89 protein-coding genes, 3 tRNA genes and 2 pseudogenes (1 of these 94 cut by a window edge) are annotated in these 107,023 nt (G+C 69.8%); 60 read left to right on the top strand and 34 right to left on the bottom strand.

The features are described from left to right. Nucleotides 1–21: 21 nt before the first annotated feature. The 5 genes from C7456_RS05670 to C7456_RS05650 form a co-directional block, all read right to left on the bottom strand. Nucleotides 22–1,371, bottom strand: a complete 1,350-nt coding sequence (locus tag C7456_RS05670; protein WP_170120180.1) for an oligosaccharide flippase family protein — start codon at nt 1,369–1,371, stop codon at nt 22–24. Continuing rightward, complete coding sequence (locus C7456_RS05665) at nt 1,364–3,343, bottom strand: hypothetical protein (protein WP_109722774.1); 1,980 nt, start codon at nt 3,341–3,343, stop codon at nt 1,364–1,366. Before C7456_RS05665 ends, C7456_RS05670 begins: the two co-directional genes overlap by 8 nt. Beyond that, on the bottom strand, nt 3,340–5,457 hold the full coding sequence (locus tag C7456_RS05660) for a tetratricopeptide repeat protein (protein WP_245889780.1): 2,118 nt from the start codon (nt 5,455–5,457) through the stop codon (nt 3,340–3,342). Before C7456_RS05660 ends, C7456_RS05665 begins: the two co-directional genes overlap by 4 nt. 40 nt (nt 5,458–5,497) lie before the next feature. Then, on the bottom strand, nt 5,498–5,932 hold the full coding sequence (locus C7456_RS05655; protein WP_109722807.1) for a pilin: 435 nt from the start codon (nt 5,930–5,932) through the stop codon (nt 5,498–5,500). A gap of 328 nt (nt 5,933–6,260) precedes the next feature. Then, nucleotides 6,261–6,698 (bottom strand): pilin, encoded by a 438-nt coding sequence (locus C7456_RS05650; protein WP_109722772.1) that lies wholly within the window; start codon nt 6,696–6,698, stop codon nt 6,261–6,263. Between the two features lie 3 nt (nt 6,699–6,701). On the opposite strand from C7456_RS05650, the pseudogene C7456_RS17720 reads away from it, so the two are divergent. From C7456_RS17720 to C7456_RS05635, 4 genes and pseudogenes are all read left to right on the top strand, one after another. Further along, a pseudogene (locus C7456_RS17720) lies at nt 6,702–7,124 on the top strand (hypothetical protein); the annotation flags it as partial. An 11-nt stretch (nt 7,125–7,135) separates the two neighbouring features. Further along, nucleotides 7,136–7,381 (top strand): annotated as a pseudogene (locus tag C7456_RS17715) (polysaccharide deacetylase family protein); the annotation flags it as partial. A gap of 3 nt (nt 7,382–7,384) precedes the next feature. Further along, nucleotides 7,385–7,591: a polysaccharide deacetylase family protein gene (locus C7456_RS17160; protein WP_170120178.1), complete on the top strand. Its 207-nt coding sequence runs from the start codon at nt 7,385–7,387 to the stop codon at nt 7,589–7,591. Nucleotides 7,592–7,793: 202 nt separating this feature from the next. Then, the gene (locus C7456_RS05635; protein WP_245889784.1) at nt 7,794–9,788 is read left to right on the top strand and encodes a S9 family peptidase; all 1,995 of its coding nucleotides are present in this window, start codon (nt 7,794–7,796) and stop codon (nt 9,786–9,788) included. Nucleotides 9,789–9,858: 70 nt separating this feature from the next. On the opposite strand, the gene C7456_RS05630 is transcribed toward C7456_RS05635, so the two are convergent. From C7456_RS05630 to C7456_RS05610, 6 genes are all read right to left on the bottom strand, one after another. Beyond that, nucleotides 9,859–10,827: a magnesium and cobalt transport protein CorA gene (locus C7456_RS05630; protein ID WP_109722768.1), complete on the bottom strand. Its 969-nt coding sequence runs from the start codon at nt 10,825–10,827 to the stop codon at nt 9,859–9,861. A gap of 94 nt (nt 10,828–10,921) precedes the next feature. Then, nucleotides 10,922–12,775, bottom strand: coding sequence for a tetratricopeptide repeat protein (locus C7456_RS16805; protein WP_139942974.1), 1,854 nt, complete (start codon nt 12,773–12,775; stop codon nt 10,922–10,924). A 64-nt stretch (nt 12,776–12,839) separates the two neighbouring features. Beyond that, complete coding sequence (locus C7456_RS05625) at nt 12,840–14,117, bottom strand: lipoprotein N-acyltransferase Lnb domain-containing protein (RefSeq protein ID WP_109722767.1); 1,278 nt, start codon at nt 14,115–14,117, stop codon at nt 12,840–12,842. Nucleotides 14,118–14,163: 46 nt separating this feature from the next. Then, complete coding sequence (locus C7456_RS05620) at nt 14,164–15,015, bottom strand: CorC family transporter (protein ID WP_109722766.1); 852 nt, start codon at nt 15,013–15,015, stop codon at nt 14,164–14,166. Between the two features lie 276 nt (nt 15,016–15,291). Further along, nucleotides 15,292–15,822: an rRNA maturation RNase YbeY gene (ybeY, locus tag C7456_RS05615; protein WP_109722765.1), complete on the bottom strand. Its 531-nt coding sequence runs from the start codon at nt 15,820–15,822 to the stop codon at nt 15,292–15,294. A gap of 5 nt (nt 15,823–15,827) precedes the next feature. Next, complete coding sequence (locus C7456_RS05610; RefSeq protein WP_109722764.1) at nt 15,828–16,835, bottom strand: PhoH family protein; 1,008 nt, start codon at nt 16,833–16,835, stop codon at nt 15,828–15,830. Between the two features lie 137 nt (nt 16,836–16,972). Here C7456_RS05610 and C7456_RS05605 point away from each other — a divergent pair, with 137 nt between their 5' ends. From C7456_RS05605 to C7456_RS05590, 4 genes are read left to right on the top strand one after another with little or no spacing between them, the layout of a single operon-like run. Then, nucleotides 16,973–17,647, top strand: a complete 675-nt coding sequence (locus C7456_RS05605; protein WP_109722763.1) for a TetR/AcrR family transcriptional regulator — start codon at nt 16,973–16,975, stop codon at nt 17,645–17,647. Continuing rightward, nucleotides 17,644–18,621: an HlyD family secretion protein gene (locus C7456_RS05600; protein ID WP_211306256.1), complete on the top strand. Its 978-nt coding sequence runs from the start codon at nt 17,644–17,646 to the stop codon at nt 18,619–18,621. Before C7456_RS05605 ends, C7456_RS05600 begins: the two co-directional genes overlap by 4 nt. Before the next feature lie 23 nt (nt 18,622–18,644). Then, the gene (locus C7456_RS05595; protein ID WP_109722805.1) at nt 18,645–19,586 is read left to right on the top strand and encodes an ABC transporter ATP-binding protein; all 942 of its coding nucleotides are present in this window, start codon (nt 18,645–18,647) and stop codon (nt 19,584–19,586) included. After that, entirely contained in the window at nt 19,583–20,692 is a 1,110-nt protein-coding gene (locus C7456_RS05590) for an ABC transporter permease (RefSeq protein WP_109722762.1), read from the top strand. Before C7456_RS05595 ends, C7456_RS05590 begins: the two co-directional genes overlap by 4 nt. Nucleotides 20,693–20,702: 10 nt before the next feature. Here C7456_RS05590 and miaB read toward each other — a convergent pair whose 3' ends face one another. Continuing rightward, nucleotides 20,703–22,049, bottom strand: a complete 1,347-nt coding sequence (gene miaB / locus C7456_RS05585; RefSeq protein WP_109722761.1) for a tRNA (N6-isopentenyl adenosine(37)-C2)-methylthiotransferase MiaB — start codon at nt 22,047–22,049, stop codon at nt 20,703–20,705. A 262-nt stretch (nt 22,050–22,311) separates the two neighbouring features. Here miaB and C7456_RS05580 point away from each other — a divergent pair, with 262 nt between their 5' ends. Continuing rightward, entirely contained in the window at nt 22,312–23,385 is a 1,074-nt protein-coding gene (locus tag C7456_RS05580; RefSeq protein ID WP_109722760.1) for a lytic transglycosylase domain-containing protein, read from the top strand. A gap of 291 nt (nt 23,386–23,676) precedes the next feature. Here the strand turns inward: C7456_RS05580 and C7456_RS05575 are convergent, their stop codons facing one another. Further along, nucleotides 23,677–24,867: a S1C family serine protease gene (locus C7456_RS05575; protein WP_109722759.1), complete on the bottom strand. Its 1,191-nt coding sequence runs from the start codon at nt 24,865–24,867 to the stop codon at nt 23,677–23,679. Between the two features lie 185 nt (nt 24,868–25,052). Between C7456_RS05575 and petA the strand changes: the two genes are divergently transcribed. The 5 genes from petA (at nt 25,053) to C7456_RS05550 (ending at nt 28,823) form a co-directional block, all read left to right on the top strand. Then, nucleotides 25,053–25,658, top strand: a complete 606-nt coding sequence (petA, locus tag C7456_RS05570; RefSeq protein ID WP_109722758.1) for a ubiquinol-cytochrome c reductase iron-sulfur subunit — start codon at nt 25,053–25,055, stop codon at nt 25,656–25,658. Continuing rightward, the gene (locus tag C7456_RS05565) at nt 25,658–26,959 is read left to right on the top strand and encodes a cytochrome b (RefSeq protein ID WP_109722757.1); all 1,302 of its coding nucleotides are present in this window, start codon (nt 25,658–25,660) and stop codon (nt 26,957–26,959) included. The genes petA and C7456_RS05565 overlap by 1 nt, the downstream gene beginning before the upstream one ends. Continuing rightward, nucleotides 26,952–27,680, top strand: coding sequence for a cytochrome c1 (locus C7456_RS05560; RefSeq protein ID WP_109722756.1), 729 nt, complete (start codon nt 26,952–26,954; stop codon nt 27,678–27,680). The genes C7456_RS05565 and C7456_RS05560 overlap by 8 nt, the downstream gene beginning before the upstream one ends. Before the next feature lie 73 nt (nt 27,681–27,753). Further along, entirely contained in the window at nt 27,754–28,380 is a 627-nt protein-coding gene (locus tag C7456_RS05555) for a glutathione S-transferase N-terminal domain-containing protein (RefSeq protein WP_109722755.1), read from the top strand. Next, nucleotides 28,377–28,823, top strand: coding sequence for a ClpXP protease specificity-enhancing factor (locus C7456_RS05550; RefSeq protein ID WP_170120177.1), 447 nt, complete (start codon nt 28,377–28,379; stop codon nt 28,821–28,823). The genes C7456_RS05555 and C7456_RS05550 overlap by 4 nt, the downstream gene beginning before the upstream one ends. 130 nt (nt 28,824–28,953) lie before the next feature. On the opposite strand, the gene C7456_RS05545 is transcribed toward C7456_RS05550, so the two are convergent. From C7456_RS05545 to C7456_RS05530, 4 genes are all read right to left on the bottom strand, one after another. Next, the gene (locus C7456_RS05545) at nt 28,954–29,352 is read right to left on the bottom strand and encodes a DUF3301 domain-containing protein (RefSeq protein WP_109722754.1); all 399 of its coding nucleotides are present in this window, start codon (nt 29,350–29,352) and stop codon (nt 28,954–28,956) included. Between the two features lie 37 nt (nt 29,353–29,389). Then, nucleotides 29,390–30,241, bottom strand: a complete 852-nt coding sequence (gene nadC / locus C7456_RS05540) for a carboxylating nicotinate-nucleotide diphosphorylase (RefSeq protein ID WP_109722753.1) — start codon at nt 30,239–30,241, stop codon at nt 29,390–29,392. Beyond that, nucleotides 30,238–32,505 carry a DUF1631 domain-containing protein gene (locus C7456_RS05535; RefSeq protein WP_109722752.1) on the bottom strand — a complete coding sequence of 756 codons (2,268 nt, stop codon included), beginning with the start codon at nt 32,503–32,505 and terminating at the stop codon, nt 30,238–30,240. The genes nadC and C7456_RS05535 overlap by 4 nt, the downstream gene beginning before the upstream one ends. A gap of 159 nt (nt 32,506–32,664) precedes the next feature. Further along, nucleotides 32,665–32,937: a Trm112 family protein gene (locus C7456_RS05530; RefSeq protein ID WP_109722751.1), complete on the bottom strand. Its 273-nt coding sequence runs from the start codon at nt 32,935–32,937 to the stop codon at nt 32,665–32,667. A 66-nt stretch (nt 32,938–33,003) separates the two neighbouring features. Here C7456_RS05530 and purE point away from each other — a divergent pair, with 66 nt between their 5' ends. Together purE and C7456_RS05520 are read left to right on the top strand one after the other, a co-directional pair. Beyond that, nucleotides 33,004–33,504 (top strand): 5-(carboxyamino)imidazole ribonucleotide mutase, encoded by a 501-nt coding sequence (purE, locus tag C7456_RS05525; protein ID WP_109722750.1) that lies wholly within the window; start codon nt 33,004–33,006, stop codon nt 33,502–33,504. Further along, nucleotides 33,501–34,658 (top strand): 5-(carboxyamino)imidazole ribonucleotide synthase, encoded by a 1,158-nt coding sequence (locus tag C7456_RS05520; RefSeq protein ID WP_109722749.1) that lies wholly within the window; start codon nt 33,501–33,503, stop codon nt 34,656–34,658. The genes purE and C7456_RS05520 overlap by 4 nt, the downstream gene beginning before the upstream one ends. Nucleotides 34,659–34,841: 183 nt before the next feature. Here C7456_RS05520 and sodB read toward each other — a convergent pair whose 3' ends face one another. Continuing rightward, nucleotides 34,842–35,420, bottom strand: coding sequence for a superoxide dismutase [Fe] (gene sodB / locus C7456_RS05515; protein WP_109722748.1), 579 nt, complete (start codon nt 35,418–35,420; stop codon nt 34,842–34,844). A gap of 112 nt (nt 35,421–35,532) precedes the next feature. On the opposite strand from sodB, the gene grxD reads away from it, so the two are divergent. From grxD to C7456_RS05480, 7 genes are all read left to right on the top strand, one after another. Beyond that, complete coding sequence (gene grxD, locus C7456_RS05510) at nt 35,533–35,859, top strand: Grx4 family monothiol glutaredoxin (protein WP_109722747.1); 327 nt, start codon at nt 35,533–35,535, stop codon at nt 35,857–35,859. After that, nucleotides 35,856–36,623, top strand: coding sequence for an SDR family NAD(P)-dependent oxidoreductase (locus C7456_RS05505; protein ID WP_109722746.1), 768 nt, complete (start codon nt 35,856–35,858; stop codon nt 36,621–36,623). Before grxD ends, C7456_RS05505 begins: the two co-directional genes overlap by 4 nt. A 50-nt stretch (nt 36,624–36,673) precedes the next feature. Continuing rightward, the gene (locus C7456_RS05500; protein ID WP_109722803.1) at nt 36,674–37,270 is read left to right on the top strand and encodes a YhgN family NAAT transporter; all 597 of its coding nucleotides are present in this window, start codon (nt 36,674–36,676) and stop codon (nt 37,268–37,270) included. A gap of 80 nt (nt 37,271–37,350) precedes the next feature. Beyond that, on the top strand, nt 37,351–39,072 hold the full coding sequence (gene olsF / locus C7456_RS05495; RefSeq protein ID WP_109722745.1) for a bifunctional ornithine lipid synthase OlsF: 1,722 nt from the start codon (nt 37,351–37,353) through the stop codon (nt 39,070–39,072). A gap of 293 nt (nt 39,073–39,365) precedes the next feature. Beyond that, on the top strand, nt 39,366–42,677 hold the full coding sequence (locus C7456_RS05490; RefSeq protein WP_109722744.1) for a TonB-dependent receptor: 3,312 nt from the start codon (nt 39,366–39,368) through the stop codon (nt 42,675–42,677). Between the two features lie 155 nt (nt 42,678–42,832). Then, nucleotides 42,833–44,236, top strand: coding sequence for a nucleotide 5'-monophosphate nucleosidase PpnN (gene ppnN, locus C7456_RS05485; RefSeq protein WP_109722743.1), 1,404 nt, complete (start codon nt 42,833–42,835; stop codon nt 44,234–44,236). Between the two features lie 68 nt (nt 44,237–44,304). Next, a tRNA-Asn gene (locus tag C7456_RS05480) sits at nt 44,305–44,381 on the top strand. A 42-nt stretch (nt 44,382–44,423) separates the two neighbouring features. On the opposite strand, the gene C7456_RS05475 is transcribed toward C7456_RS05480, so the two are convergent. Beyond that, nucleotides 44,424–44,951, bottom strand: a complete 528-nt coding sequence (locus C7456_RS05475) for a GspH/FimT family pseudopilin (protein WP_109722742.1) — start codon at nt 44,949–44,951, stop codon at nt 44,424–44,426. Nucleotides 44,952–45,100: 149 nt separating this feature from the next. On the opposite strand from C7456_RS05475, the gene uvrB reads away from it, so the two are divergent. From uvrB to C7456_RS05455, 4 genes are all read left to right on the top strand, one after another. Then, nucleotides 45,101–47,128, top strand: a complete 2,028-nt coding sequence (gene uvrB, locus C7456_RS05470) for an excinuclease ABC subunit UvrB (RefSeq protein WP_109722741.1) — start codon at nt 45,101–45,103, stop codon at nt 47,126–47,128. 73 nt (nt 47,129–47,201) lie between these two features. Then, nucleotides 47,202–47,276: transfer RNA gene (locus C7456_RS05465), tRNA-Val, on the top strand. A 166-nt stretch (nt 47,277–47,442) separates the two neighbouring features. Further along, nucleotides 47,443–48,270 (top strand): hypothetical protein, encoded by an 828-nt coding sequence (locus C7456_RS05460; RefSeq protein ID WP_109722740.1) that lies wholly within the window; start codon nt 47,443–47,445, stop codon nt 48,268–48,270. Nucleotides 48,271–48,344: 74 nt separating this feature from the next. Next, a complete protein-coding gene (locus C7456_RS05455; RefSeq protein ID WP_109722802.1) occupies nt 48,345–48,794 on the top strand; it encodes a CopD family protein in 450 nt (149 codons plus the stop codon). 243 nt (nt 48,795–49,037) lie between these two features. On the opposite strand, the gene C7456_RS05450 is transcribed toward C7456_RS05455, so the two are convergent. Next, nucleotides 49,038–50,060, bottom strand: a complete 1,023-nt coding sequence (locus tag C7456_RS05450; protein WP_109722739.1) for an NAD-dependent epimerase — start codon at nt 50,058–50,060, stop codon at nt 49,038–49,040. Nucleotides 50,061–50,366: 306 nt separating this feature from the next. On the opposite strand from C7456_RS05450, the gene thrS reads away from it, so the two are divergent. The 10 genes from thrS to C7456_RS05400 all read left to right on the top strand — a co-directional run bounded on the left by thrS (nt 50,367) and on the right by C7456_RS05400 (nt 61,860). Beyond that, complete coding sequence (thrS, locus tag C7456_RS05445) at nt 50,367–52,268, top strand: threonine--tRNA ligase (protein ID WP_109722738.1); 1,902 nt, start codon at nt 50,367–50,369, stop codon at nt 52,266–52,268. Nucleotides 52,269–52,310: 42 nt separating this feature from the next. Beyond that, on the top strand, nt 52,311–52,835 hold the full coding sequence (gene infC / locus C7456_RS05440) for a translation initiation factor IF-3 (protein WP_342767293.1): 525 nt from the start codon (nt 52,311–52,313) through the stop codon (nt 52,833–52,835). Nucleotides 52,836–53,330: 495 nt separating this feature from the next. Next, on the top strand, nt 53,331–53,528 hold the full coding sequence (rpmI, locus tag C7456_RS05435; RefSeq protein WP_036114929.1) for a 50S ribosomal protein L35: 198 nt from the start codon (nt 53,331–53,333) through the stop codon (nt 53,526–53,528). An 18-nt stretch (nt 53,529–53,546) separates the two neighbouring features. Beyond that, a complete protein-coding gene (gene rplT / locus C7456_RS05430; RefSeq protein WP_109722736.1) occupies nt 53,547–53,906 on the top strand; it encodes a 50S ribosomal protein L20 in 360 nt (119 codons plus the stop codon). 279 nt (nt 53,907–54,185) lie between these two features. Beyond that, nucleotides 54,186–55,181: a phenylalanine--tRNA ligase subunit alpha gene (pheS, locus tag C7456_RS05425; protein ID WP_109722735.1), complete on the top strand. Its 996-nt coding sequence runs from the start codon at nt 54,186–54,188 to the stop codon at nt 55,179–55,181. 115 nt (nt 55,182–55,296) lie between these two features. Continuing rightward, the gene (pheT, locus tag C7456_RS05420; protein ID WP_109722734.1) at nt 55,297–57,675 is read left to right on the top strand and encodes a phenylalanine--tRNA ligase subunit beta; all 2,379 of its coding nucleotides are present in this window, start codon (nt 55,297–55,299) and stop codon (nt 57,673–57,675) included. Between the two features lies 1 nt (nt 57,676). Further along, nucleotides 57,677–57,976, top strand: coding sequence for an integration host factor subunit alpha (gene ihfA, locus C7456_RS05415; protein ID WP_109722733.1), 300 nt, complete (start codon nt 57,677–57,679; stop codon nt 57,974–57,976). Next, entirely contained in the window at nt 57,957–58,313 is a 357-nt protein-coding gene (locus tag C7456_RS05410; RefSeq protein ID WP_109722732.1) for a MerR family transcriptional regulator, read from the top strand. The genes ihfA and C7456_RS05410 overlap by 20 nt, the downstream gene beginning before the upstream one ends. Nucleotides 58,314–58,362: 49 nt before the next feature. Further along, nucleotides 58,363–58,439: transfer RNA gene (locus C7456_RS05405), tRNA-Pro, on the top strand. A 397-nt stretch (nt 58,440–58,836) separates the two neighbouring features. Beyond that, entirely contained in the window at nt 58,837–61,860 is a 3,024-nt protein-coding gene (locus C7456_RS05400; RefSeq protein ID WP_109722731.1) for a TonB-dependent receptor, read from the top strand. Between the two features lie 235 nt (nt 61,861–62,095). Here C7456_RS05400 and serA read toward each other — a convergent pair whose 3' ends face one another. Then, the gene (gene serA / locus C7456_RS05395; RefSeq protein ID WP_109722730.1) at nt 62,096–63,328 is read right to left on the bottom strand and encodes a phosphoglycerate dehydrogenase; all 1,233 of its coding nucleotides are present in this window, start codon (nt 63,326–63,328) and stop codon (nt 62,096–62,098) included. 116 nt (nt 63,329–63,444) lie between these two features. On the opposite strand from serA, the gene C7456_RS05390 reads away from it, so the two are divergent. The 3 genes from C7456_RS05390 (at nt 63,445) to pip (ending at nt 66,367) form a co-directional block, all read left to right on the top strand. Continuing rightward, nucleotides 63,445–64,827, top strand: coding sequence for an FAD-binding oxidoreductase (locus C7456_RS05390; protein ID WP_109722729.1), 1,383 nt, complete (start codon nt 63,445–63,447; stop codon nt 64,825–64,827). Between the two features lie 28 nt (nt 64,828–64,855). Further along, entirely contained in the window at nt 64,856–65,038 is a 183-nt protein-coding gene (locus C7456_RS05385; RefSeq protein ID WP_109722728.1) for a hypothetical protein, read from the top strand. Nucleotides 65,039–65,410: 372 nt separating this feature from the next. Continuing rightward, nucleotides 65,411–66,367: a prolyl aminopeptidase gene (gene pip / locus C7456_RS05380; RefSeq protein ID WP_109722727.1), complete on the top strand. Its 957-nt coding sequence runs from the start codon at nt 65,411–65,413 to the stop codon at nt 66,365–66,367. Nucleotides 66,368–66,505: 138 nt separating this feature from the next. Here the strand turns inward: pip and C7456_RS05375 are convergent, their stop codons facing one another. The 4 genes from C7456_RS05375 to C7456_RS05360 form a co-directional block, all read right to left on the bottom strand. Beyond that, nucleotides 66,506–69,253, bottom strand: a complete 2,748-nt coding sequence (locus C7456_RS05375; RefSeq protein ID WP_109722726.1) for a lamin tail domain-containing protein — start codon at nt 69,251–69,253, stop codon at nt 66,506–66,508. A gap of 141 nt (nt 69,254–69,394) precedes the next feature. After that, nucleotides 69,395–70,036 carry a uracil phosphoribosyltransferase gene (gene upp, locus C7456_RS05370; RefSeq protein ID WP_109722725.1) on the bottom strand — a complete coding sequence of 214 codons (642 nt, stop codon included), beginning with the start codon at nt 70,034–70,036 and terminating at the stop codon, nt 69,395–69,397. A 137-nt stretch (nt 70,037–70,173) separates the two neighbouring features. Then, a complete protein-coding gene (locus C7456_RS05365) occupies nt 70,174–70,518 on the bottom strand; it encodes a PsiF family protein (RefSeq protein WP_109722724.1) in 345 nt (114 codons plus the stop codon). A 426-nt stretch (nt 70,519–70,944) separates the two neighbouring features. After that, on the bottom strand, nt 70,945–72,441 hold the full coding sequence (locus C7456_RS05360) for an aminotransferase class III-fold pyridoxal phosphate-dependent enzyme (protein WP_109722723.1): 1,497 nt from the start codon (nt 72,439–72,441) through the stop codon (nt 70,945–70,947). Nucleotides 72,442–72,720: 279 nt separating this feature from the next. On the opposite strand from C7456_RS05360, the gene C7456_RS05355 reads away from it, so the two are divergent. The 12 genes from C7456_RS05355 to motB all read left to right on the top strand — a co-directional run bounded on the left by C7456_RS05355 (nt 72,721) and on the right by motB (nt 85,553). Continuing rightward, nucleotides 72,721–73,632 (top strand): ABC transporter ATP-binding protein, encoded by a 912-nt coding sequence (locus tag C7456_RS05355; protein ID WP_109722722.1) that lies wholly within the window; start codon nt 72,721–72,723, stop codon nt 73,630–73,632. Then, entirely contained in the window at nt 73,632–74,426 is a 795-nt protein-coding gene (locus C7456_RS05350; RefSeq protein ID WP_211306254.1) for an ABC transporter permease, read from the top strand. The genes C7456_RS05355 and C7456_RS05350 overlap by 1 nt, the downstream gene beginning before the upstream one ends. Nucleotides 74,427–74,441: 15 nt before the next feature. Further along, the gene (locus C7456_RS05345) at nt 74,442–75,662 is read left to right on the top strand and encodes a sensor histidine kinase (RefSeq protein ID WP_109722721.1); all 1,221 of its coding nucleotides are present in this window, start codon (nt 74,442–74,444) and stop codon (nt 75,660–75,662) included. Next, complete coding sequence (locus C7456_RS05340) at nt 75,659–76,825, top strand: sensor histidine kinase (RefSeq protein WP_109722720.1); 1,167 nt, start codon at nt 75,659–75,661, stop codon at nt 76,823–76,825. Before C7456_RS05345 ends, C7456_RS05340 begins: the two co-directional genes overlap by 4 nt. Beyond that, nucleotides 76,822–77,424, top strand: a complete 603-nt coding sequence (locus C7456_RS05335; RefSeq protein WP_109722719.1) for a response regulator transcription factor — start codon at nt 76,822–76,824, stop codon at nt 77,422–77,424. Before C7456_RS05340 ends, C7456_RS05335 begins: the two co-directional genes overlap by 4 nt. A gap of 64 nt (nt 77,425–77,488) precedes the next feature. Next, the gene (queA, locus tag C7456_RS05330) at nt 77,489–78,520 is read left to right on the top strand and encodes a tRNA preQ1(34) S-adenosylmethionine ribosyltransferase-isomerase QueA (protein WP_109722718.1); all 1,032 of its coding nucleotides are present in this window, start codon (nt 77,489–77,491) and stop codon (nt 78,518–78,520) included. A gap of 50 nt (nt 78,521–78,570) precedes the next feature. Beyond that, nucleotides 78,571–79,695, top strand: a complete 1,125-nt coding sequence (gene tgt, locus C7456_RS05325; RefSeq protein WP_109722717.1) for a tRNA guanosine(34) transglycosylase Tgt — start codon at nt 78,571–78,573, stop codon at nt 79,693–79,695. Nucleotides 79,696–80,008: 313 nt separating this feature from the next. Beyond that, on the top strand, nt 80,009–80,347 hold the full coding sequence (gene yajC / locus C7456_RS05320) for a preprotein translocase subunit YajC (RefSeq protein ID WP_109722716.1): 339 nt from the start codon (nt 80,009–80,011) through the stop codon (nt 80,345–80,347). 150 nt (nt 80,348–80,497) lie between these two features. After that, nucleotides 80,498–82,381 carry a protein translocase subunit SecD gene (gene secD, locus C7456_RS05315; RefSeq protein WP_109722715.1) on the top strand — a complete coding sequence of 628 codons (1,884 nt, stop codon included), beginning with the start codon at nt 80,498–80,500 and terminating at the stop codon, nt 82,379–82,381. A gap of 21 nt (nt 82,382–82,402) precedes the next feature. After that, nucleotides 82,403–83,359, top strand: coding sequence for a protein translocase subunit SecF (gene secF / locus C7456_RS05310; RefSeq protein ID WP_109722714.1), 957 nt, complete (start codon nt 82,403–82,405; stop codon nt 83,357–83,359). 317 nt (nt 83,360–83,676) lie between these two features. Then, nucleotides 83,677–84,549, top strand: a complete 873-nt coding sequence (gene motA / locus C7456_RS05305) for a flagellar motor stator protein MotA (protein WP_109722713.1) — start codon at nt 83,677–83,679, stop codon at nt 84,547–84,549. Further along, nucleotides 84,546–85,553, top strand: a complete 1,008-nt coding sequence (gene motB / locus C7456_RS05300) for a flagellar motor protein MotB (RefSeq protein WP_109722712.1) — start codon at nt 84,546–84,548, stop codon at nt 85,551–85,553. The genes motA and motB overlap by 4 nt, the downstream gene beginning before the upstream one ends. A 90-nt stretch (nt 85,554–85,643) precedes the next feature. On the opposite strand, the gene C7456_RS05295 is transcribed toward motB, so the two are convergent. Beyond that, a complete protein-coding gene (locus C7456_RS05295; protein WP_109722711.1) occupies nt 85,644–86,417 on the bottom strand; it encodes an SDR family oxidoreductase in 774 nt (257 codons plus the stop codon). Between the two features lie 158 nt (nt 86,418–86,575). Between C7456_RS05295 and C7456_RS05290 the strand changes: the two genes are divergently transcribed. After that, the gene (locus C7456_RS05290) at nt 86,576–87,481 is read left to right on the top strand and encodes a LysR family transcriptional regulator (protein WP_109722710.1); all 906 of its coding nucleotides are present in this window, start codon (nt 86,576–86,578) and stop codon (nt 87,479–87,481) included. A 69-nt stretch (nt 87,482–87,550) separates the two neighbouring features. Here the strand turns inward: C7456_RS05290 and murU are convergent, their stop codons facing one another. The 6 genes from murU to C7456_RS05260 all read right to left on the bottom strand — a co-directional run bounded on the left by murU (nt 87,551) and on the right by C7456_RS05260 (nt 97,938). Then, nucleotides 87,551–88,234, bottom strand: a complete 684-nt coding sequence (gene murU, locus C7456_RS05285) for an N-acetylmuramate alpha-1-phosphate uridylyltransferase MurU (protein WP_109722709.1) — start codon at nt 88,232–88,234, stop codon at nt 87,551–87,553. Continuing rightward, complete coding sequence (locus tag C7456_RS05280; protein WP_109722708.1) at nt 88,231–89,241, bottom strand: aminoglycoside phosphotransferase family protein; 1,011 nt, start codon at nt 89,239–89,241, stop codon at nt 88,231–88,233. The genes murU and C7456_RS05280 overlap by 4 nt, the downstream gene beginning before the upstream one ends. Nucleotides 89,242–89,461: 220 nt before the next feature. Continuing rightward, nucleotides 89,462–90,346, bottom strand: coding sequence for a GH12 family glycosyl hydrolase domain-containing protein (locus C7456_RS05275; RefSeq protein WP_170120176.1), 885 nt, complete (start codon nt 90,344–90,346; stop codon nt 89,462–89,464). Between the two features lie 174 nt (nt 90,347–90,520). Further along, nucleotides 90,521–91,840, bottom strand: a complete 1,320-nt coding sequence (locus C7456_RS05270; protein WP_245889779.1) for a hypothetical protein — start codon at nt 91,838–91,840, stop codon at nt 90,521–90,523. Between the two features lie 118 nt (nt 91,841–91,958). Further along, the gene (locus tag C7456_RS05265) at nt 91,959–95,180 is read right to left on the bottom strand and encodes a TonB-dependent receptor (protein ID WP_245889778.1); all 3,222 of its coding nucleotides are present in this window, start codon (nt 95,178–95,180) and stop codon (nt 91,959–91,961) included. Nucleotides 95,181–95,385: 205 nt separating this feature from the next. Further along, the gene (locus C7456_RS05260; protein WP_245889777.1) at nt 95,386–97,938 is read right to left on the bottom strand and encodes a glycoside hydrolase family 3 protein; all 2,553 of its coding nucleotides are present in this window, start codon (nt 97,936–97,938) and stop codon (nt 95,386–95,388) included. Nucleotides 97,939–98,268: 330 nt separating this feature from the next. On the opposite strand from C7456_RS05260, the gene C7456_RS05255 reads away from it, so the two are divergent. The 6 genes from C7456_RS05255 (at nt 98,269) to C7456_RS05230 (ending at nt 104,822) form a co-directional block, all read left to right on the top strand. Then, nucleotides 98,269–99,282, top strand: coding sequence for a LacI family DNA-binding transcriptional regulator (locus C7456_RS05255; RefSeq protein WP_109722706.1), 1,014 nt, complete (start codon nt 98,269–98,271; stop codon nt 99,280–99,282). Nucleotides 99,283–99,344: 62 nt separating this feature from the next. After that, complete coding sequence (locus C7456_RS05250) at nt 99,345–100,634, top strand: MFS transporter (RefSeq protein ID WP_109722705.1); 1,290 nt, start codon at nt 99,345–99,347, stop codon at nt 100,632–100,634. A 250-nt stretch (nt 100,635–100,884) separates the two neighbouring features. Further along, nucleotides 100,885–102,492, top strand: coding sequence for a flavin monoamine oxidase family protein (locus C7456_RS05245; protein ID WP_170120175.1), 1,608 nt, complete (start codon nt 100,885–100,887; stop codon nt 102,490–102,492). After that, nucleotides 102,489–102,935 (top strand): c-type cytochrome, encoded by a 447-nt coding sequence (locus tag C7456_RS05240; protein ID WP_109722704.1) that lies wholly within the window; start codon nt 102,489–102,491, stop codon nt 102,933–102,935. Before C7456_RS05245 ends, C7456_RS05240 begins: the two co-directional genes overlap by 4 nt. Nucleotides 102,936–102,979: 44 nt before the next feature. Beyond that, complete coding sequence (locus C7456_RS05235; RefSeq protein ID WP_109722703.1) at nt 102,980–103,477, top strand: RidA family protein; 498 nt, start codon at nt 102,980–102,982, stop codon at nt 103,475–103,477. A 67-nt stretch (nt 103,478–103,544) separates the two neighbouring features. Then, nucleotides 103,545–104,822 carry a nucleotide sugar dehydrogenase gene (locus C7456_RS05230; RefSeq protein WP_109722797.1) on the top strand — a complete coding sequence of 426 codons (1,278 nt, stop codon included), beginning with the start codon at nt 103,545–103,547 and terminating at the stop codon, nt 104,820–104,822. A 55-nt stretch (nt 104,823–104,877) separates the two neighbouring features. On the opposite strand, the gene C7456_RS05225 is transcribed toward C7456_RS05230, so the two are convergent. Beyond that, nucleotides 104,878–105,657 (bottom strand): SDR family NAD(P)-dependent oxidoreductase, encoded by a 780-nt coding sequence (locus C7456_RS05225; protein WP_109722702.1) that lies wholly within the window; start codon nt 105,655–105,657, stop codon nt 104,878–104,880. A gap of 177 nt (nt 105,658–105,834) precedes the next feature. Between C7456_RS05225 and C7456_RS05220 the strand changes: the two genes are divergently transcribed. Continuing rightward, nucleotides 105,835–106,731, top strand: coding sequence for an AraC family transcriptional regulator (locus C7456_RS05220; RefSeq protein WP_109722701.1), 897 nt, complete (start codon nt 105,835–105,837; stop codon nt 106,729–106,731). A gap of 46 nt (nt 106,732–106,777) precedes the next feature. Here the strand turns inward: C7456_RS05220 and C7456_RS05215 are convergent, their stop codons facing one another. After that, a protein-coding gene (locus tag C7456_RS05215) for an ammonium transporter (protein WP_425454618.1) crosses the window boundary here: on the bottom strand, nt 106,778–107,023 show its 3' portion. The gene runs 1,062 nt beyond the window's last position; only the last 246 of its 1,308 coding nucleotides appear in the window; its start codon lies off the right edge, out of view; its stop codon occupies nt 106,778–106,780.

The raw sequence follows: 107,023 nt of genomic DNA, 5'->3' as shown, positions 1-107,023 counted from the left end.
CCTCGGCGGCAAACAGGCTGATCATCGGGCGATTCTCGGGCGGCTTCGGCTGCGCGCTACACTACCGGCATGGGCGGGGTTTTTCGAGGCGCCCATACGGGAGGCGTGCAGGGCACGACATAGGAAGATGCTCATGATTGCAGTCATCAGCAGCTCCGAGGCGTAGGTGGCAATGGTGGCGCCGCGCCAGCCGTATGCAGGGATCACCAGAAAATTGGCGACGATGTTGAATACAGCACCGGTAGTCAGTGTGACGACGGCGGCGCGATGCCTGTCGGCTCCGATCAGCACATGCTGAAAGAAAAGCCGCGGCATCGCTACCAGGGGAACAAGGGCAAGCCACCGCACGGACTGCGCGGCAGCCTGATAAGAGCGGCCGAGCAGCCAAGCTAGCAGATCGCTGCATACGTAAAGGGCCGCGGCGCAAGCGAGGACGTAGGCAAGCGGCCATATTGCGATGCGTGCCGTATAAGCGACGGATTGCGCGGTAACTTCGCCATGGCGAAAGAAGCGCGGCAGCACGGCGGTGAGTAGCGACATCACCGGAACCATCGCCAGGTCGATGATGCGGTAGGCCGCGGCGTACGAGCCCGCCGATGACAGCGAGGTCATCCGTGCGAGCATGGTCTTGTCGATGTCCGCGTAGACGCGAAGTGCGGCACCGCCTACCGCGAAGGGCGCGCCCTGGAAAAGTGCAGCTCCCAGCGCAGGCCTTCTCGGGCGCACCATTGGTCCCAGATCGTGGCGGACCATGCCGAGGACATAGATGGCTGTCAGCAACGAGGCCAGCGCATACAGAATCGACCAGGCAATGAGATGCTGATGCGGCGCGAGTAGGCGAACCAGAGGGATCAGCGCTAGGGCGCCGACGAATCTGGGCACGACGGGCGCGATGATCAGCCGAGAGGATCGGGCGATGCGGTCGTGGCCCTGATAGGCGCTCGCCGCCAGTTGGGCGACCGGGGCGAACACGATTTCGGCGATGCCGATGAGTAGCACGACGCTGCCGGCAACGCCAGGCGGCAACACGAGCCGGGCGAGGACGAAATAGACCGCTAGCAACGGTGGCGCGGTACACGCGACGCAAGCAATAGACCGCCACCATGCGTGCCCGAAGCTCGCCTTGTCGCGTGCCACCTGCCGGATTAGGGTAGTGGCTGTCCCTAGGCCGGTGAAGCAGCCCAGCGTGCCGGCGGCCGCCATCGTGGCCGCATAGGCGCCATAGTCGTCCACGCCAAGCGCTCGAGCGACGACGACGAACATCAGGCCCTGGCCCACCGTGCGCATTCCGAGTCCCACAGTCAATGCAGCGGTGCCTGTGGCCAGCTGGTTGCCTTTAAGTCGCCGAAGCGTTGTCAGCACGCTATTCATTGGGCGCATCCGCTGGCAGGTACATCAGCCGGTCTGTAAGCCGCTGGATAGAGCCGTCAAGGCTGCCGCCAATGTTCAGCGCCTTGAGTGCGTCGATTTGTTGTTTGGCTTCCGCCGGCTTGCCGCTCGCGAGCAACATGCTGGCATACGTAATCCGATAAGCCGGCTCGTGCGGTGCCCCCGAAACGCATTGCGCGATCATTCGCAGCGCCAGTGGCTGGTCAGACAGAACGTTCCAAGCGTAGTCGGCGTAGGTAGCCAACAGCCTCGGGCTCGGTGCGCGATGGTCGAGCGCCGACACGAAGGCCTCGATCATCTTTTGGGGTGGCAGGTCGCACAGGCCATTGCGCTGGCAGTCGGTGAGCGCGGCCAGTGAGCTCTCGTCCTGCACGCCCGGCTTCCGTGCCTGTAGTTTGCCGATCAGACTGTCCCACCATGCCTCCCTGAGTGGTAGATGCATCCGCGCGTTCATGAAGATCAGCGCCTGTTCGGGAAGGATGGACGACTTTGGCAGGGCGGCGGCACGTTCGAGTGGGGCATAGGCCATCCTGGTAAAAGGTGATGCCGGGTCGTAACGGGAGTAGATGATGTAGGTTCGGCCCAGTTCGTACTGGGCGCGTGGTGAATCGGGAGCACGCCCGGCGAGTTCCTCGGCAAGGCGTAGCGGATTGCTCCAAGCGGTGGCCGTTATGGCGGTCAGGCCGATCCAGATTGCGAACAGACCGCCAAGCAAGGCGCGGCGCGTCAGCCATAGCGGGGGTGCCTTGTGCGTGGAGATGGGCAGCGCGACCAGTGGGGGGATGACGGCCAGCAGCAGGCCCAGGCTGGCGAAGTAGTTGCGGTGTTCGTAAATCAGCTCCAGCGGCAGGATGGTGCCGGTGAGCAAGTGGCAGCCGAGGTAGAGAAGCAGGCCCAGCGAGAGCAGCGGTTGGCGACGACGCAGCTGCAGCGCGACGCCAACCAGTGCGAACAGGCATAGGATGCCGGCCAGGGTGGTCCAAGGCGAGAGCAGTCCGGTCGAGATATGGAAATCATCGTGGTAGAAGCTGAGTGCTTCGGGAGTTGGCAAGATGATCCAGCGAATATAGTCCGTGACTATACGTGCTTCGCTGAGCAGGCGAGTTCGCATGGTGAAGTCGCGCGTAGCCCAGCTTTCAGGCTTCAATAAACTGGGTAGGAGCCACGCTAGGCCCGTCGCCAATGGCAGAACCAGCATGACGAGAAAGACGCCAATTATCCGAATGTCCCGTCCACTGCCGGCTCGGCGAAAACGGAAGACGGTCCATTCCGTCGAGGCCGCGTACAGAGGCAACATCACGGCAGTTTCTTTTGCCAAGAGGCCTAGCGCCGTGCATGCGACGAGGCTGAATGCGCACAGGGTCAATCCATGCTTGTCGTCGCTGCCTTGGTTGCGAAGCATGAGCTTTCGGCCCGCGATGTAGCCGATCAGGCCAACCAGTACAAAAAGATTGGCCAAGCTCTCCATGCGTTGTACCACATACAGCACGGCGGTCAGGTTGATGGGAAGGAGTAGCCATCCCATCGTCACCAAGGAGGCCGTCCAATCGATGCGTGCCTCGCGATCGGGATTGAGGGCATCGCCTGATAGTGATGTCGTGGACTGTAATAGTTGGCGCGTCAAGCAAAAGATCAGCAGGCCATTCAGCAAGTGAATGACCAGGTTGGTGAGTTTCATCCCATAGGGATCCAATCCCCCTATGAGGTAATTGACGGCGAAGCTGAGCGAGGCAAGCGGACGCTTGAATTCGCTAGATGGCGAAGAAAGCAATGCCCGCGTCAGCGAAGGCAAGCTTATTTCATCTGGCTGGACTGCTTTGTTGTCGACGATATTGGGATAGTCGTCGAAGAGATAGCCTCCATGAAGGCCTGGCCAGTAGATGGCGGTCGTCGCGATAAGTGCGGCGAGCAGAAACCATGAACCGGAAATATGGGAAAGGCGAATTGGTTTCATGGATGGGGTGATGCCCGCCGTTGTAGATCTTGGGTCAGCGTGGTCCGCAGCCGCATCAATTCGCGGTCCCAGTAGTGTTGACGGTCAAGCACCCATGCATTGAGCCGAGGCATGCCTGAGTCGGGTTTGACTTCCTTCTGCCGTACGGCAGCATAGTGATCAAGATGCGATAACGCTTCCGCAGCATGGCCATGCGAGCCGAGCAATGCGGCCTGCTGGAACGCGGTAGAAGCATTTATTCGCTGGTCCAGGGCCTGATTGAACAAGGCGAGTGTCCTTACAGGGAGATCTCGGGCCAGTTCGACCTGTCCAAGAAGCGAATAGAGATCCTGCCGACGTCCCGGTATGGACATGAGGGAAGCATTGCCAATCGCAGCTTGAAGCAGACGTTCGATACCATCCAAGTTCATTTCCGGACAAGTCGGATGATTCGACTGTTCGATCATGCGCCCGAACCAGCTCGCCAGAAGCCCACCGATATCGCGGGATTCTTCTAGGGCACGTTTTGCGTAGCCAAACGTGGCTTCGTCAATATGGCCCAGCTGGCATTTGGCTGCCAAGAGATTCAATGCGATCTGTGCTTCATCGGGATTCCTGGCAAGTGCCACCTGGAGCCGTATAATCGCGTCTTGGGGGCGGCCTGTGCTCATCTCGGCTTGTGCTGCATAGGCCTGGGCGCGAGGCGAATCTGGATTGAGTCTTGCCCATAGCAGGGCCTGATCGCGCGAATTCCCCCAGAGTGATGCCTGTGCATGGGTCATCAAAAAAAGTCCGCCCACAATCAACAGTGCGAGGACAGCTTTGCTCATGCCTCTATAATGTGCAGCAATTTCAGGCAAATGTGGGAGCCGAAATGTTGTGATAGGCCTTGGCTGTGGATTCGGCCTTAATTGTCTTAAGCGGGCACCACACAGCCATAGTGCGAGAGGCCAGAACATGGGCATTGTGGGAAGATAGTTTCGGTGTTCGAAATAGAGCTCCAATGGGATAGTGGTGGACTCTATCGATTGGCCAACAAAATAGAAGAGTATGGCTAGTGCCAGTGCAGGATACATTCGGCGTAAAAGCCAGCCAGCGATGATCAATCCTGTTATGGCAACCGCGGCCGGCAGTGTCGTAAGCGGTTGGAGCAGGGAAGTTGATGCCTTAATTTGGTCGTTGAAGACGCCTGGCGTGAATGGTCTTGGCAGCCACAGCAGATCAAGATAGCGCAGCAGTATCCGAGGCTCCGTCAGCAGTCTTTGCCCAATCGTCCATGGCCGCGTCGAGGTAATGCCCTCCGCCATGCCTAGCCATCCGGCGTAGACTAGGTAAGTAGCAACGGCTGCGCCGACCGGCAGTATCGGTAAGGCAGCGACCAAGCGATAGTGTCTACGGCTTGTTTGTTCCAGCTCGGGGAGGGGGGCTGTCGTGGACGAGGCTGCCCCAAGAGACGTGCATTCCAGCGTCAGAGCAAGGACAGGGAGAAGGATCCCGTTCGCCTTGCTTAATGTGGCCAGTACGGTACACCCTCCCAAGCCTGCCAGAATCCAAACGGAGCCACCAAGCGACCCGCCATGCAGCATGAGCTCGCGTCCCCGCAACCAAAGTAAGAGACCCAGCAGGGTGAAGGTGGCCGGCAGCATTGCCTCGCGTTGCACGATGTAAAGTGTCGTCGATACGAACAACGGATGCAGCAGCCACAAGGTCGAGCCGAGGACCGCTGCCAAGTCCGCACGCCACGCAGTCGATTGGGCATATCCCGCTAGTCGGCCAAGACGTGCCAACAGGAGCGCAAGCAATCCCCCGTTGAGCAGGTGGAGCAGAAGATTTGTGCGCTTGAAAGGGAAGGGAGGGGCCGGCCAATCCCGCGCATCCAGCAGGAAGCTCAGCATGGCCAGCGGGCGTCCCGTTGGGTCAGCATGTCCGGAAGTGATGTAACGCCAGAAGATATCCCAATGCCTAACAGGCCCGTTGGCGCCAAGCGCAGGCAGGTTGGCATAGTCGTCGAACAGAAAGCCGCCATGCAGGCCGGGGAGATATGCCAGGCCTGTCAAGGCGAGAGCCGCCAGCTCCAGAAGCATCGCGATGAAAGTGCGCCGCGGCATTGCCACCCCAAAAAAGAAGGGCCGCACTAGGCGGCCCTTCCTTGTCGATCAAGCCGAGACTGCAAGATTACTTGCGGCAGGCGGTCGGCAGGTACTTTGCCGGAACCGTGGTCTGGCTGGTCTTGCAGTTCCACTGGATACTGCCGCCACCGGTGATGGCCGAGAAGGCCAGCACGTCGCCGGAGATCGCCTTGTTAGATTCGTTGCCGAACGTGGCCTTGATGATGCCGTTGGTGCCATCGACCTGGGTAACGTACTTGCCAGTGATCGAAGTGGCCTGGGCCAGACCGGCGGAGCCATTATTCGACGGGAACTGGCCACGATTGTTGTAGAACTCGGAGATGGCGGTCTTCACGCCATCGGAGAGCACCGAGCCCTCGGACACCTGTGAGCGGATCACGTAGTCCTGGTAGGCCGGGATGGCGATGGCCGCCAGGATGGCGATGATCGCCACGACGATCATCAACTCGATCAGGGTAAAGCCCTTCTGGATGGTCTTCATGATGGTTCCTTTCATTGCTTTGGTTAGCTAACCGTAGTGATGCCCCCTGAGCTCCGGTCCCGAATCCCCCTAGGCGGGATCGGCCCACACGTGCGGTCTGGAACGACCAGGAAGCTCGCGGCAGACGAAGCAGTATGTGTGCCACGACTGCCGCTTGATTATTGCCGCATAGCCGCGACCTCGGCGATTGTGCACGTGATCACGTAACCCCACAAGCGCGGCGGGAGCATGGCCCCGGACCTTGGATTTCTAGGAGGAAGTCACACTGCGAGAACTGACCATAATGGTCACTTGATGACGTGTTGCGTCATGGCGTGTGCCAACGCTGTCAGCGCCGGCACACGGTCGGCAAGTATTTGCCGTCGATAGTGCTTGGCTTGCAGGACCAGTTGATGCTGCCAGCCTGGGTGATCGGCGAAAGCACCAGGTTGTGTCCACGGATGACCTGGTTCGCTTCGGCGCCGTTGAATGCGACAATGATCTGCCCGCCGGTGACATCCACGCTGGAGACATATTTGCCCGTAATGGACGTGCTCTGGGCCAAGCCGGCCGATTGGTTGTTGCGAGGAAAGCGTCCGGTATTCGAGGCGAAGTCCCAGACGGCGCCCTTCGCTCCGGAAGACAGGCTCACCCCTTCAGAAACCTGGGCCCGGATGAGATAGTCCTGGTAGGCCGGGATGGCGATGGCCGCCAGGATGGCGATGATCGCCACGACGATCATCAGCTCGATTAAGGTGAAGCCATAATTTGCGCGCATCTTTGGCATACGATGTTTCCCCCTGGAGTCGCTGCAGCGCAGGCATGTTCCGTACCAACCCATGGGGCTGAGTTCTTTGCGGATCGGATTTTGCCGACTGGGTCACTATGGGGTGTGTCGGCGAGCCAATTTTTCGGTAAGGGGGGCGTCTCTGTGCGGCGGATAGGGCTGTGGCTTTCGGGCGTAGCGATCCTTGTCCTTGCCTTGCTATCGATCGCTACTGTTCTGTTTGTCTTGGCGCGTCGGCACCCTCCTCCCGCTTTCACCCTGACCGAAGATGGTCATGGCATAGCAGCGCATGACTACCCCTTATGGCAAGCCGCGGTGGACTGGCTGTCGGGACGGAAGTATGTCGTCCTGACCTTTGACGACGGTCCCTTTGGCCAGGGGGTTGACGAGCAGATTCTCGAGGTGCTTGAGCGCCATCAGGCGCGCGCGGTGTTTTCCTGGTCTGCGCGAACATCACGGCGGACAAACGGTGGATACTTGGCGAGATCACGAGAGGCGGCCATGTTATTGGCAACCACAGCTTCGACCATCTGCAACTGGACAAGCTCGACAAGGAAAGCCTCGACCGGCAGGTGGCTGGATGCAGTCGCTATCTGGAACGGATGACGGGAGAGACGCCAAGGTTCTTCAGGCCACCGTTTGGCCGCTCGTCCGATTCTGTCAGGCAGGCGTTGCGGGCTGCCGGCATGCAGCAGATGCTGTGGAATGCGAACAGCCAGGACAGTTGGCTGAAGCGGCCGGATCAGATCCTTTTCTGGTCAAAAGAAGAGGTCGAAGGGAACGCCATTCTTTTGATGCATGACAAGCCGCATACGGCTGCAGTGCTGGATCGCATTCTTACGGAGCTTGAGCGTCGTGGAGCTGTCTTCGTGCTGCCGTCAGTGTCACCTTGAAGCCTTTTCATAAGTTATTGAGTGTATTGAGTGACCGAATCGCCATGCTAAGTGGCCGGGCGACCTGAATGCCTTGCTTGTTGATGAGGAAGAATTTCAAATGAAACAGCTTTCTGGATGCTTTGCGGGTGCCTTGCTGGGGGTGATCGCGGTTACGGCGGTGGCCGCGCCTGTCAACCCCTTCACCGTCCGCGACCTGGTCATGCTCGACCGCGTCGGCGACCCGCAGCTCTCGCCCGACGGCCGCTATGCCGCCTTCAGCGTGCGCAGCACGGACTACGAGGCCAACAAGGGCGTCAACGCGGTCTACGTGCTCGACCTGGCCAGGGGCGGGCAGCCGGTGAAGCTGGTGGAGAAGGGCGGTTCGGCGCGCTGGTCGGCCGACGGCCGCAGCCTCTATTACGTGGCGCCGGCCGGCGGCGCGGCGCAGCTGTGGCGGCTGGACCTGGCGTCCGGCAAGAGCGGACTGGATCTCGGCGCGCACGCGGCGCCGGTGCAGGTGACGCACGCGCCGCTGGACCTGGGCGGCTACAAGCTCTCGCCCGACGGCAGGCGCGTGCTGCTTTCCTACGAGGTGTTCACCGACTGCGCGGACCTGGCCTGCACCAAGGAGCGGCTGGACGGCCGCGAGAAGACCAAGGCCACCGGCACGGTGTACGACAAGCTGTTCGTGCGCCACTGGGACACCTGGGCGGACGGCCGCCGCAACCAGCTCTACGTGGCCGAGTTCGGCGCCGACGGCCAGTTGCCCGTCGAACCGACCCTGCTCAGCAAGGGCATCGACGGTGACATCCCGAGCAAGCCGTTCGGTGACGAGAGCGAGTTCTCCTTCTCGCAGGACGGGCAGACGGTCTATTTCGACGTGCGCATCGCCGGCACCAGCGAGCCGTGGTCGACCAATTTCGACATCTACGAGGTGCCCGCCGACGGCTCGGCGGCGCCGCGGAACCTGACCGCCGACAACCTGGCCTGGGACGCCAATCCGGTGCCCTCGCCGGACGGCAGGACGCTTTATTACCTGGCCATGCGGGAACCGGGCTTCGAGGCGGACCGTTTCGCCATCATGGCGCTGGACCTGGCCAGCGGCGCGAAGCGCGAAGTCGATCCGCAGTGGGACCGTTCGGCCGGCAGCCTTTCGGTTTCGGCCGACGGCAAGACGCTCTACGCCACCGCCGACGACCAGGGCCAGCATCCGCTGTTCGCCATCGATGCGGCCAGCGGCAAGGTTTCCCGCGTGGTCGGCGACGGCACGGTCGGCGGCTATGCGCTGGCCGGCGGCAAGCTGCTGCTGGCGCGCGACGACCTCAAGCGGCCGGCCGATCTCTATCTGGCCGACGCGGCCGGCCGCGGCCTCAAGCAGGTCACCCGCTTCAATGCCGAGCGGTTGAAGAACGCGAGGATGGGCGACTTCGAGTTCTTCACCTTCAAGGGCTGGAACGGCGAGCCGGTGCAGGGCTACGTGGTGAAGCCGGTGGGCTTCAGGCGCGGGCACAAGTACCCGGTGGCCTTCATCATCCACGGCGGCCCGCAGGGCGCGATGGACAACGGCTGGAGCTACCGCTGGAACCCGCAGACCTACGCCGGCCAGGGTTTCGCGGTGGTCACGGTGAACTTCCACGGCTCCACCGGCTACGGCCAGGCCTTCACCGATTCCATCTCGGGCGACTGGGGCGGCAAGCCGCTGCAGGACCTCAAGCTGGGCTGGCAGGCGGCGCTGGACAAGTACGCCTTCCTCGACGGCGACCGCGCCTGCGCGCTGGGCGCGAGCTACGGCGGCTACATGGTCTACTGGATCGCCGGCGTGTGGAGCCAGCCGTGGAAGTGCCTGGTCGACCACGACGGCGTGTTCGACGCGCGCATGATGTACTACGCCACCGAGGAGCTGTGGTTCGAGGAGAAGGAGAACGGCGGCCCGCAGTTCGAGCATCCGGAGAACTACGAGCGCTTCAATCCGGTGAACTACGTGAGGAACTGGCGCGTGCCGATGCTGATCGTGCATTCCGGCCACGACTTCCGCATCCCTGACACACAGGGCCTGGGCGCGTTCACCGCGCTGCAGCGCCGCGGCATTCCCAGCCGGCTGCTGCATTTCCCGGACGAGAACCACTGGGTGCTCAAGCCGCAGAACAGCGTGCAGTGGCACGAGACGGTGAATGCGTGGCTGAAGCAGTGGACGTCCGCAGAGGCACCGCACTGACGCGCCGGACCCGAAAGCCGAACGGCGGCCCGCGGGCCGCCGTTCTTTTTTTTGGGGCCTGCCGCAGGCGTCAGAGCCAGCGCGAGCGCTTCAGCCAGACGTAGATGCCGGCGACCACGCCGACCACCAGGGCGATCATCGCCGGGTAGGCCCACGGCTTGTCCAGCTCCGGCATGTGGTGGAAGTTCATGCCGTACCAGCTGGTGATCAGCGTGGGTGCGGCCAGCATGGCGGCGTAGCCGGCCAGGCGCTTCATCACCTCGTTCTGGCCGAAGGTGACCAGCGCCAGGTTCACGTTGATCGCGGCGGCCAGCATCTCGCGCATTGCGCCGATCGACTCGTTGACGCGGAACACGTGGTCGTACACGTCGCGGAAGTAGGCGCGCAGCTCGTCGGGGATCAGCTGCGGGTGCAGCCGCACCAGCTGGCTGATGATGTCCTGCAGCGGCGCCACCGCCAGGCGCAGCGTCATCAGGTCGCGCTGCATGTCGTACAGGCGCTTGACCGTGCTGCGCTTGAAGGTCTCGGCGAAGACGTCCGTCTCCAGCTGGTGCAGCTCCTCGCGGAAGTCGCGCACGATCGGCAGCAGGTTGTCCACGATGAAGTCCAGCACGCCGTACAGGCCGTAGCTCGGGCCGTTGCTCATCAGCTCGGGCGCGTGCTCGCAGGCGCGCCGCGCCGGCGCATAGGACAGCGAGGCGCCGTGGCGCACGGTCACCAGGTAGCGCTGGCCGAGGAAGATGTGCGTCTCGCCGAAGGCCAGCTCGCCGCCGACCAGCTGCGCGGTCTGCACCACCAGGAACAGCGAGTTGCCGTAGGTCTCGATCTTGGTGCGCTGGTGCGCCTTGTGGGCGTCCTCGATCGCCAGGTCGTGCAGGTCGAACTCCTCCTGCAGCTTCAGCAGCAGCGGCTCGTCCGGTTCGTGCAGTCCGACCCAGACGAAGGTGTCCGGCTCCTTCAGCACTTCGCTGATGGCATCCAGCGTGATGTCGCCGATGCGCGTGCCGTCGTGGCGGTAGGCGACGCAGTTGACCACCATGGGAGTGGATGAATCAAAGGTGGCTGCAGGATGTGGAATGGACATGGGGGCATCTTGCGCGTCAAATCGAGCCACAGCAATGCCTGCGCAGGAGTTAGCTTGATGGGCCGCTCAAAGCATTTGGCCGGCCTTGCTGCAGCGGGAGGCGCTTGGCGTCTGAGTCGATGAATTTGTCGAAATCTTCCCGGGCGGCCTTCTGCTTGATAGGCGGTAGCAATGCGATTCCTTCTTGGCTAGCGATCCTTGCCTGGTCCTTCTCTCCTTGGAGCGCTAGGGCTATGGCGAGCGAAAGCCTTGGCTGTGGGGCAAACGGATCGAGTGCGATGACTTCACGGAGAATCGTCTCGGCGTCCCGGGGCTGTCCAGACAATATGGCGTTTTGGCCAACGGCGAGCAGATACTGGCGAAATATGTGCTTGTTATAAATGACTTCTTTCGAGTTTTTCACCTTTTCCAAAGCAATGGCTGCGCTCTTGGGGTCATTGTCGGCAATGGCGAGGAAGGCTGCATTGAGCATGCAGTTCGGGCAGTGCATGCCATTTTTCGAGATCTGTTCGATTAGTTCGTGAGCATGGGGCCTATCCTTTCGTTCGATATACGCACTCAACAAGTTCGCTGCCGCTTCTTCAGAGTCCGGATAGACCGTATAAGCCCAGCGCCACAGGCTTAGATTGTCGGACCAAAGAGGGAGGGTCGTTCTTATCGAGGCTATAGACAGGCTGGACCACAGGAGAATGGCGATCCAAGGCAATGGGCGATAAATGCGCATGCTCACATTGGTTGGCTTTCTCACTCGTGCCAGGGGAAGCATGGCACACATAACTGCTAGTGCAGTCATGATGTAACGCTCATGGTAAAGGCTCGTGTCGAAAGCTGCGGTACTGATGTGCAGCACGGGAAGTAGTACAGCAGTCACCGCAAGTACTATGCCGCCGGTTAGCGATGACCTGCGCAGGAATGTATAGAGGGCACAGGCAACAGTGCCAATGGCCAATACATTGATAACAATGGATTTCAGGCTGAGTGTATTGAACGGGGTGGTATCAATTGGGTGTACGGGAGACATGCCCGACATGGGCCAGACGAGAGATTTCCAGTAGTGTATGTAAATGAAGCAAGTTTGCTGGAGACGGCCGAAAATGGACATGCTGTCATTTGAATATTGGCCAATCAATTGGCCTAGAGCCCATATGCGAAGTGCGAGGTAAATGGTGCCGGCGATGGCCATGGCCAGGTATGTCAGCCCGTTTCGCCTGAGAAACAGCAGTATGCTGAAGGGGCGGTGGTTGGCCTCTCTCTTCGTCTGTATTAGCCAGTCGAAGATGGCCAGAACCAGTGGAAATGCGGCTGCCGATTCTTTGGAGCAAGCTGCAAGAAAGAAGCAGGTGGCAACGGTCGTTGCGCGTATTGTCGGCTTTTCAAGCCATGTGTTGGCCAGGAGGCCGAGCAGCATGAACATGGTCGCGGCCAGATCGAACTGGCAACCAATCCACGCCACGGGCTCTATCAATAACGGATGCAATCCATAAAAAAGCATCGCCGCTGCGAGTGGAAACAACCTTTGCCGGTAAGATAGGCCAAATTGGCTACTGCGCCATGCCAATAGGCCAACCAGTGTCGTGTCGATGAGATGCATTCCGAGCGATACGGCATGCATGGGTTCCGGTGCAACATCAAACAGTCGCACTTGCAGTGTAAAAAGCGCTACAACCAGAGGCCTGAAGTAATTTTTCCAGTAATTGAAGTCACGGAAGATGTAGTGCTTCCAGCCATCACCGTGCGTCAGCCACCCCATATCCACGAAATCAAGGATGTCGTCCCAAACGAATTGGGCATGGAGCACAGGCCAGTAGGCAATTGCGATCACTATTATCGAAGCGATCGCGACGATGTAATGAAGCTTGATACCTGATGTCCTGGATGTTGCGTCCGCAAGCGAGCCGTACATTCCTCTTTCCCCTGTAAACCAGATATTTGATGTTTCGATGTCGACGCATGAATGTCGATATATGTCACATCGCCGCCGATGTGATGCTTCTCATGTGCCAAGCCACTACAAGCCATATTGGCAATGCGAACATCAGCCAGGGCTGGTTCTGCTGCACGGTGCCGGGCAGCAGGTGCAGCAGCACGGCGGCCAGTGCGGCGAGCAGCTGCAGCAGCATGGCGTTCTGCGCCAGGCGCGAGGGGGGCGGGCCGCGGCGCAGGCGCCAGGGGGCGCGCAGCAGCAGGAAGGCGAGCGGGCTGAACAGCAGCGCGTTGGCGTTGGCCCAGGCCGAGTGGTGGGTGGTCAGGGTCCACAGGACGAGCAGCAGCAGGCCGACCAGGCCGGCCGCCAGCAGGTAGGCGGTGCCGAGCACGGCGAAGCCGGCCGGCCAGTAGCGCCGGCAGGCCAGCAGCAGCGCGGCCAGGGCCAGGCCGGCCAGCGCCAGCGGCGGGCGCAGGTCGGGGGCGGCGGCGGGCGGGGCGTCGAGCCGGTTGGGCGAGAGCTCCCGTTCCGCCGCCACCAGCGGTTGCGTGCCGCCTTGGCCGTCCGGGACGCGCACCGCGCGCAGCTCGCGCTGCAGCACCATCGGCAGGAAGCTCTCCTGCCAGGCGTGTAGCGGCTGGTCGGCATAGGGGCCGAGGCCCAGGTCGAGCAGCAGCATCAGCCAGGGCTGCGCGCGCATCAGGCGGTCGGTCTGCTGGCGGTAGGTCATGCCGGCCGGGCGCGCCGCGAGTTGCGCCTTGAGCGCGCCGCCCAGCGCGCGGTCGAGCGCGTCGCGCACGCGGGTGGTGCAGTTGTCGACGTAGTAGTCGTAGTCGTAGCGCGCGTTTTCCGGGCGCAGGTTCCACAGCAGGAAGTCGCGCAGGGCCGCCGCCTGCGCGGGCGCGAGCGCGAGCCGCTGGCGGACGATCGAGCGGCCGGCGCCGCGGTAGTAGGACTCGTCCTCGTCGGTGGGCGCCGCATCCATCAGGTAGTGCATGCGGCCGCGGGCGAAGTTGAGCAGGAAGCCGCGCTCGTCGAAGTCGAACACGCCGTAGTTGAAGTTCACCGCCTCGCCGCTGCGGCGGTCGCGCAGCTCGATGGCGTCGTGGCCGAAGCGCTCCCAGTAGGTGTCGCCGGGGCCGTAGGTGACCAGCGCCACTTCCAGGTCCTCGCCGGGCGCGTCGGCGACGCCGGCGCGGGCGGGCGCGCCGGCGAGCAGGGCCAGGAGCAGCAGGCAGAGCCAGGCGAGCGGGAGCGGACGTTTCTCCCGGAGGAAGCGGGCGGCCGGGCCGCTCGCGGACCTGCCCGATCGGACCCTCATCCGGCCCTGCGGGCCACCTTCTCCCGGCGGGAGAAGGGAAAACCGCTCAGGACTCGCCATGCAGCCGGCTCACGCGGAATTCCTGCACGCGGCGGTCGTCGGCCTCGGTGACGTGGAACAGGAAGCCGCCGATGGCGGTTTCCTCGCCCACCTCCGGCAGGTGGCCGAACTCGGCGGTGACCATGCCGCCCACCGTGTCGAACTCCTCGTCGGAGAAGGCCGCGCCGGTCTCCTCGTTGAAGTCGGCGATCGGCGTGAGCGCGCTGACCACCCACTCGCCCTGCGCGCGGGCGTGCATCAGCGCGGGCTCTTCCTCGTCGTCGTGCTCGTCGTCGATCTCGCCGACGATCTGCTCGAGCACGTCCTCGATGGTGATGAGGCCGGCCACGCCGCCGTACTCGTCCACCACCAGCGCCATGTGGTTGCGGCTGCGGCGGAACTCGGCCAGCAGCACGTTGAGGCGCATCGACTCGGGGATCAGCACCGCCGGGCGCAGGATCGTCCGGATGTCGAAGGGCTCGTCGTTGCCGATGAACTTGAGCAGGTCCTTGGCGAGCAGGATGCCGAGGATCTCGTCCTTGTCCTCGCCGTGCACCGGGAAGCGGGAGTGGCCGGACTCCACCACGGTGGCGAGGATGTCGGGCAGGGCCGCCTCGGCGGAGATCATCACGATCTGCGCGCGCGGCACCATCACGTCGTCGACGTCCAGCTCGGTGACCCTGATCGCCCCCTCGACCATGGCCAGCGTGTCGTTCGAGAGCAGGCCGTTGGCCTGGGCGGCGCGCAGTTCCTCGATCAGTTCGTCGCGGTTGCGAGGCTCGCCGGAAAACATGTGGCCCAGTCGGTCCCACCAGGATCGGTGCGCCGGGCCGTTGGTACTGCCAGGGTCGTCGTTCATTACGCTTGCGGGTTCTGCCCGGGTGCGGGCGGAAAATCCAGTCTAGCCGAAAAATCGTGACGATTCAGGGCTCAAGCGGCAGGCGGCGGCCTGTGCCGTCTCTCCAGGAACGAGGGCCTCGATCCCTCTCCCCCCCGGGGAGAGGGCAGGGTGAGGGGGCGGGGCTTGCGATGGAGTTCAATGGCTCTTGATCGAAAAACCCGCAGTGATTGGACTGGGGCTAGGGTGGCCCCTCACCCCAACCCTCTCCCCGGAGTGGAGAGGGAGCAGGCTGCTTCATGCGTAGGGGTCGGTGATGCCCAGGCCGGCGAGGATGCGGGCTTCCAGCGTTTCCATGGCCTCGGCGTCGGCTTCCGCGATGTGGTCGTAGCCGAGCAGGTGCAGCACGCCGTGCACGGTGAGGTGCGCCCAGTGGTCGCGCTCGCGCTTGCCCTGCTCGCGCGCCTCGCGCGCCACCACCGGGGCGCAGATCGCCAGGTCGCCGATCAGCGGCAGCGCCATTCCCGGCGGCAGTTCCGCCGGGAAGGAGAGCACGTTGGTGGCGTAGTCCTTGCCGCGGTAGTCGCGGTTGAGCGCGCGGCCTTCCGCCAGGCCGACGATGCGGATGGCCAGTTCCGCCGGCTTGCGGCGCCGCGCGCCGCGCAGCGCGGCCTCGACCCAGCGGCGGAAGCTGGCGGGCGCGGGCAGGCCGGCGCGGGGCGGGCCGTAGAGGACGTGCAGCGTGGGAGCGGGGAACGGGGAACGGGGAACGGGGAACCCGGAGGCGCCGCGGCGCGGCGGGGAACGCGGGGGGCGTGGCGGGGCCATGGGCTTCAGCTCGCCGCTCCCTGCGCGTTCCCCGTTCCCCGTTCCCCGTTCCCCGCCTCGAACGCCTCGTAGGCGCGCACGATCTTCGCCACCAGCGGATGGCGCACCACGTCGCGCGAGGTGAAGAAGGTGAAGCTGATGCCGTTCACCCCGCGCAGCACCTCGATGGCATGGCGCAGGCCCGAGCGCACGTTGCGCGGCAGGTCCACCTGGCTGACGTCGCCGGTGATCACCGCCACCGAGCCGAAGCCGATGCGGGTGAGGAACATCTTCATCTGCTCGACGGTGGTGTTCTGCGCCTCGTCGAGGATCACGTAGGAGTCGTTGAGGGTGCGCCCGCGCATGTAGGCCAGCGGGGCGATCTCGATCACGTTGCGCTCGATCAGCTTGGCCACCTTCTCGAAGCCGAGCATCTCGTACAGCGCGTCGTACAGCGGGCGCAGGTAGGGATCGACCTTCTGCGACAGGTCGCCGGGCAGGAAGCCGAGCTTCTCGCCGGCCTCCACCGCCGGGCGCACCAGCAGCAGGCGCTGCACGCGGTTGGCCTCCAGCGCCTCGACCGCGCTGGCGACGGCGAGGTAGGTCTTGCCGGTGCCGGCCGGGCCCACGCCGAAGTTGATGTCGTGCGTGGTGATGGCGTGCAGGTAGCGCGCCTGGTTCGGGCCGCGGCCCTTGATCACGCCGCGCTTGACCTTGATGACGACTTCCTGCGCGCCCTCGGCGGCTTCCTCCACGAGGCTGTCGAGGCCCGACTCGGCCAGGTGCAGGTTGACCCGCGCGCCGGTGAGCGTCTCGTTCTCGGTGCTTTCGTAGAGCGCGCGCAGCACCTTCTCCGCCGCGCGCGCAGGGCTGTCCTCGCCGATCACCTGGAACAGATTGCCGCGATGGTCGATCTCCACGCCCAGGCGCAGCTCGATCTGGCGCAGGTGTTCGTCGAACGGGCCGCAGAGGTTGGCGAGGCGGGCGTTGTCTTCGGGAGCGAGCGCGAAATCGCGCTGGTTGAGTTCGGTCATAGGCGCGCGAGAGTAGCGCGCGGAAGGGGCGAGGGCTACCGCGCCGTGCGCGGGAACGGCGGGCCGGTGCAGGCGCGGGATCGACCCGGGCATCCGGTGGCTTGCCAACAATTAATCGTTTAATTAATTTTGGCGCCATGACCCGCGCCAAGCCCCCCGCCAAGCCGCGCCGCGCGGCCGGCCGTCCCGCCCGGGACGAGCGCGACCTGCGCGCGCATCTGCTCGACGTGGCGCTCGCCCGGTTCGCGCGCGACGGCATCGGCGCCACGCCGCTGCGCGCCATCGCCGCGGATGCCGGGGTCACCCCGGCGATGCTGCACTACTACTTCGGCGACAAGGCGCAGCTGAAGCAGGCGGTGATCGACGAGCGCCTGCTGCCCGCACTGGCGCCCATGCGCGAGCGCCTGGCGCAGGCCGGCGGCGAGCCCGCGGCGCTGGCGGGCAGCTTCGTGCGCGGCATCGGCGCATTGGTGGCGGCGCATCCGTGGCTGCCCCCGCTGTGGGTGCGCGAGGTGCTGTGCGAGGGAGGCGAGCTGCGCGAGGTGCTGTTCCACCACCTGCTGCCCAGCCTGCCGCAACTGCTGGCGCAGCGGTTCGCCGCCGCGAAGGCGGCCGGCGCGCTCAACCCCGGGCTGGACCCGCGCCTGCTGGTGGTGTCGCTGGTCGGGCTCACGCTGTTCCCCGCCGCGGGGGCGCCGATCTGGCGGCGCGTGTTCCAGGCCGACGATCTCGGGCCCGGGGCGCTGCTCGACCACACCTTGGCGCTGCTCGAAGGCGGCCTGGGTTCCCGTCCGTCCGGAGTCTCCGCATGAACAAACGTGTCGTTCGCCCGGTCGCCTGGCTGGCGGCCTGCCTGTCGATGGCCGGTGCGCTGGCCGGCTGCGGCAAGGCGCCGCCGCAGGCGCTGGGCACGCTGGAGTACGACCGCATCAGCCTGCCGGCGCCGGCCGCGGAGCGCGTCGTCGCCATCGACGTGCGCGAAGGGGAAACGGTGGCCGCGGGCCAGCCGCTGCTCCGGCTGGACCCCGCGCACACCCGGGCCGAGCTCGCGGCCGCGGAGGCGCAGGCGAGCCAGCAGCAGGCGACGCTGCTCGAACTGCGCGTGGGCCCGCGCCAGGAAGACATCGCCAAGGCGCGCGCCGACCTCGCGGCGGCCGAGGCGCAGGCGCGCGACGCCCGCGCCTACTACCGGCGCCTGCTGCCGCTGCGGAAGAACAACTATGCGGCGGCCGCCGACATCGATCGCGCCCGCGCCGCCGCGGGCAGCGCCGAGGGGCAGGTGGCCGCCGCCAAGGCGGCGCTGGACGCGCTGGTGCACGGCACGCGCCCCGAGCAGATCGCGCAGGGCGAGGCCGCGCTGGCTGCCGCCAAGGCCCAGGCCGAGGCGCAGCGGGTCCTGCTGGGCAAGCTCGACCTGGTGGCGCCGCGCGCCGGCCGGGTGGACAGCCTCCCGTACAAGCTGGGCGACCAGGCCCCGGTGGGCGCGCCGCTGGTCGTGCTGCTGGCGGGCGACGCGCCGTACGCGCGCGTCTACCTGCAGGAGCCGATGCGCGCCCGGGTGCACGTGGGCGACGCCGTGCGCGTGCACGTGGACGGCCGCGACCGCAGCTACCTCGGCAAGGTGCGCCTGATCCGCAGCGAGCCGGTGTTCACGCCCTACTACGCGCTGGCGGGCGAGGACGCGGCGCGCCTGAGCTACCTGGCCGAAGTGGCGCTGGGCCCGGAGGCCGCCGACCTGCCGGTGGGGCTGCCGGTGCGCGTTGACTATCCCGAGGCCCGGTCGTGAGCGGCGCGGGCCAGGACACGGCGATCCGCGCGCGCGGGCTGACCAAGCGCTTCGGCCAGCTGGTGGCGGTCGACCACGTCGACCTGGCGGTGCCGGCGCGCCACGTCTACGGCTTCCTGGGGCCGAACGGCTCGGGCAAGTCCACCACCATCCGCATGCTGTGCGGCCTGCTCACGCCCAGCGAGGGCGAGATCGACGTGCTGGGCCTGAGCGTGCCGCGCGAGGCGGAGGCCCTGCGCCGGCGCATCGGCTACATGACGCAGAAGTTCTCGCTGTTCGACGACCTGGAGGTGCGCGAGAACCTGGAGTTCATGGCCGCCGTGCAGGGCGTGCCGAAGGCGCGGACGGCGCGCCGCATCGACGAGCTGGTCGAGCAGTACCACTTCGGCGACTGCCAGAAGCAGCTGGCGGGCACCATGAGCGGCGGGCAGAAGCAGCGGCTCGCCCTGGCCTGCGCGGTGATCCACGAGCCGGAGCTGCTGTTCCTCGACGAGCCCACCAGCGCCGTGGACCCGGAGTCGCGCCGCGACTTCTGGGAAAAGCTGTTCGAGCTGGCGGACGGCGGCACCACCCTGCTGGTGTCGACGCACCTGATGGACGAGGCCGAGCGCTGCCACCGCCTGGCGGTGCTCGACCGCGGCGTGCTGGTGGCGGACGGCACGCCGGCCGAGCTGACCGCCAGGCTCGAGGGGCGCGCGTTCGTCGTGGCCAGCGCGCAGCCGCGGCGCGCGCAGCGCCGGCTGGCGGAGCTGCCGGAGGTGCTCGGCGTGGCGCAGGTGGGCAACGAGCTGCGCGTGCTCATGCGCGCGGGCGGCCCGGAAGGCGGCGCGGCGCTGGCGCGGCTGGAGAGGGTCCTGGCGGACGGCGGTCCGGCGGCGCGCATCCGGCCGGTGCGACCCAACCTGGAGGACGTGTTCGTCGCCGTGACGCGCCAGCAGCGCCCGCGGGAGGAGCGCGCGGCATGAGCTGGCGCCGGCTGTGGGCGATCGTGGTCAAGGAGCTGCGGCAGCTGGCCCGGGACCGGATCACGCTGGCGATGATCGTGGGCATTCCCGTGATCCAGCTGGTGCTGTTCGGCTACGCCATCAACACCAACCTGCGCGGCCTCGACGCCGGCATCGCGGACCAGGCGGACACGGCCGGCTCGCGCGCGCTGGTGATGGACATGCTGGCGACCGGCGTGATCGCGCCGGCGGCGCATGTCGACACGCCGGAGGAGCTGGTGGAGATGCTGCGCCAGGGCCGCATCAGCATCGGCGTGGCGATACCGCCGGATTTCGAGCGGCGCCGCCACGACGGGCGGCAGGTCGCGCAGGTCATGGTGGACGGCAGCGACAACGTGGTGCAGAGCGCCGCGGCGCAGCTGGCGCAGGTGCCGGTCGACAGCGCGGCGCCGGACACGCGCGCGCCGCTGGTCAGCACGCCGGCGGACGGCCCGATCGGCATCGTCAGCTTCTACAACCCGCAGCGGCGCTCGGCGGTGAACATCGTCCCCGGCCTGATCGGCGTGATCCTGACCATGACGATGGTGCTGTTCACCGGCATCGCCATCGTGCGCGAGCGCGAGCGCGGCAACATGGAGCTGCTGATCGCCACGCCGCTGAGCAGCGCCGAGCTGATGGTCGGCAAGGTGCTGCCGTACATCGGCATCGGGCTGGTGCAGACCACGGTGATCCTCGCGCTCGGGCGCGGGCTGTTCGCGGTGCCGATCCAGGGCAGCCTGCTGGACGTCTACCTGGCCGCGGGGCTGCTGATCCTCGCCAACCTCACCATGGGGCTGCTGATCTCGACCCGCGCGCAGTCGCAGTTCCAGGCGATGCAGATGACCTTCTTCGTGTTCCTGCCGTCGATCCTGCTGTCGGGGTTCATGTTCCCGTTCGCGGGCATGCCCGGGCCCGTGCGGTGGCTGGCGGAGGCGCTGCCGCTCACGCACTTCATGCGGCTGATCCGCGGCATCATGCTGCGCGGCGCCGGGCTGGCGGAGCTGTGGCGGGAGGTGGCCGCGCTGGGGGCGTTCACCGCGGTGATGATGGCCGCGGCGATCCTGCGCTTCCGCAAGCGGCTGGACTGAGCTGGCGCTTTCAGGCCGCCTGCTGGTCGTCGGCGACGACCACGCGCCCGCGCAGCGAGTTGGTCATCGCCTCGGTGACCAGCACGTCCACGAACCGGCCGATCAGCCGCGCCGGCCCGGGGAAGTTCACGAAGCGCATGTTCTCGGTGCGGCCGGTGAGCTCGTTCGGGTTCTTCTTGCTGGGTTTCTCCACCAGCACGCGCTGCACGGTGCCGACCATCGCCTCGTTGATCCGGCGGGCGTTCTCGTTGAGCCGCGCCTGCAGCCGCGCCAGCCGCGCGTGCTTGACCTCGGCCGGCGTGTCGTCGGCGAGGCTGGCCGCCGGCGTGCCGGGGCGGGCGGAGAAGATGAAGGAGAAGCTCTGGTCGAAGCCGACGTCGTCGATCAGCTTCATGGTCTTCTCGAAGTCCTCGTCGGTCTCGCCGGGGAAGCCGACGATGAAGTCCGAGCTGATGCAGATGTCCGGGCGCACGGCGCGCAGCTTGCGGATCTTCTGCTTGAACTCCAGCACCGTGTAGCCGCGCTTCATCGCCGCCAGGATGCGGTCGGAGCCGGCCTGCACCGGCAGGTGCAGGAAGTTGGCGAGCTTGGGCACGCTGGCGTAGGCCTCGACCAGCGAGTCGGAGAACTCCAGCGGGTGCGAGGTGGTGAAGCGGATGCGGCCGATCGACTCGATCTGCGCGATGGCGTGGATCAGCACGGCCAGGTCCGCGGTGCCGCCGTCGTGCGTCGGCCCCTGGTAGGCGTTGACGTTCTGGCCGAGCAGGGTGACCTCGCGCACGCCCTGCTCGGCGAGCCGGGCCACCTCCACCAGCACGTCGTCGAACGGGCGGCTGATCTCGGTGCCGCGGGTGTAGGGCACCACGCAGTACGAGCAGTACTTGGAGCAGCCCTCCATGATCGAGACGAAGGCGGTGGGGCCCTCGGCGCGCGGTTCCGGCAGCTTGTCGAACTTCTCGATCTCCGGGAAGGACACGTCCACCTGCGGCCGGCCGGTCTCGCGCTTGGCCTCGATCAGCTCGGGCAGGCGGTGCAGGGTCTGCGGGCCGAACACGATGTCCACGAACGGCGCGCGCTTGATGATCGCCTCGCCCTCCTGGCTGGCCACGCAGCCGCCCACGCCGATCACCACCTGCCTGTTGCCCTGCTTGTGCTCCTTCCAGCGGCCGAGCTGGCTGAACACCTTTTCCTGCGCCTTCTCGCGGATCGAGCAGGTGTTGATCAGGATCACGTCCGCCTCGGACTCGTCCTGGGTCAGTTCCAGGCCGTGCGACGCCTTCAGCACGTCGGCCATCTTGGCCGAGTCGTACTCGTTCATCTGGCAGCCGTGGGTCTTGATGAAAAGCTTGCCGCTCATGGACGTCGGTACCGTGGTTCGTGGGGCGCGCGGGTCGGAACTCGCCGAACCGCGCAGTGTACTCGCCCGGGCGCCGGGTCGCCAGCGATCCGGCAAGGCGGATCAAGCACTTGCGCCTGCCGGCGTGGCCCCGGCCAGGCTGTGGGAGCGGCCTCCGGCCGCGATCCCGGAAGGCCCGCGCGGCGGCCAGGTGCTTGCCGCCGCGCACGAAACGGCGTTCCCGCGCTTGAGCCCGGCCACGCCCTGACGGACACTGCGCGCCATGCGCCATGCCGCACGCCAAGGGGGAAGCGTCGGTTCGCCTGCAGGGGCTTTCCCGGACCATCCGATCCCGCGCCGGGTCGCGGGCGCCTGCGCCCTGCTGCTGGCGCTGCTGTGGCTCGCGCCGGCGCACGGCGGCGCGTTGTACCGCTGCGTTGGCACGAGCGGCGAGACCGTGTTCAGCGGCACTACCGAGGGCTACCGGGGTTGCCGGCGCGTGGCGGATTTCGCGCCGCCGCGCCGCGCGGCCGCGCATGGCGAGGCGAAACCGAAGCGCGTCCCGGCGACGGCCGCCGCGGAGATGCCGCCTGCCGCGACGGTCCGCTTCGCGGGTTTGCAGAGCTCGGTCGAGACCTCGGCCCGGCGGATCGAGCTCCCGCCGGCCGCGCCGGCGGGCAAGGCGGGCCAGTGGAGCTACGCCGAGTCGGCCGCGCCGCCGCCGTCGGCGCCGCTCGCCAGCCAGGAGGGTGGCGCCAGGGTGTTGCGCGGCGCCGTCTACCGGGTGGTGCACCGCGACGGCAGCGTGGAGTACACCAACCTGCGGCCCAGCGGGCCGGCCAGGACGGTGACCATGCTGTTCAGCTACATCGCCACCTGCATGGCCTGCAACCTGCACTCGCCGATCGACTGGGGGCGCGTGCGGCTCGACCTGGCCTCCTACGCCGGCGCGGTGCACGCGGCCAGCGGCGAGTTCGGCGTGGACGAGGCCTTCCTGCGCGCGGTGATCCACGCCGAGAGCGCCTTCAACCCGCGCGCGCTGTCGCTGAAGGGAGCGCAGGGGCTGATGCAGCTGATGCCGGGCACGGCCAGCGACATGGGCGTGCTGGACGCCTTCGATCCCGAGCAGAACATCCGCGGCGGCGCGCGCTACCTCGCGCAGCTGCTCAGGACCTTCAACGGCGACGAGCGGCTGGCGGCCGCGGCCTACAATGCCGGACCCGCGGCGGTGCAGCGCTACAACGGCGTGCCGCCGTTCGCCGAGACGCAGGTCTACGTGCAGCGCGTGGGCGCCCTGCGCAAGCGCTACGGCGACGCGCTGCCGCGTTCGCTGGCCGTGGCGGGGGGCAGTCTCTAAAGAGCCTGAAGGGGCCGGGCATCGCGGCCGGAGGCCGCTCCCACAGGGGCCTCGCAAGCCTTGTGGGAGCGGCCCCCGGCCGCGATCGACCCTCCATAACCCGCGCGCTTCATCCCGCTGGCCATCCTGGCGCCCTTCCCCGGAAGGTTTTGAACAGGCTCCAAGGTAGCCAGGGCTTCCGGCGCGACGAAGACCGGGCAGGAAGAAAGCGGTCCTGCAAAACCTGCTGTTTGCTGCCCGCTGGACCCGCGGGACGACGCGCCGCCGGCCGGCGAAAGAACGGAGCGGCCCCTACTGGTCCGCCGCGGGCTGCTGCAGCGGCGGCCGCTGCGCGATCGTGACCTCGGCGTGGAACGGCGCGCCGTTGCGCAGGCCCGACACCTCGACCTTGCTGCCGGGCCCGAGGTCGGCTTCCAGCCGGCGCAGGTCGGTCGGATTGAGCACGTCGTGGCCGCCCACGCGCAGCAGGATGTCGTGCGGCTGCAGGCCGGCCTGCGCCGCCGGCCCGCCGGGATAGACGTCGCCGATCTGCGCGCCGCGTGCGGCGGCGGGCAGGCCGCTGTCGGCGGCCACCGGCACGAAGCCGTACTCGGCGCCCAGCCAGCCGCGGACCACGTGTCCGGTGGCGATGATCTGATCGAGCACCTTCTTGGCGCTGCCGGCGGGGATGGCGAAGCCGATGCCCTCGGCGTTGGCGGCCTTGCCGATCAGCAGCGTGTTGATGCCGATCAGGTCGCCGTGCGCGTTGACCAGCGCGCCGCCGGAATTGCCCAGGTTGATCGCCGCGTCGGTCTGGATGAAGTCCTCCGGGCTGCTGCTGCTCAGCTGGCGGCCGATCGCGCTGACGATGCCCATGGTCACCGTCTGGTTGAGGCCGAGCGGGTTGCCGATGGCCAGCGCCACGTCGCCGGCGCGCACCGAGTCGGGCGCGGCCATGCGGATCACCGGCAGGTTGCCGGCGTCGATCTTCAGCACCGCCAGGTCGGTCTCCTCGTCGGCGCCGACCAGGGTGGCGCGGGCGACGCGGCCGTCGTAGAGCAGCACCTGGATGTCGTCGGCGTTGGCGATCACGTGGTTGTTGGTGAGCACGTAGCCTTCCTTGCTCACGATCACGCCCGAGCCCAGCACCTGGCGCGGGCGGCGGTAGGCCGGGCCGGCCGGCACGCCGCCCAGCAGCCGCTGCAGCAGCGGGTCGGCGAACATCCGCACGGCCTGCTCGGTGACCATGCGGTTGGCGTAGATGTTGACCACCGACGGCGCCGCCTTGGCCACGGCGTCGGCGTAGGACACCGGGCCGGTGCCCATCTGCGGCGCGGCCGCGGTGGCGGCCGGCGCGGACGGGGGTGCGCCGGCGCCCAGCCCGAGCCGTTGGCGCAGGCGCTCGCCGCTGCCCGGCCACACCAGGCCGATCACGAAGGCCGCCGCCAGCCCGACGACGACGAATCGGGCGACGAAAGCGAGAATCCCGGCGGCGTCTTTCATGGAGGCGGTGGTCGGTGGCCCGGAGCTTTGGAGGATCGGCGCGGGGTGGCGGCGGCCGGCATGCGCGCCGCGGTTCTCCCCTGTGGGTTTGATTGTACGGGGCAGGCCCTGACGCTACACTAACGCGATTTTTGCGGGACCCGAAAACCCGCATCTCAATGGCATTGCAAGTACCGGAGAGCCTGATGGCGAACGAAGTCGTCGATCATGGCCGCCGCCGATTCCTCACAGCGACCACGGCCGTGGTCGGTGGCGTGGGGGTAGTCGCGGCGGCCGTGCCCTTCATAAAGTCGTGGGAACCCAGCGCGCGCGCCAAGGCCGCTGGCGCTCCGGTCACCGTCGACATCAGCAAGATCGAGCCGGGTCAGAAGGTCACCTACCCGTGGCGCGGCCTGCCGGTGTTCGTGGTCAACCGCACCAAGGAGCAGCTCGACGCGCTGCCGAGCCAGGACAACCGCCTGGTCGACGCCAAGTCCGAGGGCAGCTCCGCCGACCAGCAGCCGAAGTACGCGCAGAACGAGTACCGCTCGATCAAGCCCGAGTGGCTCGTGCTGGTGGGCCTGTGCACCCACCTGGGCTGCGTGCCCGACTTCGTGCCGGTGATGAAGCCCGAGCCGTTCGACCCGGAGTGGAAGGGCGGCTTCTACTGCCCCTGCCACAAGTCGCGCTACGACATGGCCGGCCGCGTGTACGCCGGCGTGCCGGCACCGAAGAACCTGCTGGTCCCGCCGTACCACTTCGTGGACGACAAGACCATCCAGGTCGGCGTGGATCCGAAGGAGGCGGGCTGATGGCCAACGTATTCACCCGCATCGGCGAGTGGGTCAACGAGCGCGCGCCGAACCTGGCGCCGACCTACCGCAAGCACATGACCGAGTACTACGCGCCGAAGAACTTCAATCTTTGGTACTACTTCGGCTCGCTGGCGCTGCTGGTCCTGGTCAACCAGATCGTGACCGGCATCTTCCTCACCATGAACTACAAGACCAGCGCGGCGGAAGCCTTCGGCTCGGTCGAGTACATCATGCGCGACGTGGAGTGGGGCTGGCTGATCCGCTACATGCACTCCACCGGCGCCTCGCTGTTCTTCGTGGTGGTGTTCCTGCACATGTTCCGCGGCCTGATGTACGGCTCGTACAAGAAGCCGCGCGAGCTGGTGTGGATCCTCGGCATGCTGATCTTCCTGGTGCTGATGGCCGAGGCCTTCATGGGCTACGTGCTGCCGTGGGGCAACATGTCGTTCTGGGGCGCCAAGGTGATCATCTCGCTGTTCGGCACCATCCCGGTGATCGGCAGCACCCTGGTCGAGTGGATCATGGGCGACTACCTGCCGGCCGACGCCACGCTCAACCGCTTCTTCGCGCTGCACGTGATCGCGCTGCCGCTGGTGCTGCTGCTGCTGGTGGTGCTGCACCTGGCCGCGCTGCACGAGGTGGGCTCGAACAACCCCGACGGCGTGGAGATCAAGAAGGGCCCGAAGGGCAACCGCTGGGACGCCCTGAAGCCGGCCGACGGCATCCCGTTCCACCCGTACTACACGGTGAAGGACCTGGTCGGCGTGGGCTTCTTCCTGCTGATCGCCGCCTTCATCATCTTCTTCGCGCCGACCTTCGGCGGCTGGTTCCTCGAGCACGACAACTTCATCCCGGCCAACAACCTGGTCACGCCGTCGCACATCAAGCCGGTGTGGTACTTCACGCCGTTCTACGCGATCCTGCGCATGATCCCGTCGTTCTTCAGCACGGCGATCTGGGGCGTGCTGGGCATGTTCGGCGCGATCGCCCTGCTGTTCGCGCTGCCGTGGATCGACGCCGGCAAGGTGAAGTCGATCCGCTACCGCGGCACCGGCTTCAAGGTGGCGCTGGGCCTGTTCGTGCTGGCCTTCGTCCTGCTCGGCGCGGTGGGCGCCGGCGTCACCGCCGAGGTGATCCCCGAATGGTTCGGCGACGTCGACGTGACCTTCTGGGAGAACGCCTTCGGCCGCCTGATGACGCTGATCTACTTCGGCTACTTCGTGTTCCTCTGGTTCTACACACGCCTCGGCTGGGAGAAGACCAAGCCGGTTCCGGAACGGGTGACGACGCATGACTAAGCGGTTCATTTTCTCGATTGCGCTGGCGCTCGGTCTGGTCGTCGGCAGCGTGTCCGCGCAGGCGGAAGAGGGCGGCCTGCCGCCCTCCGGCTCCGGCGTGCGCGACCAGGCCTCGCTGCAGCGCGGCGCCAAGCTGTTCTTCAACTACTGCGTGGGCTGCCACTCGCTGAAGTACGTGCGCTACTCGCGCATCGCCGAGGACCTGGGCCTGAGCGAGCAGGAGGTGATGGACAACCTCAACTTCACCGGCGCCAAGTTCGGCGAGACGGTGGTGTCGCACATGCCCGAGGCCGACGCGCAGAAGTTCTTCGGCAAGGCACCGCCGGACCTGTCGCTGGAAGTGCGCGCCAAGACCGCCGACTGGGTCTACGCCTACCTCAATTCGTTCTACCTCGACCCGAGCCGCCCGGTGGGCTGGAACAACACCGTGTTCCCCAACGCCTCGATGCCGTTCCCGCTGTGGGAGCTGCAGGGCGTGCAGACCGCGGTGAAGAAGCCCGGCAGCGAGGAGGTGGAGAAGCTGGAGCTGTCCCGGCCCGGCAAGCTCACGCCGGAGCAGTACCACCAGGCCGCGCGCGACCTGACCAGCTTCCTGGAATACGCCTCCGAGCCGGCGGCGCTGCAGCGCCAGAAGTACGGCATCTGGGTGCTGCTGTTCCTCGCCGGCTTCACCCTGCTGGCCTACATGCTGAAGAAGGAATACTGGAAGGACGTCCACTGAGGCATCCGGCCAGTCCGGTGACGCGGCGGCCGAGGAAACCGCCGCGTCCGGTCAGTCGATGGGGAGACCTTGCATGGTCCAAAGCGCGCGTTCGCGTACCGTACTTACCCTCTACACCACGGCCGACGACATCCAGTGCCACCGCGTGCGGCTGGTGCTGGCGGCCAAGGGCGTCAGCTACGAGCGGGTGATCGTGGAGCCGGGCAAGCCGCCCGAGGACCTGGTCGACCTCAACCCCTACGGCACCACGCCGACCCTGGTCGACCGCGACCTCACCCTGTACGACACCTCGGTGGTGTGCGAATACCTCGACGAGCGCTATCCGCATCCGCCGCTGATGCCGATCGACCCGCTGTCCCGCGCGCGCCTGCGCCTGGCCGCGGTGCGCATCGAGCGCGACTGGCTGCCGGAGGTCGACACCATCCGCGCCGGCGGCCGGCCGGCCGACGCGGCGCGCAGGCGCCTGCGCGAGCAGCTGCTGTCCTCGCTGCCGCTGTTCAAGGCGGCCAAGTTCTTCCTCAACCCGGAGATGAGCCTCACCGACTGCCTGGTGGCGCCGGTGGTCTGGCGGCTGCCGTGGCTGGGCGTGGACCTGGGCCGCGAGGGCAAGCCGATCGTCGACTACGGCGAGCGGCTGTTCCACAGCCAGGGCTACGCGCGCAGCCTCACCCCCGAAGAAAAGGCCATGCGTCCGGGATGAGCCAGGACGCGCCCGCGATGACCCCCAATCGCCCGTACCTGCTGCGGGCGATCTACGACTGGATCAGCGACAACAACCTCACGCCCTACCTGCTGGTGGACGCCGGCGTCGAGGGCGTGCAGGTGCCGCCGCAGGCGGTGCGCAACGGCCAGGTGGTGCTGAACCTGGCGATGCGCGCGGTCGCCAACCTCGACCTCGGCAACGAGTGGATCAGCTTCCAGGCGCGCTTCTCCGGGGTGAGCCACAACATCCGCATCCCGGTGCGCGCCGTGCTGGCGCTGTACGCGCAGGAGAACGGGCAGGGGATGATGTTCCCGGCCGAGGACGACGGCACGCCGCCGTCCAGCCCGCCGCCGCCCACCGACGGCACGCCGCCCGCGGCTTCCGGCGACGGCGGCGACAAGCCGCGCCGCGGCACGCCGCACCTGCGCATCGTGAAGTAGCCCCGCCGGCCTGGCCGGATTCGCATGCGGCCGCCGACGCCGCCCCCGCCAGCGGCTTGTCGGGGCCGGCGCGCGACTGGCTGTCCCGCCTCCGGGCGGACGGCAGCGGGGAATCGCCGCGGGGAACCTTTCAGTGCAGGCTGCGCTGGCCCGAACGGGGACGCAGCGGGACGACGTTGTCCGGCAGGCCGTGGCCGGCGGGCCGGTCGTCCAGGGTCTCCAGGTGCACCGTGGGCAGGCTGAGGCCGCTCATGCCGCGGCCGGCCATCCACAGCTGGCCGGACTCGCGGTCGTCGCCGTCGATGCTCACCTCGAAGCCGTAGCAGCGCTCCAGCCGCAGCCGCCCGCCGAGGCGGCGCAGGCGCACCGCGCGCAGGCCGACGGTCTCGTCCAGCAGCTGCAGCCCGTGGCGCACGCATTGCCGGCGCACTTCCTCGGTCGCGCGCTCGCGCGCGCGGCTCAGCCCCAGCCAGGGGGCGATCACCGCCCCCAGCGCCAGCAACAGCGACAGATCGGTCCATTGGCCCATGCGCACAGTGTGCGGTCGGCGGCCGGTGCTAACAAGCTCAGGCGAGCCGCAGGCGCAGCGAAAGGTCGATCGCGCGCACGTGCTTGGTCAGCGCGCCGACCGAGATGAAGTCCACCCCGGTGCGCGCCAGCTCGCCGATGCCGTCCAGGCCGACGTTGCCGGAGACCTCCAGCGGCACCCGGCCGGCGACCCGCGCCACCGCCTCGCGCAGCAGCGGCAGGCCGAAGTTGTCCAGCATGATGCGGTCCACGCCGGCGTCGAGCGCCTGCTGCAGCTCGTCGAGGTCCTCCACCTCCACCTCCAGCAGCAGCTCCGGATGCAGGCGCCGCGCGGCGGCCACCGCCGGGGCGATGCCGCCGGCCGCGGCGATGTGGTTCTCCTTCACCAGGAAGGCGTCGTACAGGCCGATGCGGTGGTTGTGGCCGCCGCCGCAGCGCACGGCGTACTTCTGCGCCAGGCGCAGGCCCGGCACGGTCTTGCGGGTGTCGAGCAGGCGCACGCCGGTGCCCGCCACCGCGGCCACGTAGGCGGCGGTGACGGTGGCGGTGCCGGAGAGCAGCTGCAGGAAGTTCAGCGCCGAGCGCTCGGCGCTGACCAGCGCGCGGGCGCGGCCGCGCAGGCGGCAGATCGCGCTGCCGGCGGCGACGCGCTCGCCGTCGCGGGCGTTCCAGTCGATCCCGACGGCGGGGTCGAGCGCGTGGAAGCAGGCGTCGAACCAGGCCGTGCCGGCCAGCACGGCGTCCTCGCGGCAGGTCAGCGTGGCCTCGGCGCGGGCGTCCTCCGGCAGCAGCCCGGCGGTGGCGTCGCCGGCGCCGAGGTCCTCCGCGAAGGCGCGCGCCACGTCGGCCTGGATGACCTCGGCCGGTGGCAGCTCGGGTCCGCCGCTCATGCGGCCGGCGGCGCGGGCGGCAGGCCCTGGCTGAGCCGGCCGACGATCGCGTCCATCGCCCGGTCGAACAGCGGCTCGGAGGCCAGGATGCGCGCGCTGCCGGCGGCCAGCGCGGCGGCCAGCTCGTGCGGCGCGTAGTCGGCCACCTTGAGGCCGCGGCGGTTGACGAACAGGTAGCGTCCGCTCATCGGGCTGATCCACGACAGCTTGGCGCGCTCCACCGCCTCGCCGGTGGGGCAGAACTCCAGCCAGGTGCCCGGCTTGAGCGCCAGCACCTGCTCCAGCTCCGGGAGGTCGGGCGGCGGCACCACCGGCGCCTCGCGCTCGGCGCGCAGGGCCGGCGCCTCCTGCTCGACGATCGGCTGGATGCTTTCGGGGATCGGCAGCGGCGCGGGCTCTTCCGGCGCCGCCTCCTCCACGGCCTCGCCCAGCTGCTGGCGGTAGTAGGCGTGCAGCTGGCCGAGCAGGCGCTCGATGTCGCTTTCCTGGAAGGCCACGCTGGCCAGGCCGCGGCGCAGCGCGCGCTCGATGCCCGGCAGCAGCTGCCTGAGCTGGCGCTGGCTCTCCGGGTCGCGCGCGGGGCGCGTGCTGGCGATGAAGTCGTTGACGAAGCGCAGGGCGTCGGCGAACTCGCTGGAATCCTCGCCCTGGCGCAGGATGGTCAGCACCAGGTAGTTGGCCCAGGCGCGCGCCAGCACGCCGTGGATCAGCGGCGGCAGGGTCTGCTCGCCGATGCGGTCGAGGATCTCGCGTGCCGCGCGGCGCCGCGCCTGCTCCAGCCGCTCGCGGCCGCGGGTGGATTCGGCCACGCGCTGCTCGGCCAGCTCGGCGCGCTTGCGGATCAGCTCCTGGAACTCCTGCAGCTCGCCGCACAGGCGCTCGAAGATGCCCATGTCGTCGTCGAACTCGTGCAGCAGCTGCTCGACGATCGCCTTGACCTTGTCGTGCACGCGGTGGTCGCGGTCGGACTCGGCCGACCAGCCCTTGGCCAGCTCGGCCAGCCCGTCGAGCAGGCGGCGCGCCGGGTGCTGGCGGTTGGCGAACAGGCGGCGGTCGAGGATCGCGGCCTTGAGGTAGGGGATCTGCAGGCGCGCCAGCATCGCCTGCATCGGCGCGGGCAGGTTGTCGTCCTCGAGGATGAACTCGAACAGCATGCCGACCAGGTCGATGGTGTCCTCGTCGATGCTGGCGACCTGGCTGGGGCGCTCGCCGCGCAGGGCGCCGAGCTGGCTGAGCAGGTGGTCCTTGAGCTCGGCCACTTCCTGGCCGAGGGCGGCCGTGTCGACGGCGCCGGCGGGGAACGCCGGGCCGCTGGCGAGCTGGCTCTGCAGCACGCTCAGCGCGCCCAGCAGTTCGTTGACGGTGGGCGCCTGCATCGCCGCGCCGGCGTTGCCGTCGGCCATCGCGGCGGCGCCGTGCGCCTGGCCGCGGCGCGCGCTGAACAGCTGGCGCAGGGTCTGCAGCAGGTTCTCGGCCATCTCCGCGTCGTCGGCGCCGGCGGCGGCCTGCTCGCCCAGGGCCGCCGCGGCGGCGGCCGCGCCCGGCCGCGCGGGCTGGCCGCCGCGGGCGATGCCGTGGCGCAGCTGCGGCAGCACGCCGGCGCGGATCAGCTCGGCGTTGATCTCCTGGTAGAGCTCCTCCAGGCCCGACAGCACGTAGCGGTCGAACAGCTTGTAGATGATCAGCTTCACGCGCATGTCGGCGCTGAGCTCGCGCATCGCCTGGCGGAAGGCCTGCGACAGTGCGGCCGGGGCGATCGGGTTGTTGCCCTCGTCGATCTTCAGGCCGCCGCAGATCACCGACAGCCGCTGGTTCACCGCGAACAGGTCGCGCGCCAGCCGGCTCTCGTTCTTGCTGATCATGCTGGTGATGGCAAGCGATTCCTCCAGCTCGTTGTCCGCCACCAGGGTGAGCTCGATGTTGCCCAGCGGGGCGGGCTCGGCGGCCGCCGGGCGCTGGCTGGCGGCGATGTCGCCCAGCTCGCGCGAGACCTGCGCGAGATAGCTGCGCTCGACCGCCGGGCGGCGCTTGCGCACCTCGCGCATGCCGTCGAAGTAGTGCATCTGCGCGGCGTTGTTCTCCGCCTTCTCGGCCAGGTCGAACAGGGCGTCGTCGACGTGCTCGAACATGCCGTCGAGCAGCTGCTGCAGGCGGCGGCCGGCGATGCCGCGGACGGCGTTCAGCAGCTCCCCGCCGCGCTGGCTGGAGGGATCCAGGCGCTGGCTCAGGCTGACCACCTTGGAAGGCTCACTGGCTTCTTTCATAGCCACACCCCTGAAGTGTGCCGTCTGCTCGCAATGGCCGCGCGGGCCGTCCAGTGCAGACGATAGCCAAATCCGGCTTTCCTGTCATGCGCGGGCGGGCCGCGGCGGGCGCCGGGCGGCGGCGGAAAAGGCTTGCGCGGCGGGCGCTTGCCGCCGGGATCAGGCGGCGCGCGGGAAATCGTCCAGCTGCAGGGTGCCGATGCCTTCCTCGGGCAGCATCACCGGGATGCCGTCGTCGATCCGGTAGATCACCTTGCCGTCCACCGTGATCAGTCCCTCGGCCAGGCGGCGCTCCACCGTGGCGCCGGCGACGGTGGCGACCTGGCCACGGTCGATGGCGGCGTTGAGCGCGTCCAGCTCGTTCTTGCCGAGCAGGCGCACCGGGGTCTTGCTCACCGGGCAGCAGAGGATGTCGAGCAGGCGCTTGTCCATGGTTCCGGAAGTGGTCGTGCCGGCGGGGGGAAGCCCGTACAATAGCCCTTTTGGGATGGCCGGACCATGACTTCAGCAGCCGATCCGCGCGTGGGCGTGGTGATGGGTTCCCGTTCCGACTGGGAGACCATGGAGCACGCCGCCGGCGTGCTCGCCGAACTGGGCGTGCCGCACGAGGTGCGGGTGGTGTCCGCGCACCGCACGCCCGACCTGCTGTTCGAGTACGCCGAGCAGGCGCCCGGGCGCGGCATCCAGGTGATCGTCGCCGGCGCCGGCGGCGCGGCGCACCTGCCGGGCATGCTGGCGGCCAAGACCCGGCTGCCGGTGTTCGGCGTGCCGGTGCAGTCCAAGGCGCTCAACGGCATGGACTCGCTGCTCTCGATCGCGCAGATGCCGGCCGGCGTCCCGGTCGGCGCGCTGGCGATCGGCCGCGCCGGCGCCGTGAACGCGGGCCTGCTCGCCGCCGCGGTGCTGGCGCTGCACGACCCGGCCATCGCCGCCGCGCTGGACGCCTACCGCGCGAGGCAGACCCGGGCCGTCCTCGACCAGCCGGACCCGCGCGCGTGAGCACCCGGCGCCAACCCGTGCTGGGCATCCTCGGCGGCGGCCAGCTGGCGCGCATGCTGGCGCTGGCCGCCGCGCCGCTGGGCGTGAAGACGCTGGTGGTGGACAGCGCCGCCGACGCCTGCGCCGGCCAGGTGGCGCCGCTGCTCCAGGCCGACTGGACCGACTACGCCGCGCTGGAGCGCTTCGCCGCGGAAGTGGACGTGGTCACCTTCGATTTCGAGAACGTGCCGGCCGAGACCGCGCAGCGGCTGGCCGAGCGGGTGGCGGTGTTCCCCAACCCGCGCGCGCTGGCGGTGGCGCAGGACCGGCTGGCCGAGAAGACCCTGTTCCGCGCATGCGGCCTGGACACGCCCGCCTTCGTGGCGGTGGACACGCGCGAGGACCTCGACCGCGCGCTGGCCGAGGTCGGCGCGCCGGCGATCCTCAAGACGCGCCGGCTGGGCTACGACGGCAAGGGCCAGTTCCGCCTGCGCAGCGCGGCCGACGCCGACGCCGCCTGGGCCGAGCTGGGCGCCCCGGCGCGCCAGCACGGGCTGATCCTGGAAGCCTTCGTGCCGTTCGAGCGCGAGCTGTCGGTGCTGGCCGTGCGCGGCCGCGACGGCGACTTCCGCACCTGGCCGCTGACCCGCAACTGGCACAGCGACGGCGTGCTCAGCCTGAGCCTGGCGCCGGCGCCGGACGTGGGCGAACTGCAGGCGCGCGCCACCGAGCTGGCGCGCACGCTGGCCGAGCGGCTGGACTACGTGGGCGTGTTCGCGCTGGAGCTGTTCGTGAGGGACGGCGTGCTGCTCGGCAACGAGATGGCGCCGCGCGTGCACAACTCCGGCCACTGGAGCATCGAGGGCGCGGTGACCAGCCAGTTCGAGAACCACGTGCGCAGCGTGCTGGGCCTGCCGCTGGGCGACACCGCCGCGCGCGGCCTGTCGCTGATGTTCAACTGGATCGGTGCGCTGCCGGACGCGGCGCCGGTGCTGCGGACCGTCGACGCGCACTGGCACGACTACGGCAAGCAGGCGCGCGCCGGCCGCAAGGTGGGGCATGCCACGGTGTGCGCGGGCGATGCCGCGGCGCTGGCGGCGCGGGCCGGCACGCTGGCCGCGGCGCTGGGACGCGGGGCGCAGGCGGCGCCGGCGCTGGCGTTGCTCGGCCGCTGAATCGCATGGCCATCGCGGCCGCGGGCCGCTCCCAAAGGCTTGCCGCGATCCTGCGGGAGCGGCCTGCGGCCGCGATGGCACTTGGCATTCAAAGGATCGATGGCACGAGCATCCAGGCCCACGCGGCCCCATGAAAAGACCCCCGGATCGCTCCGGGGCTTTTCGTTTCCGCACCAGGCCGGCTCAGGCCAGGTTCTTCGCCGCGAAGTCCCAGTTGACCAGGTTCCAGAACGCCTCGATGTACTTCGGGCGGGCGTTGCGGTAGTCGATGTAGTAGGCGTGCTCCCACACGTCGCAGGTCAGCAGCGGCTTGTCGCTGCCGGTGATCGGCGTGGCCGCGTTGGAGGTGTTGACGATGCCGAGCGAGCCGTCCGGCCGCTGCACCAGCCAGGTCCAGCCGGAGCCGAAGTTGCCCACCGCGGACTTGCTGAACTCTTCCTTGAACTTGTCGACCGAGCCGAACGCCTTGGTGATGGCGTCGGCCAGCTTGCCGCCCGGCGCGCCGCCGCCGTTCGGGCTCAGCGAGTGCCAGTAGAAGGTGTGGTTCCAGACCTGCGCGGCGTTGTTGAACACGCCGCCGGAGGACTTCCTGATGATGTCCTCCAGCGCCGCGCCCTCGAACTCGGTGCCCTTGATCAGGTTGTTGAGGTTGGTGACGTAGGCCTGGTGGTGCTTGCCGTAGTGGTATTCCAGCGTCTCGGCGGAGATGTGCGGTTCGAGCGCGTTCTTTTCGTAGGGCAGCGGGGGAAGTTCGATCGCCATGAGTCACTCCTGGGCGTTTGGCTGGGAGGAAAACCATGCCGCGCGGCCGGGCGGCCGCGGTTCGGCTGATACACTACTGACCGTTCCGCATTGTAGTGGTCAATTCCGAGTTATGGACGTCAACGAGCGAATCAAGGCGGTGCTCGCCGGGCACCCCATCGTGCTCTTCATGAAGGGCACGCCGCAGTTTCCGATGTGCGGCTTCTCCGCGCGCGCGGCGCAGGCGCTGAAGGACGCGGGCGCGACGTTCCACGCGGTGAACGTGCTGGCCGACCCGGAAGTGCGCGCCGCGCTGCCGCATTTCGCCAACTGGCCGACCTTCCCGCAGCTGTTCATCCACGGCGAGCTGATCGGCGGCTGCGACATCGTGGAGGACCTCAAGGCCTCCGGCGAGCTGGCGCGCATGGCGGCCGACGTGGCCGGGGCGGCGCAGGCATGACGCTGCCGCGGGTCCGCCTGCCGCAGGGATGGACGCCTGCCGCCGACACCCTGGCCGCCCGCGTGGTGCTGGTCACCGGCGCCTACGGCGGCCTCGGCGCCGCGACGGCGCGCGCCGCCGCGCGCGCGGGCGCCACCGTGGTGATCAGCGGCCGCCGCAAGCGGCAGCTGGAGCAGCTCTACGACGCCATGCTGGCCGAGGGCCTGCCCGAGCCGGTGATCCACCCGCTCGACCTGGAAGCGGCCACCCCGCGCGACTACGAGGCGCTGGCCGACGGCATCGAGCGCGACCTGGGCCGGCTGGACGGCATCGTGCACGCGGCGGCGAGCTTCGGCGGCCTGACCCCGCTGGCGGTGCACAAGCCGGACGCCTGGCTGCGCGCGCTGCACGTCAACGTGTCCGCGCCGTTCGCGCTCACCCAGGCCTGCCTGCCGCTGCTGACCCGGGCGCCGGACAGCGCGGTGGTCGCCGTGCTGGACGATCCGGAACTGGTCAACCGCGCGCACTGGGGCGGCTACGGCGTGTCCAAGGCGGCGCTGGAGCGCTACGTGGAGATCCTGCACCAGGAGACCGAGCGCGGCCCGCTGCGCGCGCACGCGCTGCTGCCCGGGCCGATGCGCACCACGCTGCGGCGCGAGGCCTATTTCGGCGAGGACACCCAGCGCCAGCCGCTGCCGGACGCGGCGGCGCAGGCGGCGGTTTACCTGCTCGGCCCGGACGGCGCCGCGGCGCGCGGCGCCGCGCTCGACCTGCGCCCGGCCTGACGCCGCATGGGCCTTCGCCACGACCGACGGGGGGACGGATGGAAACCCAGATGACCACGCTCTCGGCGGGCATCCTGCTGTTCCTCATCATGGACCCGCTGGGCAACGTGCCGCTGTTCCTCAGCCTGCTCAAGGACGTGCCGCCCAAGCGCCGGCGCGTGGTGCTGGTGCGCGAGCTCCTGATCGCGCTGGCCGTGCTGATGGGCTTCCTGGTCGGCGGCCAGCACATCCTGCGGCTGCTGCAGCTCAGGCAGGAGTCGATCAGCATCGCCGGCGGCATCGTGCTGTTCCTGATCGGCATCCGCATGGTGTTCCCGCCGGCCGAGGGAGGCATCTTCGGCAAGGCGGGCGAGGGCGAGCCGTTCATCGTGCCGATGGCGATCCCCGGCGTGGCCGGCCCGTCGGCGATGGCCGCGCTGCTGCTGCTCACCAACACCCAGCCCGGCCGCACCGCCGACTGGGCCACGGCGCTGCTGCTGGCCTGGCTGGCCACCTCGGTGATCCTGCTCAGCTCCACCTACCTGTTCCGCTGGCTGGGCGAGAGCGTGCTGACCGCGCTGGAGCGGGTGATGGGCATGCTGCTGATCGCGCTGTCGGTGCAGATGTTCATGGGCGGCGTGGCGGCCTTCCTGCACATGGAGGTTTGAAACGCCGCAGGCGTCCCCGGCGCATCACCCGGCTGTCATACTTGCCCTCCAGCATGGGCGAAACTTGAGGAGCGACGGTCATGCTCAGCGTCGAACGGACCCTAACCGAGCGTCTGCCCTGGCTCGCGCAACATCCCAGGATCCGCCGGCCGGTGGCCGGCATGCTGGGCAAGCTGGCCGACGAGGCGGGCTTCAACGAGGTCTTCGCCAAGGTCAGCCAGTTCGAGGGCTTCGAGTTCGTCGAGCGCGCGCTGGACGTGCTCGGCATCAGCTGCCAGCTCAACCTGCGCGAGCGCGAGAACATCCCGGCCGAAGGCGCGGTGCTGGTGGTCGCCAACCATCCGCTGGGCATGGTGGACGCGCTGGCCCTGCTGAACCTGGTCGGCTCGGTGCGCAGCGACGTGCGCATCCTCGGCAACGACTGGCTGGCCGGCATCCCGCAGCTGAAGCGGCTGCTGCTGGCGGTGGACGTGTTCGGCAAGGGCGCGGCCTCGCGCCTGCGCGACGTCTTCCGCGCGCTGGACAACGGCGAGGCGGTGATCGTCTTCCCCGCCGGCGAGGTCTCGCGCATGGGCCCGGGCGGCGTGCGCGACGGGCGCTGGTCCGACGGCTTCGCCCGGCTGGCGCTGCGCAGCAAGGCGCCGGTGCTGCCGGTGCACATCGCCGCGCGCAATTCGGCCATGTTCTACGGCCTGTCGATGCTGGCCAAGCCGCTCAGCACGGCGATGCTGCCGCGCGAGGCCGCCTCGCCGGCAACCCGGCGGATCGGCTTCAGCGTGGGACCGCTGATCGGCGTGGACGAGCTGGCGCAGCGCAGCGGCGGCTCCACCGTGCGCGCGGCGGCGCTGATGCGCCGGCACGTCTACCGGGTCGGCCGGCACCGCGGGCTGATCTTCGGCGGCCAGGCGCCGCTGGCGCATCCCGAGCCGGCCGACCGCGTCGCCGCCGAGCTGCAGGCGCAGGGCGAGAAGCTGGCCGACCTGGCCGACGGCAAGCAGGCCTACCTTTTCATGGGGCCGGTGGACGGCGCGGTGCTGCGCGAGATCGGCCGCCTGCGCGAGCTGACCTTCCGCAAGGTGGGCGAGGGCACGGGCGCGCGGCGCGACCTGGACGCCTACGATCCGCATTACGAGCATCTGGTGCTGTGGGACCCGAAGGCGCTGCGCATCGTCGGCGCCTACCGCTTCGGCCACGGCGGCCGGATCATCGCCGAGCGCGGCATGGCCGGGCTGTACACCTCCAGCCTGTTCAACTATTCGCCCGCGCTGGAGTCGCGCCTGACCCAGGGCCTGGAGCTGGGGCGCAGCTTCATCGCGCCGGCGTACTGGCGCTCGCGCGCGCTGGACCAGCTGTGGCAGGGCATCGGCCTGTACCTGCAGCGGCATCCGGAACTGCGCTACCTGTTCGGCCCGGTGAGCATGTCGGTGAGCCTGCCGCGCGAGGCGCGTGAGTGGATCGCGGCGGCGCACCAGCACTATTTCGGCGCGCCGGGCCTGGCGGCGGCGCGCCAGCCCTTCGTGGTGTCGCCGGCGGTGGTCGGGCTGGTGCGGCAGGCGCTGGATGGCCTCGATCCGGCGGCCGGGCTCGGCAAGCTCAAGCACCACCTGGACGCGCTGGGCGTCAGCATGCCGGTGCTCTACCGGCAGTACGTGGACCTGGTCGAGCCGGAGGGGGTGCAGTTCCTCGATTTCGGCGAGGACCCCGGCTTTTCCGGCTGCGTGGACGGCCTGGTCATGCTCGACCTGGCCAGCCTCAGGCCGGCCAAGCGGGCGCGCTATCTGGGCAAGGCCGCGCCGGCCTGAGGCTGGGCGGTGCGCCGCCAGGGAGCGCCTGGGAGGCTCGCTGCGGTGCGGCAATACTCGGATGAATGTTTTGACGTGCCAGCGTTACAAAAGTGTCATACAATACCGTTAAAGTTCGTTTAACAACTATTTGGCGGACGGGGTGGCCCCGTCGCTAGACGTTGCGGACACCTAAGATCCACCGGGGAAAACAATCCATCTGCGATCGCCGCCTGGCTCGATTGCGCCAAGCGGCTACGCCGTTGTTTTTGCTAGCCATTTTCATCGTTGCGAGCCCAAGGGGGCACCTCAGAATGAATAGCCGAATCCGCGCCAAGGTCCTGCCGTTTGCGATCGCGTCATTGTTGGCCGTCGCGGCGCCCGCCATCGCCCAGGACACCTCTTCCTCGATCAGCGGTCGCGTCCTGGACGCCAACGGCCAGCCGGTCGCCGGCGCCACCGTGCAGATCGTGCACGAGCCGTCGGGCACCACCAAGGTCACCGCGACCGACGCCAACGGCCGCTATGCGGCACAGGGCCTGCGCGTGGGCGGCCCGTTCGACGTGACCGTCTCCAAGGCGGGCCTGACGCAGAGCGAGCAGCACAACGTCTACCTGCAGCTGGCGCAGGACACCGCGGTCAACCTGACCATGGGCGCGGCGGCGGCCGAGGCCAAGAGCCTGGAAGGCGTCACGGTGTCGGCCAACGCGTTGTCGCAGGTGTTCACCCCGGACAACAAGGGCATCGCCACCAACGTGTCGCGCCGCGAGATCGAGTCGACCCCGACCCCGGGCCGCTCGATCCAGAACATCGTGCGCCTCGACCCGCGCGTGGTGATCTCCGACCGCGAGCGCGGCGAGATCTCGGCGGTGGGCCAGAACAGCCGCTACAACAACATCACCGTCGACTCGGTCAGCGCGAACGACCCGTTCGGCCTGAACGCGAACGGCCTGCCGACCCTGGGCACGCCGATCTCGCAGGACACGATCGAGGAATACAACATCTCGACCGCCAACTACGACGTGGCGACCCGCCGCGGCCTGGGCGCCACCGTGAACGCGGTGACCAAGAGCGGCACCAACGACTTCCACGGTTCCGTGTACTACGCGTTCCAGAACCAGAACATGATCGGCAAGAACCAGAGCGACGCCAAGTACCAGGGCTTCGACCGCCAGTGGACCGGCGGCGCCACGGTCGGCGGCCCGATCATCAAGGACAAGCTGTTCTTCTTCGCCGCGGTGGAGAAGAGCGTGCAGGTGGGGTCGGGCAGCCCCTACGGCCCGGAGGATTCCGGCGCGGGCAGCCCGATCGCCGACCTGACCTCGGCGCAGGTGCAGCAGATCCGCGACGCGGCCAAGGCGGTGGGCATCACCCAGGACCTCGGCTCGGTGGGCGGCGGCAACTCCAACCTGGAGGACAAGCGCTACCTGGGCAAGATCGACTGGAACATCACCGACAACCACCGCGCCAGCTTCACCTACAGCGAGACCAAGGAAACCAAGCCGATCATCACCGGCAGCACCACCAAGCTGGTGCTGTCCAGCGGCTGGTACAAGACGGCCGTGGACAACAAGAGCTACGCGCTGCACTTCTACGACGACTGGTCGGACAGCTTCTCCACCGACACCACCGTCTCGTATGCCGACTTCGACCAGAACCGCGGCCCGTACAACGGCGTGGACATGCCCGACATCACCGTGTATCCCGAGCAGTACGGCGGTCCGGCGGTGGAGTTCGGCACCGAGTACTCCAGCCAGGCCAACGTGCTGAAGGTGAAGACGCTGAACTTCGCCTGGGCTGGCACCTACTACGCCGGCGACCACACCATCAAGGGCGGCTTCGACTTCGAGCGCGACAAGTACTACAACCTGTTCCTGCAGAACGCCTTCGGCAGCTACACCTTCGAGGACGGCAACGGCAACACCGGCCTGCAGAACTTCCTGAACGGCTACTACTACCAGTACTACTACTACCGTCCGGCCGACGGCCTGTCGCTGAGCGACGTGGCGGCGAACTACAAGATCAACCAGTGGGGCGTGTTCCTGCAGGATACCTGGCAGGTCACCAACAACCTGTCGGTGCAGTACGGCGTGCGCGTCGACATCCCGCTGATGGACGACAAGCCGCTCTACAACGCGACCTTCGCGCTGCCGGCGGGCGTCAACGCGCAGGGCGTGGCGACGGGCGGCTATGGCCGCAGCAACCAGACCACGATCAACGGCAACCGCGTGGTCCAGCCGCGCATGTCGTTCAACTACAACTTCGACACCGAGCACATGACCCAGCTGCGCGGCGGCGCGGGCCTGTTCATCGCCAACCCGCCGGGCGTGTGGATCGGCAACATCTTCTCCAACTCGGGCGTGACGCAGACGCAGTATGTCTGCGGCACCACCTCGAAGTCCTGCTCCAGCGCGAACACGCCGTTCAGCCCCGACGCGCACAACCAGAACGACGGCGTGGCCGGCGCGGGCAAGATGACGGTGAACACGGTGGAGCCCGGCTTCCGCATGCCGAGCGCCTGGAAGTTCACCCTGGGCTTCGACAAGGAGCTGCCGTGGTGGGGCCTGATCGCCACGGTCGACTACGAGCACATCAAGCAGCGCGACGCGATCTGGTATCAGCACCTGAACCTGGGCGCTCCGAATGGCGTGCTGCCGGACGGCCGTTATAGCTACTACAAGCTGCCGGATTCGAATCCCAAGGCCACCGGGCAGGTGACGCGCGTCAATGCCAACCCGGCCTTCAACGACGTCATCAACCTGGCCAACACCAGCCGCGGCAAGGCGGACAGCCTGGCGCTCTCGCTGAAGAAGCCGTTCTCGGACGACTGGTCCGGCATGGTCGGCTTCACCTGGAGCCGCTCGACCGAGGTCAACCCGGGCACGTCCAGCGTGGCGCTCTCCAACTGGCGCTACAACTACGTCACCAACCCGAACGAGAACGTCGCCAGCACGTCGAACTACTCGATTCCGAAGCGCGTGATCGCCTCGCTGACCTGGCAGCACCGCTTCTTCGGCGACTACGCCACCAGCGCCAGCATCTTCTACGACGGCCATTCCGCGGCGCCGTACAGCTGGTCGTTCGGCAACGACGCCAACGGCGACGGCTACGTCAACGATCTGGTCTACGTGCCGCGCCAGGGCGAGGTGGAGTTCCGTCCCGGGACCGATCCGAAGCTGATCCAGGAGTTCTACGACTACATCCAGCACAACGACTACCTGAAGGACCGCCAGGGCGAGATCGCCGGCCGCAACGGCGACCGCGCGGGCTGGATCAACCAGATCGACCTGAGCTTCAGCCAGGAGATCCCGGGCATCTTCAAGGGCAACAAGGGCGTCATCAAGCTCGACGTCTACAACTTCACGAACCTGCTGAACAAGAAGTGGGGCATCGAGAAGCGCGAGACGTTCCCGGGCGGCCGTGCGCTGGCCGACTTCTACGGCGTCGATCCGGCGACCGGCAAGTACATCTACGACATCACCTGCGGCGGCAAGACCACGTCCTGCAGCACGTACATCAACAAGGCGGGCAACTACAGCCCGCAGGCGGTGCCGGTGTACATCAACAACAACGACGACCTGATGCAGCGCTGGTCCGTGCTGCTGACGGTGAAGTACACGTTCTAAACCGCCACCCGGCTTCGACCGCTCTGGCCGGCGCCCGCAAGGGCGCCGGCTTTTTTTCGTTGCCTTGACCCCGCCCGGCCGGCGCGGGAAGCTAGGCGGTCCGCCACGGCCCTGCATGAGGCAGCGGCACCGTCAGCGGCAGGAGATTCATCCGAATGAACGCTATTCGCGCCGGCGTGGCCGGCAAGGCGGCCACGGTCAGCGCGCGCATCTCGCCCGCCGGCGGCCTGGACATCCTCTCGCGCAACGAGGTGGCGAGGCTGCGCGACGCCAGCGGCTCCGGTCTGCACGCGCTGCTGCGCCGCTGCGCGCTGGCGGTGCTCACCTCGGGCAGCATCAGCGACGATCCGCGCTCGATGTTCGAGCAGTATCCCGACTTCGACATCCAGGTGCTGCAGCAGGACCGCGGCATCAAGATCGAGCTGAGCCACGCGCCGGCGCAGGCCTTCGTCGACGGCCAGATCATCCGCGGCATCAACGAGCTGCTGGTGGCGGTGGTGCGCGACATCGTCTACGTGTCCAACCAGCTGCAGCAGGGCACGTTCGACCTGGACGACTCGGTGGGCATCACCCACGCGGTGTTCGAGATCCTGCGCAATGCGCGCATCCTCAAACCGCAGATCGATCCCAACCTGGTAGTGTGCTGGGGCGGCCACTCGATCTCGCGCGACGAGTACGAGTACACCAAGCAGGTGGGCTACCAGCTCGGCCTGCGCGGCATGGACATCTGCACCGGCTGCGGTCCGGGGGCGATGAAGGGCCCGATGAAGGGCGCCACCATCGCGCACGCCAAGCAGCGCCGGCGCAGCAACCGCTACATCGGCATCACCGAGCCGGGCATCATCGCCGCCGAATCGCCCAACCCGATCGTCAACCAGCTGGTGATCATGCCGGACATCGAGAAGCGCCTGGAGGCGTTCGTGCGCACGGGCCACGGCATCATCGTGTTCCCCGGCGGCGTGGGCACGGCGGAGGAGATCCTCTACCTGCTCGGCATCCTGCTGCACCCGGACAACGCCGGCGTGCCGTTCCCGCTGATCTTCACCGGACCGACGCAGTCGGCGGGGTATTTCGAGCAGATCGACCGCTTCCTGCGGCTGGCCCTGGGCGACGAGGTGGCCCAGCACTACCAGATCGTCGTCGACGATCCGGCGGCGGTGGCGCGGTCGATGGTCAAGGGCGTCGACAAGGTGCGCAACTACCGCCTGGACAACAAGGACGCCTTCTTCTTCAACTGGGCGCTCAACATTCCCTATGCGTTCCAGCTGCCGTTCCGTCCCACCCACGAGGCGATGCGCGGCCTGGCCATCCACCGCGACCGCCCACGCCACGAGCTGGCCGCCGACCTGCGGCGCGCCTTCTCCGGCATCGTCGCCGGCAACGTGAAGGAGGAGGGCGTGCGCGCGATCGAGCAGTACGGCCCGTTCGAGATCGACGGCGACCCGGCGATCATGCGCGCGCTGGACAGCCTGCTGCAGGCCTTCGTCGACCAGCAGCGGATGAAGCTGCCGGGCGGCACGGCCTACGTGCCCTGCTACCGGGTGCTCACCGGCGCCTGAGCGGGCCGGGGCAGGCGCCGTCGGCTTGACAGGCCAGGGGCCACTATTCAAACTATCCAACTCACCCCGCCCGATTAGCTCAGCTGGTTAGAGCACTTGACTGTTAATCAGGGGGTCGTTGGTTCGAGTCCAACATCGGGCGCCATCTTCGAGGCCTCGCAGCGATGCGGGGCCTTTTTCATGGGCGCTACAGGCAGCTTTCCGCCGTGCGCTCGGTGCGGATCCGGCCCGCGTTGGAGACGATCACCCGCGAGTCGGCCTGCGCCGATCCGGCCGGGCAGAACAGCAGGGTCAGGTTGCTGCCCGCGGCGCTGCCGTCGGGCCGGAAGCGCACGCTGCGCCGCCCGGCCGTGCTGCGGATGACGATGCCGGCATAGCCCTGCCCGACGCGCAGCGCTTCGTCGACCTGGCCGTCGTGGTCGCGGTCCTCGCCCAGCAGCCAGCCGCCTTCCCACCGCGTGTCCTCGCTGCATTGGCGGCCGTCCCGGCTGGGGCAGACGAGCACCGGGCGCTGGCGGCGCACGGCCGCCTCGCGGGCGTAGCCGAGCGCGGCGACCAGGTCCGACTGCGCGGACTGCCGCCGGTAGCGGCCGGCCAGCGAGAGCATCGGCGGCGCGGCCACGCAGGCCAGCACGGCGGCGATGGCCAGCGCCATCAGCTGTTCGATCAGGGTCAGCCCGCGTGGCGGGCGGGACGGTCCGTATCCCCGGCGCATGGCACTTCTCCCTGTGCGGTGCGGGGATGCTAGGCGCCGCCGCGGTTGCCCTGGAGCGGCCGAGGCGTCGAGGATGTGTGGGTGTCTGCTGACAGGAGGTGTCAGCAGGGCGATTTAAACTGCAGTCCCGTGCCCGCATATCCGCCGACATGACCGACCGTTTCCAGCTCGTCGCCCCCTACAAGCCGTCCGGCGACCAGCCGCAGGCGATCGAGCGCCTGACCGAGGGCTTCGAGGCCGGCCTGGCGGCGCAGACCCTGCTCGGCGTCACCGGCTCGGGCAAGACCTTCACCATCGCCAACGTGATCGAGCGCATCCAGCGCCCGACCATCGTGCTGGCGCCGAACAAGACGCTGGCGGCGCAGCTGTATGGCGAGTTCAAGGAGTTCTTCCCGCACAACGCGGTGGAGTACTTCGTCAGCTACTACGACTACTACCAGCCCGAGGCCTACGTGGTGGCCTCGGATACCTACATCGAGAAGGACGCCTCGATCAACGACCACATCGAGCAGATGCGCCTGGCCGCGACCAAGGCGCTGCTCTCGCGCCGGGACGCGCTGATCGTGGCCACCGTCTCGGCGATCTACGGCCTGGGCGATCCGGAGGACTACCTCAGCCTGCGCCTGATCCTGTCGATCGGCGAGCGCATGGACCAGCGCCAGCTGCTCCGCCAGCTCACCGAGCTGCAGTACACCCGCAACGAGATGGAGCTGCACCGCGGCACCTACCGCGTGCGCGGCGAGGTGATCGACGTGTTCCCGGCGGAGAACGAGACCGAGGCGCTGCGCATCGAGCTGTTCGATGGCGAGATCGAGAACCTGGCGCTGTTCGACCCGCTCACCGGCGAGACGCTGCGCAAGGTGCAGCGCTACACGGTCTACCCGCGCACGCACTACGCCAGCACGCGCGAGAGCGTGCTCAACGCCATCGAGACGATCAAGCTGGAGCTGGCCGAGCGGCTGGAGCAGCTCTACCGCGACAACAAGCTGGTGGAGGCGCAGCGGCTGGACCAGCGCACCCGCTTCGACATCGAGATGATGGCCGAGGTCGGCTACTGCCAGGGCATCGAGAACTACTCGCGCCACCTCACCCGGCGCGCGCCCGGCGAGCCGCCGCCGACCCTGTTCGACTACCTGCCGCCGGATGCGCTGCTGGTGGTGGACGAGTCGCACGTCACCGTGCCGCAGCTGGGCGCCATGTACAAGGGCGACCGCTCGCGCAAGGAGACGCTGGTGGAGTTCGGCTTCCGCCTGCCCTCGGCGATGGACAACCGCCCGCTGCGCTTCGAGGAATGGGAGCAACGCGCGCCGCGCACCATCTACGTCTCCGCCACGCCGCGGGAGTACGAGCTGCAGAAATCCGGCGACGCGGTGGTCGAGCTGGTGGTGCGCCCGACCGGCCTGGTCGACCCGGAGGTGGAGGTGCGCCCGGTGCGCACCCAGGTGGACGACCTGCTCGGCGAGGCGAAGAAGCGCATCGCGATGGGCGACCGCGTGCTGGTCACCACGCTGACCAAGCGCATGGCCGAGAACCTCACCGACTACCTGGCCGAGCACGACGTGAAGGTGCGCTACCTGCACTCGGACATCGAGACGGTGGAGCGCACGGAGATCATCCGCGACCTGCGCCTGGGCGAGTTCGACGTGCTGGTGGGCATCAACCTGCTGCGCGAGGGCCTGGACATGCCCGAGGTGTCGCTGGTGGCGATCCTGGACGCCGACAAGGAGGGCTTCCTGCGCTCCACCGGCTCGCTGATCCAGACCATCGGCCGCGCGGCGCGCAACGTGCGCGGCAAGGCCATCCTCTACGCCGACGAGGTGACCCGCTCGATGCAAGCCGCGATCGACGAGACCAACCGCCGCCGCGAGAAGCAGATCGCCTGGAACCAGGCCCACGGCATCACCCCGCAGACGGTGGTGCGGCGCATCGCCGACATCATGGAGGGCGCGCGCAGCGAGGCGCCCGCGCGCGGGCGCGCCGGCAAGGGCGCACGCGGGGGCGCCCGGGCGGTGGCCGAGGCGGCCGCCGGCTACGAGGCGCTCGACCCGGCCCAGGCCGCCGCCGCCATCAGGAGGCTGGAGGCGCAGATGTACAAGCACGCGCAGAACCTGGAGTTCGAGCAGGCGGCGCGGCTGCGCGACCAGATCCACCAGCTGCGCGAGAAGGCCCTGCGCTGACCGGAAGTTGCCGGCCGGCGGGCGCCCGCGTATACTGCGCGGCTCGCGCGGCAGGCCCGCGCGGTTTCTGCAGGGGCGGTTAGCTCAGCGGTAGAGCACTTCCTTGACATGGAAGGGGTCACAAGTTCGATCCTTGTACCGCCCACCAGCTCGATTGCGAAGGCCACCCGTCGGGTGGCCTTCGCGTTTGCGGCCCCACGCCGGCATCACGTGCGTCAAGCGCGCGTCCACGCGCGGGCGCGGGCCGTTCACGGATGGCCGACTCCGTGGCCGCGATAGTGGCGACTTCGAGAAACCGACCACGAGGCCGCCCCATGCCGACGTTCCCCCGCCGTCCTTCCGCCGTCGCCGTCGCCGTTACGCTCGGCATCGCCAGCACCGCCGCCGCGGCGCAGCAGTCGCCCGCGCTCGACCGCGTCAGCCTGTGGCTGGGCGGCTACTATTCCAACAACGACACCACCCTGTCCGCGCACGGCCGCGGTGCCTACGAGGGCCTCGACGGCAAGCTCAATTTCGAGGACGACCTCGGGCTGAAGAAGCACAGCCTCGACCCGCGCGTGCGGGCGGACTTCCTGCTCGGCGACAGCCAGGGCTTTTCCTTCGACTACTACCAGATCCACCGCGACCGCACCGGCAACTATTACCAGCCGATCCCCGCGCTGGGCACGGGCGTGGGGGCGCACATCAAGGGCACGGTCAACTACGACTTCGGCTCGGCTTCCTACAAGTGGTGGTTCGGCCACGAGAGCGACGTGTTCGGCGTGGGCCTGGGCGCGGCCTACTACAAGGTGGACTTCCGCGTCCGCGGCACCGCCTACGCGGGCGACGAGAGCGCTTCCGCCTCGGCCGGCTACGACGACAGCGAGTGGGCGCCGATGCTCACGCTGGGCTGGCGGCACGCCTTCGACGACCAGTGGCGCATGTACGCCGACGTGTCCGGCGTCAAGAAGAACGGCGGCGACCTGAACGGCCACATCTGGAACGCCTCGCTGGGCGTCGAGTGGTTCCCGTGGCGGAACGTCGGCTTCGCCCTGGAGTATTCGGCCTCGCGCCTGCACCTCAACAAGAAGTACGACGACGCCACCGCCAGACTCGACCTGAAGTCCGACGGCCCGGCGCTCTACCTGCGGGCGCGCTTCTGACCGCCGCCGCGGCGGTTTGAGCGCGCGCGGTTTGCTGCCAGAATCGCCGGCACCCACTCCTGCGGATGCCGGCGATGCTCTACCTGTGGATCAAGACCTTCCACCTGCTGTTCGTGATCGCCTGGATGGCCACGGTGTTCTACCTGCCGCGCATCCTGGTGAACCTGGCCGAGGCGCAAGGGGAGCCGGCGGTGCAGGCCCGCCTGCAGCTGATGGGGCGCCGGCTGTACAAGTTCGGCCACAACATGTTCGGCATCGCCTTCCTGCTCGGACTGGCGCTGTGGCAGGGCTGGCGGGTCCTTCCCGCGAAGCTGCCCAACGTCACTGCGGGGCTGCACTGGATCGACGCCAAGCTGACCCTGGTGGCCTTGCTGCTGGTCTACTTCGTGTGGGCGGGTCGGCTGCTCAAGCGCAGCGAGCGCGGCGGCGCGCTGCCCTCGGCGCGGGCGCTGCGCTGGCTCAACGAGGTGCCGCTGCTGTTCCTGCTTGGCGTGATCTACCTGGTGCTGGCCAAGCCGTTTTGAGCACCCATTCACGACCTGCCCGTCGATCCGGCCATCCCCTCGTCATTCCTGCGAAAGCAGGAGGCGCTTTTCAACAGCCGAAGGGCTGGTCATCCAGTGACTTCTCCCCAACCCCTAACGACGCTGGATCCCGGCCTGCGCTGGGATGACGTTTCGCGTGTGGGATGGCTGGGGCCATGAACGACGGTCCTGAGAGCGGGAGCGGGTGGTGAGAAGCGAGGGCGGTTCCGGGCGCCCCTTGCTTCATTGCCTCTCCACTCGCTTCCCGTAATACCCCCGGTACCAGGCCACGAAGCGCGCCACGCCTTCCTCGATGGGCGTATCGGGCGCGTAGCCCACGTCGCGGCGCAGCGCCGAGACGTCGGCCCAGGTGTCGGGCACGTCGCCGGGCTGCATCGGCAGCAGGTTCTTTTCCACCGTGCGGCCGAGGTTCCCTTCCAGCAGCTCGATGAAGCGCAGCAGCTGCACCGGCTGGTCGTTGCCGATGTTGTAGACCCGGTACGGCGCCGACGAGGTGCCGGGGCTGGGCCGCTCGGCGTCGTAGCCCGGGTCGGGCCGGGCCACGTGGTCCAGCGTGCGGACCACGCCCTCGACGATGTCGTCGATGTAGGTGAAGTCGCGGCTGTGGTGGCCGAAATTGAACACGTCGATCGGCTCGCCGCGGCTGATGCGGTCGGCGAACAGCATCGGCGACATGTCCGGGCGGCCCCACGGCCCGTACACGGTGAAGAAGCGCAGGCCGGTGGTGGGCAGGCCGTACAGGTGGCTGTAGCTGTGCGCCATCAGCTCGTTGGCCTTCTTGGTGGCGGCGTACAGGCTCACCGGGTGGTCCACCGCGTCCTCCACCGCGAAGGGCAGCTTGCGGTTGGCGCCGTAGACCGAGCTGGAGGAGGCGTACACCAGGTGCTCGACCGCGCCGTGCCGGCAGGCCTCCAGGACGTTGCCGAAGCCGACCAGGTTGCTCTGCACGTAGGCCTGCGGGTTCTTCAGCGAGTAGCGCACGCCGGCCTGCGCGGCCAGGTTGGCCACGCGCTGCGGCCGGAACTCGGCGAAGGCGCGGTTCACCGCCGCCGCGTCGGCCAGGTCGGCGCGCAGGTGGGTGTAGCGCGGGTGGTCGGCGAAGCGGGCCAGGCGGGCCTCCTTCAGCGCCGGATCGTAGTAGTCGTTGTGGTTGTCGAGGCCGTACACCTCGTCGCCCCGCGCCAGCAGCCGTTCGGCCAGGGCGGCGCCGATGAAGCCGGCGGTGCCGGTGACGAGGATGCGCATGGGTCGTGTCCGGGGCGGGGAAGGGGGCCGCCATTCTATCGCCGGCCGGCGCGCTGAATTGACAGGCCGTCCTGGGCTACACTAGGTTCCCCGACGAATCCGCGACGAGGTGGCCCGCGCGTAAGCGCCGGTCGAGCGTGCGACATGGCGACTACCCTGCTCCCAACCTGACCCGCCACGCCTTAGGCTTCCGGCAGAGGGCGCGTGGCGCCCTTTATTTTTGCCCGCCGTCCGGGCGAGCCACGGACGGATTCCACATCGAGAAGAAAGCGGCGTCCCGGCGACGCGACGCAACAGGCACGAACCATGATCGAGATCACGCTACCCGACGGCAGCAAGAAGCCCTTCGACCACCCCGTCACGGTGCAGGACGTGGCCGCCTCCATCGGCGCCGGCCTGGCCAAGGCGACCCTGGCCGGCAAGGTGGACGGCCGGCTGGTGGACGCCAGCTACGCCATCGACCACGACGCCCGCGTCGAGATCGTCACCGAGAAGAGCCCGGAGGCGCTGGACATCCTGCGCCACTCCACCGCGCACCTGCTGGCGCAGGCGGTGCAGCGCCTGTACCCCGGCGCGCAGGTCACCATCGGCCCGGTGATCGACAACGGCTTCTACTACGACTTCGCCTACGAGCGCCCCTTCACCCCCGAGGACCTGGAGAAGATCCAGGCGGAGATGGAGAAGATCGTCAAGGAGGCGCTGCCGGTGACGCGCAGCGTGAAGTCGCGCGACGAGGCGATCGCCTTCTTCCGCGGCCTCGGCGAGGAATACAAGGCCGAGATCATCGAGTCGATCCCGGCCGGCGAGGAGCTGTCGCTGTACACGCAGGGCGAGTTCACCGACCTGTGCCGCGGCCCGCACGTGCCCAACACCGGCAAGCTGCGCGCGTTCAAGCTGATGAAGGTGGCCGGCGCGTACTGGCGCGGCGACTCCAGCAACGCGATGCTCACGCGCATCTACGGCACCGCCTGGCTCAGCGACAAGGACCTGAAGGCCTACCTGCACCAGCTGGAGGAGGCCGAGAAGCGCGACCACCGCAAGATCGGCAAGCAGCTCGACCTGTTCCACCAGCAGGAGGAAGGCCCGGGCATGGTGTTCTGGCACCCGAAGGGCTGGGCGATCTGGCAGCAGGTCGAGCAGTACATGCGCAACGTGTACAGGAAGAGCGGCTACCAGGAGGTGCGCTGCCCGCAGGTGCTCGACGTCTCGCTGTGGAAGAAGTCCGGCCACTGGGACAACTACGCCGAGAACATGTTCTTCACCGAGTCGGAGAAGCGCACCTACGCGCTCAAGCCGATGAACTGCCCCGGCCACGTGCAGATCTTCAACGCCGGCCTGCACAGCTACCGCGACCTGCCGATCCGCTACGGCGAGTTCGGCGGCTGCCACCGCAACGAGCCGTCCGGCGCGCTGCACGGCATCATGCGCGTGCGCGCGTTCACCCAGGACGACGGCCACGTGTTCTGCACGCCCGAGCAGATCGAGCCGGAGGTCACCGCCTTCCACCGGCAGGCGATGCAGGTCTACGCCGACTTCGGCTTCGACGACATCGCGCTGAAGATCGCGCTGCGCCCGGACAAGCGCATCGGCTCGGACGAGGTGTGGGACAAGGCCGAGGAGGCGCTGCGCGCCGCGCTGCGCTCGGCCGGCGTCGCGTGGGAGGAGCTGCCGGGCGAGGGCGCCTTCTACGGCCCCAAGATCGAGTACCACATGAAGGACTCGATCGGCCGCGCCTGGCAGGTCGGCACCATGCAGGTGGACTTCATGATGCCCGAGCGGCTGGGCGCCGAGTACGTGGACGAGCACAGCCAGCGCCGCCACCCGGTGATGCTGCACCGGGCCATCGTGGGCTCGATGGAGCGCTTCATCGGCATCCTGATCGAGCACCATGCCGGCCTGCTGCCGGCCTGGCTGGCGCCGGTGCAGGCGGCGGTGTTCTCGATCACCGACGCGCAGGCCGATTATGTCCGCCAGGTCGCGCAAGCCCTTGTCGACAAAGGCTTCCGCGTGCAGGCCGATTTGCGCAACGAGAAGGTCGGCTATAAAATCCGCGAACATACGTTGCAGAAAGTGCCCTACCTGCTGGTCGTCGGTGATCGCGAGAAGGAGGCGGGGGCCGTTTCCGTGCGTACACGTTCGGGTGAAGACCTGGGCAGCATGCCGCTGGCCGACTTCATCGGGCGCCTGGAGGCCGAGACCCGCCGCTGAGCGGGCCGGCCATATCAAGCAACACTTCTGGAGGATAGTGGTATCGCCACCACCGACACCAAGGGCAATCGCCGCAACCATGAAATCCGCGTCCCGCGCGTGCGCGTGATCGGGCCGGATTCGGAGCAGCTCGGCATTCTCAGTCGCGACGAGGCACTGCGCGCGGCCGAGGAATTCGGGCTCGACCTGGTCGAGATCCAGCCGAACGGCGACCCGCCGGTCTGCCGCATCATGGACTACGGCAAGTTCAAGTTCGAAGCCCAGAAGAAGGCCCAGGCCGCCAAGCGCAAGCAGAAGCAGATCGAGATCAAGGAAGTGAAGTTCCGTCCGGTCACGGACGTGGGCGACTACCAGATCAAGCTGCGCAACATGCTCCGCTTCCTGGAGGAGGGCGACAAGGTCAAGGTCACCATCCGCTTCCGCGGCCGCGAGATGTCCCACCAGGACCTGGGCCAGAACCTGGCCAAGAAGATCCAGGAGGACGTCGGCGAGAACGGCGTGGTCGAGTCCTTCCCGCGCCTGGAAGGGCGCCAGATGGTGATGATGATCGGCCCCAAGAAGAAGTAGCTTTCGGAAAGAGCGGCCCCGGGCCGCTTTTTCTTGCCTTGGCCGTCCCGCCGCCAGCTGTTGCTCCCTCTCCCCTCCAGGGAGAGGGCCGGGGTGAGGGGGCCACCCCCGCGAAAAGCCTCAATCAGGCCCCCGTCTTTCCCGCGAAAGCAGAAGGCGCTTTTCAACAGCCGAAGGGCTGGTCACCCAGCGCCTTTCCCGAGGCTGTCGGCCGTGCCTGAAAGCCGCGGGCCCCCTGTCCAACCCGTCTTGCCGGGAGGGAGTGCGTCCCGCGGGAAATGGGGGCGGAGCTCACCCGGCACCTACCGCCTCCAGCCCGTTGCCACGGGCGGCCCTGCCTGCCCCGCCTCGCCCAAGGCTGGCAAAACCCCGCACTCCTCCCTATAATCGCCGGTTCGGCCCGCCAGGAAGGGTCGTGAACCGATCGCGGCAGGATGGAAAGCGCGGCCCGCGGCCGCCGCCGGATCAGTCGGAAACCGAATACGGAGCATTCCCATGCCCAAGATCAAGACCAACCGGGCGGCGGCGAAGCGTTTTCGCAAGACCGCTTCCGGCAAGTTCAAGGCCGGTCACGCCTTCAAGTCGCACATCCTGACCAAGAAGTCGACCAAGCGTAAGCGCGGCCTGCGCGCTCCCAACCACGTCAAGGCGTGCGACACCAAGGGTGTGGCGCGCATGCTGCCGTACCTGTAAGGCGAGGAGGAGACCACCATGGCTCGTGTGAAGCGTGGCGTTACCGCCCGTCGTCGTCACAAGAAGATCATCGGCCGCGCGAAGGGCTACTACAACGCCCGCCGCAAGATTTTCCGCGCCGCCAACCAGGCCGTCATCAAGGCCGGCCAGTACGCCTACATCGGCCGCAAGCAGAAGAAGCGCCAGTTCCGCGCCCTGTGGATCGTGCGCATCAACGCCGCGGCGCGCCAGTTCGGCCTGTCCTACAGCCGCCTCATCAACGGCCTGAACAAGGCCGGCATCGTGGTCGACCGCAAGGTGCTGGCGGACATCGCCGTGCACGACATCAAGGCGTTCGGCGCGATCGCGGAGAAGGCGAAGGCCAGCCTGGCGGCGTAATTTGTGTGCAAGCCAAGGTGCTTGCGCCTTCATGGATGAAGGCACAAATTAAGTGCGGGGAGAAGGCCGACGCCTTCTCCCCGTTTTTGTTTAATGACGTCGCTTTTCGCGTTCGCTTCCTCTCCCCTTCGGGGAGAGGATTGAGGTGAGGGGCCAGGGCTTGCCTTGGACTTCATCAAAAGCCACTTCGATTGCGGCAGCAACGCAAGAGCGGCTCCTCACCCCGACCCTCTCCCCGGAGGGGAGGGGGAGCTGGAAGCCAAGGCGGGAATCGCACCGATGGACGATCTGGACAGCCGCGCAAGCCAGGCGCTGGCGGACATCGAGAAGGCCGACACGCTGGAAGCGCTCGACGCGCTGCGCGTGGGCCTGCTGGGCAAGAGCGGCGTCGTCACCGCCGCGCTGAAGGCGCTCGGCACGCTGGCGCCGGAGGAGCGCAGGGCGCGCGGCGCCGAGGTGAACCGCGTCAAGGAGCGGCTCGCCGACGCCCTGGCCGTGCGCAAGGCGGCGCTGGAGCAGGCCGAGCTGGACCGCCGGCTGGCCTCCGAGCGGCTCGACGTGACGCTGCCCGGCCGCGACGGCGGGCGCGGCGGCATCCACCCGGTCACCCGCGCGCTGGAGCGCATCGCGGCGATCTTCGCGCGGCTGGGCTACCAGCGCGCCGACGGCCCGGAGATCGAGGACGACTGGCACAACTTCGAGGCGCTGAACTTCCCGCCGCACCACCCGGCGCGCGCCATGCACGACACCTTCTACTTCGGCGACGGGCGCCTGCTGCGCACGCACACCTCGCCGGTGCAGATCCGCGCGATGGCCGGCCGCCAGCCGCCGATCCGCATCATCGCGCCGGGCAAGGTCTACCGCAGCGACTCGGACCAGACCCACTCGCCGATGTTCCACCAGATCGAGGGCCTGCTGGTGGACGAGACCTCCAGCTTCGCCGACCTCAAGGGCACGCTGGCCGAGTTCGTGCGCGCGTTCTTCGAGCGCGACTTCGAGATGCGCTTCCGCCCCAGCTACTTCCCCTTCACCGAGCCCTCGGCCGAGGTGGACATCCGCTGGGAGGCCGGCGACGGCCAGTCGCGCTGGCTGGAGGTGCTCGGCTGCGGCATGGTGCATCCGAACGTGCTGAAGAACTGCGGCATCGACCCGGAGCGCTACACCGGCTTCGCCTTCGGCCTCGGCGTGGAGCGCTTCGCCATGCTGCGCTACGGCGTGGCCGACCTGCGCGCGTTCTTCGAGAACGACCTGCGGTTCCTCGGGCAGTTTGCGTGAGTGGAAAGGGGCGAGGGACGAGTAGCGAGGGTGCAGGCCCGAACGTCGTGGCAATCGGTCGTCGCGCCCTCGCTACTCGTCCCTCGCCCCTCGCATCAATCCAAGTGAGCCGAACATGAAATTCTCCGAAAACTGGCTGCGCGAACTGGTCGAGATCCAGGCCGACCGCGCGCAACTGGCCCACGCGCTGACCATGGCGGGGCTGGAAGTGGAAGAGCTGACCGCGTTGGGCGAGGGCCTGGCCGGCGTGGTGGTGGCCGAGATCGTCGCCGCCGAGAAGCACCCCGAGGCCGACCGCCTCAAGGTGTGCAAGGTGGACGCGGGGCAGAGCGCGCCGCTGCAGATCGTGTGCGGCGCGCCGAACGCGCGCGTCGGCCTGAAGGCGCCGCTGGCGACGGTCGGCGCCACGCTGCCGGGCGGCGTCTCGATCAAGGCGGCGAAGCTGCGCGGGGTGGAATCCTTGGGCATGCTCTGCTCGGCCAAGGAGCTGGGCATCGACGCCGACGCCTCCGGCCTGCTGGAACTGCCGGCCGACGCGCCGGTGGGCGCGCCGCTGGCCGACTACCTGGGCCTGCCCGACGCCAGCATCGAGCTCAAGCTCACCCCCAACCGTCCCGACTGCCTGGGCCTGCTCGGCCTGGCGCACGACGTGGCGGCGCTGTTCGGCAGCCACGTGAAGGCGGGCGGGCAGGCGCCCGCGCCGGTGGCGTCCGGGGCGCGCCGCGGCATCCGCCTCGAGGCCGGGGCCGACGCGCCGCGCTACCTCGGCCGCGTCGTCGAGGGCATCGACCCGGCCGCGCGCACGCCGCTGTGGCTGGCCGAGCGCCTGCGCCGCGCGGGCCTGCGGCCCATCGGCGCGGTGGTCGACATCACCAACTACGTGATGCTGGAGCTGGGCCAGCCGCTGCACGCCTTCGACAACGGCGCGCTGGAGGGCGACGTGGTGGTGCGTCATGCCCGCGCCGGCGAGGCGCTGAAGCTGCTCGACGGCAGCGAGGCGAAGCTCGACGAGGGCTTCGTGGTGATCGCCGACGAGCGCAAGGCGCTGGCGGTGGCCGGCGTGATGGGCGGCCACGACTCGCGCGTCACCGACGCCACCCGCGACGTGTTCCTGGAGGCGGCGCACTTCGCGCCGGCGGCGATCATGGGCCGCGCGCGCAGGCTCGGCCTGCACACCGACGCCTCGCACCGCTTCGAGCGCGGCGTCGATCCCGAGCTGCCGCGGCGCGCGCTGGAGCGGGCGACCGAGCTGCTGCTGGCGATCGCCGGCGGCCGGGCCGGCCCGGTGCTGGCCGCCGAGCGCGCGCAGGACCTGCCCGTGCCGCAGCCGGTCGCGCTGCGCCGCGCGCGCCTGGCGCGCGTGCTGGGCGTGGCGGTGCCGGATGCCGAGGTGGTGCGCATCTTCACCGCGCTGGGCATGCACGTGGAGGCGACGGGCGAGGGCTGGCGCATCACCGCGCCCAGCCGGCGCTTCGACATCGAGCGCGAGGAGGACCTGATCGAGGAGGTCGCGCGCATCCACGGCTACGACAACATCCCCACCCACACGCCGGCCGGCGCGCTGAGGCTCGCCGTCGAGCCGGAGGCGCGCATCGGCGAGCTGGCCCTGCGCGAGCAATTGGCGGCCCGCGGCTACTACGAGGCGGTCAACCTTTCCTTCGTGCCGGAGGAACTGCTGGCGCGCTGGGGTTTCGCCGGTGGCCTGGTGCCGCTGGCCAACCCGCTCTCGGCGGACCTGGCGGTGATGCGCCCCTCGCTGCTGCCGGGCCTGGTGGAGGCGCTGCGGCACAACCGCGCGCGCCAGCAGGAGCGGGTGCGGCTGTTCGAGGTGGCCCGGGTGTTCGGCGCGGGCGACCCGCCGGTGGAGACGCCCAGCCTGGCGATCGCCGCCTGCGGCGCGGCGCGCGCCGAGCAGTGGGGCGAGGCCGCGCGCCCGCTGGACTTCTACGACCTCAAGGGCGAGCTGGACGCGCTGATCGCCTGGGGCGGCGAGCCGGGGCGCTGGTCGGTGCATGCCGACGGCCTGCCGCCCTGGCTGCACCCCGGGCGCGGCGCCCGGGTGGCGCGCGACGGCGTGACGGCGGGCTACCTCGGCGCGCTGCATCCGCAGCTGGCCAGGGCGCTGGACCTGGGCCCGGACGTGCACGTGCTGGAGCTGGCGCTGGAACCGCTGCTGGCCCGCCGCCTGCCCCGGGCGCAGCCGGTGCCGCGCTTCCCGCTGGTGCGCCGCGACATCGCGGTGGAGCTTCCGGAAGAGGTGAGCTGGTCACAGATCGAGCAGGTGGTGCGGGGCAAGCTCGGCGGCGTGCTGTGCGAATTGCGGCTGTTCGACCGCTACAGCGGCAAGGGGATCGAATCCGGACGCAAGAGTCTCGCTATGGGCTTGATTTTGCAGGACGCTTCACGCACGCTTACCGACGACGACGCGGACCGTTGTGTGCGCGAGGCGGTCACGGCGTTGGAGACGGCATGCAAGGCAAGGTTGCGAGGTTGAGATGGCGCTGACCAAGGCGGAGATGGCCGAGCGCCTTTTCCTCGAAGTGGGCCTCAACAAGCGCGAGGCGAAGGAATTCGTGGACGCCTATTTCGAGGTGGTCCGCGAGGCGCTGGAGCGCGGCGAGCAGGTGAAGCTGTCCGGCTTCGGCAACTTCGACCTGCGCATGAAGAACCAGCGTCCCGGGCGCAACCCCAAGACCGGCGAGGAGATCCCGATCTCCGCGCGGCGGGTGGTGACGTTCCGGCCGGGACAGAAACTCAAGGTGCGAGTCGAGGGCTATGCTGGACCAAGGGAATAACACCGAGCTGCCCCCCATCCCGGCCAAGCGCTACTTCACCATCGGCGAGGTGAGCGAGCTGTGCGGGGTGAAGCCGCACGTGCTGCGCTACTGGGAGCAGGAGTTCCCGGCGCTCAACCCGGTGAAGCGGCGCGGCAACCGCCGCTACTACCAGCGCCACGACGTGCTGATGATCCGCCAGATCCGCGGCCTGCTGTACGACGAGGGTTTCACCATCACCGGCGCGCGCGCGCGGCTGGAAGGCCCGCAGGCGCGCATGGAATCGAGCCTTTCGCACCAGATCGTGCGCCAGGTGCGCATGGAGCTGGAGGAAGTGCTGAGCCTGCTGCGCCGCTGACCGCTTCGCAGCCCGCCGCGAAGCTGCTAGACTTTTCCATTCCGGTCGTCGGGGTGTAGCGCAGCCTGGTAGCGCATCTGCCTGGGGGGCAGGGGGTCGTGGGTTCGAATCCCGCCACCCCGACCAGTTCCGGAATATTCGATCGGGCCTCGCCATGAGGCCGCCTTCCTGCGTCTTCGCAGGTGGCATTTTCTTGCTCCTCATCCCTCGGAACCTTTCGAGACGTTCCAGTCGCGGGCTGACCGCGGCTGGGCGAGGGTGGATTTGTGCGACACCGATCAGAAATTGCGGATCTGGTGTTACGCAAATCGAAAGAAATCGTTGACATGAAGTTGCACGCTGTGGGAGTTTCGGCCCGGCCAAGCGAAGAGCGCGTTCCGTGAACGACTTTGCGCAAAGGCTACGGGGGGGGGCGTCAGGAAGGTGCCTGGCCGGTTCAGGTGCGCTCTTCGAGGGATGCAGCTTGGCGTGTGCGGCAGCCGTTTGCTGCCGCTTCCATGGCTGTTTTTCACGGGGAGAAACCATGCGCAACCGTCTTTTTCATCGTTCGGGCTGGCCGGAGCTTTCCCGGCTTGCCGTCGCACTGGGGCTGAGCATCGCCGCTGGCGCCGCCTTGGCGCAGTCCAATGCCTCCGGCGTCATCTTCGGCCACCTGGCGAATCCGGAAGGCGCCACCGTGCGCATCCAGAATCTCGATACCGGCCTCACGCGCGACCTTGGCGTCGACAGCCAGGGACGCTACCGCGCGGCCTCGCTGCCGGTAGGCCGCTATCGCGTCAGCGTGGAGCGCAACGGGCAGGTTGCGGAAAGCCGCGACAACGTGCAGGTCACCCTGGGCAGCGGCGTGGACGTCTCCTTCGAGGAAGGCGCGGCATCCAACGCCGGCGCCAAGACGCTGGAGGGCATCACGGTCACCGGCAACGCCCTGCCGGCCATCGACGTCTCGTCGGTGGACTCGCGCACGGTGCTCACCGCCGAACAGTTGCAGAAGCTGCCGGTGGCCCGCGATGTCACGGCGGCCGCACTGCTGGCGCCGGGCGTGATCGCCGGCGACAGCCGCTATGGCAACGTGGCCTCCTTCGGCGGCGCCTCGGCCTCGGAGAACCAGTACTACATCAACGGCTACGCGGTCACCAACGCGCTGACCGGCTTGGGCTTCACCAGCCTGCCGTTCGACGCCATCGACCAGCAGCAGATCTTCTTCGGTGGCTACGGCGCCGAGTACGGGCGTTCCACCGGCGGCGTGATCAACATCGTCACCAAGCGCGGCGGCAACGAGTGGAAGGCGGGGGTGGGGATGTACATCACGCCGCAATACTTCGCCGACTCGCCGCGCAGCATCTACCGCAAGAACGGCCAGCTCTACCAGTACCGGGCCAACAACAAGACCTCGTCGATGCAGTACACCGGCTACGTGAGCGGCCCGCTGATCAAGGACAAGCTGTTCTTCTACGGCGCCGGCGACTTCACCCGGACCACCGGGCATACCGTCGGCACGATCCAGGCACCGCAGGACGCCAGCCAGGTGTCCAAGGCCACCAAATGGCTGGCCAAGGTGGACTGGAACATCACCGACAACAACATCCTCGAGTTCACCGGCCTGTCCGACAAGACCAATACCGAGCGCAGCATCTACGGCTACGACTACCAGACGCTGCAGGCCACCCAGTACCTGGGCACGGACAAGCTGAAGAACTTCGATGCCGGTCCGGGTTCCGCGCCCGGTGGTGACGTCTACATCGGCAAGTACACCGGCTATCTGACCGACTCGCTCACCATCAACGCGCTGTACGGCCAGAGCAAGACCGAACACGTGCGCGACCTGGGCTATGCCGGCTCCCCCAACTGCCCGTGGATCACCGACAGCCGCTCGAACGCGCCCAACACCATCGTCGGCTGCGGACTGGTCAACGGCACCGTGCTCGGCCCCGGTGCCGAGGACAAGACCCATGGCTGGCGCTTCGACGTCGAATACCAGATCGGCTCGCACGACCTGCGCGCCGGCGTGGACAACCAGACGCTGGAATCCTTCAGCGGCCAGCAGTACGAGGGCGGCTACCGCTGGGTCTACCGCAACGCGGGTACGGTGCCCGGCCGGCCGGACATCCAGCCGCCGCCCGGCACGCAGTACTTCGTGGAGAAGCGCCTGTTCCAGACCGGCGCCAACGTGAAGACCGAGCAGGAGGCGCAGTTCATCGAGGACAAGTGGCAGGTCACCGACCGCTGGATGGCCTACCTCGGCCTGCGCAACGAGCAGTTCAAGAACTTGAACGGCGACGGCCAGACCTACGTCAAGCAGCGCCACCAGCTCGCCCCGCGCCTGGGCCTGACCTGGGACGTGTTCGGCGACTCCTCGTTCAAGATCTACGCCAACGCGGGCCGCTACCATCTGGCGATCCCGTCCAACGTGGCGATCCGCGGTGCTTCGGCCTCCACCTACTACAGCGAGTACTACCTGTACGACGGCGTGGCCCCCAACGGCGAGCCGATGAACCTGCAGCCGCTGGGCAGCCGCATCTACCTCAACGGCGAGGACGGCACCACGCCTGATCCCAAGACCGTGGCGGCCAAGAACCTCAAGGCCTACTACCAGGACGAGTACATCCTCGGCTTCGACAAGCAGCTCTCCACGGACTGGACCTTCGGCGCCAAGCTGACCTACCGCAAGCTGCTCAGCTCGATCGACGACTTCTGCGACTCGCGTCCGTTCGAGAAGTACGCCGCGCGCAACGGCATCGACATCAGCAACGCCAGCATTCCGGGCTGCTACCTGTTCAACCCGGGCGAGAACAACACCTTCATGGTCGACATCGACGGCCAGGGCCATCTGGTGCCGTTCAAGCTGACCAAGGAGGACTTCACCTCGCCGGCCGGGATCGGCTTCCCCGACCTGAAGCGCAAGTACTACGCGCTGGACCTGTACCTGGAGCACCAGTTCAGCGACAAGTGGTATGGCCGCGTGGACTACACCTTCTCGCGCAGCTACGGCAACTCGGAGGGCCAGCTGAAGTCCGACATCGGCCAGCTCGACCCGTCGGTGACCCAGGACTGGGATGCGCCGGAGATCATGCAGTTCGCCAACGGTCCGCTGCCCAACGACCGCACGCACCAGCTGAAGGCCTACGGCTACTTCCAGGCCACGCCCGAGTGGATGTTCGGCGCCAACCTGTCGGTGGCCTCCGGCCGGCCGAAGAACTGCATCGGCCTGGACCCGGTGGATGCGATCCAGTACGGCGCGTCGTACTTCGAGTGCGACTTCAAGCCCAGCCCGCGCGGCTCGAAGGGACGCCTGCCGTGGACCTACCAGCTCAACCTCAATACCGAGTACCGCCCGCTCTGGGCGGGCACCTCGCAGCCGCTCGCCTTCACCATGAACGTCTACAACGTGATCGGCAAGCAGGAGGAGGTCGGCATCATCGAGGTGGGCGAGACCGGCTCCGTGGACGCGGACGGCCATCCGGTCAAGAGCGTGGACTACCAGCGCCCGATCGCCTTCCAGAGGCCGCGCTACGTGCAGTTCGGCGTGCGCTACGACCTCTCGCTCTGAGGGATAACAAGAACAAGCGCGCCGCCCGCTCCTGGCGGCGACGCGCACGGAATCTCCCCTGTAGCTCGGCCGCCATCGGAATGGCGGCCGTTTTTTTACCCCATCGGCGTGGATGGGCAGCTCGTCGCGCCTGGCGACGCTCAACGGGCATGCGAATGGCTCGTCCGCGTCTGGAGGAGGGGACTACTGCCGGGCAGGCCACAGGGCCTGCCCGGCAAGGGGAACTCGGCCGCGCTCAATACAGCACGCGCGTGCGCAGCGTCCCCGGGATCGCGGCCAGCTTGTCCTTCAGCGCGGCGGCCTGCGCCTCGTCGGCGGCGACGTCGATCACCACGTAGCCCACCTCGGTGTCGGTCTGCAGGAACTGCGCGTCGATGTTGATGTTGCCGGCGGAGAACAGCTCGTTGATGCGCGAGAGCACGCCCGGCACGTTGCGGTGGATGTGCAGCAGGCGGCGGCTGCGCGGGTGCTCGGGCAGCGACACCTCGGGGAAGTTCACCGCCGACAGGGTGGAGCCGTTGTCGCTGTAGCGCAGCAGCTTGCTCGCCACCTCGATGCCGATGTTGTCCTGCGCCTCCAGCGTGCTGCCGCCGATGTGCGGGGTGAGGATCACGTTGTCCATGCCGACCAGCGGCGAGACGAACGGGTCGTCGTTGCCCTTGGGCTCCACCGGGAACACGTCCACCGCCGCGCCGGCGAGGTGGCCGCGGCGCAGCGCGTCGGCCAGCGCGCCGATGTCCACCACGGTGCCGCGCGAGGCATTGATCAGCAGCGCGCCCGGGCGCATCGCGGCCAGCTCGGCGGCGCCGATCATCAGCTTGGTCGCCGGCGTCTCGGGCACGTGCAGGGTCACCACGTCGGCGCGCTCGAGCAGGTCCTGCAGGCTGGCCGCGGCGCGCGCGTTGCCCAGCGCGAGCTTGGACTCGACGTCGTGGAAGATCACGTGCATGCCCAGGCTCTCGGCCAGCACGCCGACCTGGGTGCCGATGTGGCCGTAGCCGACCACGCCCAGCGTCTTGCCGCGCGCCTCGTAGCTGCCGGCGGCCGACTTGGTCCAGCCGCCGCGGTGGCACAGCGCGTTCTTCTGCGGGATGCCGCGCAGCAGCATGATCGCCTCGGCGATCACCAGCTCGGCCACGCTGCGCGTGTTGGAGTAGGGCGCGTTGAACACCGGCACGCCGAGCCGGCGCGCGGCCTCCAGGTCCACCTGGTTGGTGCCGATGCAGAAGCAGCCCACCGCGATCAGGCGCCGCGCGTGCTCCAGCACCTCGGCGGTGAGGTGGCTGCGCGAGCGGATGCCGACGATGTGCGCCTCGGCGATGCGCGCCTTCAGCTCGTCCTCCGGCAGCGACTTGGCGTGCAACTCGATCTGGCTGTAGCCGGCGCGCTGGAAGGTCTCCACGGCGCTCCGGCTGACGCCTTCCAGCAGCAGCACGCGGATGTCCTGGCGGGGGAACGAGGTCTTCATCGGCGATGGCATCGGTCGGTGGATGGTCCGGCGACTATGCCAGATTTGCGGCGCTGCAGCACTGGACCGGCGCGCGCCGGGCTGGCAGTCTGGCCGGATCGTCTTGGAGACGCCGAATGACCGATCCCCGCCTCGCCGCACTCGCCGCCCGGCTGCCGGACCTGCGCCTGCTCACCGACCCGGCCGACCTGGAGCACTACGGCCGCGACTGGACCCGCCGCTGGCCGCCGGCGCCGCTGGCCGTCGCGCTGCCGGGGAACCTGGACGAGGTGCAGGGCATCGTGCGCTGGGCGAACGAGCATCGCGTCGCCGTGGTGCCCTCCGGCGGCCGCACCGGCCTGTCCGGCGGCGCGGTGGCGGCGCACGGCGAGCTGGTGCTGAGCCTGGAGCGGATGAACCGCGCGCTCGGCTTCGACCCGGTGGACCGCACCCTGCGCGTGCAGGCCGGCATGCCGCTGCAGGCGGTGCAGGAGGCGGCGAGGGCGCACGGGCTGGTCTACCCGGTGGACTTCGCCGCGCGCGGCTCCTGCTCGATCGGCGGCAACATCGCCACCAATGCCGGCGGCATCCGGGTGATCCGCTACGGCAACACCCGCGAGTGGATCGCCGGACTCACCGTGGTGGCCGGCAACGGCGAGGTGCTGGAACTCAACCGCGGCCTGGTGAAGAACTCCAGCGGCTACGACCTGCGCCAGCTGATGATCGGCTCGGAGGGCACGCTGGGCGTGGTGGTGGAGGCGCTGCTGAAGCTCGCCGAGCCGCCGCCGCCCTCGCAGGTGATGCTGCTGGCGCTGCCGGACATGGACGCGCTGATGCGCGTGTTCGCGCTGTTCCGCGCGCGGCTGGCGCTGCAGGCCTTCGAGTTCTTCACCGACGCGGCGCTCAGGCACGTGCTGGCGCACGGCGCGCAGCGCGCGCTGGAGGGCGAGCATCCCTACTACGTGGTCGCCGAGTTCGACGCCGCCGGCGAGGCCGCGCAGCAGGCGGCGCTGGAGGCCTTCGAGGAGGGCGTGAACCGGGGCTGGATCGCCGACGGCGCGATCGCGCAGAGCGAGGCGCAGGCCGCCGCGCTGTGGCGGCTGCGCGAGGGCATCACCGAGAGCCTGGCGCCGCACCGGCCCTACAAGAACGACGTGTCGGTGCGCATCGGCGCGGTGCCGGCGTTCCTGCACGCCATGCAGGCGCTGCTCGCGCGCGAGTACCCGCAGTTCGAGGTGGTGTGGTTCGGGCACATCGGCGACGGCAACCTGCACATCAACGTGCTCAAGCCCGAGGCGCTGGCCGACGCCGACTTCATCGCGCAGTGCGAGCACGTCACCAGGCTGCTGGCGGCGACGCTCAGGGAACACGGCGGCAGCATCTCGGCCGAGCACGGCATCGGCCTGGTCAAGAAGCCCTACCTGGAGGGCACGCGCAGCGCGGCGGAGATCGCGCTGATGCGCGGCGTGCGCCAGGTGTTCGACCCCAACGGCATCCTCAACCCGGGCAAGCTGTTCTAGCGCTTGCCGCGCATCGACGGACGGAAGCATGAGCACGACGAACGCGACGGACCCGAACCAGATTTCCGACGACGCCGACCCGGCGCACCCGCACCTGCGCGCGCGGCACACGCCGGCGCAGCGGCTGCTGGAAAGCGAGGGCCTGGCCGAGTCCGACGAGGACTCGCACGAGGCGGCCCTGCGCGGCTCGGCGTTGCGCGCGCCGAAGTGAGCGGCGCTTCCCGGTGCGGGCCAGGCTCCGCTCGCCGTTCCGCCGCGGGGCCCGCCGTCATCCCGGCGCAGGCCGGGAGCCAGTAGCGACACGGCCCGTTCGAGCCTCGCGGCCACTGGATTACGGCCCCGGATCAGGTCCGGGGCAGGCACCATGCCGGAATGACGGCGCGGATGGGCCGTGCGCAGCGATCGAAGCAGAGCGCGCGCTTCGCACGAAGCGCCCGGCGGACGACCCGCCGCGTTCGTCCCTGCGGGACCGCCCGGCGGGACGTTCTGCGCGCCGCGCGCCGCCGGCATGCCGGCCGGCATGCGCCCGGGCCGAAAAAGCTCTAGCCTTGGCGGCCTTCACCGGCTGACCGAGAGGGTTTCCATGTCGCAGGAGCGCCGCACGCTGTATCCCGAGATCGAGCCGTACGACAGCGGCTTCCTCAAGGTCTCCGAGCTGCACACGCTGTACTACGAGCAGTGCGGCAACCCCGACGGCAAGCCGGTGGTGTTCCTGCACGGCGGGCCCGGCGGCGGCACCAACCCGAAGTGCCGGCGCTTCTTCGACCCGGCGGCCTACCGCATCGTGCTGTTCGACCAGCGCGGTTGCGGCCGGTCCACGCCGCACGCCGAGCTGACGGACAACACCACCTGGCACCTGGTCGCCGACATCGAGCGCCTGCGCGAGCACCTGGGCATCGGGCGCTGGCAGGTGTTCGGCGGCTCCTGGGGCTCCACGCTGGCGCTGGCCTATGCGCAGACGCACCCGGACAAGGTCACCGAGCTGGTGCTGCGCGGCATCTTCATGCTGCGCCGCTGGGAACTGGAGTGGTTCTACCAGAAGGGCTGCGACGCGCTGTACCCGGACGCCTGGGAGGCCTACCTGGCGGCGATCCCGGAGGCCGAGCGCGGCGACCTGATGAGCGCCTACCACCGCCGCCTGACCAGCCCCGACCCGCAGGTGCGGCTGGCCGCCGCGCGTGCCTGGTCGGTGTGGGAGGGCGCCACCAGCTACCTGTGGCAGGACGCGAACTACATCGCCAGCAGCGGCGAGGACGAGTTCGCGCTGGCCTTCGCGCGCATCGAGTGCCACTACTTCGTGCACGGCGGCTTCTTCGAGCACGACGACCAGCTGCTGCGCAACGTGGAGCGCATCCGCCGCATCCCGGCGGTGATCGTGCAGGGCCGCTACGACGTGGTGTGCCCGCTGCGCAGCGCATGGGACCTGCACCGTGCCTGGCCGGAGGCCGAGCTGCGCATCGTGCAGGATGCCGGGCATTCGGCGTTCGAGCCGGGCATCACGCACGAGCTGGTGCTGGCGACGGACCGCTTTCGCGGCTGAGGGCCGATGGCCCCTTCGGATTGATCGCGGCCGGAGGCCGCTCCCACAGGCTCGCCGCAGCCCCGTGGGAGCGGCCTCCGGCCGCGATCCGGCATCGACAACCCTCCCGCCTCGCGGCGGGAGGGTCGGCCTCGCCGCTCAGCGCCGCAGCGGCGGGATCAGCGGATCGACCAGGTCCACCACGAAGCCGTCGTGGTCGGACACGCCGACCGCGCGGGTCCAGTCCGGCGCGTTGGCCGCGTCGTCCTCGGTCTGCACCGGCGCGTCGAGGTCGGCGCGGCCGTACTGCATGCGCAGGAACAGCGCCCGCGCGGGCAGGTTGAGCAGCGCGTGGTCGAGCACCTGCACGGTCGGCACCGTGCGGCCGGGGTTGCCGCTGCCGGCCTTGGTGTAGCCCTGGATCTCGCCGAAGTTCTCGGTGTAGAGGTACGAGTAGCGGTCGTTCTCCGGCACCGATTCCACCGCGTCCCACAGCGCCGGCCGGACGATGTTGGGGCCGCCCAGCTTGAGCTGGTTCTCGCTGTCCCTGTAGCGGCCGGAGATCAGGCCCACCACGTCGGCCCAGCCGTCGCTGAACTGGTAGGCGTTGAAGTCGCCCACCACCAGCAGCGGGGTCAGCGGCTCGGCGCGCTGCAGTGCCTGCACCTGGGTGGCGATCGACTTGGCCTGCAGGAAGCGCTTCTGGCGGTCGCGCACCGCGGCGGCGGTGTCGTCGTCCACGTTCTGCCGCGCCTTGCCGTGCACCGCGATCACCCGGAAGCGCAGCAGCCCGGCCTGCGCGGTGAGCAGCAGCGGCGGATGGTCGTGGATGTACTCGGTCTGGCCGTCGTCGTCCCAGGTCTCGTCGGCGGCGAGCTGCTGCACGGAGAGCACGCGCACGCGGTCGTGGCGCACCAGGAAGCCCACGTTGATGCCGCTGGGGTCGTGTCCGGGCACCAGGTAGGCGTCGTACTTCACCGGGTAGTCGTCGCCGAGCTGCTTGGCCAGGCCCTGCAGCAGTCCGAGCGTCTCCACCTCCTCCAGCGAGACCACGTCGGGCAGCCCGAGCACGCTGCCGATGTAGCTGGACAGGCGCCGGGTCTTGAGCGCCACCTGGTCCGGCGTGGGCTCCTTGCTGTCGCCGCTGCAGGTGTAGGTGGTGTCGAAGGTGCTGTCGCAGAAGCGCTCCACGTTGAAGGCGCCGATGCGCAGCGCCAGCGGCGGCACCGGCGCGACCGCGCGCGGGATCGACGCGGCCTGCTTCACCTTGAACGAGGTGGGGATGAAGGTGTAGGCGCCGAAGTCGTAGGAGATCACGCCCTCCGCGCCGAACGTGGTGCCGGCGTTGAACGGCGTGTTGGCCGGCACCGCGCCGAAGTCGGCGGTGTTCATCTTGAACACCTCGGGGTTGCCGCTCCAGTTGGGCAGGCTCACGCCGTCGGGCACCGGCACGCCGAACTCCACGCCCGGCAGGCGCAGCGAGCGCTTGCCGTTGGCGGTGATGCTGACCTCGGCGTAGGGCTCGTCGCTGAAGCGCTTGTTGCCGGTGTTGATCATGCCGCGCTCGATCTTCACGCGCATGCTCATGAAGCACTGGAAGTTGGTGGCGCCGCAGGAGAGGCGGTCCGGGTCGGGCGAGGGCGTGTGCTCGTCGAACACGATCGCCTTCGGCAGCCGCGCGCCGTGCGCGGTCACGGTGACGGTCGGGTTCTTGAGCTCGGCCAGGTTGTAGTAGTCGTCCACCTTGGCGGCCACGTCCACCACGTCGCCCACGCCCACGGCGGGCGCGCCGCCGGTGTAGACGTAGATGCCGTTGGAGGTGAGCGGGTCGGCGTCGGCGCGCGCGTCCGGCGTCTGCATGGTGAAGCCCTGCGGGCCCACCGCGGTGACCACGTTGCCGTGGGTGAGCACGGACTTGCCGAGCAGCGGCGAGACGGCGTCGTGGCCGGTGATCTGCCAGATCTCGGCGGCGACCGGGATGTCGTACAGGATCGCGCCGACCGCGCTGCCGTCGCCCAGCGCCACGCCGCCGCTGGGGTCGCTGAGCTGGACCAGGAAGTCCTTGTCGTCGCTGGGCGTGCTGCGGCCGTGCACGGTGACGTCGAACTGCGCCTGGGCCTGTCCGGCGGGGATGCTCAGCGTGGTGTCCACCGCCTCGTAGTCGGTGCCGGCCTTGGCGGTGTCGTCCCGGGTGGCCACGTGCACGGTGACGCCGCCGTCCGGCGCCGGCTGGTTCAGCGTGACGGTGAAGGGCATGGCGACGTCGCCGGCGCCGTGCACCGTGGCGCTGCTGTCGGCGATCGACAGCGCGGCCGCCTGCGCCACGCAGGCGCTGGCGCTGTTGTGCGGCGCGGTGGGCGCGACCTTGACGAAGTCGGCGCTGTTGTCGCCGGTGTCCTGCGGCACGCCGGCGGCGCTCTGGCGGCGCGCGTAGCCCTGGTCGGCTTTGGTGCTGCCCAGCGAGGCCAGCGGCGTGCCGGCCTTGTAGGCCGAGCCGCTGCTCAGGCCGACCTGGTCGACGATGGCGCCGCCGGCGTCGAGCAGGGCGAGGCCGCCGTCGTCGGTGATGCCGGTGGAGTACTTGAGGTCGCCCGCCACGCTGCCGGAGTAGCCGCCGCTGGCGCTGTTGGTCAGCAGCAGGAAGCAGCCGGGCCGGATCGTGGTGCCGGCCGGGAAGGTCAGCCGGGTGCCGGTGGTGCCGCTGGCGTTGGAGGCGTTGAGCTTGTAGCCGGACAGGTCCAGCGGCGCGGCGCCGGCGTTGAACAGCTCGACGAACTCGTCGTTGCCGCCGGCCGGTCCGCGCACGCGGAACTGGTTGAGGGTGAGGTCCGTGGCCTGTGCCGCGAAGGTCGATGCGACGCCGGCCAGCGCGAGCCAGAGGCCGCGCCGCGTGAGCTTTCCGAGCATGTGCGTTTTCCCCGTTGGATGGTTTCGAAGCCGAAACGGGCCGAACCTAGCAGGGATTCACGACAGTTTTGCGAAGCCGCTCCGCGCCGGCGCCCGGCCGGCCCGCCCTCTCCGTGAAAACGTGACGCCGGTCCGGTCCCCCTACTCGGGGGCGAGCTGCTTGGTGCCGAAGATCTTGTCGCCGGCGTCGCCCAGGCCGGGCAGGATGTAGCCCTGCTGGTTGAGGCCCTGGTCGATCGAGGCGGTGTAGATCTCCACGTCGGGGTGGGTGGCCTCCACGTGCGCCAGGCCCTCCGGCGCGGCGACCAGGAACAGCCCCTTGATGCGCCGGCAGCCGGCGGCCTTGAGCATGTCCACGGTGGCGACCAGGGTGCCGGCGGTGGCCAGCATGGGGTCGACGATCAGCGCGATGCGCTCGTCCATGCGGCCGGTGAGCTTCTCGTAGTAGGCGATCGGCCTGAGCGTCTCCTCGTCGCGCTGCAGGCCGACCACGCTGACCTTGGCGGCGGGGATCATGTCCAGCACGCCGGGCAGCATGCCCAGGCCGGCGCGCAGGATCGGCACGATGGTGATCTTCTTGCCCTTGATCCGCTGCACCTCGACCGGGCCGGCCCAGCCGTCGATCAGCGCCTCGGTGGTCTCCAGGTCCTTGGTCGCCTCGTAGGTGAGCAGCGAGGCGATCTCGGAGGCCAGTTCGCGGAATTCCTTGGTGCTGATGCCGGCGCGGCGCATCAGCCCGAGCTTGTGGCGGATCAGCGGATGGCGGACTTCGACGATCTTCATGCGCGCTCTGCCGGTGGCCGCGACGCGGGCGCGTCGCCGGGAGCCCAAAGCTTAGCGGCAGGCCGCGGCGCTGCCTATGCGGCGCGGAGGTGCCCGGATGCCGCCCGCCCGCGCGGCATCCGGGCGCGGGGAGCGGCTTACGGCGAGGCCGCGGCGCCGCCCTTCAGGCAGGTGCTCATGAAGCTCTTGCGCGCGTCGCCCTTGAGCGACTTGGCGCTGGCGTCGGCGTTGCAGCTTTTCATCTTTTCCTGCTGGGTCTGCTTGGCCGGCGCGGCGGCGGTCTGGCCCTTCAGGCAACTGCTCATGAAGGCCTTGCGCTCGTCGCCCTTCTTGCCGGTCGCCTGCTTGTTGCAGTCGGCCATGCGCTGCTGCTGGGGCGTCAGCGCCTTGCCGGCGGACGGGGACTGCGCGGCGGCCATGGCGCCGGTGGATGCGATGGCCAGCGCGGCGCCGGCCACGATCAGGCGGAGACGAAGAGACATGGACAACCCTCCCTAGTGAGACCGGCGGCTGCCGGCGTGGCGCAGTCTATGCCCTGGCCGCGGGCTTGCGCGCGACGCAATATCTTGCGGCGGCGCGGCGTTCAGTTCGGCGGCCATGCGCGCGAGAAAGGCGCGCCCAAGGCACCGGGAACCATTCGCGCGCGGGCCCGAGGAAGAACGCAGGCTGCGGGGAGGGGCATGGATGGCGACGGCTTCGGAGTGGACGTCGGTCCACGGCGGCGCGGCAGGCATCGCGGCCGCAGGCCGCTCCCACAGGGGCCTCGCCAGCCTCGTGGGAGCGGCCTCGGCCGCGATCGCCGCGATCGATCCGGCGCGGGACCGCCGACGGCCGAGCGCTGCCTCGCCCGCCCGCGGTTCATCCATCCGGCCCTCCAGGCGCTCTCTCGGAGGATTTCGGACGGGCTTTCAGGCCGCCTCGGCGGCGCGCTTGCGCGGGCCTTCCAGCAGCGCCTTGCGCACGTGCGCGACCACCAGGTCCACCTCCGCGCCGGTGATGCGGAAGTGCGGCGTGAAGCGCAGCGAGTTGGCGCCGCCGTGGATCACGCCCACGCCGTGCTCGCGCATGTACTCCTCGGTGGAGCCGGCGCCGTAGCACTTGAACTCCGGCGACAGCTCGCAGGAGAACAGCAGGCCGGTGCCCTGCACCCTGGTGATCAGCCCGCCCAGCTCGTCCTTCAGCGCGTTGAGCTTGGCGACGAACTCCTCGCCGCGCGCGCGGATGTTGGCGCGCACCTCGTCGGTGAGCTCGCCCAGCGTGGCCAGCGCCACGTCCAGCGCGCGCGGGTTGGCGGTCATGGTGTTGCCGTAGATGCCCTTGCGGTAGAGGCCGGCGGCGCGTTCGCCCACCGCCAGCACCGACAGCGGGTACTGGCCGGCGTTGAGCGCCTTGGAGAAGGTCTCCATGTCCGGCGGCGGCAGCTTCTCGAAACCGGGGTAGTCCACGATCGACAGCACGCCGTGCGCGCGCAGGCCGGCCTGGATCGAGTCGACCAGCAGCAGCGTGCCGTGCGACTCGGTGAGGCGGCGCGCGGCGGCGTAGAACTCCGGCGTCACCGCGCGGCCGGGGTCGCCTTCGCCCATCACCGGCTCCAGGAACATCGCCTCGATGAACCAGCCGTGGCGGTCGGCGTCGGCGAACGCCGCCTCCAGCTGCGCCACGTCGTAGGGCGCCACGGTGAGCAGGCTGTCCTCGTGGCGGTAGCTGGCCAGGTGCTGCTGGTAGACCTTGCGGCTGGAGTCGGAGTACAGCGCCGGCCGCTCGGTGCGGCCGTGGAAGGCGCCCTTCACCGCCACGCGCTTGATCGTGCGCCCGGCGTAGCGGCCGCCGGCGTCGGTCATCAGCTTGGCGTTGACGTCGGCGATGCGGCCGGCCAGCGTCACCGACTCGGAGCCGGAGTTCAGGCACAGGAAGTGCCGGTACGGGCTGCCGCCGCGCGTGCGGCCGAGCTCCTGCTCCATCGCCCGCGTGAAGCGCAGCTGCGCCACGCTGGGCGACATCACGTTGGCCATCACCTGCGGCCGCGCCAGCGCGGCGAGGATGGCCGGGTCGTTGTGGCCGAAGCCGAGCATGCCGTAGCCGCCGTTGTCGTGCAGCACCGCGCCCTTCAGCGTGACGATCCACGGGCCCTGCGCGGCGGCGGGCAGGTAGGGGTTCACCGCGTCGTCGGGGTAGAAGTTGACGAAGCCGGCCTGCGCCTGCGCGAGCTGCTCGGCCTCGTCGAGCCGGAGGAACGCGGACAGGTCCGCGCGCAGCCCGCGGTGGCGCGCCACCGCGGCGGCGACGGCCTGGCCGAGCGCGGGGTCGGCCGCGGCCATGCGCTCGACGGTGGCGTCGTCGAGGCCCACGGTACGCGGCTTGCCGCCGAATTCGCGCAGTTCGCGCAGCTGGTCGATCACACCCATGACTACTTCTCCTCGCGGATGTGCCGGCGCCTCGCACCCAGCGCAAAGCAGGCCGGCAAAGGTGGCGGGATGCGCGGCGGAGAGGTCCGCGCGGCGGGCGTCGGCGGCCCGTCGCATCCCTCGGCGCGCGGCGGGCCGCGCGCGGGTATCCGGCGAGGATAACGCGGCGGCCGGGGCGCCGGTACCCCCGCATGACGCCTGTCACGCGCGACGGTTGACGGCGGCGACTGGGGCGCGGCGCCGCGTCCGCCTACGCTGCAGTGCAAGGAGGACGCCGCCATGAACGAACCGCTCCAGCCCGTCGCCCGGCTTGCCGGCGCCGTCAAGCGCTACGGCGCGCAGCTCGCGCTGGACGGCGTCGATCTCGTGTTGCGCCGCGGCGAACTGCTCGCGCTGCTGGGCCCCAACGGCGCCGGCAAGAGCACCAGCATCGGCCTGCTGCTCGGCCTGCTGCGGCCCGACGCCGGCCGCGCCGAGCTGTTCGGGCTGGACCCGCAGCGGATCGAGGCGCGCCGGCGCATCGGCGTGATGCTGCAGACGGCGATGCTGCCGCCCACCCTGCGCGTGGGCGAGCTGCTGCGCCTCACCGCCAGCTACTACCCGGACCCGCGCCCGCTGGCCGAGAGCGCGGCGCTCGCCGGCATCGGCGACCTGCTGAAGCGGCCCTACGGCCGGCTCTCCGGCGGCCAGCAGCGGCGCGTGCAGTTCGCGCTGGCGCTGTGCGGGCGGCCCGAGCTGCTGTTCCTGGACGAGCCCACCGTGGGCATGGACATCGACGCGCGCCGCCGGCTGTGGGCGGCGATGCGCGCGCTGGTCGACGAGGGCTGCTCGGTGGTGCTCACCACGCACTACCTGGAAGAGGCCGAGGCGCTGGCGCAGCGCGTGGCGGTGCTGGACAAGGGCCGCGTGCTCAGCGAGGGCAGCGTGGACGAGCTGCGCGCGAAGGTGGCGCTGTCGCGCATCCGCTGCCTCAGCGACCTCGACGCGGAGGCGGTGGCGCGCTGGCCGCAGGTGGCCTCGGCCTCCCGCGCCGGCGGCCGGCTGCAGATCGCCACCTCGGCGGCGGAGCGCGTGGTGCGCCGCCTGCTCGACGCCGACCCGGAGCTGCGCGAGCTGGAGGTGCAGCGCGCCGGCCTGGCCGAGGCGTTCACCGAACTCACCCGCGAAACCGCCGAGCAGGAGGCCGCCTGATGGACGCCGTGACCGTTCCCGCACCCGCGCCGGCCGCCGCGGCCGGCATGCCGCCGCGCCGCGTGCTCGGCGCCTATCTCGCCGAGGCGCGCAGCGAATGCCTGCGCTACCTGCGCGCGCCGGGCTTCATGCTGCCGATCGTGCTGTTCCCCACCATGTTCTACCTGCTGTTCGGCATCGTGATGGCGAAGTCCGAAGGCACCGACGCGACGCGCTACCTGCTGGCCAGCTACGGCGTGTTCGGCGTGATGAGCCCGGGCCTGTTCGGCTTCGGCGTGTCGCTGGCGATCGAGCGCGACGGCGGGCTGCTCACCCTCAAGCGCGCGCTGCCGATGCCGCCGGGCGCCTACCTGCTGGGCAAGATGCTGATGGCGATGGCCGCCGCCGCGATGGTGGTGCTGCTGCTGCTGGCGATGGCGCTGGGCCTGGCGCATTTGCCGCTGACGGCGGCGCAGGCCGGTGCGCTGCTGCTGACCGGCACGCTCGGCGTGCTGCCGTTCTGCGCGCTGGGCATGTTCGTCGGCACGCTGATCAAGGGGCAGGGCGCGCCCGGCATGCTCAACCTGGTGTACCTGCCGATGTCGTTCCTCTCCGGCCTGTGGTTCCCGCTGCCGATGTTGCCGAAGGTGCTGCAGCAGATCGCGCCGGTGTGGCCGAGCTACCACCTGGACCGGATCGCGCTGGCCGCGGTCGGGCTGGGGCAGGGCGCGTGGTGGCCGCACGCGCTGGCGCTGGCCGGGTTCGCCGCGGCGTTCCTGCTGCTGGCCGCGCGGCGCCTGCGCCGGCACGGTTGAAGTAGGATGCCGGCCATGTCCGCCGCCCCGTCCGCGTTGCGCCGCCTGCTCGGCCGCTGGTTCCAGCCGGCGCCGGACTCGCTGGCGGCGCAGAGCGTGCGCCGCGGCAAGTCGGCATGGGTGGACGCGGTGCACCTGCTGTGGACGGCGTGGATCTTCATCACGCCGGTGTTCGACCGCAATGCCTGGAACCTGCGCTGGCTCGTCCTCACCGCGCTGTCCTACCCGGTCTTCGTGCTGCTGTACGCCAAGAGCGTGGTGGCCGCGCGCCGCGCGTCGCGCGCCTGGGCGGTCGGCATGGTGGCGCTCTGCCTGGTGCTGATGCCGTGGTATCCCAGCGGACTGACCTACTTCGTGTTCGGCTGCGTGATGCTGCGCGTGTGCAGCATGCCGTTCCGCCGCTACATGGCGATGCTGGTCGGCCTCAACCTCGTGCTGCTGCTGGAGGCGCGCCTGCTGCACTACCCGTGGCAGGTCTCGGTGACGATGGCGGTGATGACCCTGATCATCGGGCTGATCATCAACGCCGAGCGCATGAACGACGAAAGGGACGCCGAGCTGCGGCTCTCGCACGAGGAGGTGCGCCGGCTCGCCGCCACCGCCGAGCGCGAGCGCATCGGCCGCGACCTGCACGACCTGCTCGGCCACACGCTGTCGCTGATCACCCTGAAGCTGGAGCTGTCGCGCAAGCTGTTCGACCGCGACCCGGAGGCGGCGCGGCGCGAGGTGGCCGAGGCGGAGAAGGTGGCCCGGCATGCGCTGGCCGAGGTCCGCTCGGCGGTCACCGGCATCCGCGCCACCGACCTCGCCGCGGAGCTGGCCTCGGCGCGGCTGCTGCTCGGCTCCTCGTCGGTGCACCTGGACTACGGGCACCCGCCCGCCGGCCTGCCGGTGGAGGTGGAGCGCAGCCTGGCGCTGGTGCTGCGCGAGGCGGCCACCAACATCGCGCGGCACGCGCAGGCCAGCCGCGCGCGGATCGAGTGGACGCACGGCGACGGCGCGCTGTGCCTGTGCGTGGCGGACGACGGCCGCGGCGGCGTCGCCGCCGAGGGCAACGGCCTGGCCGGCATGCGCGAGCGCGTGCGCGCGCTGGGCGGCACGCTGCAGATCGACTCGCCGCGCGGTCGCGGCACCCGGCTGCTGGTCCGCGTGCCTTGCCCCGCGGCGCGGGCGGACGGGCCGGCGCCGCTGCCGGACGAGGCGCCGGCGCCGCTGGCGCGGGAGCACGCCGCATGAGGTGGCGCTTCAGGCCCGCGCCCGATTCGCTGCTGGGGCGCTTCCACGCGCGCTCCTACCTGCTGCGCATGGGCATCGGCCAGGCCCTGTGGCTGGCCATGCTGTTCGTGGTGCCGCTGCAGGCGCGCGGCTTCGCCTGGTCGTGGCTGCTGCCGACGGCGCTGAGCGCGCTGGTCTATCTGTACCTGCACGTGCAGGTGTACGCCGGGCCGATGCGCCGGCTGGCCTGGTACGCCGGCGGCATGGCCCTGCTCGGCCTCGCGCTGTGGCCGCTCAACAGCGTGGCCTTCGGCTACCTGGTCTGCGCCGGCATCGCGCTTTCGCTGTCGCCCTCGTACCGCGTGTGGCTGGCCGGGATGGCCGTGATCGCGGCGGCCGCGCTGCCCGTCGCGCTGTGGCTGCACGCGCCGCTGTGGGTGATGCTGGTGGTGCTGGTGGCGGGCGTGCTCGGCGGGTCGAGCAACTTCCTCTACGTGCGCAACCTCTACAAGGACGCCGAGCTGCGCCTGTCGCGCGACGAGCTGCGGCGGCTGGCGGTGCTGGCCGAGCGCGAGCGCATCGGCCGCGACCTGCACGACCTGCTCGGCCACACGCTGTCGCTGGTGACGCTGAAGTCCGAGCTGGCGCGGCGGCTGGCGCTGGCCGACCCGCCGCGCGCGCAGCGCGAGATGGAGGAGGTCGAGCGGGTGGCGCGCCACGCGCTGGCCGAGGTGCGCGCCGCCGTCACCGGCCTGCGCCGCAGCGATCTCACCGCCGAGCTGGCGTCCGCGCGGCTGATGCTGGAGGCCTCCGGCGTGGATTTCGACGGCGCGCTGCCCGCGGACGTTGAAGTGCCCGAGGCCGTCGAGGCGACGCTGGCGCTGGTGCTGCGCGAGGCGGTCACCAACATCCACCGGCACGCGAAGGCGAGCGCCGCGCGCGTGCGTTTCGAGATCGACGAGGAGAGCTTCCGGATGACGGTCAGCGACAACGGGCGCGGCGGGCTGGCCGCGCACGGCAACGGCGTCAGCGGCATGCGCGAGCGGGTGCGCGCGCTGGGCGGCGAGCTGCGCATCGACTCGCCGCCGCGGCGCGGCACCACGATCGCGGTCGAGGTGCCGCGGCGCGGCGCGCCGGCTTCCGCCGTGGCGGCGGCGCCGACCGTCGCCGGGAGCGCCGCATGATCCGCGTGCTGCTGGCCGAGGACCAGGCGATGGTGCGCGGCGCGCTGTCGGCGCTGCTCAACCTGGAATCGGACATCGAGGTGCTGGGCTCCGCGCCCGACGGCGAGGCGGCCTGGCGCGAGCTGCAGCGGCTCCGGCCCGACGTGCTGGTCACCGACATCGAGATGCCCGGCCTCACCGGGCTGGAGCTGGCGCAGCGCATCCAGCGCCACGAGCTGCCGGTGAAGGTCATCATCGTCACCACCTTCGCGCGTCCGGGCTTCCTGCGCCGCGCGCTGGACGCCGGCGTGTCCGGCTACCTGCTGAAGGACGCGCCGGCGGAGAACCTCGCCGAGGCGTTGCGCATGGTCCACCGCGGCGGCCGCGCGATCGACCCGCAGCTGGCGCTGGAGGCGTGGTCCGAGGCCGATCCGCTCAACGACCGCGAGCGCCAGGTGCTGCGCCTGGCCGGCGAGGGCCTGTCCGCCGGCGACATCGCCACCCGGCTCAACCTCTCGCACGGCACCGTGCGCAACTACCTCTCCGAGGCGATCGGCAAGCTCGGCGTGGCCAACCGCATCGAGGCGTTCCGGCTGGCGCGGCAGAAGGGCTGGCTGTAGCAGGCGGGGCGGCGGCGCGGCGGATCGGCGATAATCGCGCGGTTCCCCTGCCGACAGCCGTCCCTTGAAGAAGTCCGACTTCGATTTCCACCTGCCGCCCGAGCTGATCGCGCAGGCGCCGTTGCCGGAGCGTTCGGCCAGCCGGCTGCTGGTGCTGGACGTGCCGGCGCGGTCGCTGGCCGACCGCATGTTCCGCGAGCTGCCCGCGCTGCTGCGCAAGGGCGACCTGCTGGTGTTCAACGACACCCGCGTGCTGCCGGCGCGGCTGCACGGGCGCAAGGAGAGCGGCGGCGCGGTGGAGATCCTGATCGAGCGCGTCACCGGCGCGCACGAGGCGATCGTGCAGCTGGGCGTGAGCAAGAAGCCGAAGGAGGGCGGGCGGATCGCGCTGGGCGACGGCAGCCTCGCCACGGTGCTGGGGCGCGAGGATGCGTTCTTCCGGCTGCGCTTCGAGTCGCCCGAGCCGCTGGAGCGGCTGCTGGCGAAGCTCGGCGAGATGCCGCTGCCGCCGTACATCGCGCGCCACGCGGACGCCAGCGACCTGGAGCGCTACCAGACGGTGTACGCGCGCGAGCCCGGCGCGGTGGCCGCGCCCACCGCGGGCCTGCACTTCGACGAGGCGCTGCTCGGCAGCTTGCGCGACATGGGCGTGGAGTTCGGCTACGTGACCCTGCACGTGGGCGCCGGCACCTTCCAGCCGGTGCGCACGGAGAACATCCACGAGCACCGCATGCACCGCGAATGGCTCAACGTGGGCGCCAGCCTGGTGGAGAAGATCCGCCGCACGCGCGCGGCGGGCGGGCGGGTGATCGCGGTGGGCACCACGGTGGTGCGCGCGCTGGAGAGCGCCACGGTGGACGGCGAGCTGCGCCCGTTCGCCGGCGAGACGCAGATCTTCATCTTCCCCGGCTACCGCATCACCAGCATCGACGGCCTGGTCACCAACTTCCACCTGCCGCAGTCGACGCTGCTGATGCTGGTGTCCGCGCTGGCCGGGCGCGAGTTCGTGCTGGAGGCGTACCGGCACGCGGTGGAGCGGCGCTACCGCTTCTTCTCCTACGGCGACGCGATGCTGGTCCTGCCGCGCGGCGCCTGATTCCCCTCTCCCCGGAGGGGAGAGGGAGCAGGGCATGCGATAATTCACTGATGACTTCCCTGACCTTCGACCTCCTGGCCACCGACGGCGCGGCCCGCCGCGGGCGTCTCTCGTTCGACCGCGGCACGGTGGAGACGCCGGCGTTCATGCCGGTGGGCACCTACGGCTCGGTGAAGGCGATGACGCCGCGCGACCTCGTCGAGGTCGGCGCCGAGGTCATCCTCGGCAACACCTTCCACCTGTTCCTGCGGCCGGGGCTGGAGATCGTGGAGAAGTTCGGCGGGCTGCACCGCTTCATCGGCTGGGAGAAGCCCGTCCTCACCGACTCCGGCGGCTTCCAGGTGTTCTCGCTGGCGCACCGGCGCAAGCTCACCGAGGAGGGCGTGACCTTCGCCTCGCCGGTGGACGGCTCCAAGGTGTTCCTGTCGCCGGAAGTGTCGATGAAGATCCAGACGGTGCTGGACTCGGACATCGCGATGATCTTCGACGAGTGCACGCCCTATCCGGCCACGGAGCGGCAGGCGTCCGACTCGATGGAGCTCAGCCTGCGCTGGGCCGGGCGCTCGCGCCGCGCCTTCGACGATCTCGGGAACCCCAACAGCCTGTTCGGCATCGTGCAGGGCAGCGTGTACGAGCCGCTGCGCCGGCGCTCGGCCGAGGGGCTGGTCGGGATCGGCTTCGACGGCTACGCGGTGGGCGGCCTGGCGGTGGGCGAGCCGGAGGCCGAACGCAACCGCACGCTGGACTTCACCGTGGCGCTGCTGCCGAAGGACAGGCCGCGCTACCTGATGGGCGTGGGCCGGCCGGAGGACATCGTGGAGGCGGTGCGCCGCGGCATCGACATGTTCGACTGCGTGATGCCCACCCGCAACGCGCGCAACGGCTTCCTGTTCGTGCCGGAGGGCACGCTGCGCATCCGCAACGCCAGGTACGCCGACGACACGCGGGTGATCGAGGAGGGCTGCGACTGCTACGCCTGCGCCCACGGCTTCAGCCGCGCCTACCTGCGGCACCTGGACCGCTGCAACGAGATCCTCGCCAGCCAGCTCGCCACCATGCACAACCTGCGGCACTACCAGCGGCTGATGGCCGGCCTGCGCGAGGCGATCGCCGCCGGGCGGCTGGAGGATTTCGTCGCGGCGTTCTATGCGCGGCGGCAGGGGGCTGCCGGGTAGCCGTTTCGTTTCGTGCCGGAGCGGTTTTCGCGGCCGGAGGCCGCTCCCCCGGAGGTCACTCCCACAAGGTCGCGGCAAGCCTGTGGGAGCGGTCTCCGGCCGCGACGACCGCGACGCAGGCCCGGGCCACGCCGGAACTTTCGATCCGATCCGCATTCCCACGCTCCGTCGCGCCCGCAAAGCGCGCGCGGCGCCGCCCGACCTCCGCGGCCGCGCGCCGTGCATGGCCGGGGGGCGCATGGCATAATCCAAGGTCTTTTGACCGGTCGACCGGCGGAAACCCCAGCCGGCGCCGCAACTTGCGAGACAAACGATGAGTCTTCCGACGTCCTTCCTCACGATCGCCCAGGCCGCGCCGGCCGCGGGCGCGCCCGGCAACCCGCTGGTGACCTTCCTGCCGCTGATCGTGCTGTTCGGCCTGATGTATTTCATGATGATCCGCCCGCAGATGAAGCGGCAGAAGGAACTGCGCGCGATGGTGGCGGCGCTGTCCAAGGGCGACGAGGTGGTCACCAACGGCGGCCTCGCCGGCCGCGTGGACGAGGTGGGCGAGAGCTTCATCACGGTGGAGATCGCGCCGAACGTGAAGGTCAAGGTGCAGAAGGGCGCGGTGTCGCAGGTGCTGCCCAAGGGCACGCTGAAGTCCGCCTGAGAAGGCGGGCTCTGACGGGGAGGGCGGCCACGGACGGCCGCTTCATGATGTCGGCGGCCAGGGACGACCGCGGGTGATGACCGGAAAGGCGGCCAGGGCGGCCGCTTCCTGAAGCTTGCGACAGGGACGATCGCAAAGGACTACTGAGCCATGAGTGATTTTCCACGCTGGAAGTACGCGCTGGTCGCGGTCGTGCTGCTGCTCGGCATCGTCTACGCGCTGCCGAATGCGTTCCCGCCGGTGCCGTCGGTGCAGGTGGCGGCGGTGCACGGCGCCCCGGTGGACGCCGCGCTGCAGCAGAAGGTGGCCGACGCGCTGCGCAAGCAGAACATCGCCTACCGCAACCTGGCGATCGACGGCGATCACCTGGTGGCCTCCTTCGCCAACGCCGACGTGCAGGCCAGGGCGTCCGACGTGGTCCGCGTGGCGCTGGGCGACGGCTACACCGTGGCGCTCAACCTCACCTCCACCGCGCCGCGCTGGCTCGGCGCGATCGGCGCCCGCGCCATGCCGCTGGGCCTGGACCTGCAGGGCGGCGTCAACTTCCTGATGGCGGTGGACCAGAACGCGGTGATCCAGAAGCGCCGCGACGGCTACGCGGACAACATCCGCGACCTGCTGCGCCAGAAGAACATCCGCTACGACTCGGTGGCGCCCACCGGCGACCCGTCGCAGGCGACCATCGGCGTGGTGCTGCGCTCGGCGGCCGACCGCAGCGCGGCCAGCGACGCCATCGCCAGCGAGTACGCCGACCTGCTGGTCAGCGACGGCCCCAGCACCGGCGACCGCTACGTGCTCAACGTGCAGGCGAGGCCGGACAAGCTGCGCACGCTGGCGCAGGACGCGATCACCCAGAACCTCTCCACCCTGCGCAACCGCATCAACGCGCTGGGCGTGTCCGAACCGATCATCCAGAAGCAGGGCGACAGCCAGATCGTGGTGCAGCTGGCCGGCGTGCAGAACCCGGCCGAGGCGAAGAAGACCATCGGCGCGCAGGCCACGCTGGAATACCACCCCGGCGTGATGGACCCGACCGGCGCGCTGGCGATGGAGGCGCAGCGCACCGGCATCGTGCCGCCCGACCAGCGCCTGTACCACATGCGCGGCAGCGGCCGCCCGGTGCTGGTGGGCAAGCGCGTGATCGTCACCGGCGACGAGCTGGCCGACGCCGCCTCCGGCGTGGACCAGACCACCGGCACGCCCAAGGTGGACGTCACGCTCAACGCCAGCGGCGCCAAGAAGATGCTCGACTACACCAGCGCCAACGTCGGCAAGCCGATGGCGGTGGTCTACGTCGAGCGCGTGGTCGACACCCAGATGGTGGACGGCAAGGAAGTGCGCACGCCCAAGGTCACCGAGGAGGTGATCAGCAACGCCACCGTGCAGGGCGTGTTCGGCAAGCAGTTCCAGACCACCGGCCTGGGCAGCCCGAAGGAGGCCTCCGAGCTGGCGCTGCTGCTCAAGAGCGGCTCGCTGGCCGCGCCGATGGACATCGTCTCCGAGCAGGTGATCGGCCCGAGCCTGGGCCAGGACAACATCCAGAAGGGCTTCCGCGCGGTGCTGATCGGCCTGGGCGTGGTGCTGCTGGCGGCGGCGGTCTACTACAAGCTGTTCGGCCTGGTGGCGGACATCGCGCTGTTCTTCAACCTGGTGCTGCTGCTCGCCGTGATGTCGATGATCGGCGTGACGCTGACCATGCCGGGCATCGCCGGCATCGTGCTGACGCTGGGCATGGCGATCGACGCCAACGTGCTGATCTGCGAGCGCGTGCGCGAGGAGCTGCGCAACGGCTCGACGCCGCACGCGGCGATCCGCGCCGGCTACGACAAGGCCTGGGCCACCATCCTGGACGCCAACGTCACCCACCTGATCGCCGCGCTGGCGCTGACCACGATGGGCTCGGGCCCGATCAAGGGCTTCGGCGTGACGCTGCTGATCGGCATCCTCACCTCGATGTTCACCTCGGTCACCGTGACCCACGCGATCACCGCGCTGATCCACGGCAACCGCAAGCTCAAGACGCTGTCGGTGTAACGGCGGGCACGGGACACTTCCATGGAAATCTTCAACCACAACGCCAACGTCAACTTCCTCGGCATGCGCCGCATCAGCGTCGGCATCGCCGTGCTGCTGATGCTGGCCTCGCTGGCGCTGATCTTCACCAAGGGCCTGAACTACGGCCTGGACTTCACCGGCGGCGTGTCGGTGGAGGCGGCCTACCAGCAGCCGGTGGACATCGGCCAGGTGCGCCAGGCGCTGGCCGAGCACGGCATGGAGAACGCCGTGGTGCAGAGCCTGGGCGGCACCCGCGAGGTGTCCATCCGCATGCAGCCCACCGCGGAGATGAAGGACGAGAAGGGCCTGGTCAACCTGGACAGGGTGGCCGACGTGGTGACCAAGGCGCTCAAGGCCGCGCGTCCCGACGTGACGCTGAAGAGCCGTTCCTCGGTCAGCTCGCAGGTGGGCGAGGAGCTGCGCAGCGACGGCACCATCGCCGCCCTGTTCGTGATCATCGGCATCGGCCTGTACCTGGGCATCCGCTTCGAGTGGCGCTTCGCCGCGGCGGCCATCGTCACCGAGTTCCACGACGTGCTGGTGACCCTCGGCGTGATCGCGCTGGTGCGCCGCGAGTTCGACCTCACCGTGCTGGCCTCGGTGCTGGCGGTGATCGGCTACTCGATCAACGACAAGGTGGTGGTGTTCGACCGCATCCGCGAGCTGTTCCGGCTGGCGCGCAAGGCCGAGCCGGAGGAAATCCTCAACCGCTCGATCAACAACACGCTGTCGCGCACCATCATCACCTCGCTGTTCACCGGCATCACCATGGCGGCGCTGTACTTCATCGGCGGCCCGGTGGTGCACGGCTTCGCCATCACCATGCTGATCGGCATCGTGGTGGGTACGCTGTCGTCGATCTTCATCGCCAGCCCGCTGCTGTTGTGGTTCGGGGTGTCCAAGCAGGATCTGATGCCGAAGACCAAGAACGATCCGGAACTGGCGCGGCGCCCCTGAGCGCGGCCTGCCGTTCCCGATCGCGCGAAGGCCCGGCTTGCCGGGCCTTCGCTTTTTTCGCGCGGACGATGCGGAGCCGCCCGGAATCGGAGCGCGCGGCTTGGCCGCTCGCCCGGGCCGCATCGCCGCCGGATGCCGGCCCGCGCCGGAATGACGGCCGGAGGCGTGGCGCCCGCCGTCGATCGGGGAAGGCGGCGCGCCGCTGCGCCGCGCCTCGCCGCGGCGTCCTGCCGCAGCCCGCGCCCTCTCAATTTCCGCCGCCCGGAGCCGATACATGGGGCATCGCGGGGCACCCCTGGCCCTGCCATGGAGCGGGCATGCTGGTCGTCGTCGGTTCACTGGTCGTCCTGGCGTGTGTGCTGGGCGGGTTCCTGCTGTCGCACGGGCAGCTCATGGCCCTGTGGCAGCCCTACGAGCTGATGATCATCGGCGGCGGCGCGCTGGGCGCCTTCCTCACCGCCAACCCGGCCAAGATCGTCAAGGCCGCGCTGCGCGACGCCATGGGCCTGCTGAAGGGGCCGAAATACCGCCGGCAGGACTACGTGGACCTGCTGTCGATGCTGTACGACATCTTCGGCGTGATGCGCAAGGACGGCGTGCTGGGGCTGGAGCCGCACATCGAGGACCCGCAGTCCAGCCCGGTGTTCTCCGCCTACCCGCGGCTGGTGCGCGAGCACCACCTGATCGAGTTCACCACCGACTGCCTGCGCCTGATCGTGGGCGGCAACATGAACCCGCACGAGCTGGAGCAGCTGCTGGAAGTGGAGCTGGAGACCCACCACCGCGAGGCGGAGGCGCCGGCGCTGGCGGTGACGAAGCTGGCCGACGCGCTGCCCGGCTTCGGCATCGTGGCGGCGGTGCTCGGCATCGTCACCACCATGTCGCAGCTGGACGGCGACACCTCGCGCATCGGCATGCACATCGCCGGCGCGCTGGTCGGCACCTTCCTCGGCATCCTGCTCTGCTACGGCTTCGTCGGCCCGCTCGGCGCGGCGATGGAGGCGCGCGTGCAGGAGGAGGGCAAGGCCTTCGAGTGCGTCAAGGTGGCGCTGCTGGCCAACCTGCGCGGCTACAACCCGAAGGTGGCGGTGGAGTTCGCGCGCAAGTCGCTGTCGACGCAGGTGCGGCCCAACTTCCAGGACCTGGAGGAGCACCTCAAGGACGCCGCGCGCGCCGGGGCCGCCGCGTGAGCGAGCGCGGAGGGCCGCCGCAGCAGCCGATCATCGTGCGCCGGGTCCACCGGCGCGGGCACGGCCACCACGGCGGCGCGTGGAAGGTGGCCTACGCCGACTTCGTCACCGCGATGATGGCCTTCTTCCTGGTGATGTGGCTGATCGGCGTGGGCACGCGCGAGCAGCGCGCGGCGATCTCCGAGTACTTCAGGAACCCGAGCCTGGTGCCGGGCAACGCCACGCTGGCGCCGCCCGGCCGGATGGGGCCGGGCGGCGCCAGCGACAGCGCGATCAAGCTGGGCGGCGCGATGGACCTGCCGCACGGGCCGGGCAAGGACACCCGCGGCGCGGCGGCGGCCAGCGTGGACGGCAGGACGGTCGAGAAGGAGGCGCGCCGGCAGGAGCAGGCGCGCCTGCAGGAGCTGATGCAGCAGCTCAGGGCGGCGATCCAGAACAGCCAGGCGCTGGCGCCTTTCAAGGACCAGCTGCTGCTCGACATCACGCCCGAGGGCCTGCGCATCCAGATCGTGGACAAGCTCAACCGGCCGATGTTCGACCTGGGGAGCGCGCAGCTGAAGCCCTACACCGCCGACATCCTGCGCGAGCTGGCCGGCTTCATCAACCGCGTGCCCAACCGCATCAGCATCTCCGGCCACACCGACGACGCCCCGTACAGCAGCGGCAACCGCTACGGCAACTGGGAGCTGTCGGCCGACCGCGCCAACGCGGCGCGGCGCGCGCTGCTGGACGGCGGGCTGCAGGACGCCAAGATCGCCCGCGTGGTCGGCCTGGCCGCCTCGGTGCCGTTCGACAAGGCGCACCCGGGCGACCCCATCAACCGCCGCATCAGCATCATCGTGATGACCCGGCAGGCGGAGGCGGCCGCGCTGTCGCAGGAACTGGCCGACGAGGACGCCGCCCCGCCGGCCGCCACCGCCGGGCCGGCGGCGGCATCCCCGGCGGCGCTGCCGGCGGCGTCGGCCGCCGCGGCCGCTGCGGCGCCGGGCGTGCTGGTGCACTGAACCGGGCGTTGCGCCCGCCGCCTGCGGCGGGACGGTACGCGCGGTGCGCGGGGGCGTCGCACCGCGCAGCCGCCGCGCCCGGCGCGGCCTTCAGCGCGTGGTGTAGCCGCCGTTGGCGAACAGCGTCTGCCCGGTGATCCACCAGCCGTCGGTGACCAGGAATTTCACGATCGGCGCGATGTCCCCGATGTCGGTCAGGCCCTTGCTGGAGTACTTGCTGAGCGCGGCGGCGCTGCTGTGGTAGGCCACCGAGTCGGGCGTCTCCTGGCCGTAGAAGAACGGCGTGTCCATCGGCCCCGGGCCGATCGCGTTGACCGAGATGCCGCGCTCGCCGAACTCCTTGGACGCGGCGCGGGTGTAGTGCTCCACCGGCGCCTTGCTGCCCGGGTAGACCGCGTAGAACGGCGTGTAGGCGGCCAGCAGCGAGCTGACGATGGTGACGATGCTGCCGCGGTCGGCCAGCGTGCGGCCGGCCTGCTGGATGAAGAAGAAGGCGGCCTTGGCGTTGGCCGCGAAGCTGCGGTCGTAGTCGTCCTCGGTCACTTCCAGGATCGGCTTCTTGATCACCACGCCGGCGGTGTTGACGGCGATGTCGATCTGGCCGAAGCGTTCCGCCGCGGCGTCGAACAGGCGCACGTCGTTCTCCACCACGGCCAGGTCGCCCTGGAAGGCGAAGGCGTCGGCACCGAGCTGCTTGAGCTCCTGCACGGTGCGCTCGGCCGGCGCGCGCGAGGCGTCGCTGTTGTAGTGCACCGCGATGCCGCGCGCGCCGGCCTCGGCGAACTGGCGGGCGATCAGCGCGCCCAGGTTCTTGCCGCCGCCGGCGATGACGGCGGTCTTGCCCTTGAGCGAACGGTTGGACATGGCATGGCTCCTCGAGTGTGTGCAGGGGACGGGGGCGACGGCCCGCGCCGCGCGGCGCGGCGCTGCCGTCGCCTGCCAGTGTCGGGCGGCGGATTATTTGGATAAACTGCCGCGAGGCGATCACACTTGTCGCCGTAACCGACCAATCGGGAGCGGCCATGGACCAGTTGCAGACGATCCGGATGTTCGTGCGCGTGGCCGAGACCGGCAGCTTCACCCGCGCCGCCGACCAGTTGCAGGTGCCGCGCTCGAGCGTGTCCACCGCGATCCGCCGCCTGGAGGAACACCTCGACACGCGGCTGATCCACCGCACCACCCGGCGCATGCAGCTGACCCCCGACGGCAGCGACTACCTGGACTGGTGCCGCCGCCTGCTGGACGAGATCGAGCAGGCCGAGGCGCGTTTCCGCCGCGGCGGCGGCGAGCTGCGCGGGCGCCTGCGCGTGGACGCGCCCAGCCGCATCGCGCGGCGGCTGCTGGTGCCCGCGCTGCCCGGCTTCCTCGCGCGCCATCCCGCGCTGGAACTGGAGCTGGGCAGCACCGACCGCCCGGTCGACCTGGTGGGCGAGGGCGTGGACTGCGCCATCCGGGTGGGCGAGGTGCGTTCGCCGCACCTGGTGGCGCGGCGCCTGGGCGCGCTGCGGCAGCTCAACTGCGCCAGTCCCGGCTACCTGGCCCGCCACGGCACCCCGCGCGGCGCGGCCGAGCTGCGCCGCCACCGCGTGGTGGCCTACGCCTCGCCGCTGACCGGACGGGTGGAGGACTTCGAGTACCTGGCCGAGGGCGCGCGCCGGACGCTGCGCCTGCGCAGCCAGGTCACCGTCAACAGCGCCGAGACCTATGCCGCCTGCTGCCTGGCGGGCCTGGGCATCATCCAGGTGCCCGCCTACGACGTGGCCGACGAGCTGCGCGCCGGGCGGCTGGTCGAGGTGCTGCCCGCGTGCGTGCCGCCGCCGCTGCCGCTGTGGGCGGTGTACCCCGGCCGCCGCCACCTGTCGCCGCGGGTGCGCGCCTTCGTGACATGGGTCGAGGCGCTGTTCGCGCCGCACCTGGCGCCGGCCTGAGCGCCGGCCCGAAGCGGACCGCTGCCGGCACGGCGCGGCCGGGCTGCCGCCGGGCCGCCCGCGCGGTTGTCAGGCGGCGCCCCGGCGCGCCAGTTCCGCGTCCAGCTCGGCCAGCTGCCGCGGCGTGCCCACGTTGTGCCAGCGGCCGTCGTAGCGCTCGCCGTGCAGCAGCCCCTCGCGCATCGCGCGCTGGAAGCAGGGCAGCAGCTTGAACCGGCCCGGCGGCTCGTCGCGGACCAGCTGCGGGCGGTAGACGCCGATGTTGCCGAAGGTCAGCCGCTGGCCGGGGCCGTCCTCGCGCAGGCGGCCGTCCGCGCCCAGCGCGAAGTCGCCGCCGGCATGCCAGGCGGGGTTGGGCACCATCACCAGGTGCGCCAGCCCGGCGGGCTCGGCCGGCAGCGCGGCGTAGTCGTAGTCGCTCCAGATGTCGGCGCTGATCGCCAGGAACGGCTCCGCGCCGAGCAGCGGCAGCGCGTTGCGCATGCCGCCGCCGGTTTCCAGCGGCTGCGGGCCCTCGTAGGCGTAGCGGATGCGCAGGCCCCAGCGCGCGCCGTCGCCGAGCGTGTCCGGGAACTGCTCGGCCAGGTGCGAGGTGTTGATCACCACGTAGCGCACGCCGGCGGCGGCGAGCTTCTCCAGGTGCCACGCGATCAGCGGCTTGCCGCCCGCCGGCAGCAGCGGCTTGGGCGTGCGCCCGGTGAGCGGGCGCATGCGCTCGCCCAGGCCGGCGGCGAAGAGCAGCGCGTGCCTCATGCCGCCACCCGCGTGAGGTCGCGCCCCTGCGCGTGGCGTTCGAGCAGTTCCGCCAGGCCGGCCAGCTCGGGATAGCCGCGCGCCACCTCGACCGCGTAGCGGTACACCGCCGGCACGTCCTTGAGGTAGCCCGGCTTCCCGTCGCGGTACCACAGGCGGTAGAACTGGCCCAGCACGCGCACGTGGCGATGCAGCCCGGTGAGGTCGAACCAGCGCAGGAAGCGCTCGCGCCCGACCTCCGCGCCGACGACCCCGGCGTCGCGCAGGCGCAGGCGGTGCGACTCCACCCAGCCCTCGACGCGCGCGCGCGGCCAGACGACGTAGGCGTCGCGCAGCAGCGAGGCGAGGTCGTAGGTGACGGGGCCGGCGAGCGCGCCCTGGAAGTCGATGATGCCGGGATTGTTCTCCTCGACCACCAGCAGGTTGCGGCTGTGGTAGTCGCGGTGCACGAAGCGGCGCGGCTGCTCCAGCGCGTTGCGCACGATCACGTCGAAGGCCGCCTCCAGCACGTCCCGCTCGCCGCAGTCGGGCGCGTGGCCGAGATGGCGGCCGAGGAACCACTCCGGCATCACCTCCAGCCCGCGCACCAGCAGCTCGCGGTCGAACGGCGGCAGGCCGGCGCAGTCCACCCGGGTCTGCATGACGAGCAGCGCGTCCATGGCGTCGCCGTAGAGCGCGTCCGCGTTGGCCTCGTCGAGGACGGACAGGTACAGCCGCGAGCCCAGGTCCTCGATCAGCAGGAAGCCCTGCGCCAGGTCCTGCGCCCGCACCGCCGGCACGTGCAGGCCGGCGGCGGCGAGCCGCGCGCCGATGGCCAGCCACGGGCGCGGGTCCTCCTGCGCGGGCGGCGAGTCCATCACGATCCAGCTCCTGCCGCCGTGGCGGGTGCGCCAGTAGCTGCGGAAGCTGGCGTCGGCGGAGGCCGGTTCGAGGGTGGCGTCCGGGTCGCCGAGCGTGGCACGGGTCCAGGCGAGGCGGGCGGCGGCGCGGTCGTCGGAGGCATTCATGCGGATGATGGTAAGGCATTGCATGTCCGCCTCGCGCCGTCGTTCGTGCGCGGGCAGGACATACCATGCCGGCCCGCCGGTCAGCGCCGGCGCCGGCCGGCGACCCCGCAGGTTGGCTCCGGGAGCGCGCGCACCCTGCCGTCGCCGGCGCCTGCTCCGGTGGGCCGGGCGCCACGGCGTTCACCGCGGCCGCCCGGCCCCCGGGTTCATCCTGCCCTCCTCACCACCCGGGCTGGACGTAGTAGTACCAGGCGTTGAGCTGCCCGTAGCCGGACACCGGCTCGGCCCCGAACTGCACGCCGAGCACGTACCAGCTGTCGTCCATGTGGTTGGACTGCCGGGCCCGGTTCTGGAAAGCGTGGATGGCATTCCATATGAAGGGCTGGAGGTCGCCGTCGAACGTGCTGATCGGCCGGGTGCTCACGTACGAGTAAACCGGCCACTGCATCCCGACGCCCTGGTAGGTCGAGCTCATGCTTCCGGCGTAAACGCTCCAGGTGCCGCTCACGTTCCCCAGGGTCGTCGTGCCAAGGTAGCCGCCGTTGTTCTGGAGCGGCTCCAGGCCGCCGCCACGGTCCAGCCAGACCATGATCTCGGTGAGCTTGTCGCCCGGGCCCGGATTCGGCTTGTCGCTCAGCCAGATGTCGTAGGAAACATCGAACGTGCCGTAGAGCGGGTTCGGGTCGTACTGGACCTTGCTGTAAAGCCCCGCGCTGCCGGCCTGGACCGGGAACCCGTCGCCGCCGGGCGCGTTGTGGGGCAGCCATTGGAACCAGTCCCAGCCCCGGGTTGCGTGCGGGTAGGCCTGGACGATGCCGCCATTGACCTGCCATTCGCCCCTGAAGGTCCAGCTGCCGCTGGGGCCGGCGTGGCTGCACAGGTTCACCCAGCCGCCGTTCCAGTGGGAGCCCACGCTCCAGACATCGAGATTGAGCATCTGATGGGGGTCGGCATCCGACAGCTGCGCATACGGGTTGCTGCCATTCCACGATTGGTCGCCGTAACTCACGCAATCATCGGCGTGCGCGAACGGGGCCGGCGACAGCGCGGCCACGGCAAGGCCTAGTACGGTCGTTGCTCGCCCGAGACTCTTGTGATGCCACATGCTTTCCTCCCTTGGAGCCGCAGAGATGTTTGCCCCCTGTAGACGGCGCTTCGGCTGCATGGCTTGCAGCCACCCGGATATCGTTGGTGAGTGCCTCTCGTCATCCTCCTTTCCCCGTTGGGGATCGACTACGAAATGCGATGGCCGGGCGTCGCGCCAGGTGGTGCCGCCGCATCAATGCCGCCGGATGCGGGCGGCATCGCCGGGCACGTAGGGATTGCGGTTCAGCGCGGCGAGCACGGCCCAGGCCGTCGCGGCGAGACACGGCTGGTGCCGGTACCAGGCATACGCCGAGGTGATGCGCGCCTCGGGCGTGGCGTAGAGGAAACCGCCGGGCGCGGCCTGTCGCGCGATCGACGCCAGCAGCTTCCGCGCCTCGGCCTCATGGCCAAGCCGGCGATAGGCAAGCGCGGCCTGCGCGGTGCCTTCCGTCCACGCCCCGTCGCGGTCGTCGTTGAAGTCGAAGCCGCCCGCGACGGCGTGCCGGTGCTCGGCCCAGTCCAGCGCGCGCTGCCATGCCTTCGGCGCGTCCGGCAGGAGCTGTGCCCAGAGCTGCACGTCGAGGACGGACGGCGCGCGGACCGGCGTCGCGCCGTCGGCCGAGGTGCCCATCCAGAAATGCCCGCTCGCCGCATCCCATTGGGCGTCGACGAAGCCGCGCGCGCGCTGCGCTTGCGTGGCCCAGTCGCCGCCCGGCGCGGCGATGCGATCGAGCCAGCCGAACAGCGCGGCGAGGTCGATGTTGTGCTCGGTCGATTTCCACAGCGCCTTCCTCGGCACCAGCATGAAGGATTCGACGCCGCCATCGAACCCGCCCGCGCCGCGCCCGTCGGACGCATGGTCCACCATCCAGCCGGCCAGGCGCACGGCCGCGTCGCGCCAGCGCGTCTCGCCGGTGGCGTCGTACAGGGCCAGCAGCGCCAGCGCGGTCCACGCGACGTTGCCGGACGACGTGCCGTCCTGGTAGGCCCCGGCGTACTGGCGCGCGGCTTCGACCCAGCGCTTGCGCCGCGCGTCGCGCCAGCCGTTCGGCAATGGCCTGGCGTTCCCGACGACGCCCGCGCGGTAGGCGTCGCGCAGGCGCCCGTCGTGCATCGCCGCGAGCCGCAGGGCTTCGCCGACGCGCCGGGCCTGCGCGGGTTTGCCGCATGCGAGCAGGGCGATGACGGCGACGGCGTTGTCGTAGGTGAAGGCGGCCGTGCGCAGCGACGGGTCGTCGGGCGCGCCCATGCCGCGCAGGCCATCGTAGCTGCGCAGCAGGACCGGGCGGTCGCCCGGCGACTGGTCGACGCGCGCCGCGATGGCACGGCAGCCTGCGTCCGCAAGGGCCGTGCCTTCCGTGAGGGCCTCCGCAACCGCCGTCGACGTCGCGGCCGTTCCCGCGAAGGCCGGCAGCGGCGCGCATGCGCCCAGCGCCAGGCAGGCGACGACACCGCCCAGCCGGCCGCGCCACGCCTTGCCGTGCCTGGCCGCGACAGCGCCGGTCATCGTCATCGCCAGATCCCTTCTTTCGCATGCAAGCAGCGACGGGGCACCGCCGCGCCGCCCGCCGTCGCGGCAGACGGCGGGCGGCGCGGGACGCGCCCGAACGGCGTTCCCGCCCGCGTCCCGGTCAGAAGTCCGCGCGCAGGCTGAGGTTGTAGCGGGTGTCGTCGCGGAAAAAGCCCTTGGGCACGCTCAGGCCGTCGGTGTTGACGATCTCGCGGGTCTTGAACGTCGAGTTCAGGATGTTGGCCACCTGCAGCGCCACCTTGACGTGCTGGTTGAGCGCATAGATCAGCGAGCCGTCCAGGCGGCCCTGGGAATCGGCCATGACCGGCAGGAACGGATAGTCCGCCTCCTGCCCGGTGATCAGGAACTGCGAGCGCCAGTTCCAGGCCAGCCGCGCCGACAGCGGGCCCTTTTCGTAGTAGACGGTGAAGTTGAAGGTGTCGCGGGACAGCTCGGACGGCGGCAGCTTCTTCTGGTTGATGCACTGCGTGGGCGCCACGTAGCCGGTGGGGCAGTAGTTGACCGAGCCGAACCCCAGCCCGTGCGGCTTGATGTAGGTGTAGTTCATCTGCGTGCCGAAGCCGGACAGCCAGCCGGGCAGGAAGTCGTATTTCTGCTGGTAGGCCAGCTCCACGCCGCCCACGCTGCCCTTCTGGTCCAGGTTGGCCAGGCCCGCCGTGTACTGCTCCGGGTAGGTCACGCCGTTGTTGGTGATCGAGGTGTCGACGACGCTGGTGATGTACTGGATGGTGTGGTTCAGCTGCTTCCAGAACAGCATGCCGGCCAGGGAGCCGGCGTGGCCGAAGTACCACTCCTGGGTGAGGTCGAAATTGTGCGCCGTGATGGGCTTGAGGTAGGGGTTCGCGCCGGTGTAGCCGTTCCCCACCGTCGGCTCGGTGCTGCCGTTGGTGCCGTAGGGCAGGAGCCCGCTGACCGTCTGCCCCGCCTGCAGCTGGACGAGCGTCGGCCGGTAGACCGACTTGGAGAACGCGAAACGGGTGATGAGGTCGTCGGTCCAGCCGATGGCCAGGTTGAAGCTGGGCAGCCAGTTGCCGTAGCTGTTGCTGGCCGTGATCGGGGTGTACGCGCCATTGGCGAAGGCCATGTACTGCTGCTGCTGCGCCGGCGTCAGCGCGCAGAACGTGCCCGGCTGCGGCGCCGGGCCGTTGCTGCCCGACTGGCAGTACTGCGCGATGCTCTGCCCGTTGAGGGTCTGCGCCATGTTCGGGAGTATCAGGTAGCCCGAGGCGTCGTCCTGGGTATGCACGTAGCGCAGGCCGACGTTGCCGCTGATCTGCAGGCCGCCGAGGAAATCGGTGTTGCCGTTGCCGAAATTCAGGCGCACGTAGGTGGCGTTGGTTTTCTCCTGGTTGGAGGCGATTTCCTGCGGCAGGTAGTACGTGCCCGGCACGAACACGTCGCCCGCCACGTATTGCTCGCGGTCGTAGTTGGTGTAGTAGTTGCCGACGGCCCCCGGCGTCGTGGCCAGCCACTGCTGGTTGATCCGCTTGATGGCGGCGACGGCCTGCCAGAACTGCGTGAGCGGATTCAGGTTGAAGTAGGGGGCGACGATGCCGGAATCGCCGTGGTCGAAGGCCGGCAGGTCGACGTGGTACGGGGCGACGTCGCCGGGCGTGTCGGCGGCGGTGATCGGCGCCACCCCCGGGCTCGGCGTGCTGATCGGCACGTAGTTGAACGCCGAGCTTCTCACCGTCTCGTCCTGGTCGCGGTGCCGGAAGCCGAACTGGATGTCCGCCAGGAAACCCTTGTCGACGTCGAAGCTGCCGTCCAGGCGGAAGACGCGCTGGTTGCCCCAGGAGTACCTCTGGCTGTCCTGCGCCGCCGCCCAGTAGGTGTTGGCGGGGTTGGCGAAATACTGGGCCGTCGTCTCGTCGGGATCGGGCGAAAGCAGCTGCACCGTGGGCACGTCGTTGCCGTGCAGGGCGAGATACCAGTTGGCGTTGGTCAGCTGGCGGATGTAGTAGTAGGCGTACTGGTACTGGGAGTGCGTGTCCTGCGCGTCCAGGCTCAGGTGCAGCCTGTCGCTGGCGTTCCACTTCAGGTTGAAGCTGTAGTCGTTGGTCACGTAGCGGCTCTTGTAGCCGGTGCTGTCGAACTGCGTCGGCAGGCCGCCGTACTGGGACGGATAGCTGTAGTCGCTCGGCAGCGCGGTGACGATGCCCGACTGGAACACGCCCCGCGAGTCGAACACGGGCGTGGTGCCCGCCAGCGGGATGTCGCACTGGTTGGGGTCCGACCAGGCGCAGCCGTCCGTCGAGGCCTGCAGGGTGTGCTCGTAGGTGGTCTCCGTGTCCGAGGCCCGGTCCCATTCCAGCGTGGCCTGCCAGGCCTTGTCCGGGCTTTCCCATTGCGCCGCGAGCACGTGGCCGAAGCGCCTGCTGCTCTGGTTCTGGGTGCGCAGGTCGGCGCCGATCGGCAGGTAGACGTACTGGCCCGGCGCCAGGCCGGGGTAGTTGTCGACCCGGTCCCCCGGCAGCGTGCAGCCGTTGCAGCGCCGCTGGAAGTCGACCAGGGAGATCGCGTTGTCGGCCTGGTCGATGCGGTCGTAGGCCACGTTGGCCAGGAAGCCGAAGCGGCCGGCCTCGGTGTTCCAGTTGTGGCTGAACAGGCCGGCGATCTGCGGCGTGCCGTGCTTGTCCAGGCTGCCCCAGTAGCTGCCGAGGGTGACGGCCGCCTGGGTGTCCTTGTTGCTGTCGAAGGGCTTGCGCGTATTCAGGTCGATCGAGCCGGCGATGCCGCCCTCGATCATGTCCGCAGTCTGGTTCTTGCTCACCACGACCGAGCCGATCAGCTCCGGCGACACCGTCGAGAAATTGAGCCCCTGGCCGCCGCCGGCGGAGAACACCTCGCGGCCGTTGAACAGCGTGCTGACGTAGGGCAGGCCCTGCAGGCTGATGTCCGAGCCCTGGATGGAGAAGTGGTCCGGATCGGCGGCGATGCCGAAGGCGCTGACGGCCACGCCCGGCACGCGCTGCAGGGCCTCGGTCACCGACAGGTCGGGCAGCGAGCCGGCGTCCTGCGCCGAGATCGCGTCGACCACGGTGTCCGAGTAGCGCTTGATCTCCTGCGCGCGGTTGAGGCTGGACGAGTAGCCGCTGACGGTCATGCCGCTGAGCTCCGTCACTTCCTTGCCGTCCGCCGGCGCGGACGGCTTCTTCTTGGCGGCGGGCTTCGCGTCCTGCTTGGCGGGCTGCGCGGATGGCGCGGTCCGGTCGTCCGCCTGCGGCGCGGGCGGTGCGGTCTGCGCATGCAGCTGTCCGGCGGCGAACAAGGTCATCGCGATCGCGAAGGACAGCTTGCACGGCCGGCTGGCGCTATGCACGGACGAATGCACGGATGGCTTTTTCACTTCTGTTCTCCCCGGTGTCCAGTAGCTGTTCGGCCGGTACGGCCCAGCCTTTTCTCGTTTCTTTCGTTCAAGTCCCGGGCCGCGCCGCTTGCCGCGGCGGCCCCGGCATGGCGGATCGGCTTCCCGGCTTGCAAGGTGAACGCCCCCCGGCAGCCGGCGCACGGCGACGGCCGGCCGGTCACCGGACCCCCACGCTTGCGCACGACAGGTCGCGGCGGTTCGCCGTCGCCACGGCGCTGACGCGGATGTCGGCGAAGGCGGCGGCGAACGGCGCGTCGGCCGCGATCTCGAACGGCACGTCCACGTGCGCGAGGTCCACGCCGCGCCTGGCGAAGCACTCCAGCGGAACCGACACGCTCTGCCGCGTGCCGGCGGCGTAGCCGGCGAGGACCGGGCCGAGGTCGACGTCGCCGCCGCAGCGGCTGCCGCAGCGCATGGCCAGCTTCACCGGGCCTCGCGCGGGCGCGTCGACCACCACGTCGAACTGCAGCGCCGCATGGGCGGCCGCGAGCCTGGTCAGGTCCGCCGGCTGCGCGCCGCGCGCGAGGAAGCGGCCGGGCCCCAGCCAGGTGACCGCCTTGGCGTCCTGCTGCGTGTTGACCTGCACGGTGCGCAGGCGCAGCAGCGGGCGGTCGCCCGGCCAGGCGATCTCGCCGTTGAGGTCCGAGCCCACCGCGCGCTCGCCCTGCGCCGCATCCGCGAGGTACAGCGCGAACGGCGCCACCGCCAGCGTGTGGAACACCGGCATGCTGGAGGCGTCGGCGCAGGCCTTCACCTCGTCGTGCTCGGGCAGCGCGGGCAGATCGTGCCGGGTGGGATAGCGCAGGCCGTAGCCCGGCGCGAACAGCCAGCGCGACGCGCCGGCCTCGTCCGCGTCGGGGCAGGGCACGCCGGGCCACGGACGCGGCAGCGTGCCGGTGAAGTTGGCGCGCCGGCCGTCCGCGCCGGCGGCGAACAGCACGTCGGCCACGCCGCCGCCCTCGCTGCCCGGCAGCCACGCCATCACGAAGGCGTCCGACAGGTTGAGGACGGGATTCACGAACAGCGGCCGCCCCGCCACGAACACCGTCACCACGGGCTTGCCCGATTGCGCCACCTTCTTCAGCAGCGCCGCGTCCCCGGGGTAGCGGTCGCCGAAGCGCAGCGTGGACGAGGGCGCGATGTCGCCCATCATCTCCGCGTACGGCGTCTCGCCGATCACCGCCACGATGGCGTCGTAGTCCTTCGCGTCCACTCCCTGCGCGTTCTCGCTGAAGGCGACGTTGGCCGCGCCGTCGGCGTCGCGCAGGCCGTCCAGGATGCTTTGCGCGTTGGGGAAATCGGCGTTGGTGTTGTCCGTGCCCTGCCAGGTCAGCGACCAGCCGCCGGCCTGGTCCGGCAGGCTGTCGGCGCGCGTGCCGACCACGAGCAGCTTCATGCCGCGCTTCAGCGGCAGCACGTCGCGGTTGTTCTTCAGGAGCACCAGCGATTCGCGCACCGCGCGCCGCGCCAGCGCGCGATCCTGCAGCAGGCGGGCGTCGCCCGCGCCGGGCAGCTGCGACGGGCGCCTGTCGAACAGGCCCATGCGCAGCTTGGCGCGCACGATGCGGCCCACCGCGTCGTCGATGCGCGCCATGGGGATCTCGCCGTCCTGCACCTGGCGCATGGTGTTGGCGATGAAGGCCTTCCAGTCGTCGGGCACCATCACCATGTCTATGCCGGCGTTGATCGCCTGCGGGCAGCTGGCGTTGCTGCAGCCGGGCAGCTGGCCGATCGCGTTCCAGTCGGACACCACGAAGCCGTCGAAGCCCATCTTGCGCTTCAGCGCGTCGGTGAGCAGCGCGGGCGCGCCGGACATCTTGCCGTAGTCCACGCCGCCGGCGGCGTCGTTCCAGCTGTTGTACGAGGCCATCACGCTGAGCACGCCGGCCTCGAGCGCGCCGTAGTAGCCCGCGCCGTGCACGTTGATCATGGTGGACCTGTCCACCCGCGCCTCGCCCTGGTCGGTGCCCTGCCGGGTCGCGCCGTCGCCGACGAAGTGCTTGGCGGTGGCCATCACGTTGTGCGGGCCGAAATCGCCCTGCAGGCCTTCCACGAAGGCGCGCGCGTACTCGCGCACCAGCGAGGGCTGGCTGGAGAAGCTCTCGTAGCTGCGCCCCCAGCGCACGTTCTGCGCCACCGCCAGCGTGGGCGCGAACGCCCAGGTGACGCCGGTGGCGCGCACCGCCTTCGCGGTGGCCGCGCCGATCTCGCGGACCAGCTGCGCATCGTGCGCCGCGCCCAGGCCCACGTTGTGCGGGAACAGCGTGGCGCCGTACACGTTGCTGTGTCCGTGCACCGCGTCGGTGCCCCAGACGACGGGGATCTTCACCGCCATGTCGGTGTGCATCGAGGCGTCGTAGTAGCTGTCCGCCAGCGCGAGCCAGTCCTCGATCGACGCGTGCTTGTCCCGGTTCGGCCACGAGCCGCCGCCGTTGAGCACCGAGCCGATGTAGTACCGGCGCACCTCGTCCGGCGTGATCGACTTGATCTCCGCCTGGGTCATCTGCCCGATCTTCTGCGCCAGCGTCATGCCCGACACGATCCGGCGCACGCGCGCGTCCAGCGCGGGATCGCCGCCGCGGGCGCCCTTGACCGCGGGCCAGTCGGCGTAGTGCGCGGTCGGCGGAAGGTGCTGCCCGGCGGCCTGGGCGCAGGCCAGGCACGCCAGCGCCGCCATCGCGGTCGGACGGTTGCGCCGGCGCTCATTCATCGGCCGTGCCCGTCGCATGCCGCGATGTTCCCTGGCCGGGCCGCCCCGGCTGGCATGGGCGCGCAGCGGCCGCCGGACGCGCAGCGGGCCGACCGTCGAATGGGCATGCTCCCCTCCCCTTGCGATTGTGCGCCGCAGCGCGAGTTTGTGCTCCCCCAGCGCGGCGCAAGCTAGTCAAATGTACAAGCGCTGTCAACACGAAAATACAAGCGCTGTCATTTTGGGCCGCGCGAGGCCGCCGGCGGCAATCGCGCCCGATGGTTGCGCGGTTTTCGCTTCGAGTAGCATTGGCCGCTGCAAGGCGCCAGGGGCACGGGACCGCGGACAGACATGCCAGTGAGAATCGAAGACGTCGCCGCGCATGCCGGCGTTTCCACCAAGACGGTGTCCCGCGTCCTCAACGGCCATCCGAGCGTGCGCGCCAAGCTGCGCACGCGGATCGAGGCCTCGATCCGCGCGCTCAACTACGTGCCCAACCCGTCGGCGCGGGGCCTGGCGGGGAACCGCTCCTACCTGGTCGCGCTGCTGTACGACAACCCGATGTCCAGCTCCAGCTACATCATGGAGCTGATCGTGGGCGTGCTGCAGGCGTGCAAGGAGACGCCGTACAACGCGGTCCTGCACCCCTTCGAGGCGTCGGACGACCTGGTCTCGCGGATCGACGGCTTCGTGGCGCAGCATCGCCCCGACGCGCTGGTCCTGGTGCCGCCCCACGCGAACAACACCAGGCTGCTGCAGCGCCTGGAGGAACTCGACCTGCGCTATGCGACGATCTCCTCGAAATCGCGCCAGTCGCGCATCGACATCGGCTTCGACGAGCGCCGGGCGGCGGCCGACATCGTCGAGCACCTCATCTCGCTCGGGCACCGGCGGATCGGCCACGTGGCCAGCCTGAAGGGGCACGGCGCACATGCGTGGCGGTTGAACGGCTACCGCGACGCGCTGCGCAGGGCCGGCATCGCGTACGACGAATCGCTCGTCGTGCCGGGGGACTTCACCTTCGCTTCCGGCGTGGCCGGCGCGAAGGCGCTGCTCGACCGGCGCGATCCGCCCACGGCGATCTTCGCCGCGAACGACGACACGGCCTGCGGCGTGATGCGCGAAGCCTACGAACGCGGGCTGGCCGTTCCCGGCGACCTCTCGGTATGCGGCTTCGACGACACGCCGGTGTCGCTGCAGATCTCGCCCGGCCTGACGACCGTGCACCAGCCGTGCCGCGAGATGGCGCGCCTGGCCGTGGAATGCGTGCTACGGTCGATCCGCGACCCTGCCATGCGGCAACATACGCACGTCCCGTATCAGGTGCGGCTGCGCGCGTCCACGGCGGCACCCGGGAAGCGCTGAGGGTCCGCCTGCAGCTACGCGGCGCCGCGCGAATGACCATGGGGGCTGTAGCCGGAAAGGCGATGACGACGAGCGACGACCAGCCCGAAGCCGCGCCGCGCGCATTCCGGCATGTGCCCCGGCTGCCGGACGTCGGCGGCGTCGGCTGGAATTTCGTCGCGATCTACGCCGCGGCCTACACGGGCATGTGGATGGCGCTGCTCTCCCCGGTCCTGGTGGGGCTGGCGATGCGCGTGCATGCGCTCGACCCGGTGCATGCCACCGGCAGCCTGTCGCTCGTCATGGGCGTGGGGGCGCTGCTCGCGCTGTTCGGCAACCCGTTCTTCGGCCAGCTGTCGGACCGCACGACCTCGCGCTTCGGCATGCGCCGGCCCTGGCTGATCGCCGGCGCGCTCGGCGGGGCGGCCGGGCTGGCGATCGTCGCGCGGGCCGCGTCGGTCCCGCAGGTCCTGCTGGGCTGGTGCGTCGCCCAGCTCGCCTACAACGCGCAGCTGGCCGCGCTGGTGGCGATCCTGTCCGACCAGGTGCCGCCGCGGCAGCGCGGCACGGTGTCCGGCATCGTGGGCGTCAGCCTGCCGGTGGGCATGGTGGGCGGCACCTGGCTGGTGCAGGCCCTCTCGTCCTCGACGCAGGCGATGTTCCTCACGCCGGCCGCCGTGGCGGTCGCGGGGGCGGTCGGCCTGGCCTGGGCGCTGCCGGACCGCCGGCTGGCCGCGGCGCAGCGGCCGCGCTACGGGCTGCACGAATTCCTCGGCAGCTTCTGGATCAGCCCGTCGCGTTTCCCCGACTTCGGCTGGGTATGGTGCAGCCGCTTCCTGCTCTTCGCCGGGGTCTCGGTGTTGATGACCTACCAGGGGCTCTACCTGATCCACCAGCTGGGCCGCCCGCCGGCCGAGGTGCCGCGCCTGATCTTCCTGTCCACGCTGGTGCAGTCGGGCGCCGTGGTGGTTTTCAGCGGCGTGGGCGGGGGCTTGTCCGATGCCGTCGGGCGGCGCAAGGTCTTCGTGTTCGGCGCGGCGCTGGTCTACGCGCTGGCGCTGCTGGTGATCGCCTTCGCCGCTTCGTATGCCTGGTTCCTGGCGGGCATGGCGATCACCGGCGCCGGGCAGGGGATGTACCTGGCGGTCGATCTCGCCCTGGTGACCGACGTGCTGCCGGACCGCGAGGCCCACGCGGCCAGGAACCTCGGCATATTCAACATCGCCACGGTCATGCCGCAGTCGCTGATGCCGGCGGTCGCTTCGGGCGTGCTGGCCGCGAGCGGCGGGCGCTACACGGTGCTGTTCGTCGTGGCGGCGATCCTCGTCGCGTTGGGGGCATGGGCCATCCAGCCCGTGCGCGGGGTGCGCTGAGCCGGCGTCCGCCGGCGCGTGCGGGTCCGGGGCGGCGGCGCACCCGGGCGTCGTGGGGCGGCGTGGGGCAAAGCCGGCGGGCGTGGCCGTCCGTCGCCGCGGAGGCATGCTGCCGGCGGTTGTGTTGCAGTGCAAAAGATTGCTAACGTGCGGCAACGGCATGACGGGCAGGAGGCCCGCGGACGACGGCGCGCCGACGGGCGCGCGCCGCGCCGCCGCGGGCCGCTGCGCCGACGCTTGCGAGGGGGCGATGGAAGCGGGAGGCGGTTGTGGTCTGACCCGGCGGCAACTGCTGCGGATGATCGGCGCGAGCGCCGGCGCCGCGGCGATGTACCAGGCGATGTCCGGCCTCGGGCTGGCCGCCGAATCGTCCTTCCGCGGGCCGCCGTCCCTGCAGGGCGCGCCGCGGGGCGCCTCGGTACTGGTGCTGGGCGCGGGCCTCGCCGGCATGGTGGCGGCCTACGAGCTGCGCCGGGCCGGCTACGAGGTGCAGCTGCTCGAGTACAACGGGCGCGCCGGCGGCCGCAACTGGAGCCTGCGCGGCGGCGACCGCTACGCCGAGCTGGGCGGCGCGGCCCAGCACTGCCGCTTCGCCGCGGGCCAGTACTTCAACCCCGGGCCGTGGCGGCTGCCCTATCACCACCACGGCATCCTGCACTACTGCCGGGTGCTGGGCGTGCGGCTCGAGGCCTTCGTCCAGACCAACTACAACGCCTACCTGCACAATACCGAGGCCTACGGCGGCAAGCCGCAGCGCTTCCGCGCGGTGAAGGCCGACTACCAGGGGCACGTCGCGGAGCTGCTCGCCAAGGCGGCGCAGGGCGGCGCGCTCGACGGCAGGCTGACCCGCGAGGACCAGGAACGCCTGCTGGAATCGCTGCGCCGCTGGGGCGCGCTGGACCGCAACTACGCCTACGCGGCCGGCCGCGCCAGCAGCGAGCGGCGCGGCTACGCGCGCGACCCGGGCGGCGGCGCCTCGGCGCGCCCGGCCTTCTCGCAGCCGCTGCGGCTGGAGGACCTGCTGGGTTCCAGGCTGTGGGAGAACCTCGCCGAGGGCGATGCATACGAGATGCAGACCCCGCTGTTCCAGCCGGTCGGCGGCATGGGCGCGATCGGCGAGGCCTTCGCGTGCGAGCTGGGCCCGCTGATCCGCTACCACGCCAAGGTGGTGGAGATCCGCCAGGACGAGCGCGGCGTCACCGCCTGGTACGAGGACGCGCGCCGCCCGGGCGGCGCGCGGCGGTCCGCGCGCGCCGACTGGTGCGTGTGCACCATCCCGCTGTCGGTGCTCGGCCAGATCCCGATGAACGTGGGCGCGGCGATGGCCGAGGCGATCGCCGCCGTGCCCTATGCCGCGGCGGTGAAGATCGGCCTGCAGTTCAAGCGGCGCTTCTGGGAGCAGGACGAGCAGATCTACGGCGGCATCACCTATACCGACCTGCCGATCGGCACCATCGGCTATCCCAGCAGCGGCTACCACGACGGCGGCAAGGCGGTGCTGCTCGGCGCCTACGCATGGGGCACGGACGCCATGGAGCTCACCGCGATGGCGCCGGAGGAGCGCGTGCGCCAGGCGGTGGCGCAGGGCGCCCGCATCCATCCGCAGTATCCGCGGGAGTTCGACAACGGCGTCGCGGTGGCGTGGCACCGCGCGCCGTTCACGCTGGGCTGCTTCGCCCTGTGGTCGGAGGAGGCGCGCGCGAAGCACTACGACGACCTGTGCGCCATCGACGGGCGCATCGTGCTGGCCGGCGAGCACGCCTCCTACCTGCCGGCGTGGCAGGAGGGCGCGGTGACCTCGGCGCTGGATGCGATCGGGCGGCTGCACCGGCGCGCGGCGGCGGGAGGTGCGGCATGACGCGGCGCATCGCCTGCGGCCTGCTCGCCCTCGCGTTGCTCGGGGCGGCGGGCGCGGCGCGCGCCGACCATGCCGGCGCGCACCGTCGCCGCGGCGGCGTGCAGGCGGCGACCGGCGAGGCGGTCTACCGGCAGATCTGCCAGGGCTGCCACATGCCCGACGGCCGCGGCGCGGTCGGCGCGGGGCGCTACCCGGCCTTCGCGGGCGACCCCACCCTGGTCTCGGCCAGCTACGTGGCGGCGACGGTGCTGCTCGGGCGGCGCGACATGCCGTCCTTCGCGGAGCGCGCGGAGGCGGACGGCGAGGCGTTCTTCGGCCGCACCACGCTCACCGACGCGCAGGTCGCGGCCGTGGTCAACTACGTGCGCACGCATTTCGGCAACCATTACCCGGACGCCATCGGCGAGGCCGAGGTCAGGGCGCTGCGCCAGGGCAGCCCGTGACCGGCGGCTGCGGCCGGCGTTCCCCGTCCAGCCAGGAGACTCCCATGCATCCGACGATCCGCCATGCCCTGCTGCTCGGCTGCCTGCTGCCGCCCGCCCTCGCCGGCGCGCAGGCGGTGGTGCGCCACAGGATCCCCGGCAGCAGCTTCCCGATTTCCGCCGCGGTCGAGGTGCCGGCGGGCAGGACCCTGGTGTTCCTCAGCGGCACGGTGCCGCCGGTGGCCGATCCCCAGGCGCCGAAGGACTCGGTGGCCGCCTACGGCGACACCCGGACGCAGACCGCCGGCGTGCTCGCGTCGATCGAGAAGCAGCTCAGGGCGCTGGGCCTGGGCATGGGCGACGTGGTGAAGATGCAGGCGTTCCTGGTCGGCGACCCGGCCAAGGGCGGCAGGATGGACTTCGCCGGTTTCATGCAGGGCTACACGCAGTTCTTCGGCACCAGGGAGCAGCCGAACCTGCCGGTGCGCTCGGCGCTGCAGGTGGCGGCGCTGGCCAATCCCGGCTTCCTGGTGGAGATCGAGGTGACCGCCGTGCGCCCGTGACGGCGCGGCGGCTTTTTCGCGCCGCGCGCCAGCCTGTACGCTTAGCGCTTTGGCCCGGATGCAGCGCATGAGCCCTTCCGCACAACCCCGCATCGGCATCATCGGCCTGGGCTACGTCGGCCTGCCGCTGGCGGTGGAGTTCGGGCGCCACTTCGACACCGTCGGCTTCGACATCAACGCGCAGCGCGTGGCCGAGCTGCGCGGCGGCAGCGACCACACGCTGGAGACCTCGCCCGAGCAGCTCGCCGCGGCGGCGCGGCTGCGCTTCAGCGACGCCGCCGCGGACCTGCGCGACCGCAACGTCTACGTCGTCACCGTGCCCACGCCGATCGACGAGGCGCAGCGGCCCGACCTCAGGCCGCTGGAGTCGGCCTGCCGCCTGCTCGGCGGCCTGCTCGCGCATGGCGACCTGGTGGTGTTCGAGTCCACCGTGTACCCGGGCACCACCGAGGAAGTGTGCGTGCCGATCCTGGAGGCCGGCTCCGGGCTGCGCTTCAACGTCGACTTCTTCTGCGGCTACAGCCCCGAGCGGATCAACCCCGGCGACCACGCCCGGCGCGTGGTGGACATCGTCAAGCTCACCTCCGGCTCCACGCCGGAGGCCGCCGAGCGGGTGGACGCGCTGTACCGCGCGATCATCCGCGCGGGCACGCACAAGACCTCCTCGATCCGCGTGGCCGAGGCGGCCAAGGTGATCGAGAACGTGCAGCGCGACGTCAACATCGCCCTGGTCAACGAGCTGGCGCTGATCTTCCACCGCCTCGGCATCGACACCGAGGAGGTGCTCGCCGCGGCGGGCACCAAGTGGAACTTCCTGCCGTTCCGGCCGGGCCTGGTCGGCGGCCACTGCATCGGCGTGGACCCGTACTACCTCACCCACAAGGCCGAGATCACCGGCTACCACCCGGAGCTGATCCTCGCCGCGCGGCGCATCAACAGCCGCATGGGCACCTACGTGGCCGACCGGGTGATCCGCCTGATGAGCGAGCGGCGGCTGCACATCGTCGACGCGCGCGTGCTGGTGCTGGGCTTCGCCTTCAAGGAGAACTGCCCGGACCTGCGCAACACGCGGGTGATCGACATCGTGCGCGAGCTGGAATCCGCGCGCGCGCGGGTGGACGTGTACGACCCGTGGGTGGACGCGGCCGAGGCCGCGCGCGAGTACCGCGTGCGGCCGATCGCGGAGATTCCCGCGGGCGCCTACGACGCGGTGATCGTGGCGGTGGCGCACCGCCAGTTCCGCGAGATGGGCGCCGCGCGCATCCGCGCGTTCGGCAAGCCGGGCGCGGTGCTGTACGACGTGAAGTCGGTGCTGCCGCAGGCGGCGGTCGACGGGCGGCTCTGACGGGCCGCCCCGGACGGGGCCGGGCGCCGGATGGCCGGCGCCGCGGCCCGGCGCGTCACAGGAACATGCCGCCGGAAACCTCGATGCGCTGGCCCGTCACCCAGCGGTTCGCGTCGTCCAGCAGCAGGGCGATCATCGGGCCGATGTCGTCCGGCACGCCGGCGCGGCCCAGCGCGGTGACCGCGGCCACCGTGCGGTTGACCTCGGGGTTGTCGCGCACCGCGCCGCCGCGGAAGTCGGTCTCGATGGCGCCGGGCGCCACGGTGTTCACCGCGATGCCGCGCGGGGCCAGTTCCTTGGCCAGGTAGCGGGTCAGCACCTCGACCGCGCCCTTCATCGCCGCGTAGGCCGAGGAGCCGGGCAGGGAGAAGCGCGCCAGGCCGCTGGAGACGTTGACGATGCGCCCGCCGTCGCGGAGCAGCGGCAGCAGCCGCTGGGTGAGGAAGAACACGCCCTTGAGGTGCACGCGGTAGAGCGCGTCGAAGTCGGCCTCGGTGGTTTCCGCGAAGCCCGCCTGCAGGCCGGTGCCGGCGTTGTTGACCAGGTGGTCGAACTGCTCGCGGCCCCACTGCCCGCGCAGCGCGTCGCGGACCTGCCCGGCGAAGCCGCCGAAGGCGGCGGTGTCGCCGGCGTCGAGCCGCAGGGCGACGGCCTTGCGGCCCAGCGCGCGGATTTCCTCCACCGCGGCCTCGGCCTCGGCGCGGTTGCTGTGGTAGGTGAGGATCGCGTCCACGCCGCGCCGGGCCAGGCTGACGGCGGTGTTGCGGCCCAGGCCGCGGCTGCCGCCGGTGACGAGGGCGATCTTCGGCGTGGCGGAAGGCGTGGTGGCGGACATGCGTGGCTCCGTGGCGGGATGGGACATGCCCCGCAATCTAGGCCCGCGCCCGCATGGACCGAATGCCGGAAGCCACGGATTTCTTGCCTGATCCTCCAGGCCGGGACGGCGCAGCCGTTGCGGGCGCCGTCGTCGGACGCACAATGGACCCCCCATCGCCGGCCGCCGGAGACCGCCATGACCCAAGCCCTGAAAGAGGCCCTGGTCCGCTACACGGACGCCCGCGGCGGCGCCGACGGCGCCTACGCCACCGCCGTCGACGGCCTGTACCTGATGCGCGCCAGCGGCGAGGCGCTGCCCACCGCGCGCGTCTACCGGCCGGCGCTGTGCGTGGTCGTGCAGGGCGCCAAGCAGGTGCTGCTGGGCGAGGCGGCGTTCGACTACACGGAAGGGCAGGCGCTGGTGGTGAGCGTCGAGCTGCCCGTGCTCGGCAAGGTGACCCGGGCCAGCGCGCAGCGGCCCTTCCTCGGCCTCAACCTGGACCTCGACGTGGGCATCCTGCGCGAGGTGATGGCGCAGCTCGATCCGCCGCCGCGACCCGGCCCCGGCCGGCTGGGCCTGTTCGTCGGCGGGCTCGGCGAGGCGCTGGCCGACTGCGTGCTGCGCCTGCTCAGGCTGCTGGACACGCCGGAGGCGGTGCCGGTGCTCTACCCCGGCCTCATGCGCGAGATCGGCTACTGGCTGCTCGCCGGCCCCCACGCGGGCGAGGTGTGCAAGATCGCGCTGGCCAGCGGCCCCACCCAGCGCATCGCCGAGGCGATCCGCCTGCTGCGCGAGGACATCGCGCGGCCGGTGCGCATCGGGCAGCTCGCCGCCGCGGCGAACATGAGCCCTTCCTCGTTCCACCAGCACTTCAAGACGCTGACCTCGATGACGCCGCTGCAATACCAGAAGCAGCTGCGCCTGCTCGAGGCGCGGCGGCTGATGCTGGCGGGCCAGGCCAACGCGGCCGCCGCGGCCTACCGGGTGGGCTACGAGAGCGCCTCGCAGTTCAGCCGCGAATACGCGCGCATGTTCGGCGCGCCGCCGCGGCGCGACGTGGCCTGCGCGCGCGCGCCGGCCATGCCGGCCTGAGGAGGCGTCGCCGGCGGCGTCCCGCGGCGGGACGCCGCCGCGCCCGTCACAGGTTGTAGCCGCGCTCCTCGTGCAGCGAGAGGTCGAGGCCGACCTGCTCCTGCTCCTCGCTCACGCGCAGGCCGACGGTCCAGTCGACCAGCTTGAGCAGCACCAGGCTCAGCACCGCGCTCCACGCGATGGTGAAGCCCACGCCCTTGGCCTGGACCCACAGCTGCGCCAGCGGCGAGGCCACCGCCGCGTCGAAGCCGCCCAGCGCGGGCGAGGCCAGCGGGCCGGTGAGCAGGCCGCC

The organism is Fulvimonas soli, from assembly GCF_003148905.1.
Lineage (GTDB): Bacteria > Pseudomonadota > Gammaproteobacteria > Xanthomonadales > Rhodanobacteraceae > Fulvimonas > Fulvimonas soli.
This window is presented reverse-complemented; position numbering and strand designations above follow the sequence as displayed.

Coding starts and splice junctions, on each gene's coding strand:
- C7456_RS05670 (WP_170120180.1), bottom strand. CDS start 1,371: ATGAATAGCGTGCTGACAACGCTTCGGCGACTTAAAGGCAACCAGCTG.
- C7456_RS05665 (WP_109722774.1), bottom strand. CDS start 3,343: ATGAAACCAATTCGCCTTTCCCATATTTCCGGTTCATGGTTTCTGCTC.
- C7456_RS05655 (WP_109722807.1), bottom strand. CDS start 5,932: ATGAAGACCATCCAGAAGGGCTTTACCCTGATCGAGTTGATGATCGTC.
- C7456_RS05650 (WP_109722772.1), bottom strand. CDS start 6,698: ATGCCAAAGATGCGCGCAAATTATGGCTTCACCTTAATCGAGCTGATG.
- C7456_RS17160 (WP_170120178.1), top strand. CDS start 7,385: ATGCAGCAGATGCTGTGGAATGCGAACAGCCAGGACAGTTGGCTGAAG.
- C7456_RS05635 (WP_245889784.1), top strand. CDS start 7,794: ATGCTCGACCGCGTCGGCGACCCGCAGCTCTCGCCCGACGGCCGCTAT.
- C7456_RS05630 (WP_109722768.1), bottom strand. CDS start 10,827: ATGGTGGTCAACTGCGTCGCCTACCGCCACGACGGCACGCGCATCGGC.
- C7456_RS16805 (WP_139942974.1), bottom strand. CDS start 12,775: ATGTACGGCTCGCTTGCGGACGCAACATCCAGGACATCAGGTATCAAG.
- C7456_RS05625 (WP_109722767.1), bottom strand. CDS start 14,117: ATGAGGGTCCGATCGGGCAGGTCCGCGAGCGGCCCGGCCGCCCGCTTC.
- C7456_RS05620 (WP_109722766.1), bottom strand. CDS start 15,015: ATGAACGACGACCCTGGCAGTACCAACGGCCCGGCGCACCGATCCTGG.
- ybeY (WP_109722765.1), bottom strand. CDS start 15,822: ATGGCCCCGCCACGCCCCCCGCGTTCCCCGCCGCGCCGCGGCGCCTCC.
- C7456_RS05610 (WP_109722764.1), bottom strand. CDS start 16,835: ATGACCGAACTCAACCAGCGCGATTTCGCGCTCGCTCCCGAAGACAAC.
- C7456_RS05605 (WP_109722763.1), top strand. CDS start 16,973: ATGACCCGCGCCAAGCCCCCCGCCAAGCCGCGCCGCGCGGCCGGCCGT.
- C7456_RS05600 (WP_211306256.1), top strand. CDS start 17,644: ATGAACAAACGTGTCGTTCGCCCGGTCGCCTGGCTGGCGGCCTGCCTG.
- C7456_RS05590 (WP_109722762.1), top strand. CDS start 19,583: ATGAGCTGGCGCCGGCTGTGGGCGATCGTGGTCAAGGAGCTGCGGCAG.
- miaB (WP_109722761.1), bottom strand. CDS start 22,049: ATGAGCGGCAAGCTTTTCATCAAGACCCACGGCTGCCAGATGAACGAG.
- C7456_RS05580 (WP_109722760.1), top strand. CDS start 22,312: ATGCGCCATGCCGCACGCCAAGGGGGAAGCGTCGGTTCGCCTGCAGGG.
- C7456_RS05575 (WP_109722759.1), bottom strand. CDS start 24,867: ATGAAAGACGCCGCCGGGATTCTCGCTTTCGTCGCCCGATTCGTCGTC.
- petA (WP_109722758.1), top strand. CDS start 25,053: ATGGCGAACGAAGTCGTCGATCATGGCCGCCGCCGATTCCTCACAGCG.
- C7456_RS05565 (WP_109722757.1), top strand. CDS start 25,658: ATGGCCAACGTATTCACCCGCATCGGCGAGTGGGTCAACGAGCGCGCG.
- C7456_RS05560 (WP_109722756.1), top strand. CDS start 26,952: ATGACTAAGCGGTTCATTTTCTCGATTGCGCTGGCGCTCGGTCTGGTC.
- C7456_RS05555 (WP_109722755.1), top strand. CDS start 27,754: ATGGTCCAAAGCGCGCGTTCGCGTACCGTACTTACCCTCTACACCACG.
- C7456_RS05550 (WP_170120177.1), top strand. CDS start 28,377: ATGAGCCAGGACGCGCCCGCGATGACCCCCAATCGCCCGTACCTGCTG.
- C7456_RS05545 (WP_109722754.1), bottom strand. CDS start 29,352: ATGGGCCAATGGACCGATCTGTCGCTGTTGCTGGCGCTGGGGGCGGTG.
- nadC (WP_109722753.1), bottom strand. CDS start 30,241: ATGAGCGGCGGACCCGAGCTGCCACCGGCCGAGGTCATCCAGGCCGAC.
- C7456_RS05535 (WP_109722752.1), bottom strand. CDS start 32,505: ATGAAAGAAGCCAGTGAGCCTTCCAAGGTGGTCAGCCTGAGCCAGCGC.
- C7456_RS05530 (WP_109722751.1), bottom strand. CDS start 32,937: ATGGACAAGCGCCTGCTCGACATCCTCTGCTGCCCGGTGAGCAAGACC.
- purE (WP_109722750.1), top strand. CDS start 33,004: ATGACTTCAGCAGCCGATCCGCGCGTGGGCGTGGTGATGGGTTCCCGT.
- sodB (WP_109722748.1), bottom strand. CDS start 35,420: ATGGCGATCGAACTTCCCCCGCTGCCCTACGAAAAGAACGCGCTCGAA.
- grxD (WP_109722747.1), top strand. CDS start 35,533: ATGGACGTCAACGAGCGAATCAAGGCGGTGCTCGCCGGGCACCCCATC.
- C7456_RS05505 (WP_109722746.1), top strand. CDS start 35,856: ATGACGCTGCCGCGGGTCCGCCTGCCGCAGGGATGGACGCCTGCCGCC.
- C7456_RS05500 (WP_109722803.1), top strand. CDS start 36,674: ATGACCACGCTCTCGGCGGGCATCCTGCTGTTCCTCATCATGGACCCG.
- olsF (WP_109722745.1), top strand. CDS start 37,351: ATGCTCAGCGTCGAACGGACCCTAACCGAGCGTCTGCCCTGGCTCGCG.
- C7456_RS05490 (WP_109722744.1), top strand. CDS start 39,366: ATGAATAGCCGAATCCGCGCCAAGGTCCTGCCGTTTGCGATCGCGTCA.
- ppnN (WP_109722743.1), top strand. CDS start 42,833: ATGAACGCTATTCGCGCCGGCGTGGCCGGCAAGGCGGCCACGGTCAGC.
- C7456_RS05475 (WP_109722742.1), bottom strand. CDS start 44,951: ATGCGCCGGGGATACGGACCGTCCCGCCCGCCACGCGGGCTGACCCTG.
- uvrB (WP_109722741.1), top strand. CDS start 45,101: ATGACCGACCGTTTCCAGCTCGTCGCCCCCTACAAGCCGTCCGGCGAC.
- C7456_RS05460 (WP_109722740.1), top strand. CDS start 47,443: ATGCCGACGTTCCCCCGCCGTCCTTCCGCCGTCGCCGTCGCCGTTACG.
- C7456_RS05455 (WP_109722802.1), top strand. CDS start 48,345: ATGCTCTACCTGTGGATCAAGACCTTCCACCTGCTGTTCGTGATCGCC.
- C7456_RS05450 (WP_109722739.1), bottom strand. CDS start 50,060: ATGCGCATCCTCGTCACCGGCACCGCCGGCTTCATCGGCGCCGCCCTG.
- thrS (WP_109722738.1), top strand. CDS start 50,367: ATGATCGAGATCACGCTACCCGACGGCAGCAAGAAGCCCTTCGACCAC.
- rpmI (WP_036114929.1), top strand. CDS start 53,331: ATGCCCAAGATCAAGACCAACCGGGCGGCGGCGAAGCGTTTTCGCAAG.
- rplT (WP_109722736.1), top strand. CDS start 53,547: ATGGCTCGTGTGAAGCGTGGCGTTACCGCCCGTCGTCGTCACAAGAAG.
- pheS (WP_109722735.1), top strand. CDS start 54,186: ATGGACGATCTGGACAGCCGCGCAAGCCAGGCGCTGGCGGACATCGAG.
- pheT (WP_109722734.1), top strand. CDS start 55,297: ATGAAATTCTCCGAAAACTGGCTGCGCGAACTGGTCGAGATCCAGGCC.
- ihfA (WP_109722733.1), top strand. CDS start 57,677: ATGGCGCTGACCAAGGCGGAGATGGCCGAGCGCCTTTTCCTCGAAGTG.
- C7456_RS05410 (WP_109722732.1), top strand. CDS start 57,957: ATGCTGGACCAAGGGAATAACACCGAGCTGCCCCCCATCCCGGCCAAG.
- C7456_RS05400 (WP_109722731.1), top strand. CDS start 58,837: ATGCGCAACCGTCTTTTTCATCGTTCGGGCTGGCCGGAGCTTTCCCGG.
- serA (WP_109722730.1), bottom strand. CDS start 63,328: ATGAAGACCTCGTTCCCCCGCCAGGACATCCGCGTGCTGCTGCTGGAA.
- C7456_RS05390 (WP_109722729.1), top strand. CDS start 63,445: ATGACCGATCCCCGCCTCGCCGCACTCGCCGCCCGGCTGCCGGACCTG.
- C7456_RS05385 (WP_109722728.1), top strand. CDS start 64,856: ATGAGCACGACGAACGCGACGGACCCGAACCAGATTTCCGACGACGCC.
- pip (WP_109722727.1), top strand. CDS start 65,411: ATGTCGCAGGAGCGCCGCACGCTGTATCCCGAGATCGAGCCGTACGAC.
- C7456_RS05375 (WP_109722726.1), bottom strand. CDS start 69,253: ATGCTCGGAAAGCTCACGCGGCGCGGCCTCTGGCTCGCGCTGGCCGGC.
- upp (WP_109722725.1), bottom strand. CDS start 70,036: ATGAAGATCGTCGAAGTCCGCCATCCGCTGATCCGCCACAAGCTCGGG.
- C7456_RS05365 (WP_109722724.1), bottom strand. CDS start 70,518: ATGTCTCTTCGTCTCCGCCTGATCGTGGCCGGCGCCGCGCTGGCCATC.
- C7456_RS05360 (WP_109722723.1), bottom strand. CDS start 72,441: ATGGGTGTGATCGACCAGCTGCGCGAACTGCGCGAATTCGGCGGCAAG.
- C7456_RS05355 (WP_109722722.1), top strand. CDS start 72,721: ATGAACGAACCGCTCCAGCCCGTCGCCCGGCTTGCCGGCGCCGTCAAG.
- C7456_RS05350 (WP_211306254.1), top strand. CDS start 73,632: ATGGACGCCGTGACCGTTCCCGCACCCGCGCCGGCCGCCGCGGCCGGC.
- C7456_RS05345 (WP_109722721.1), top strand. CDS start 74,442: ATGTCCGCCGCCCCGTCCGCGTTGCGCCGCCTGCTCGGCCGCTGGTTC.
- C7456_RS05340 (WP_109722720.1), top strand. CDS start 75,659: ATGAGGTGGCGCTTCAGGCCCGCGCCCGATTCGCTGCTGGGGCGCTTC.
- C7456_RS05335 (WP_109722719.1), top strand. CDS start 76,822: ATGATCCGCGTGCTGCTGGCCGAGGACCAGGCGATGGTGCGCGGCGCG.
- tgt (WP_109722717.1), top strand. CDS start 78,571: ATGACTTCCCTGACCTTCGACCTCCTGGCCACCGACGGCGCGGCCCGC.
- yajC (WP_109722716.1), top strand. CDS start 80,009: ATGAGTCTTCCGACGTCCTTCCTCACGATCGCCCAGGCCGCGCCGGCC.
- secD (WP_109722715.1), top strand. CDS start 80,498: ATGAGTGATTTTCCACGCTGGAAGTACGCGCTGGTCGCGGTCGTGCTG.
- secF (WP_109722714.1), top strand. CDS start 82,403: ATGGAAATCTTCAACCACAACGCCAACGTCAACTTCCTCGGCATGCGC.
- motA (WP_109722713.1), top strand. CDS start 83,677: ATGCTGGTCGTCGTCGGTTCACTGGTCGTCCTGGCGTGTGTGCTGGGC.
- C7456_RS05295 (WP_109722711.1), bottom strand. CDS start 86,417: ATGTCCAACCGTTCGCTCAAGGGCAAGACCGCCGTCATCGCCGGCGGC.
- C7456_RS05290 (WP_109722710.1), top strand. CDS start 86,576: ATGGACCAGTTGCAGACGATCCGGATGTTCGTGCGCGTGGCCGAGACC.
- murU (WP_109722709.1), bottom strand. CDS start 88,234: ATGAGGCACGCGCTGCTCTTCGCCGCCGGCCTGGGCGAGCGCATGCGC.
- C7456_RS05280 (WP_109722708.1), bottom strand. CDS start 89,241: ATGAATGCCTCCGACGACCGCGCCGCCGCCCGCCTCGCCTGGACCCGT.
- C7456_RS05275 (WP_170120176.1), bottom strand. CDS start 90,346: ATGTGGCATCACAAGAGTCTCGGGCGAGCAACGACCGTACTAGGCCTT.
- C7456_RS05270 (WP_245889779.1), bottom strand. CDS start 91,840: ATGACGATGACCGGCGCTGTCGCGGCCAGGCACGGCAAGGCGTGGCGC.
- C7456_RS05260 (WP_245889777.1), bottom strand. CDS start 97,938: ATGAATGAGCGCCGGCGCAACCGTCCGACCGCGATGGCGGCGCTGGCG.
- C7456_RS05255 (WP_109722706.1), top strand. CDS start 98,269: ATGCCAGTGAGAATCGAAGACGTCGCCGCGCATGCCGGCGTTTCCACC.
- C7456_RS05250 (WP_109722705.1), top strand. CDS start 99,345: ATGACGACGAGCGACGACCAGCCCGAAGCCGCGCCGCGCGCATTCCGG.
- C7456_RS05245 (WP_170120175.1), top strand. CDS start 100,885: ATGGAAGCGGGAGGCGGTTGTGGTCTGACCCGGCGGCAACTGCTGCGG.
- C7456_RS05240 (WP_109722704.1), top strand. CDS start 102,489: ATGACGCGGCGCATCGCCTGCGGCCTGCTCGCCCTCGCGTTGCTCGGG.
- C7456_RS05235 (WP_109722703.1), top strand. CDS start 102,980: ATGCATCCGACGATCCGCCATGCCCTGCTGCTCGGCTGCCTGCTGCCG.
- C7456_RS05230 (WP_109722797.1), top strand. CDS start 103,545: ATGAGCCCTTCCGCACAACCCCGCATCGGCATCATCGGCCTGGGCTAC.
- C7456_RS05225 (WP_109722702.1), bottom strand. CDS start 105,657: ATGTCCGCCACCACGCCTTCCGCCACGCCGAAGATCGCCCTCGTCACC.
- C7456_RS05220 (WP_109722701.1), top strand. CDS start 105,835: ATGACCCAAGCCCTGAAAGAGGCCCTGGTCCGCTACACGGACGCCCGC.